This is a genomic window from Rhizobacter sp. OV335, from assembly GCF_900142965.1.
Taxonomy (GTDB): domain Bacteria; phylum Pseudomonadota; class Gammaproteobacteria; order Burkholderiales; family Burkholderiaceae_C; genus Rhizobacter.
This window is the reverse complement of record NZ_FRCQ01000015.1, coordinates 57,672-161,765: the sequence shown is the minus strand read 5'-3', so window position 1 is coordinate 161,765 and position 104,094 is coordinate 57,672. Positions and strand designations below refer to the sequence as shown.

Below are 104,094 nucleotides of genomic sequence, written 5' to 3'. Positions count from 1 at the left end.
CCTCGCTCTTCGGCGCTCAATTGTTCGTAGGTTCTTGTCATGCAACGGCTCTCAGGGGGCTGGAGTGTTGCACTTCACCTTTGAAACCGCCGTTACTTTCATTTGGCAAGGCAAATGAAAGTGACTCGCCCAGGGGGCGAAACCTGCCGGCGCAGCACAGCCCAGCCCGGCGCCAGCCGTGCCCGAAGATCGGTCATCCGTCGCACCAGCGCCCCAGCAGGTCGATTCCCGCCGTATCGTCCCCCCCATGCATGCCACTTCGTTCACACCCCTGCGCATCCTGGCCCGCCTCTGGGCCTCCCTCACGCCCCGCCGCATCGCCATCAACCTGCTGGTGGCGACCATCGCCGCGATCGCGCTGAACCCGATCTTCGACACGCCCTTCCTCAGCGTGTGGGGCCGCAGCATCTTCGTCGGCCTGATGCTGCTGGTGGCCTTCGACATCGCCGGGCACTGGCCGTCACGCTGGCTGCCGCGCTGGGTGGTGCAGGTGGCCGCCGTGGTGATCGCGGCGCCGGTGGCCACCGGCATCGCCTACCTGGTGATGGTGCAGGGCGACCTCACCAGCTTCCAGCGCAACGAGGGCCTGCTGTGGGGCTTCCTGTCGATCGCCGCGACCGGCGTGGCAGTCGGCCTGACGCTCGCGCTCGGCGCGCTCTACCGCGAGCGCGATGCCCAGGCCCGCTCGCAGGCCCTCGCCTTCGCGCTGGAGCGCAGCACGCTCGAGAAACAGGCGCTCGACGCGCGGCTGCGCCTGCTGCATGCGCAGGTCGAACCGCACTTCCTGTTCAACACGCTGGCCAACGTGCAACAGCTGGTCGAGTCGGGCTCCGAACGGGCCGGCCCGGTGCTCAAGAGCCTGATCGCCTACCTGCGCGCCGCAGTGCCCAGCCTCGCGCAGTCCGGCAGCACGCTCGGCCACGAGATCGGCCTGGTGCGCGCCTACCTCGACCTGATGCGCATGCGCATGCCCGACCGGCTGGCCTTCGAGGTGTCGATGCCGCCGGCCCTGGCCGGGCTGCCGTTCCCGCCGATGGCCTTGCTGACGCTGGTGGAGAACGCGGTGCGCCACGGCATCGACCCGAGCGAGACGGGCGGCCGCATCGAGGTCGGTGCGCGCGCCGATGCGCGCCAGGCCAGCGTCGAGATCTGGGTGCACGACACCGGCGTCGGCCTTGACGACAAGGCCGCACCCGGCACCGGGCTGACCAACCTGCGCGAACGGCTGAAGGCCACCTATGGCGACGCGGCCCAGTTGCAGCTGACCGATGAGCCGCCGCACGGCCTGCGCGCGACACTGGTGCTGCCCGATCCGAGCCCGCAACTCAACGCCGCGAACGCCGCCGATGCAGGAGCCGCCCGATGACCACAGCTACCGCGCTGATCGCCGACGACGAACCGCTGCTGCGCGAGCGGCTGCGCGGGCTGCTGCAGCGGCTGTGGCCCGAACTCGAGATCGTCGCCGAAGCGCGCAACGGCCGCGAGGCGGTGGAACTGTTCGACCAGCATGCGCCGCAGGTGGTGTTCCTCGACGTGCACATGCCGGGGCTGAACGGCGTCGAGGCCGCGCGCTCGATCGCGCGGCGGGCGCTGGTGGTGTTCGTCACCGCCTACGAGCAGTACGCGGTGACGGCCTTCGAGCAGGGTGCGCTCGACTACGTCGTGAAACCGTTCGACGAGGAGCGCCTGGCCGACACGGTGCAGCGACTGCGGCAGCGGCTGGCCGGCCCGCCGGCAGCCCCCGAGGACGACCGGCTGCAGGCGGCGATCGAGAAGATGTCGGCCGAGCTGCGCCGCCAGGCACCGGCGCAGCGGCAATCAGGCTGGCTGCAGTGGATCAAGGCGTCGGTCGGCAACAGCGTGCGCCTGATCCCGGTCGAGCAGGTGGCCTACCTGCGCTCGGACGAGAAATACACGCTGGTGGTGTGGGAGGGCGGCGAGGCGCTGATCCGGCGCACCATCCGCGAACTGGCCGATGAACTCGACCCGGAATGCTTCGTGCAGGTGCACCGCTCGGTGATCGTGAACCTGCGCCAGGTGGCACAGGTGGTGCGCGGGCCGAACGAGACGGCCGACGTGCACATCAAGGGCCGCAGCGAGCTGCTGCCGGTGAGCCGCAGCTTCGTGCACGTGTTCCGGCACATGTGAAGGCCGGTCGTGAGGCCGGGCACGTGCCCGAGGCCGCTCACTCCATCGTCGTGCGCAGGACCTGCGTGGCCTCGGCCACGCTCTGCACGCGCTTGCCGGTGATCGTGACGGCCGGCATCGTGATGACGTCGGCGCTGGCTTGCTGCGTCGTGCTGCCGCGGCCTTCCTCGACCATCGCGATCGCGATGGACAGCGTGGCGGCGATCAGCACGGAGAAGGTCAGCAGCGGGGCGAAGAGGCGGTCGAACATGTCAGTCTCCAGCGGTAGGTCTGTTGCGTTGGAGTGAACTGTAGGCACCGGCCCGCGCCGGCGACAGCGCGCTGAGACGAAGCGTCGAAACAGGGGGACAGGCTGCAGGTCGGCAGGACGGGGCGCCCCCACCGACACCTGCCCCGGGCTCAGATCGGCTCGGTGCGCTCGACCAGCCAGGCCAGCGCCGCGCCGCTCACCAGCGGCGACAGCCGCTCGCGCACCACGCGGTGGTAGCCGTTCAGCCAAGCCGCCTCGTCGGCGCGCAGCAGGCTCGCGTCGATGCAGCGGGTGTCGATCGGGCACAGCGTCAGCGTCTCGAAGCCGAGGAACTCGCCGAACGCCCCCGCCTCGGGCGTGTCCACCGCGACGTTCAGCACCAGGTTCTCGATGCGAACACCCCATTGGCCGCCGCGGTACAGCCCCGGCTCGATGCTGGTGATCATGCCGGGCTCCATCGCCATGTGCGGCTCGGGGATGGCCTTGCTGATGCTCTGCGGGCCTTCGTGCACGTTCAGGAAGTAGCCGACGCCATGGCCGGTGCCGTGGCCGTAGTCGAGGCCGTGCTCCCACAGCGGCGCGCGGGCGATCGCGTCGAGCATCGGCGACAGCGTGCCGCGCGGGAAGCGGGCGCGGCTCAGCGCCAGCGTGCCCTTCAGCACCAGCGTGTAGTCGCGGCGCTGGGCGGCCGAAACCGTGCCGATCGGCCAGACGCGGGTGATGTCGGTCGTGCCGCCCAGGTACTGGCCGCCGGAATCGATCAGCAGCAGGCCGTTGCCCTCGATCACCGCATGCGATTCGGGCGTCGCGCGGTAGTGCGGCATCGCGCCGTTGGCGTTGAAGCCGGCGATGGTGTTGAAGCTCAGGCCGACGAAGCCGGGGCGGCGCGCACGGGCGGCGCTCAACTGCTCGTCGATCGTCAGCTCGGTGATGCGCTCCTTGCCCAGCGCCTGCTCGAACCAGGCGTAGAACTCGCACATCGCGGCGCCGTCCTGGGCCATCGCGTCGCGCACGAAGGCGGCCTCGGCAGCGCTCTTGCGGCTCTTCAGCAAGGTGCTCGGGTTGATCGCCTCGACCACCTTCACCGCGGCCGGCACGTTCTCGCGCAGGCCCAGCGTGATGCGGCGCGGGTCGACCAGCAGCGTGGCGTCGGCGCCCAGGCCGGCCAGCGCGGCGGCCGCTTCGGCGTAGGGGGCGAGCTGCACGCCGTCGGCGGCGAGTGCGGCCTGCAGGTCGGCGGGCACCTTGCCGACGCCGACGAACAGCGTCGCGCCGTGCAGGCCGATCAGCGCATGCGCCAGGAACACCGGGTTGTAGCTGACGTCGGCGCCGCGCAGGTTGAAGATCCACGCGATGTCGTCGACGGTGGAGACGAAGTGCTGCGTCGCGCCCTGCACCGCCATCCCGCGGCGCACCTCGGCCAGCTTGGCGCTGCGGGCCAGCGGCGCGTGGGGCGCGGCATGTTCGTAGACCGGCGCGTCAGGCAGGCCGGGGCGCTCGGGCCACACGTCTTGCAGCAGGTCGAGGTCGGTGCGCAGCGGCACGCCGGCGCGCGTGAGGGCGGTGCGCAGCTGCTGCGCGGCGGCCAGGCCCAGCACCGCGCCGTCGACCGCCACCACCTGCCCGGCCGGCACCTGGTTGGCCAGCCATTCGACGTGGTGGGTGGCGGCGCCGGTCGGGATCTTCACCAGCTCGATGCCGGTGCCGGCCAGTTCGGCCTCGGCCTGCACCCAGTAGCGGCTGTCGGCGAACAGCGCGGCGCGCTCGGTGGTGACGACCAGCGTGGCCATCGACCCGGTGAAGCCCGACAGCCATTCGCGGCCCTGCCAGCGCACCGGCAGGTACTCGGACAGGTGCGGATCGCTCGACGGCACCAGCAGCGCGGCCATCTGGTGCTGCTTCAGCGCGTCGCGCACGCGCTCCAGGCGCAGGCGGATCGGGGAGGTGCGAGTGTCCATGGGTTCGGCTCCGGGTCGGGACCCGCACGACTCCCGGGTCGGGAGGCCAGCGGGGAAGAGGACGCCGATTCTAGAGCCGGGCAGGGTTTCTACCGGGCAAAAGAGTCGCTCGGCCGAGGGGCATCTGCAACTTCTCTTCGCAGTTGCTGCCCATCCTTGGCGAAGGCGCCGCCGCGCGGGCAGACGCCGAGGAGATGCCATGCCGTTCGACCCCCGTATCGAGAAAGAAGCCTTCCTGCATGCCGACCGGGCGCTGCTGCGGCAGCTGCTCGACATCGAGTTCAAGACCTGGCGCCCGATGGGCTACCTGGCCTCGACGGTGTTGCACAAGCTGGTGTACTGCTGGCTGGTCGGGCTGCACGACGAGATCGCCCCGGTGCTGCCGCGCGTGATCGGGTGGCTCGACCATGCGATCGCTGCCAGAGACGGCAACGGCGATGCGACCCGGGAGGCCGGCAGCGAGGCGCCTCCCGAGTTGGCGGACGACGGCCCGCGCGGGCTGCAGATCAACCTGCATGCGACGCGGGCGATCGCACGCTGGCTGTACCGCGGCGACGCCGCCTGCGACGACTGGCATGGCGCGTGGTGTTCGCAGGCCGGCTGGCACGCGAGCCTCGCGCGCGGCGAACGCCGCACGACGCCCGGCCAGGTCGTGCTCGACGACTACCTCGCCTGGTGCGTGCAGGCCGGCGACCACGCGACGGGCATCGCGCTGATCGAGAGCCAGCTGGCGCTGCGCGCGTCGGCGCCGGCGCATGCGGTGCTGACGCGGCTGCCGCGGCCGCGCGAACTCGCCTACGCGATCTGCCTGCACCACGTGCGCGGCCGCTTCGAGCCGGCCGAGCTGTTCGAAGCCGGCAAGCGCATGCTCGGCGGCTGCCTGGACGAAGCCTGGCTCGCCACCGGCGAATCACTGCGGGCGGCGATGTGGCTGAAGATCGTGCACCAGGACCTGGCCGCACCGCTCGGGCTGGCGGCGGCGAGCCCGCTCGACGCGGTGCGGCGCGCTCACGATCACCTGGCGCTGCAGCCAGTCCTCACAGTGCGCACGATTGCGACACCGCGAAATCGTCCTCCCGCCAGCATTCGCCGCGCGTCGGGATCACGTTGATGACCTCGAAATACGGCCGGCCGAAGTACTCGCAGGCGTGCAGCGCCTCGACCGCCGCGTGGTACTCGTCGAGGTCGGGGGTCTCCCAGACCGCGACCTCGGCGCACTGGGTGTCCCAGCGCGATGCGCAGGTCTCGAACTGCCGCAGCCGCAGCGACGGGAAGTTCTGGAACACCAGCACCAGCACGCGTTCGCGGAACGCGGCGCGCTGCTCGGCATCGAGCGAGCGCCAGTGGGAGGTGGCCTGCAACAGCATGAAGAAAGTGTGGACTCTTGACATGGTGAGGGTGTGGGTGGAGTTGACGCGACGAAGCGCCTTGTCGACACTATGCGAGTTTTTATTCGTATTTGAAACTCGCATTTCAGCCACCGATGTCCAGCCCGCCGAATTTCACCCCACAGCAGACCACCCTGACTCCTCGCAAGGCGCCGCGCCAGGCGCGCTCGCGGGCTACCGTCGACGCGATCCTCGACGCCGCAGCTCGCGTTCTGGTGGAGCGCGGCTATGCCGCGACCACGACGAATGCGGTGGCCGAGGTGGCCGGCGTCAGCGTCGGCTCGCTGTATCAGTACTTCCCGAACAAGGATTCGCTGATCGCCGCGCTGCATGACCGGCACGGCCGGCAGATGAGCGCGCTGCTCGACGCCGCGCTGCTGCGGCACCGCGGCGCGTCGCTGCCCGAGGCGCTGGCCGGCGTGATCGAATCGGCCGTCAAGGCGCACCAGCTCGATGCCGACCTGCACCGCGTGCTCGAGAAGCAGGTGCTGGGCCTCGACCAGTTCCCCGGCGATGACGAATCGGTCGACGAGATCGAGCGGCGCCTGCGCGAACTGCTCGAAGCGTACCGCGCCGAGATCGTCGTCGAGGACCTGCGGCTGGCGACCTGGATGCTGATGCATGCGGTGCATGCGCTGATCCACGCGGTGGTGCTCGAGCGGCCGAGCGGCGTGTCGGTGAAGGCCGCCACGCGCGAGACGGTGCGCATGGCGCTGGCCTACCTCACCGCCAGGCTCTGAGCTTTCGTGGAACCGAATCGGCGGTGCGGTGACTCAGTCGGCATCTGCAACACCTGAGGAGACCGTGGATGAGAGCGCTCATGCGATCGTGTGGAGAATCAGTCTCCAACCGTCTGACCCAAGCACCGGCTGAAGAAGAACGGAATCCGCCGCCGTTCACGCTGATGATCAGGCGGCAACTCGACAATGCACGTGCATGCCTGGACCTCAACATTCCCTCTGACCCGACGATCATCAAGGCCAGCATCGCGGGGACGATCGCCATGGCGACCTTGGCCGCCGCGCTGATGCTCAGGATGGACATGATTGGCGCGGATGGCGACCGCCAGGACGATGTGAAAGCTGTTGCAGCAGAGCGCCTCAGCGCGGGTTCCTTCGTGGCGATGCTGATGGCGGCATTCAGTATGTTGGCGTGCCTGCACGCCACCGCTCGGCATTGCCTGTCGGACTCCCCACCTGCCGACGTGCCCGCCGAAGACGCTTGACCGCCGAACCGCCTCAGCGCGCCGGCGCGGCTCGCCCGTACAGCAGCAGCATCGCGACGATCACGCCGCCGTAGATCAGGTGCCGGCCCCATTCCTCGATCTGCATCACCGACAGGATCGACTGCAGCAGCGTGATGAGGATGACACCGGCGACCGTGCCGAGGTAGTGGCCGCGCCCGCCGAGGATCGAGGTGCCGCCCAGCACCACCGCGGCGATGGCCGGCAGCAGGTAGGGGTCGCCCATCGCCTGCGCCGCCTTGCTCGCGTAGCCGGCCAGCAGCACGCCGCCGAAGGCCGACAGCCCGCCGGCCACCGCGAAGGCCGCCATCACGACCCCCCGCGTGCGCGCGCCCGACAGGTAGGCGGCGCGCTCGCGGTTGCCGATCGCGTAGATGCAGCGGCCGAAGGTGGTGCGCGTCAGCGTGAACACCGCCGCCGCGCCGACCGCCGCCCACACCAGCAGCGCGTTCGGAATGCCGAGCAGGCTGTGCCCGGTCGCGATGAAGCGCATCGCCGGCGACGACGCGTCCTGCGGCGAGAAGCCGCCGGTGTGCACCACCATCAGCCCCTGCGCGACGGCATTGACCGCCAGCGTGACGATCATCGACGGGATGCGCAGGAACGCGACGCCGAAGCCGTTCAGCAGCCCGAGCGCGACGCCGCAGGCGATGCCGAACGGGATCGCGAACGCGCTGCCCCACGGCCCCCAGCCGGTGGCGGCGGTGGCCATCATCCCGCCGACCGCCACCACCCACGGCACCGACAGGTCGATCTGCCCGAGCAGGATCACCAGCATCGCGCCGGTCGCGATCACGCCGAGGAACGAGGCCACCTTCAGCTGCTGCAGCAGGTATTCGGGCGACAGGAAGCTGCTGCTGTAGAGGCTGCCGAGCAGCAGCAGCGCGACGATGCAGCCGAAGGCCGACGCGATCGGGCCGCGGAAGACTCTAGCCATACAGATCGAGCCGGTTGCGCAGCTTCAGCAGCCGCAGCGCCCCCAGGCAGATCGCGGCGAACAGCACCACGCCCTGGAACAGGGGCTGCCACAGCGGCTCGAGGTTGAACACGAACAGCAGGTCGCCGATGGTGCGGAACATCAGCGCGCCGAACACCGCGCCGACCGCGCTGCCCGATCCGCCGAACAGCGACACGCCGCCCAGCACCACCGCGGCGATCGAGTACAGCGTGTAGGTGCTGCCGTTGGCCGACGAGGCCTCGCCCGACCAGGTGATGCAGGTGACGAACAGCCCGGCCACCGACGCCAGCAGGCCCGACAGCAGGTAGGCGACGAACTTGGCCCGCTGCACCGGCACGCCCGACATGTAGGCCGCCAGCTCCGACGAGCCGACCGCCGCGGCCGCGCGCCCGATCACCGAACGGCGGTACGGCAGCCACACCAGAAGCACCAGCGCGAGCAGCAGCGCGAGCGCCGCCGGAATGCCGCCCGGCAGCTGGCCGGTCAGCGCCTCGGCCAGGTCGCCGTTGACGTCGCCGCCCGGCACGCGGCGCAGCGCGAGTGCGAGGCCGAAGAAAGCCGAGCCGGTCGCGATCGTCGTGACGATCGGCTGCAGCCGCCCGTAGATCACGATCAGCCCGTTCAGCGCGCCGCAGGCGCAGCCGGTGAGCAGCACGCCGGCGATGCCGAGCGCGGTCTGCAGCGGCGTGCCGACGACCAGGTGCGACGCGAGGCAGTTGGCCAGCACCAGCACCATGCCGACCGACAGGTCGATGCCCGAGGTCAGCACGACCAGCGTCTGCGCCATCGCGACGATCGCCAGCAGCACGCCCTTGTTGGCCGCGGTGGTCGCGACATTCGCGGTCAGGCCGGCCGGGTGGTTGGCGGCATACACCGCGAACATCACGACGAAGCCGGTGAACGCGAGCAGCGTGCCTTGATGCTCGCGCAGCCGATGGGGCCAGTCGCTGGGTGTCGTCATGCTCAGGCGGCTGCGGGAACGTCGAGCGCGGCGCCGACCAGCGCGTGCTCGGTGATCTGGGCACCGACCAGCTCGCGGCGGATGCGGCCCTCGACCATCACCAGCACGCGGTCGCAGCAGCCGATCAGCTCGTCATGGTCGGTCGAGTAGAAGAGGAGGGCCGCGCCCTCGTCGGCGAGCCGGCGCAGCAGCTGGTAGATCTCCTGCTTGGTGCCGACGTCGATGCCGCGCGTCGGGTCGTTCAGCAGGATGATGCGCGGTGCCATCATCAGCCATTTGCCGATCACGAGCTTCTGCTGGTTGCCGCCCGAGAGCGCGCCGGCCGCCACGTCGAGGCCGTCGCAGCGCACCGCGAGCAGGGCCATCATCCGTTCCACCGCCGTTCGTTCTGCGCCACGGTCGATCACGCCGCCGTGCGACAGCGCAGCGAGCGCCGCGAACGACAGGTTCTCGCGCACCGACATCGGCAGCATCAGGCCTTCGGTCTTGCGGTCCTCGGGGATCAGCGCCATGCCGATGCGGGGCTGCTTCGCGGCGTGCGGGCCGGTGAGAGGGGTCGGCCGGCCGTCGACCAGCAACTCGCCACGGCAGCCGCGCAGCACGCCGAACAGCGCCAGCAGCAACTCGCGCTGGCCCTGGCCGTCCAGCCCGCCGAGGCCGACGATCTCGCCGGCACGCAGTTGCAGCGAGATGTCGGCGAGGCGGTGCGTCCAGTGCAGGCCACGCAGGGCTAGGCGCGGCGGGGCGGAATCGGCCGCGGTTTCGGGGGCACGCACCGGCTTGTCCGGGAACACGCCGCTGTAGGGGCGACCGATCATCAGCTCGACGATCTCGGTGTCGGTCTTCGTGCCGGCCGCGAAATGCGCGACGCTGCGGCCGTCGCAGAACACCGTGCACTCGTCGGCGAGCTCGGCGATCTCGTGCATGCGGTGCGAGATGTACAGCAGCGCGAGGCCGTCGGCGCGCAGCCGCTTCAGCACGGCATAGACCTGCTCGACGTCGGCCGTGGTCAGCGCCGACGTGGCTTCGTCGAGGATCAGCAGCCGCGGCCGGCGCGCCAGCGCCTTCGCGATCTCGACCATCTGCCGGCGCGACAGCGAGAGGTCCTTCACCAGCGCGAGCGGGTGGATGTCGGCGGCGCCGGCGCGCGCGAGCGCCTCTTCGGCCAGCCGGCGCTGCGCGCGGCGGTCGATGAGACCCCAGCGGCCGAAGTGACGCGGAGGCGCCTGCAGGAAGAGGTTGTCCGCCACCGACAGGTCGGGGACCAGCGACAGCTCCTGGAACACGCAGACGATGCCGGCGGCGTTGGCCGCGGCGGGCGAGGCGAACGCGACCGGCTCGCCGTCGAGCAGCATGCGGCCTTCGTCGGGCGCGACGACGCCGGCGATCAGCTTGATCAGCGTCGACTTGCCGGCGCCGTTCTCGCCGAGGATCGCGTGGATGCGGCCCGGCTCGACGCGCAGGTCGGCGGCCTGCAGCGCGTGCACGCCGCCGTAGCGCTTGCTGATCGCCTGGATCTCGAGCAGCGGCATGCCGCGGACGTTATTTGTTCGTTTCCGACTGGCCCATGATCTCCTGGGCGGTGAAGTTGATGCCGCAACTCGGGAACGCATTGCCGACGAAGAAGTTGTCGGATTGCGCTGCGTAGAAGTTGGCGCCGTCCTTGAAGCCGGGTTCCTCGACCGTCGACAGCGGCAACTTGATCGACTGCGGCAGCACCTTGCCCTCGAGCGCCGCGATCGCCACCTTGATCGCGACCGCCACCTGGGCCGGCCCGGTGCCGCCCGAGGCGCACTTCAGGCCCTGCCCGGCGTACTTTGCGCAGAACTTGCGGAAGCCGTTCTCGGTCTCGCCGGCGAACGGCACCATCGGGTGCTTGGCGTCGAGCATCGCCTGCACGACGCCGGTGTCGCCGCCCTGCGCGGTGATCGCATCGAACTTCTTGTGCACCGCGATCGCGTCGGCCGTGACCTTCTGCGAGGTCGGGTCGTCCCACTTGCCGATCACCTCGATGGTTTCCCACTTCTTGCCGGAGGCCTTCAGCGCCTGCTGGATGCCGTCGTGCCGGTCGCGGTCGACCGAGGTGCCCGACACGCCGCGCACCTCCAGCACCTTGCCGCCGTTCGGTGCGTTCTTGATCAGCCACTGTCCCCAGTAGGTGCCGAGGCCCTTCTGGTCGACGTTGACGTTGATCGCCTCCTCGGTGTCGAGGATGTTGTCGAACGCGACCAGCACGACGCCGGCGTCGTTCGCGCGCTTGATCACCGGCTTGAAGGCCGCAGGGTTCTGCGCGTTGACGACGATCGCGTCGAAGCCGGAGTCGATGAAGTTGTTGATCGCGGCGATCTGCGCGGCGACGTCTTCGCCGGTGGAAACGACCTTGTACTCCTTCAGCTTCGCGGCCACCTCGGGCTGCGCGGCGTAGGCCTTGGCCGTCTTGATCATCTGGATGCGCCAGGTGTTGGCGATGTAGCCGTTCGCGAGCGCGACGCGGTACGGGCCCTTCTTGGCCGGGTACTGGAACAGCTTGGTCGTGGTGCTCCAGGGGGCGAAGCACTGCGGGTCGGAGTTCGCGGTGGTGACCACCTTGGGTGGGGCCGCGAACGCGGTGCCGCAGAAGCCGAGCAGCAATGCGAGCTGCACCGAACGAGTGAGGATGAACGCCATGGCCGGGTCTCCTTCATGCAGGTCCCGAGACGAGACCGGGAAGGCAATGTAGCCACTTCGCCGGGGTGCGAAAACTCGGGTGAAACCCGCTCGGGCGGGACAAGGCCTGTCCCGCGGCGGCCGGCCCGGCGATGCGTCAGTGCACCGCGCCGGTGTCGTTCTCGACCGTGAAGGCGCTGGTGGTGCTGCCGCCGCTGATGGTGATGATCAGCGCGCTGCCCGAGGAGGTGACGGCCTGGCCGGAGTTCCCCGAGTTGAAGGTGACGCTGCGCGTGCCGGATTCGGCGATGCAGCTGGGAATGGCCGACGGGCAGGCCAGCGTGGCGAGGCTGCCGCCGCTGACGTAGGCGAAGCTGGCGCCGGTGGGGGTGATCGTCGCGATCACCGGCCGGCGCTGCCGTGCCGCCAGGCGCCGGGCCGTCTGCATCTGGTTCTGCAGCTGGTCGCCGTAAGCCCGCAGGCGCCACATCGTGGTGTCGACCATGCGGGGGACGGCGACGACGGCCAGCGTGCCGGTGAGGACGATCACCATGATCAGCTCGATCAAGGTGAAGCCACGAAACGGTCTGTGTGCCGCTGAGCGACTCCGTTGAGTTCCGTGGATCTCGCACATTGCGATAAAAATTATCTTCAGTCGATGGCGATGACCGTATAGCTCGTCGTGGCGTTGGTCGCAGTTTGCGTCAGCGTGCACGAGCCGGAGTAGGGAGTGGTGACAGCGGAGGCAGCAACGCTGTAGCCGGACGGCAGGCCGCCCTGCAGTACGGTGGTGATGTTGCAGTTGTCCACGGTGACGCCGGTGGCGGTGCCCTTTGCCGAACGAGCGGCATAGTTGACCGCGAATGCAGAACTCAGCGCGCCAGCGACGCCTTGCAGAGCGGCCGCCTGCGCATCGCTCTTCAGGTCGACAAACTTCGGCAGCGCCGCCACGGCCAGCGCGCCCAGGATGACGATGACCATCACGAGTTCGATGAGGGTGAAACCAGATTGCTTCTTCATGGGTACTTCCTTTGAAAGGCGGTTACTGCCAGCTGCGCCGCCAGGTGGAGTCACCTCGAACGACCGGTCGCTGCGGACAGGCACGATTGCCTGGGTTCGCTTGGCTGGCAGTTGAATGTTGACGAGCGACTTGGGAGAGAGCATGCAGATTCGCGAGAGGATCTCGCGTGGATTGCAAACCATTGCAAACCGCGCGATGCACCAACTCAACGCGCCGCCGCCTTCTTCACCGAGCCATCGAGCGTGATCACGCGCCGCTGGCCTTCCAGGTCGTCGAGCGAGGCGCGGCTCTGCTCGGTCAGGCGCTGCCAGTCTTCGGGTCCGCGGATGATGGTCGGCTTGATCAGCACCACCAGCTCGCGCTTGCGGCCGATGTTGACGCGGTTGTTGAACAGCGTGCCGGTGATCGCGTTGCTGCTCGCACCGGGCAGGCCCGAGCTCTGGCGCGACGACTCCATCTGCATCAGTCCACCGATCGCGACGATCGCGCCGTCGGGGATGCGCACCACGGTGTCGGTCTCGTTGACGCTGCTGGACGCGATCGGCAGCTTGTAGGTGCCGATGGTGCCGAGGTCGATCTGCTTGGTCTTCTCGGTCACCGAGGTCACCGACGGGTGCACGTGCAGCGTGACCATGCCGGCCTCGTCGATCTGCGGCGTCACGTCGAGCGCGATGCCCGAGAAGAACGGTGTCAGCGTCACCGTCGGCAGCGTGGTCGAGCCGGTGTTGGTGCTGGTGCCGGTGGTGATGGTGCCGCCCGACACGTTGGTGACGAAGTAGTCGTCGGTGCCGACCTTCAGCACCGCCTTCTGGTTGTTCAGCGTCGCGACGCGCGGGCTCGACAGGATCTGCACGTCGCCATGCGTCTCGAGGAAGCCGAGGATCGACTGGAAGCCCGCCCCGGCGAGCGCCAGGCCGGTGGCGCCGGTGCCCGAGATCGGCACGCCCACCACGTCGGCCAGCGGGGAGGACGTGCCGCTCGGCAAGGTCGTCAGGCCGTTGCCGTTGGCGACCAGCGCATTGCCGGTGTAGCCGCTGCTCTGGCCGATCGAGAAGCGGCTGCGCAGCACCGACCAGTCGATGCCGTTCTGGAAGCCGTCGCGCAGCTCGACCTCGATGATCTTGGCCTCCAGCATCACCTGGCGTTCGATGGACACGCGGGTCGAGCGCAGGAAGGCGTCGATCTGCCGCAGCTCGTCGGGCATCGCACGCACCGCGATCGTGCCGGACTGCGGGCTGGTGATCACGTTGCGGCCGGCAGCGGTGCCGATCATCGAACGCAGCGCCTCGGTGGTCTCGGCCCAGAAATCGCTCTTCGAGCTGGTCGACACCTGGCTGCCTTCGGAATCGCTGCTGCGCGAGCGCGGGCTGTTCGACGTGCCGTTGTTGCTGCCGCTGTTGTTGTTGCTGCCGCTGCTGTCACTGCTCGCAGGCGGCGCGCCCGAGCTGATGCGCATGTCGCTGCGCCCGCTGCGCTGCGTGTGCAGGTAGTTCACCATGAAGATGCGCGTCTGCAGCGTCGGCGGGAACACCGTGACGCGGCGGCCGTCGATCTTGTAGTCGTAGCCGTAGACCTCGCGCAGCGATTCGAGCGCCTCGCGCATCGTCACGCCCTTCAGCGTCACCGAGATCGTGCCGCTCACGTCAGGGTGCATCAGCATGCTGTAGCGCGAATCGGTGACCAGCGACAGGAACACGTCGCGCACCTGCGCGCCGTTGACGATCAGGTCGAAGCGCGATTCGGACGGCGGCAGCGGCGCGGCCGGCTTCGGCACCGGCGGTGGGGTGTCGGGCGTCGCCACCGGCACCGGCGCCGGCCGTTGCGCGAGCGCGGCGGCGAGTTCGGCCTGCAAGTGGGCGTTGGGGCTGGCGGTGCGCAGCGGCTGGTCGGCGCAACCGGCCAGCCACAACGCGGCGCACAGGCTGGACATCCAGCGGAGGCCCGGGCGGCCGGGCCGCCTGACTGCTTGGATCGGGTTCATCGCGGGACATCCTTTGTCGTCTGACGGGTGGAATGAGCAGGTTCGGAAAGGGCGCGGCGCGTCACGCCGGGGTACAGCGGCACGCGCTGCGAGCCCCGGGCATCGCGCAGCCACACCGCATCGCTGTCGATGCGCTCGATGCGGCGCTCGCCGAGCAGGTCGCCGACCGCGAGCCGGCGGCCCTGGTCGACCAGGTAGCGAGTGCTGCCGATGACGACGATGTGGCGTGGCGCTTCGTCGCCGCGCTCGTGCGCGGCACTGGCGGCGGGCGCCGGCTGCGCGGCCGCGGGCGGTTGCATCGGATCGCGCGGCGGCTCGTCGGCCGCACCGGCCAGGCCGGCGAGCGCCAGCTGGCAGATCAGGAGCAGGTGCTTCATGGTGCGGCCTCCACCAGGTACAGGCGCAACGCGAGCGACGACGGGGCCGTCGCGCTGCCGCTGAGCTTCAACGCGTCCCAGCGCAGGCCGGGCAGGGCTTGTTCCAGGGCCGCGAGGTAGTCCACCAGGTCGGCGTAGCTGCCGCTCACGCCGAGGTCGACGCCCTGCCAGCGCAGGCCGGCCGGGCTGCCGGACATTCCGCTGGACGAAGCGGCGGATGCCGGGGCGGAGGTGGGTACTTCAGCAACGGTGGCGATCTTCAGCAGCGTCAGCCGCTCATGCCGTGCCAGTGTGCGTTCGAGCAGCTGCGCCAGCGTGGGCCGGTCGCCGCTGGCCGTGCCCAGGCGCGCGATGTCGGCATCGACCGCCTGCTGCCGCGCCTGCCACTGCGCGATCTCGCGGCGCAACCGGGCCACCGGCGAATCGCCGCCGGCGCGGTTGGCCGTGTCCAGCTGCACGCGCAGCGCGGAGAGTTCGGTGCGTTCGCGCTTCAGGCCTTCGGCCAGCCGCTTCTGTTCGGCGATGGCGGGCGACAGCAGCAGGCTGTCGGCCGCGGCCACCACCAGCGTCGCGGCCGAGAGGAACAGCATGCAGCGCTCGCGCAGCCCGAGGGCGTTGATGCGGCGCGCGCAGCGCTTCCAGGTGTCTGCGATCTTCATGGCCGCGCCCCGATGGGCAAACCGGACTGCACCAGCATGAAGCGCCAGTGGTCGCCGGCCTGTTCGACCTTCAGCGTGGTGAGCGCCTGCCCGGCCAGCAGCGGTTCATCGGACAACGCGGCGATCCACGGCTTCAGTGCCGCCGGGTCGAGCGTGCGGCCGGACAGCGAGAGCTTCTCGTCCTGCAGCGCGATGTCTTCGAGCCAGGCCGAGGCGGGCACCGTGCGGGCGATCAGGCGCAGCCGCGCCGAGTGGCTGCGGCCGTCGACGATGCGGCCGCGCATCAGCTCGGCCAGCATCCGCTCGCGCTCGCCCACCTGCCGCTTCAGTGCCTGCAGGCTCTGCTCGAGGCTGGTGGCCTGCACCGCGGCGGCGGGGTTGGCGGCGATCGCCTTCTGCAGCGACTGCCGCTCGGCGGCGTGCTGCTTCGAGGCGGCCTGCAGCTCGCTGTCGAGCGTGGCTCGCTGGAGCGACGCCCATGCGCAGGCGGCGAGCGTGCCGGCCACCACCACCGCCAGCGATTGCGCGATGGTGCGGGCGGAGAAGTGCCGATGCGTGGCCAGCAGGACCGGGCGGTAGAGGTTGATCTGTTGGGGCATCGTCGACCTCGGCTCAGAGCGGGGCGCCGTCGCGCAGCAGCGCACCCAGCAGCGGCAGGCAGTGGCGGGCCAGCGCGGCATTGCCGCGGCAGGCCTGCTGCAGGCCGTCGAACGCCGGGCGCGGATCGAAGGGCGTGACCGGCAGGCTGAGCTGCCGTGCGAGCAGCCCGACCAGCGCGGCCGTGTGCTCGCCGACGTCGACGGTGATCGCGGCCAGCGGCAGGTCGGGCCACGAGCGCTCCCACAAATCCAGTGAGCGCTGCAGGTCGAGCACGATGCGCGGCACGTCGGCGGCGGCCGCGTCGAACGCCGACTCGGCCCCGTAGTCGATGAAGTCCGGCAGGTCGCTGTCGCCGCCCGCGCCGCCGTCGAGCGGGATCGGTTGCGTCAGCCGCTGGAACGAGCCCGGCAGGGCCGTCGCCATCGCGCCGTTCCAGTCGAAGCGGCGCGCGACGAACAGCTCGCCTTCGGCGCAGATGGTCAGCAGGCATTGGTCGCCGTGCTTCATCAGCAGCGCCTGGGCGCGATCGGTGCGGCCGGCGGCGCGCGCGATCGCGTGCTGCAGGTTGCGCTGGGCCGTCTCGCGGATGTCGATCGCGCCGAGCTGCAGCCCGGCCGATTCGCAGACGATCGCGATGCGCTCGATGACGCGGTTCGGCGTCGCGGCGACGAAGGCCTGCTTCTGCGCCCGGGGCCGGCCGTCGCCGACCAGCATCACGTCGAGCGTCAGGTCGTCGACATGGCAGTCGACCAGGTCCTTGATGCGCCAGCGCGCGGCCGCTTTGAGCTCCTCTGGCGGCACCGCGGGGGCGTCGATCTGCAGCAGCGGGCACTGGTCGAGCTGCAGCAGCACGACGATCGAGCGCATCGGCAGCCCGAGCGAGCGCAGCTGCCGCCCCAGGTCCTGCGGCCGATCGGCGTCGAACGGCAGCGTGCCGCAATGCAGCACCCGCCGCGGCGCGGCGGCGTTGCCGCTGTCTGCCGCGTGGGCATACACCAGCTGCGAGCCCTCGAAGGCGAGCGCCATCGAGTCGGTGGGGACGGGCTTGCGCCAGCTCCGGAGCATGTCAGTGGTTCTCGCGTTGGTAGAGCACCCGGTCGGTGCCGTGGAAGACGCCGAAGGCGGCGCGCGCGGCCGGGTCCTTGTCGTAGGTGGCGCCGCACCAGCCACCGCGCAGGTAGGCGAGGCTGGCGCCCTGCGTGGCGGCCTTGCCGGCGGCGGGTGTCCACGGTTGCAGGCACGAGGTGTCGGTGGCGCTGCTGCTGTCCAGGCTCAGCGCGATGTCGACCGTGCCGCTGTGGCCGGCCGACGGCGCGGCGAGCTTCAGGAAAACGATGCCGTTCTGGACCTGGAGGCTGCTGTTGCTCAGCGTCGTGTCGGCCGCGGTCAGCGTCTTGCGGTGGTTGCCGAAGTTCACGCTGGCCAGCGGCACCGTGGTGCACTGGTCGTCGGTGTTCGTCGCGAAGCTGCCGCTGCTCCAGGTTTGCGCGGTCAGCGGCACGTTCAGCACGCGGCCCTGCGAGCCGACGGCATTCGACAGCTTCAGGCGGCCGTACTGCAGCGGCACGGTGGTCAGCAGCGTACGGTCGTTGCCGCTGACGCTGCTGTCGGCATCCAGGTCGTAGCTGCCCATCGCGATGCCGTCGCTGTCGACCGGCGCGATGCCGAAGCGCGCGCTGAACGGCCCGTCGGGCGCGCTGCCGCGCAACGCCGCGGCCGACAGCGTCACGGCCGCCGCGAGACCGTTGCTCCAGCTGCCGACGGCGGTGCCGAGCGACAGGCGCGGTGAACTGCCGGTGCTCAGGAAGCTGGTGCTGCCATCGGCACCGCCGAGGTTCCACGCAGTGGCCGAACTCGGGTCCAGCTTGGCAAAGCTGCCGGTGTAGTTGAGGGTGTTGGCGCCGTCGGCGTTGACGGCGGCCAGCGTGAACTGCAGCTGGAAGTTCTCGCCGAGGTAGGTGAAGGGTTTGGGGACGCTGCAGCTGACGTTGATCCGATTCGTCAGCGAGATGGCACTGACCGCGAAGGACGCCGGCGTGAAGCGCCCGACCCGCGTCGACTGCTGGCCGGCGGCGTTGAACACGGTGGCGTCCAGCGACAAGCCGCTGCCGAGGAAGTTGCTCACGACGCCGCTTGTGGCGAACGCGAAGCTGCCGACTTCGGAGTATTTCAGCGCGGCCGCTGTCGCGCTGCCACCGCTGAAGCCGGTGACGCTGCCATTGCCCAGCGTGCCGAGCGTGCCGCCCGACGGCGTCTGGCTGCCGGCCAGCGGCGACAGCGTGACGGTGCTCGAGAACGACGGCGCAAGCCCGCCGGCGGTGGTGTTCGCGAGCGTCGCGCCGCTGTCCGGCACGCCGTTGCTGTCGGCATCGGTGCCGTTGCTTGTCATCGCCGAGGCCCAGCGGTAGGCGCCGACGGTCGCCTGGAAGCTGCTGCCCGCCTTCGCGAATGCGGTGTCGGTGGCCGCCGAGCCGCCGGGGTTGTCGGTGCTGCCCTGCTTGACGCCGACGACCAGCGCGAACGGTCGCACCGTCAGCGCGTTGCTGCTGCCGATGACGGTGGTGCTGGCGTAGCTCAGCGAGTCGTCCCGCAGGTTCAGGCTGTAGCGGCCGATGTCGGTGGTGCCGAGATCGAAGCTGGCCACACCGGCGTTGAAGGCGAGCGTCAGATTGCTGGCTGCAGGTTGTGACGAGGGAATGCTGAGCGCCGGCGTGACCACGGCGGGCGCGGTCCAGCTCCCGCCGTCGTCCGAGCGCCACAGCTTCAGCGAGCGGCTGCCGCTGAAATCGGTGGCGACGCCACAGCTGCCGGTGCTCGGGTCCTTCTTGATCAGCGACACGGTGTAGTCGTGCGGGCGGCCCGCGACCGCGATGTCGCTGCCGCTGATCTTGCCGGCGGCGTCTTCGGCGAACGAGAACGCGTTGTCGCGGAAGGACAGCGTGCCCGAGGTGACGCTCGAGCCGCTGATCGTCGTGTCGCTGGCCGTCACGGCGAGGTCCTGAGCGAGCGTGTGGCCGAGCTTCAGCTTGACGACGCCGAGGTCGCCGGGCGCGAAGCTGTAGGTGGCGGCGCCGTCGTTGGCCGTGCCGTTGTCCAGCGTGCCCGAAGGCACCGGGCTCGCGCCCGCGCTCCAGTCGCCACGGCCGCTGGAGGTGCTCAAGGTCGCCGTGCCGACGTAGTTGTTGACGGTATTGCCGCTGCTGTCGACCGGGGTGAGCGTGAGTTCGGTGGCGGCGCAGGTGGAGCAGTTCGAGCTGGCTGCCGACAGGGTGAAGCGGGCCGCCGTGTGCATCACGCAGTGGAAAAGCCGGTTGGCCGGCACGGCGACCTCGGTGGAACTGCCCGGGATGGTCCACGAGAGTTTTTGCAGGTAGACGCTGGAGTCGTTGTAGTGCTCGACCGTGATCGGTTCGTAGGTCGACGCCGACTTGGTGACGGTGGTGCTCACGGTGCCGCCGGATGTCCAGCTGTCCAGCAGCAGCGTGTCGCTGAGGTACAGGTGGCCGCCGTCGTCGAAGCTGACCTTGAGCATGTAGCTGCCTGCGGTGGAAAAAAGGATGAGGCCCCTCCAGCGCACCGAGAAGTAGGTGGCGGGAATGCCGCTGATCGGCACGGCGGTGGTCGAGGAGGTATTGATCTGGGAGGCCGTGGTCGTCTTGGTGGTGCCGGTGAAGTACGAGCCGGGGGTGCTGCCCTGCTGGTCGTAGTAGGTGGCGTTCAGTCCGCTGGCGATCCCGGTCGAGTAGCCGACGCCGGCCGACGCACTGCCGGTGATCGCGTTCATCGGCGTGGCCACATCGCCGACGTTGCTGACGGTGAGCACGGACGCCCCGGTGATCGCAGGCGACACCGTGAGCCACACGGTCTTGCGGTCGGGCTGCAGCGCGGCGGCGGTGACGCTGTAGCCGCCGCTCAGGCTGTAGTTGCCGGCGGTCTGGGCGGAGCTGCTGTCGAGCTGCTCGGAGAAGACCACCTCCACCGAGGTGGTGGCGCCGCAGCGGACGTCGGCCGATGTGATCGCCGGGGCACTGCTGTCCGTCACGTTGGTCGTGAGGCCCATGCTGCCGTCGCTCTTCGGGATGACCACTGCGGTCGACGTGAGCGGCGACGGGCCGCGCCATTTCAGCATCGCGGTCGCGGTACCCGTGTACTTGAGGAACTCGTAGCGAAATGCGTAGCGTTGCCCCGCGACCAGGTTGGAGCAACTGCCGCTGCTGACGGAGGGGCTCGAATGGACGCCCCAGTCGTCGACCAGCAATTCGCCGGACTGGAAGTCGCCGCTCTGGTCGCAATCGACATACAGGCGCGCGCCGTCATCGTTCCTCGACTCGAAGGTGTAGGTGCCGTTGCTGGGCACCAGCACGAACCCGGTGTAGCGCACCAGGTGGTTGGTTGCGTTGATGTTGGGCGCCGGCGAGCCCGAGAGGGCGCTCACGTTGATGTTGTCCTCGATGCGGTCCACCACCGCCTGCGTGGTCGGAAACGTCGTGTCGGCGTGGTACATGTTGAAGTACTCGGCTCGCACGCCGCGCACTTCGCCGGCCGCCGACGGCAGGCTGGCGCATCCCAGCGCCAGCAGGACCACGAGGTGCAGCGGCGTCTTCATTCGGTCAGCGTCCACGTGAGTTGCCGCTCGACATACGTCGCATCCACGCTGCCGGTGGCCGGGCAGGCGCCACTGCTCGGCGCGTTGCAGGCATTGGCCACCACGGTCCATGCGGTCAGCGTGGTGCCGCCGTCGGTGCCCTGCGCGCGCGTGCAGGTCAGCGTGACGGTGAAGCCGGCCAGGTTGCCGCCGGGCACGATGCTGTTGGTGGCCATGCAGGCGCCGGTCGCACCGCCCACCTTGCTCTGCCAGTAGGCCCACCATTCGAGCCCGGCACGCGCCGCCTGGTAGGCGCGCGCGGCCTGCAGGTCGCTCGCGGCGGCCAGGTGCTGGCGCTGGCTGATGGCGGCCAGCGCCGCGCCGAGCGCGGCCAGCACGACCAGGATGAACACCACGGACACCATCGAGAACCCGGTGTGCGGGGCGCGGCGGCGACGGCTGCGAGGACCGAGGTCAAGGCACATTGGTGACATGGGCCTCGTGGTGGAGCGTGATGCTTTCGGTGCCCGAGGGCGTGCTGGTGGCCAGCGTCAACTGCAGGCTGACGAGGCCGCTGCTCATCGCGATGGCCGCCGCGTCGTAGGCGAACCGGCAGGCGGTGATGCCGCTGGCCAGCAGGCTGGCACTGCCTCCGGAAGGCGGGTCCGGCTGGCTCGCCTGGAAGCCGTAGCCGGTGTGGCGGGTCAGCGTGCCGGCCGTGAGGTCGCAGCGGTAGCTGACCGGCGCGTCGACCGCGAACACCCGGTAGGGCGCAGCGAAGTCCATCACCGGCAGGCCGGCCAGCGAGGCCAGCGTGATCGCCGTGGCCGAGCCGGCAGCGTTGGTGGCGGTGCGCCGGTTCGAAGCGGCCTGCTCGGTGGCGCTGCCGTTCGCTGCGTAGGCGTCCGAGCCGGTGACCCCGCTGCCGAGGTTGAAGAACACCAGCTGCTGGCTGCTCGCCATCACCAGCGGCGGGCCGACGAGGTCGAACGAGGTGTCGACCGTGCCGAACTCCAGCCGGTCGGTGCCTTCGCTGCGGTAGCGGGCCGCGCCGGTGGTCGGGATCAGCTCGATCGTGCGGCCCGATGAGGTGACGCGCACGCTGTTCGGCAGCGCGGTGCGCAGGTCGGCCTCGATGCGGCGCAGTGCCAGGTCGGCGCCGTCGACCAGCGCGGCGCGTGCGACGGTCGCGAGGTAGAGCTGGACCGGCTGCACGATGAAGCGCGCGACGATCGCCGCGAGCACGCCGGTGATCGCGATGACGATCACCGCCTCGACCAGCGTGAAGCCTTCAGATCGCAGGCGACGGCGCATGGAAGCTCCGGTAGCCGTCGAGGGCCAGGCTGTTGCCGTCCGGGCTGGTGACGGTGACGGTGATCTTCAGCACCACGTTGTCGGCGGCGGTCACCGGATAGAAGCTGTTGCCCAGCGCCGCGGCCGCGACCGTCACCGAGGCCGAATAGCCCGACAGCGCGGCGATCGGTGTGTTCGTGATGTCGACGATGCCGGTCATCGCGTAGCCGTGGTAGTCGTTGACGTTGTCGAACTGCGGCGATGCGAAGCGGGTCTCGCCGCTTTCCGGGCCCATGGCCTCGACCTGGCCCGCGCATTCCGCGGTGCTGGCGACAGCGACGGCGGCATTCGCATCGTCCGGGTCGCAGTACGTGTACGGCATCAGCTCGATCTCCTCGAGCAGCGATTCGGCGATCGCCAGCGCCTGGCGCCGCTGCAGCGGGTCGGCGCTGTGCGCGCCGGCCTGGATGAACACCCGCAGCACGCCGGCCAGCGCGGCACTCAGCACCACCATGAACACGACCAGCTCGATCAGCGACAGGCCGGTCTCGCGGGTGGGGTGGGAGGGCTGGGGGCGCATGCCGGACTTATCGGGGGGGTGGGGGTGCGGCTGGAGGGGTACAGATCAACCGCCCCGGCCCATCGCCGCCTGCCCGAGGCTCCACAGCGGCAGGAAGACGCCGAGCGCCAGCACCAGCACCAGCCCGGCGATCACCAGCAGCAGCAGCGGCTCGATCGCGGCGGCCAGGCCCTGGATGCCGTAGGCCGTCTCGCGCTCGTACATGCCGGCGATCTCGACCAGCAGCGTGTCGAGCTCGCCGGTTTCCTCGCCGACCGCGATCATCTGCAGCACCACCGGCGTGAAGATGCCGCTGGCCGCCGCGCAGCGCGACAGGCTGCCGCCGCGCTCGACGCCGTCGCGCATCTGCTCGATGCGGCTCGCGATCCAGGCGTTGTCGACGGTCTGCGCGACCACCGTCATCGCCTGGCTGAGCGGAATGCCGCTGCGCGATGCCAGCGCGAAGCTGCGCGCGAAGCGGGCCAGCGTGGCCTTCAGCACGATCGGCCCGGCGATCGGCAGGCGCAGCTTCACGCGGTCCCAGCGGTAGCGGCCGTCCGGCGTGGCGAGCCAGCTGCGCAGCGCCACGAAGCCGCCCGAGCCCGCGATCAGCAGCGCCGGCCACCAGGTGAGCGTGAAGGCCGAGAAGCCGAGCAGCAATCGCGTCATCAGCGGCAGCTGCGCCTTGAAGCCGGCGAACACCGTCGCGAAGGTCGGCAGCACGAAGAGGTTGATGACCACCAGCGCGATGCCCATCGCCACCACCACCATCGCCGGGTAGCGCAGCGCCTGGCGGATGCGGGCGCGGATGTCCATCTCGAACTCGATGTGCTCGGCCAGGCGCTGGAACACCTCCGGCAGGCGGCCGGTCATTTCGCCGACCCGCGTCATCGCGATGAAGAAGCCCGAGAACACCTGCGGATGGCGCGCCAGCGCGACCGACAGCTCGCGGCCCTGGTCGAGCGAGGCGCGCACGTCGGCCAGCATCAGCGCCAGCCCCGGCTTGATGGCCGAGGCCTGCAGGCCGGCCAGCGCGCGCAGCAGCGGCACGCCGGCGCGCAGCAGCGAGTACAGCTGGCGCGCCAGCACCAGCGTGTCTTCGGGCGTGATCGGGTGGCTGCGCAGCGCCTGCCACCACGCAGGCCGCGCGAGTGCCGCGACGTCGCCGTTCGGCGCAATGGTCACCGGCGTCACGCCACCGGCCAGCAACTGGTCGGCGACCGCCGCCTCGCTGCCTGCGTTCAGCGTGCCGGTGATCAGCTCGCCGCGGGCGTTGCGTCCCTTCCAGTTGAAGCGATCCATGGTGTTGACAGGCCCTAGTCGAATTCGCTGGTCAGCCGCATTGCTTCGGCGATCGAGGTCTGGCCGGCAAGCACCAGGTCGGCGGCCCGGTGCGCGAGCGTGCGGCCGTGCAGGCGTGCGCGCGCCGCGGCCAGGAAGGTGGCGGGGTCGCCGTGGGTGGCGGTCTGCGCCAGCGCGGCGTCCATCTCGAGCATCTCGTAGACGCCGATCCGGCCGGCGTAACCGGTGCCGTTGCAGGCCATGCAACCGCGCCCGCGCTGGGTCGGCAGCGCGCTGTCGCCGGTCATCAGGCCGAGCCAGGCGGCCTCTTGCGGCGACGCGTCGTGCGGGCGCGTGCAGTGGATGCAGTTGCGGCGCACCAGGCGCTGCGCGACCACCGCCTGCAGCGCGGTCGCGACCATGAAGGCCGGCACGCCCATGTCGAGCAGCCGGTACGGCGTGCTCGCGGCGTCGCGGGTGTGCAGCGTCGACAGCACCAGGTGGCCGGTGATCGCCGCGCGCAGGCCGATCTCGGCGGTCTCGGTGTCGCGCATCTCGCCGACCAGGATCACGTCGGGATCCTGGCGCAGCGTGGCGCGCAGCACGCGGGCGAACGTGAGTTCGATCTTGTCGTTGACCTGCACCTGCGTCAGCCCGGGCAACCGGTACTCCACCGGGTCTTCGACGGTGATGATCTTCTGGCGGCTCGCGTCGAGTTCGGCGAGCGCGGCGTACAGCGTGGTCGTCTTGCCCGAGCCGGTCGGGCCGGTGACGAGCACGGTGCCGGTGCTGCGGCCGAGCAGCTCGCGAAAGCGCGCCAGCATGTCGGCCGGCATGCCGATGTCGTCGAGGCGGCGCACCTCGCTGCTCTGGCCGAGCAGCCGCATCACGACCGATTCGCCGTACTGGCTGGGCAGCGTCGACAGCCGCACGTCGATCGTGCGGCCGCGCAGCCGCAGCGTGAAGCGGCCGTCCTGCGGCAGGCGCTTCTCGGAGATGTCGAGGTTGGCCATCAGCTTCAGGCGCTGCGTCAGCGCCCCGGCGATGCGCTTGTCGGCCTGCGTCTGCGTCTGCAGCACGCCGTCGATGCGGCTGCGGATCAGCAGCTCGTTCTCCTGCGGCTCGAGGTGCACGTCGGACGCGCCGATCATCATCGCGTCCTCGAACACCGACTGCAGCAGCCGCACGACTGGCGCGCCTTCCTGGCCGACGGACTCCTGCAGCGCGCCGAAATCGACCGCATCGCCGAGGTCTTTCTCGAGCGCCTTCGCGAGGCCTGAGATCTCGTCGGTGCGGCGGTAGTGGCGGTCGAACGCCGGCGTCAGCTGGCTCTCGGGCACCACGGCCACCTGGATGCTGCGCTTGAGCAGCCGCGCGACGTCGTCATGCGCCACCAGGTCGAGCGGATCGGAGAACGCCACCAGCAGGTGGTCGCCGCGGTCTTCGAGCACGATCGCGCGGTGGCGCCGTGCCGCGGCCTCGCCGAGCTGGCGCACCAGCTCGCCCTTCAGCGGGTAGCTGTTCAGGTTGACCACCGGCGCGCGCAACTGGCGGGCCAGTGCATGGGCCAGCGCTTCTTCGGTCAGCGCACCGCGCTCGATCAGCACGCGGCCGAGCTTGCGGCCGCTGGTGTTCTGCAGTTCGAGGGCCAGCGTGAGCTGCTCTTCGGAGATCAGGCGCTGTGCCAGCAGCACGTCGCCCAGGCGAAGCTTGTCGCGGCGTGGGGCGGCGGCGGCGGTGCCCGATCCGGCCGAGGCAGCGATCAGCTTCATGGCCGCGCGCTCCCGCGGCGGCCGGTGGGCGACCGGGTCAGCTGTTGCTGGTCGCCCGCACCTCGGCCAGGCTGGTCACGCCCTGCAGCACCTTCTCGATGCCATCCTGGCGCAGCGTGCGCATGCCCTCGAGCAGCGCGCACTGCAGCAGCTGCTCGGCGCGCGCGCTGGTCTGGATCAGCCGGCGCAACTCGCGCGACACGATCATCAGCTCGTGCAGGCCCGCACGACCACGCTGCCCCGTGCCGCCGCATTTGTCGCAGCCGGGACTGTGGTGGTGCATCAAGTGGCCGTTCTGGCCGAAGCGCTCTGTCCATTCTGTTCGGATCACGTCTGGTTGGAACCGAGGATGATCTTGCGGACAGATATGCAAGTAATCGTGCAGAAGCTCGTCGATTTGTTCGGTAGATGCCAACCCTGACACACGGCAGTGGGGGCACAAACGTCTCACCAACCGTTGTGCCAGTACACCCAGCAGGGAGTCTGCGAAGTTGAACGGATCGAGGCCCATGTCGATGAGCCGCGTGACGGTTTCCGGCGCGCTGTTGGTGTGCAGCGTGGACAGCACCAGGTGGCCCGTCAGCGAGGCTTCGACGCCCATCTGGGCGGTTTCGCCGTCGCGCATTTCACCGACCATGATCACGTCCGGGTCGGCCCGCAGGAAGGCCCGCAGCGCCTTCGCGAAGGTCCAGTCGATCTTCGGGTTGACCTGCACCTGGCGCAGGCCGGGCTGGGTGATTTCGACCGGGTCCTCGGCGGTCCAGATCTTGCGCTCGGGCACGTTGATGTGGCTGAGCGCCGAGTGCAGCGTGGTCGTCTTGCCCGAGCCGGTCGGGCCGACGCACAGCACCAGCCCGTAGGGGCGCTCCATCGCCTCCTTCAGATGCTTCAGGTTCCACGGGCTCAGGCCCAGGTTGTCGAGCGGGATCGGCTTGGCCGACGCGAGGATCCGCATCACCACGTCCTCGAGCCCGCTGTTGGTCGGGATGGTGGCCACGCGCAGCTCGATCTTGTGCTGGGGCGAGAACTTGGCGAAGTTGATCTTGCCGTCCTGCGGCTTGCGGCGCTCGGAGATGTCGAGATCGCACATGATCTTGATGCGGGCGATCAACGCATTGCGGTAGTTCGGCGGCAGCTCCAGGTGGGTGCGCAGCGTGCCGTCCTTGCGGAAGCGGACCTTGATCTTGTCGCGCCCCGGGTAGCTCTCGACGTGGATGTCGGAGACGCCTTCCTTGTGCGCCTCGATGATCATGTTGTTGATCAGGCGCACCAGCGAGTTGTCGGATTGCTCGATCTGCCGCTCGTCCTCGAAGCCGGGCAGGCCGGAGTGCTCCTTCTCGAGCGTCTCCATCAGCTTGCCGGTGTCGGCGGCGACGAACTCGATCGGCTTGTCGGGCGAGTCGCCGTTGGCCGCCTGGTGGTTGGCGGCGCCGATCTTCTCGTAGGCGGCGAAGATGGTGTCGGCCACCGAATGGCCGAGCGCGAGCACCGGCACGATCTTCATCTGCGCGATGAACTCGACCTCGTCGACCGCGCTGCGCCGGCGTGCCGGGTCGTCGATCGCGATCACCAGCCGGCCTTCGCGGATCAGCAGCGGCAGCACCTGCAGCCGCGCGGCGGCCGCATACGGCAGCTTGCGCAGCGCCTCGGCCTCGACCGGGAAGGCATTGACGTTGACGACCGGGTAGCCCATCTTGCGGGCGAGCGCCGTCTGCAGGTCCTCGCGCGAGACGGTGCCCATGCGCACCAGCAGTTCGCCCAGCGGCACGCTGCGGTCGTTCTTCTGCTGCGAGAGCGCGTCCTGCAGCTGTTCTTCGCTGACCAGGCCGAGCGAGGTCAGCGCCTCGCCGATGCGCACCATCGGCATCTTGGCCTGCTGCTCGATCGCGCTGAGCAGCTGGTTGGGCGTGACGATCTGGCGCGAGACGAGGATGTCGCCGAGCTTCTGGTTGCGCAACTGCTGCTGCATGTCGGCGGCCTGGGCCACCTGCTGCGGCGTCGCCATCTTCTCGGCCACCAGCAGGTCGCCGATGCGCTCGCCGATCTCGAAGCTCTCGTAGGCGTCGCGCGGCACGAACAGGCGCTGCACGCTGCCTTCGGCATCGATCGGCGGGAACAGGAACAGGCCGTGCGGTGTCTCCACATGGCCGATGGTGTCGCCTTCGAGCAGCGCGGCGGATTTGAGCGTCACCTTGTAGCGGCTGGACGGGCGGTGCTCCAGCATGCCGGCGTGCGGGTCGCCGCTCGCGTCGCTGGCGGGCTTCAGCGGCTCGACGACGCGCAGGCTGCGGAATTGCGTGAAGCGCAGTGCCATCGTCGTGCGCGCCGGGGGCACCTGCACATGGGCGACGGTCTGTTCCGGCACGAAGAAGATCAGCCGTCCGTTCATCTCGCGGTCGTTCAGGCCGACGATGCGGCAGGCCTGCGGCTGGTTCTGCTCCAGCGCATCGGGGTAGGCGGCGAACGGTGGCGTCGGCCAGCGAAAGCCTTCGTGGCGCGCCTTCTCGGCCGGCGCGGGGGCGGGGGCCGGGGCGGGTGGTTCCGAGAGGGCCGGCAGGTCCAGCACCCAGTTCGGCGGAGTCGTCAGATCGGACACGGGTCCATCCTTTGAAGGACGGGCGCGTGCGGGCAAACCCGGCGCGCCAGGGCGCGGAACAGTTTTCCGCCCTGGCATCGTAGAAGTACCACCCCCTGTACAAAGCGACGAATTGACGGCCTTTGGGCCGCCATATCCGCGTGGGGAGCAGGTACTAGCTTTTCATCTGGTCCGGCAGGAACGTGATGATCTGCGGGAACAGGTACAGCAGCACCACCATCATCACCAACAGCAGGAAGAACGGGAAGGCGGTCTTCGCGATGTAGCCGATCTCGCGGCGCGTCATGCCCTGCAGCACGAACAGGTTGAAGCCCACCGGCGGCGTCACCTGGGCCATCTCGACGACGATCACGATGAAGATGCCGAACCACAGTGGGTCGATGCCGGCCTTCAGCACCGTCGGCATGATCACGCCCATCGTCAGCACCACCATCGAGATGCCGTCGAGGAAGCAGCCGAGGACCACGTAGAACGCGGTCAGCATCAGGATCAGCCCGAACGGGCTGAGCCCGAGCGTCGCGATCCATTCCGCGAGGTGCCGCGGCAGGCCGATGTAGCCCATCGCAAGCGTCAGGAAAGCGGCACCCGACAGGATCAGCGCGATCATGCAGTACAGGCGCGTGCCGCCCATCAGCGACTGCTTGAAGGTGCTCCAGGTCAGCGAGCCCTGCAGCGCCGACAGGACCAGCGAGCCCAGCACGCCCAGCCCCGCGGCCTCGGTCGCGGTGGCGATGCCGGCGTAGATCGAGCCCAGCACCGCGGCGATCAGCAGCACCACCGGGATCAGGCTGCGCGAGGCCTCGAGCTTTTCGCGCAGGCTCATCGGCGCGTCGGCCGGCGGGATCTGCCCGGGGTGGCGCAGCGACCACAGCGCGATGTAGCCGGAGAAGATCAGCGCCAGCAGCGCACCCGGCAGCACGCCGGCGATGAACAGCTGCGAGATCGAGACGTCGGCCGTCACGCCGTAGACGATCATGATGATCGACGGCGGGATCAGCAGCCCCAGCGTGCCGGCACCGGCCAGCGATCCGATCGCCATCGCGTCGGGGTAGCCGCGGCGCTTCAGCTCGGGCAGGCTCATCTTGCCGATGGTGGCGCAGGTGGCGGCGCTCGAGCCCGACACCGCCGCGAAGATCGCGCAGCCGACCACGTTGGTGTGCAGCAGCCGGCCGGGCAGCCGTTGCATCCACGGCGCGAGGCCTTTGAACATGTCCTGGCTGAGCCGGGTGCGGAACAGGATCTCGCCCATCCAGATGAACAGCGGCAGCGCGGTCAGCGTCCAGCTCGAGGCCGAGCCCCAGATCGTCACCGCCATCGCGTCGCCCGCCGGCCGCGAGCTGAACAGCTGCATGCCGATCCACGCGACGCCCGACAGCGTCAGCCCGATCCACACGCCGCTGCCGAGGATCAGGAACAGCGACGCGATCAGCAGCGTCGTCACCACCAGGTCATTCATTGCGGCTCGCCTCTTCGGACACCGGCACCACGCGCCGGCCGAGGATTTCCAGCACCAGCTCGTCGACGAACGCGACCGCGAGCACCACGCTGCCGGCGGCCATGCTCAGCTGCGGGATCCACAGCGGCATCGCGTCGTTGCCGGTCGAGATGTCGTGGAACACGTACGACTGCCAGACCAGCTTGCAGGCGTAGAACGCCGCCATCAGTGCCAGCGCGCTCGCGGCGCCCAGCGCCCACAGCTCCAGGCGCCGGCGCGCTGCGCCCTTCAGCGCATTGAGCAGCAGCGTCACGCGGATGTGCTCGCCCTGCTTCAGCGTGTGGGCGAGCGCGAGGAAGCCGGTGGCGGCCATCAGGTAGCCGGCGTAGCTGTCGACGCCCGGCACGTTGAAGTGCAGCTGCCGGCTGACGATCGACAGCAGCACGGCCAGCAGCAAGCCGACCATGAAGACCGCGGCGAGCGCGGCGCTGGCGTCGTACAGCGCGTCCAGCCCGCGGCGCAGCGCCGCGCTCACGGCTTGCGGTAGGCGTCGACGATGGCCTGGCCTTCGGGGCCGGCCTTCTGCAGCCACTCCTGCAGCATCGTGTCGCCGACCTTCTTCAGGTCGGACTTGAGTTGCGCGGACGGCGGCAGGATGGTCATGCCGTTCTTCTTCAGCAGCTCGAGGTACTCGGTGTTCTTGCTCTTCGACAGCGCCCAGCCGCGCGCCTCGGCGTCGGCACCGGCCTTCAGCAGCGCGGCCTGGGTGGGCTTGTCGAGCGCGTCGAACGCGGCCTTGTTGACCAGCACCGCGTTCTTCGGCAGCCAGGCCTGGGTGTCGTAGAAGTACTTGATGTGCTCGTAGGTCTTGGTGTCGTAGCCGGTCGAGCCGGACGACATGTACGACTCGATCACGCCGGTGGCCATGGCCTGCGACAGCTCGGCCGCCTGCACCGTGACCGGCTGCGCGTTGACGAGCTCGGCGATGCGCGAGGTGGCCGGGCTGTAGGCGCGCCACTTGACGCCCTTCAGGTCGGCGGCCGAGTTGATCGGCTTCTTGACGTAGATGCCCTGCGGCGGCCAGGCCACCGCGTAGAGCAGCATCATTCCCTGCTCGGCGAGCTTCTTGTCGAGCACCGGCTTCTGCGCCTTGTAGAGCTTGGCCGATTCGTCGTAGCTGTCGGCGAGGAAGGGCAGGCCGTCGGCGCCGAAGATCTGCCACTCGTTCTGGTAGTTGACCAGCAGGATCTCGCCGATCTGCGCCTGGCCGCCCTGCACCGCGCGCTTGATCTCGGGCGCCTTGAACAGCGAGGCGTTGGCATGCACGGTGATCTTCAGCTTGCCGGCCGTGGCCTTGTCGACGTCGGCGGCGAACTGGGTCAGGTTCTCGGTGTGGAAGTTGCTGGCCGGGTAGGCGGCCGGCAGGTCCCATTTGGTCTGGGCCGCGGCCGGGAGGGACAGGGCAGCGGAGAACACGCAAGCCAGCAGCGGAAGACGCACGCTCATCGGGAGACTCCAGAGGTTGATGCCCGCTAGGTTAAGCAGCTTGCTGCTGCGCGACCATACGGGCTTCTACGCTTAGCAAGCTCTGTTCCACGGACGGACTGTGTAGAAAGTGAGGAGCCGAAAGGCCTTTTGTTTTCCTAGGATCGCGCGACGTGCCCGGGCTGTTGGGGCCAATCAATCGACCCCAAGAGCTCACGGCATGGCAAGCAAGTCTCCTTCCGGCAGCGCGCCTGCCATCGAGCAGGTTCCCTCGTCATTCGTTGAGCCACCTGCAGGCTATGTGGCCTGGTTCATCGAGTTGAAGGCGCGCATACAGACGGCGCAGCAGCGGACCGTGGTGGCAGCAAACCAGGAGCTTGTGTCGTTGTACTGGCAGATCGGTCGCGATATTCTTGCTCGCCAAGCCCACCAGGGATGGGGTGCCAAGGTCATCGACCGGCTCGCCCACGATCTGCACAATGCCTTTCCCCAGATGAAGGGCTTCTCACGTGCCAACCTGATGTACATGCGAGCGTTCGCCGACGCTTGGCGTGACGGCCAAATTGTCCAACAGCTTGTTGGACAATTGCCGTGGGGCCACAACCTCGTGCTGCTGAGCAAACTGAAAGACCAACCTACTCGGCTGCGGTACGCGCAGCGTGCCATCGAGCAAGGATGGTCGCGCAACGTCCTGACGATGCAGATCGACGGCAATGCGCTGGCTCGCGAAGGTCAAGCTGTCACCAATTTCGGATCCGCATTGCCGCCCCCTCAGTCCGACTTGGCGCGCCACGCATTGAAAGACCCCTACCTCTTCGATTTTCTGGAGGTCGGCAAGGAGGCGGACGAGCGCTCGATCGAACAGGCCCTTGTCCAGCACATCTCACGCTTCTTGCTGGAACTCGGGGCGGGTTTCGCCTTTGTCGGGCGTCAACTGCATCTTGAAGTGGGTGGCGAGGATTTCTACGTCGACCTGTTGTTCTACCACCTCAAATTGCACAGCTACGTGGTGGTGGAACTGAAGGCCGGCGCCTTCAAGCCCGAGCACGCCGGACAGTTGGGCTTCTATCTTTCGGCGGTTGATGCCCAGTTCAAGTCGGAGCATGACGGACCGACCATTGGCCTTCTGCTGTGCCGCACCAAGAATCGAGTGGTCGCTGAGTACGCTCTGCGCGACTCGAACAGGCCCATCGGGGTGGCCGAGTATCAACTGGTCGAAGCGCTGCCGGCCGATCTGCGGACCAGCCTCCCCAGCGTGGAGCAGATCGAACGTGAACTGGGTGCAGTCGGCGAGGGCGGAAGTGATGCCCCATCCTGGAAATCCTGAAGGACGACGTCTCTTCTGAGGACAATGCTCTCCTCCGCCGCAGCGTTCCTTCGCCCATGAACCACCGTTTCGTCGAAGCCTTCTACTGGGTCGTCACGCTGAAGAGCGTCTCGCGCGCCGCTGAGAAGCTGTTCATCACGCAATCGGCGATGTCCAGCCGCATTGCCGCGTTGGAGGAAGAACTGGGGGTGCTGCTGCTCGACCGGCGCGACAAGCAGTTCCGCCTGACCGTCGGCGGCTTGCGCTTCTTCACGCACGCGCAACGACTGCTCGCGCTGCACCGCGAGATCAAGGCCGAGATGGGCGCCGGGGCCGATGGCGCGCAACGCACCGTCTCGCTGCGCATCGGCGTCATCGAATCGGTGCTGCACTCCTGGCTGATCGACTGGGTGCAGCACATGCGCAGCACCAACCCCGATTTCGCGCTCGAGCTGACGGTGGAAACCACGCCGGTGCTGGTCGACCAGGTGCAGCGCGGTGCACTCGACCTGGCCTTCGCCGCGTTGCCGACCTCCGGCGAGAACCTGCGCAGCCGCGCGCTGCCGCCGATGGAGATGGTGTTCGTCGGCCACAAGGACCTGCACCGCAAGCGCCGCTACGCGCTCGCCGACCTGGCGCAGCTGGAACTGCTGACCTTCCAGCGCGGTTCGCAACCGCACGTGGCCCTGCTCGACCTGTTCCGCGCGGCCGGGCTGGAGCCGCGGCGGGTGCACGCGATCTCGTCGATCTCGGCGATGGTGCAGCTGGTCGAGGGCGGCATCGGCGTCGCGACGCTGCCGCTCGCGGCCGTGCTGCGGCTCGCCGAGCGCCTGCCGATCAAGCCGCTGGCCTGCGAGGTGCCGCTGCTCCCCTTGCCGGTGCATGCGAGCTGGCGCGACGACCCGACCTCGTCGGTCGCGATCGACGTGCTGGACGCCGTGTTCGACTACATCGGCGTGCCGAAGACCGGAGCGAAGGCTCCCCGAAAGCGCACCAAGAATGGGTGAAAACCCCAACTTGGAACATCGAAAAAATCGATGAGCTGAGCGAAAAATTTCTTGTTTGCGGCGACTGCCTGAGGACCACAAAATCCGCCCGAGTCATCAAGCCGTCACGTCGTCAGGGCCTTTGATCCCGAGCGGAAGGCACGTGTGATCGCGGTCGATGAAATTCCTCGCAACTCAATGGAGCCGATGCCATGTTTGCAGAAGAGCAATCACACCTCGTGCCGATGCCCTCGATCCATTCTCTTGAATCCACGGTCGACGGAGCGGCCTCAGGAGCATGCGATTGCCCTTCGCTGCTGGTGTCGCTGCTCGTTGTTGGTGGGCTTCTCGCAGCGAGGCGACGGGAATCTCGATCCTTGAGATCGAGGGCCGATGTACTGAGGTCGGTGGCGGCAGTCATTGCAGGTATTCCGATGGCTGCCCTCGCCGTTGCGCTGCATGCAGGCCCAAATTCGTCGCCGGAGGACTTGGCGGCCAACGCAGAGCGCCAGTGCCATACCCGATAGGCCTGTCAGATCAACTCAGGGGATCGCGATGCAGTACGGATCAGACCAGCAAGGAGCATTTGCCGCAGAAGGCACAGCCTCCTCTTCTGGATACTCGGACCTCATGGCCAGAGCGAAGCGCCGAGCGGATGATGTCAAGTCGCAGTTCTCGGCTGCCCAGCAGGCTCGCGCCGAGATCCGGGCGGCACGCTGGTCGTCACACACCAGCGGCTTGGCCGACGATCACGTGCAGGGCAACCTGGTGATCCTGCCGCAGGACTTGGCCGGCGACTTCTTGCGGTACTGCCAACGAAATCCGAAGCCATGCCCGGTGCTGGCGGTTTCTGAGCCAGGGGACCCGATGCTGCCGACGCTGGGGACCGACATTGATATCCGCACCGATGTTCCGCGCTACCGCGTGTGGCGCCGCGGAGAGCTGGTCGACGAGGTGAGCGATATCGAGGCGCTGTGGCGTGACGACCTGGTCAGCTTCGTGATCGGCTGCTCGTTCTCGTTCGAGCAGGCGCTTCTGGAGGCTGGATTGCCATTGCGCCATGTCGCGCAGAAGCGCAACGTGGCCATGTACCGCACCAACATCGAAACGGAGCCGGCTGGACCTTTCCACGGACCCATGGTGGTGTCGATGCGCCCGTTCCGGGCAGCCGATGCCATCCGAGCGGTACAGGTCACATCGCGATTCCCATCCGTCCACGGCGCACCGGTTCATATCGGAGATCCTCGGCAGATCGGCATTGCCGACCTCGACCGCCCGGACTATGGCGACGCCGTGGAGGTGATGCCCGACGAATTGCCGGTATTCTGGGCCTGCGGTGTCACGCCGCAGGCGGCCATCACCCAGGCCAAGCCCGAATTCAGCATCACGCACGCACCCGGTGCCATGTTGATCACCGATCTGCTCAACGCGCAGCTCGCCAGTTTTTGATGCCTGTCCAAGCCTCCGAGCGCTTGTTGCGCTTGCGGAGCCGCGCATCCCTCTCATGAACCATCCATTTCATCAGGAGCATTCCATGCAGCATTTCGAGAACCGCAGGTCCGTGATTCAGGCGCTGGGCGCCAGTCTGCTGGGCCTGTTCGGCACCGGCGCACGCGCCCAGTCGGCCGACGTGAAGATCGGCGTGATCTACCCGCTGACCGGCCCGGCCGCGTCGACCGGCGCCGAGCTGAAGAACGCGCTGGAGCTGGCCGCCGACATCATCAACAACGGGGCGAAAGGAATTGCCGACCTGCCGTTCGCCGCCGGTGGCGGCCTGCCGAAGCTGAAGGGCGCGAAGATCAAGCTGGTGTTCGCCGACCACCAGGGCAACCCGCAGACCGGCGCGACCGAGGCCGAGCGGCTGATCACGCAGGAAAAGGTCGTCGCGCTCGTCGGCGCCTACAACAGCAACGTCACCGCCACCGCGAGCCAGGTGGCCGAGCGCTATGGCGTGCCCTTCCTGAACCCCGAGTCGTCGTCGGCCTCGCTGACGGCGCGCAACTTCAAGTGGTTCTTCCGCACCACGCCGCACGACGACCTGTTCGTGCACAACTTCTTCGACTTCCTGAAGGAGCTGGAGGCGAAGAAGAACTTCAAGATCGGCGCGATCGCGACCTTCAACGAGAACACGCTGTGGGGCAACGAGACCACCAAGCTGCAGGCGAAGCTGGCCCCCGAGAAGGGCTACAACCTGATCAAGCAGGTCACCTACCCGGCCAAGAGCACGCAGCTCACGTCGGAAGTGCAGACGCTGAAGGCGGCCAACCCGTCGCTGGTGATGCAGTCGTCGTACCTGGGTGACGCGCTGCTGTCGATGAAGACCTACAAGGAACTGGGCTTCTCGCCGGACATGATCCTCGCGAACAACGCCGGCTTCACCGACACCGAGTTCATCAAGACGCTGGGCAAGGATGCCGAGTACGTGATCACGCGCGAGGTGTGGGCGTTGGACCTCGCCACGCGCAACCCGCTGATCAAGCAGGTCAACGACCTGTTCCTCGCGCGCTACAAGGCCAACTTCACCGGCAACTCGTCGCGCACCTTCACCGGGCTGATGGTGCTGGCCGATGCGATCAACCGCGCCGCCTCCACCGAGCCGGAAGCGATCCGCAAGGCCCTGTCGGAAACCGACCTGCGCGCCGAGAATCTGATCATGCCGTGGAAGGGCGTCAAGTTCGACAGCACCGGCCAGAACACGCTGGGCCGCGGCATCCTGGTGCAGATCATCGACGGCAAGTACAACACGGTGTACCCGTTCAACCTGGCGACGCGCGAGGTGACGTGGCCGATGCCGAAGTGGGACCAGCGCAAGTAACCAGGCCCACGGGACGTCCATCATGACCGCAGAAATCCTGCTCCAGACCCTCGCGTCCGGCGTGTTGATCGGCTTGATCTATGCGTTGGTCGCGATCGGCCTCACGATGATCTTCGGCGTGATGGACATCGTGAACTTCGCGCACGGCGAGTTCCTGATGCTCGGCATGTACGCGAGCTTCTGGCTGTTCGCGCTGTTCGCGCTCGACCCGCTGCTGACGCTGCCGCTCACGGTGCTGATGCTGTTCGCGTTCGGCATGCTGCTGTACAAGCTGGTGATCCGCCGTATCACCGACGCGCCGATGCTGAGCCAGATCTTCACCACCTTCGGGCTGATGATCCTGCTGCGCGGCGTCGCGCAGTTCCTGTGGAAGCCCGACTTCCGCTCGATCGAGGGTTCGTGGGTCAGCGGCAGCGTCAAGCTGGCCGGCATCCAGCTCGGCCGGCCGCAGCTGGTGGCCGGGCTCGGCGCGATTGTCGTCACCGCGCTGGTGCACTTCTTCCTGACGCGCACCCGGCTCGGGGCAGCGCTCGAAGCCACCGCCGCCGACAAGGAGGCCGCGCAGTTGATGGGCATCGATTCGCACCGCATGTTCGCGCTCGCCTGGGGCATCGGCGCGGCCTGCGCCGGCGCGGCCGGGGTGCTGCTCGCGACCTTCTTCCCGATCTTCCCGGAGGTCGGCGCCAACTTCATCCTGCTCGCCTTCGTCGTCGTCAACCTCGGCGGCTTCGGCAGCGTGACCGGCGCGTTCTGGGCCGGCATCCTGGTCGGCGTGATCGAGGTGATGGGCGGCTTGCTGCTCGGGCCGCAGTACAAGACCGCCGTCGTGCTGGTGCTGTTCCTCGCGGTGTTGATGTTCCGGCCGCAGGGCCTGATGGGGAAAGCATGAAGCCATCTACGAAGACCCTCGCACTCATGGCGCTGGCGGCCGCCGCCGTCCTGCTGCCGTTCGTCACGCACAGCCCCTCGCACTTGAACCTCGCGATCCTGGTGCTGATGGCCGCGCAGCTCGGCGTCGCGTGGAACTTGCTCGGCGGCTACGCCGGCCAGGTCTCGCTCGGCCACGCGGCGTTCTACGGGCTCGGCGCCTACACCTCGACGCTGCTGCTGCTGAACTTCGGCGTCAACCCGTGGCTCGGCATGCTGCTCGGTGGCGTGGTCGCGGCGCTGCTGAGCCTCGGCTTCGGCTGGTCGTGCTTCCGGCTGAAGGGCCACTACTTCGCGATGGCGACGATCGCGGTCGCCGAGATCGTGCAGATCGTGTTCACCAACTGGGAATACGCCGGCAGCGCGGTCGGCCTGACGATCCCGATGGACCAGCGGGGCTGGGCCACGATGGTGTTCGCCGACAAGGCGCCGTACTACTGGATCGCGCTCGGGCTGCTGACGCTGACGCTGGGGGCCACCTGGGCGGTGGAGCGCAGCCACATCGGCTACTACCTGCGGGCCATCAAGGACGAGCCCGATGCTGCGCGCAGCATCGGCATCGACATCGCGCGCTACAAGCAGGTGGCGCTGTCGCTCAGCGCGTTCTTCACCGCGCTCGGCGGCAGCCTGTACGCGCAGAAGGAGCTGTACATCGACCCGGGCTCGGTGCTGAGCACCGCGCTGTCGATCAAGATGGCGCTGGTGTCCATCCTCGGCGGCGTCGGCACGCTGTTCGGGCCGGTGGTCGGCTCGGTGGTGCTGACGACGATCGAAGAGTTCACGCGCGCCAGCTTCGGCGGCACCGGCCGCGGCACCGACACCATCATCTACGCGGCGCTGATCGTCGGCATCGCGGTGTTCTACCCGAGCGGGCTGATCGGCTGGTTCCGCGAATGGCGGCAGCGGCGCCGCGCCCGCGCGGCCGAAGCCGCCAAGGTGGAGGTGGCGCTGTGAGTCTGCTCGAACTTCAAGGCGTCTCGAAGCGCTTCGGCGGCCTGATGGCCAACCAGGAGGTCTCGTTCAGCGTCGATGCCGGCCAGATCGTCGGGCTGATCGGCCCGAACGGCGCCGGCAAGACGACCGCGTTCAACTGCGTCGCCGGCTTCTACACGCCAAGCGCCGGAGAGATCCGGCTCGACGGCCAACTGATCTCCGGCCTGCCACCCGAAGCCTGCGCGCGAGCCGGCGTCGGCCGCACCTTCCAGGTCGCGCGCACCTTCACCAGCATGACGGCCTGCGAGAACGTGATGGCCGGCGCGCTGATGCGCAAGCGCCGCGTCTCGGCGGCGCGTGCCGAGGCGCTGCAGTGGCTGGCCTTCGTCAACCTCGATCAATTCGCCGACAAGCCCGCCGGCAGCATGACGATCAGCGAGCAGCGCCGCCTGGCGGTGGCGCGCGCGCTGGCCATCGCACCGAAGCTGCTGTTGATGGACGAGGTGATGGCCGGCCTGAACCCGTCGGAGGTGCGCGAGATGGTCAAGGTGGTGCTGAACATCCGCGAGCGCGGCATCGCCTGCCTGATCGTCGAGCACGTGCTCGAAGGCATCATGCCGATCGCCGACAGGATTGTCGTGCTCGACCGTGGCGTGAAGATCGCCGACGGCACGCCGGCCGAGGTCTCGCGCGACCCGCACGTGATCCACGCCTACCTGGGAGACGAGTGATGCTGCAGGTTTCCAACTTGCGCGTCAGCTACGGCGGCGTGCTGGCCTTGTCTGACGTCAGCCTCGAGGTGCCGCAGGGCAGGATCGTCGCGCTGGTCGGCGGCAACGGCAACGGCAAGTCGACCACGCTGCGCGCGATCGCCGGCCTCAACAATGTCGATGCCGGCAGCGTGCGCTTCGATGGCCGTCTGGTGCACGAGCTGCCGGCCCACCGGCGGGTGCCGCTCGGCCTGTCGCTGGTGCCCGAAGGCCGCCGGCTGTTCCCGCGCCTGACGGTGCGGCGCAACCTGGAGCTCGGCGCCTTCACCCGCACCGATGCGCACGAGATGGCGGCCGGCATCGACGAGATGTTCACGCTGTTCCCGATCCTGAAGGAGCGCGAGACGCAACTGGCCGGCACGATGAGCGGCGGCGAGCAGCAGATGCTCGCGATTGCACGCGGCCTGATGGCGAAGCCGAAGCTGCTGATGCTGGACGAGCCGTCGTGGGGCATTGCGCCGAAGTTCGTCGCGAAGGTGCTGGAGGTGATCCAGCGCGTGAACCAGAGCGGCGTGACGATCCTGCTGGTCGAGCAGAATCTGCACAAGGCCTTGTCGATCGCGCACCATGGCTACGTGATCCAGACCGGGCGCATCGTGATGCAGGGCAGTGGCGCCGAGCTGGCGGCCAACGACGACGTCAAGAAGGCCTATCTAGGGTTGTGATGATCCCCGGCACGGGACACAGGAAGGATTCCATGCAAGCTCAAGTTCAAGGCACCGACCGCTGGCAGTTCTGGATCGACCGCGGCGGCACGTTCACCGACGTGGTCGCGAAGCGCCCCGACGGCGTGCTGGTCACCCACAAGCTGCTCAGCGAGAACCCCGAGCAGTACCGCGATGCCGCGGTCGCCGGCATCCGCCACCTGCTCGGCCTGAAGCCGGGTGAGCCGTTTCCGGCCGAGCGCGTCGAGTGCGTGAAGATGGGCACCACGGTGGCCACCAACGCGCTGCTCGAACGCAAGGGCGAGCCGACGCTGCTGGTCACGACCAGGGGCTTTCGCGATGCGCTGCGCATCGCGTATCAAGACCGCCCGCGCATCTTCGATTGCCACATCCAGCTGCCCGAACTCTTGTACAGCCGCGTGATCGAGGCGCGCGAACGCGTCGGCGCGAAGGGCGAGCTGATCGAGGCGCTCGACGAGGCGCAGCTGCAGGTCGACCTGCAGGCCGCCTACGACGCCGGGCTGCGCAGCGTCGCGATCGTCTTCATGCACGGCTACCGCTTCACCGGGCATGAGCTGGCTGCCAAGGCGATCGCTCAGCGCATCGGCTTTCCGCAGATCAGCGTTTCGCACGAGGTCAGCCCGCTGATGAAGCTGGTCGGCCGCGGCGACACCACGGTGGTCGACGCCTACCTGTCGCCGATCCTGCGCCGCTATGTGGAGCAGGTCGCGAGCGAGATGCCGGGCGTGAAGCTGTTCTTCATGCAGTCGTCCGGCGGGCTGACCGATGCACATGCCTTCCAGGGCAAGGACGCGATCCTGTCCGGCCCGGCCGGCGGCATCGTCGGCATGGTGCGCACCGCGCAGCTCGGGCTGTCGCCGCTGGGCTTGCAGCGCGATGACCTGCCGGCCGGGGCGAACGGCAACGCCGCAGCCGTCGACGTGAAGGTGATCGGCTTCGACATGGGCGGCACCTCCACCGACGTGAGCCACTTCGCCGGCGAATTCGAGCGCGCGTTCGAGACGCAGGTGGCCGGCGTGCGCATGCGCGCGCCGATGATGAGCATCCACACGGTCGCAGCCGGCGGCGGCTCGATCCTCAGCTTCGACGGCGCGCGCTTCCGCGCCGGGCCGGAGAGTGCCGGCGCGAACCCGGGCCCGGCCTGCTACCGCCGCGGCGGTCCGCTCGCGGTGACCGATGCGAACGTGATGCTCGGCAAGATCCAGCCGGCGCATTTCCCGAAGGTGTTCGGCCCGAACGCCGACCAGTCGCTCGATCGCGAGGTGGTCGTGCGCAAGTTCACCGAGATGGCGGCCGAGATCGAGCGCGCAACCGGCGTCAAGCGCTCGCCGGAGGAAGTGGCCGAGGGCTTCATCGACATCGCGGTCGGCGCGATGGGCAATGCGATCAAGAAGATCTCGGTGGCGCGCGGCTACGACGTGACGCGCTACGCGCTGCAGTGCTTCGGTGGCGCCGGCGGGCAGCACGCCTGCCGCGTGGCCGATGCGTTGGGCATGAACCGGGTGTTTGCGCACCCGCTGGCCGGCGTGCTGTCGGCTTACGGCATGGGGCTGGCCGACCAGGCGGTGCTGCGCGAGCGAGCCGTGGAACTGCCGCTGGCCGGTGCGATGCCGGCGGTGGCCGAGGTGCTCGATGCGCTGGCCGCCGAGACCGAGGGCGAGCTGAAGCGCCAAGGCACCAGCAGCGCCGCGGTGACGGTGCTGCGCCGCGTGCACGTGCGCTACGAGGGCACCGATTCGGCGCTGGTGGTGCCGTTCGGCACGCCGGAGGCCATCCAGGCCGCCTTCGAGGCCGCGTACCGCCGGCGTTTCGCGTTCCTGATGAGCGAGCGCCGGCTGGTGATCGAGGCGGTGTCGGTCGAGGCGATCGGCGCCGGCGATGCGCCGGTCGAACCGCGCCACGCGCTGGCCGCGAGCGGCGCGGCGCCGGTGCGCGAGACGGTGCAGCTGTTCAGCGGCGGCCGCTGGTGGGATGCGGCGCTGGTGGTGCGCGAGGACGCGCTGCCCGGCCACACCATCGACGGGCCGGCCGTCATCGCCGAGAAGACCGCGACCACCGTCGTCGAGCCCGGCTGGCGCGCGCGCGTCACCGCCTACGACCACCTGCTGCTCGACCGCGTGCAGCCGCGCGAGGCGAGGCGCGCGATCGGCACCACGGTGGATCCGGTGATGCTGGAGGTGTTCAACAACCTGTTCATGAACATCGCCGAGCAGATGGGGCTGCAGCTGCAGAACACCGCGTACTCGGTGAACATCAAGGAGCGGCTCGACTTCAGCTGCGCGCTGTTCGATGCCGACGGCAACCTGATCGCCAACGCGCCGCACATGCCGGTGCACCTGGGCTCGATGAGCGAGTCGATCAAGACAGTGATCCAGGGAAATGCCGGGCGCATGCAGCCCGGCGATGTCTTCGTGCTGAACGACCCGTACCACGGCGGCACGCACCTGCCCGACGTGACGGTGGTGACGCCCGTCTACCAAGGCGACGTGGCCGGCGAGAAGCCGCTGTTCTACGTCGGCTCGCGCGGCCACCATGCCGACATCGGCGGCATCACGCCGGGCTCGATGCCGCCGTTCTCGACGCGCATCGAAGAAGAGGGCGTGCAGATCGACAACGTCAAGCTGGTCGAGGCCGGCGTGCTGCGCGAGGCCGAGATGCTGGCGCTGCTGAAGAGCGGCGCGCACCCCTCGCGCAACCCGCAGCAGAACATCGCCGACCTGAAGGCGCAGATCGCAGCCAACGAGAAGGGCGTGCAGGAGCTGCGCAAGATGGTGCAGCAGTTCGGGCTCGACGTGGTGCAGGCCTACATGCGCCATGTGCAGGACAACGCCGAGGAATCGGTGCGCCGCGTGATCACGCGGCTGAAGGACGGCACGTTCACGCTGCCGCTGGACAACGGCGCGCGCATCAGCGTGGCCATCCGGGTGAACGAGCAGGCGCGCAGCGCGGTGATCGACTTCACCGGCACCTCGGCCCAGCTGACGAACAACTTCAACGCGCCGCGCGCGGTCTGCATGGCCGCGGTGCTGTACGTGTTCCGCACGCTGGTCAACGACGACATCCCGCTGAACGCCGGCTGCTTGAAGCCGCTGCAGGTGATCATTCCCGAGGGCTCGATGCTGAACCCGAACCCGCCGGCCTCGGTGGTGGCGGGTAACGTCGAGACTTCGACCTGCATCACCAACGCGCTGTACGGCGCGCTCGGCGTGATGGCGGCCGGCCAGTGCACGATGAACAACTTCACCTTCGGCAACGCGACCTACCAGTACTACGAGACGATCTCGGGCGGTTCGGGCGCCGGGCCGGATTTCGACGGCACCTCGGTCGTGCAGACGCACATGACGAACTCGCGGCTCACCGACCCGGAGGTGCTCGAGTTCCGCTTCCCGGTGCGGCTGGACAGCTACGAGATCCGCCCCGGCTCGGGCGGTGCCGGGCGCCACCGCGGCGGCGACGGCGGCGTGCGGCGCGTGCGCTTCCTCGAGCCGATGACGGCCTCGATCCTGTCGAACGGGCGGCATGCCGGCGCGTTCGGCATGGCCGGCGGCTCGGCCGGCCGGCCGGGCATCAACCGGGTCGAGCGGGCCGACGGGCAGGTCGAGACGCTGGACCACATCGGCTCGGTGCCGATGGGGCCGGGCGACGTGTTCGTGATCGAAACGCCGGGCGGTGGGGGCTACGGGGCCGCCTGAGGGCAAGATGCAAACGATGTCAGTACAGATGGACCGGTGTGACCGGGTCGGGAAGGGCGTGAACGCTCCCTACACTTCGCACCGCTCGGCCTATCCCTCCCTCCGGCCGAGCAGTCCGGCCCTCTCCTCCCTTCGGCCGGACCTTCGGGCCCGCTGCTGCAACAGTCCCCCCCTTGCCGGCGGGCCCATTCTTTTTTCTCCCCCTCGATGTTCTTGCTGAAGCTGGCACTGGTCTGCGCGGTCGTGCTGGCCGCGAGCTTCGCCGCGAAGCGCTTCGGCCATGGGGTCGCGGGCACCTTGTCGGGGTTGCCGATGATTGCCGGGCCGATCATGGGTTTCGTGCTGCTGCAGGCGCCGCTGTCGCAGGCGCATGCGATCGCGGTGGCGACCCTGGTCGCCTACCCGGCGATGGTGTCGCACATGGTGGCGTTCGCGCATGCCGTGCGGCGCTGGCCGTGGTGGGTGTCGCTGATCGCGGCGAATGCGGTGTTCCTCGCGGTCGGCAGTTTGCTGGTGTGGATCGAGTTGCCGCTGCCGGCCGCCTGCGTGCTGGCCGCGCTCGCGCCGTGGGCCGGGCTGCGACTGATGCCGACGCACCGCCGCGAGCGCACGGTGCTGCACATCCCGCCGATCGAACTGGCGTTGCGCGTGGCGGCGGCCGCGGCGCTGGCGGCCGCGATCATGGGCGGCGCCCCGGTGTTCCCGGCAGCGCTCAGCGGGCTGCTGCTCGCGCTGCCGATCACCGGCAACGTGTTGCCGTGCTTCACGCGGGTGCGGCATGGGGCCGACGCGACGATCGAGCTGCTGGCCGGCTTCGTGCGCGGCATGGTCGGCTTCGGCGCGTTCTTCATCGTGCTCGCGCTGGCGCTGCCGGCGCTCGGGGCCGGCCTGTCTTATGCGGCGGCGTGGGGGCTGGTGCTGGTGGTTGCGTGGGGGCTGCAGCGGCGCCGCAGCACGCTGACGGTGCCGCCTGCCGCGCCCGATTGACGCTGCAAACCTCGCCCTGAGGGCACCGGGCGTTACACCGCGTCGGGCCGACCCGCGTTGACACCGCCCCGCCGGCGCTGTAAAAAGAGCGCATGTTCTACATGATGTAAAAATAGAACATACGTTCAAAGACAAGGTGCAGCGCAGGCCACGCAGCCACCGCATGTGCCGGGCAGGAGACAAGCATGACCCGTTCATTCCGAGCCGGTGCGCCGCGGTGCGCCTCGCTGATTGGTGCGCTGTTGCTGGCAGCCTGTGGTGGCGGTGGCAACGACCCCGCGCCGACGCCATCGACTGCCGACGCCGCCGCGCCGCCCACCGAGCGCACCGCCGCGGTGGCCGCACCCGGCGCCGGCCAGTGGACGCCGCTGATCCCGCTGTCGATGGTGACGCCATCGGCCGCGCTGCTGCCGAACGGCAAGGTGATGCTGTGGGCCTCGTCCGACCGCTTCACCGACGGCGCGCCCAGCGGCCAGACCTACACGACGCTGTTCGACCCGGCCACGCAGACCGCCGGCGAGACGCTGGTCACGCAGACCGGCCACGACATGTTCTGCACCGGCACGACCAACCTGCCGGACGGGCGCATCCTCGTCAACGGCGGCAAGGACAGCGCCAAGACCACCATCTACGACCCGGTGGCCAACGCCTGGAGCACCGGCGCGACGATGACGATCCCGCGTGGCTACAACGCCAACACCATCCTCGCCGACGGCTCGGTCTTCACGCTCGGCGGCTCGTGGAGCGGCGGGCGCGGCAACAAGCACGGCGAGCGCTGGACCGCCGCCGGCGGCTGGGCGCGGCTCAACGGCGTGCCGGTGGATGCAGCGCTCGGCAACGACCCCGATTTCGCGTTCCGCGCCGACAACCACATGTGGCTGTTCCCCGCGCCGAACGGCAAGGTGCTGCACGCCGGCCCGGCCGCCAACATGAACTGGATCGACACCCAGGCGAACGGTGGCACCGGCAGCATCACCCCCGCCGGCACGCGCGGCGACGATGCGTACAGCCAGAGCGGCAACGCGGTGATGTACGACATCGGGAAGATCCTGAAGGTCGGCGGCGCGCCGGCCTACGAAGGGCAGAACGCCAACAACCGCGCCTACGTGATCGACGTGAACGCCGGCGTCTCGGTGCGCAAGGTCGCGCCGATGGCGTACTCGCGCATCTTCAGCAACGGCGTCGTGCTGCCTAACGGGCAGGTGCTGGTGATTGGCGGCCACAGCTTCGGCCACCCGTGGTCCGACGACAACTCGGCGCTGGTGCCCGAGCTGTGGAACCCGGCCACCGAAACCTTCGTGCCGCTGCCGCCGATCGGCGTGCCGCGCAACTACCACAGCATCGCGCTGCTGCTGCCCGACGCCCGCGTGCTGACGGCCGGCAGCGGCCTGTGCGGCAGCTGCTCGACCAACCATGCGAACGCGCAGATCCTGACGCCGCATTACCTGCTGAACGACGACGGCACCGCCGCGACCCGCCCGGCGATCGGCACCGCACCGGCCACCGCGACGCAGGGCACCAACATCGCGGTGACGACAAACGCCGCGATCGCGCAGTTCTCGCTGGTGCGCGTGGGCTCGACCACGCACACCGTCAACAACGACCAGCGCCGCATCCCGCTGCAGTTCACGACCACCGGCACCAACGCGTACTCGCTCGCGCTGCCGTCGAACCCCGGCGTGCTGCTGCCCGGCTACTACATGCTGTTCGCGATGAACGCGGCCGGCACGCCGTCGGTCTCGAAGATGATCCGCATCGGCAGCGACGCCGCGCCGAAGCTGGTGAACCCCGGCACGCAGAGCAGCATCAGCGGCAGCGCGGTGAGCCTGGCGCTGGCCGCCACCACGCCGACCGGCACGCTGACCTGGTCGGCCACCGGGCTGCCGCCGGGCCTGTCGCTCAACACCACCACCGGCGCGATCACCGGCACGCCGACCACGGTGGGCCAGTACGTCGTCACGGTCAGCACGCGCAACGACGTGGCAGCCAGCAGCACGATGCTCGCGTGGAACGTCACGCCGGTGCTCGGCGCGACGGTGCAGTACGTGATGCTGGAGGCGGTGTCGGAGCAGGGCGGCAACGCCTGGACCTCGATGGCCGAGTTCAACCTGCTCGACCGGGCCGGCGCGGTGATCCCGCGCACCGGCTGGGCGGTGCAGGTCGACAGCCAGGAGGCGGCAAGCGGGCAGAACTCCGGCGCCGCCGCGATCGACGGCGATGCCGCAACCTTCTGGCACACCAAGTACACCGGCGGCAACGCGCCGCTGCCGCACCGCTTCATCGTCAACCTCGGCGCGGCGCGTGGCATCGGCGGCTTCAAGTACCTGCCGCGGCCGGTCGCGGGCGGGTTGAACGGCATCATCGCCGGCTACAACTTCTACATCGGCAACGACGGCGTCAACTGGTCGCTGCTGAAGAGCGGCAACTTCAACGACTTCCCGGACCGCAGTTCGGAGAAGACGGTGACGGTCGACCGCGCACCGTCCATCGCGCCGATCGCGAACCGCAACAACCTGGTCGGCCAGGCGGTGTCGTTCGGCGTCAGCGCCGGCGATCCGGATGGCGATGCGCTCACGTACTCGGCCACCGGACTGCCGAACGGCCTGTCGATCAACGCGACGAGCGGGCTGATCAGCGGCAGCGTGACCACCGTCGGCAACTTCGCGGTGACGGTCGGCGTCAACGACGGACACGGCGGCACCGCGAGCGCGGCGTTCGGCTGGAACGTCAGCGCGGCGGCCTTCGTGATCGACCCGGTCGCCGCGGCGCCGGTGGCGTCGGGCGGCAGCGTGAGCTTCAACGTCGCGTCGAACGGCGGCAGCGGCACGCGCTACCGCTGGACCTTCGGCGACGGCACGGCGCAGACGGCGTACTCCACCGCGACGTCGATCGCCCACACCTACGCCTCGCCGGGCCTGTACAACGTGACGGTCGAGGCGATCGACGCGAACAACGTCGTGACCTCGCGCACCTTCAAGCAGGCTGTCTATGCGGCGGCGACCGCGGCACGCCCGACCTCGTCGTCGGCGATCGCGCTGGAGCCCACCGCGACGCCGCGCGTGTGGCTGGTCAACCAGGACAACGACAGCGTCAGCGTCTTCAACGGCAGCACGAATGCGCGGGTCGCCGAGATCGCGGTCGGCACGCGGCCGCGCAGCGTGGCGCGTGCCCCCGACGGCCGCATGTGGGTCGTCAACAAGGGCGACGCGACGATCAGCATCGTCAACGCAAGCACGCTGGCGGTCGCGCAGACGCTGGCCTTGCCGCGCGCGTCGCAGCCGTTCGGGCTGGCGTTCGCGCCGGATGGCAGCGCGGCCTATGTTGCGCTGGAGGGCACCGGCCAGTTGCTGAAGCTGAACGTGTCGACCGGCGCGACGCTCGGCAGCGTGGCGGTCGGCGCGAACCCGCGGCATGTGGCGGTCACGGCGGCGAGCGACCGCGTGCTGGTGTCGCGCTTCATCTCGCCGGCGCTGCCGGGCGAGGGCACGGCCGCCGTGCAGACGGCCGTGAGCGGTGTCAAGAAGGGCGGCGAGGTGGTCGTCGTGACGGCAGCGCTGGTGGTGGAGCGCACCGTCGTGCTGCAGCACAGCGACAAGCCCGACAGCCTGCTGCAGGGCCGGGGCATCCCGAACTACCTGGCGCCGGCGGTGATCTCGCCGGACGGCGCGAGCGCGTGGGTGCCGGCCAAGCAGGACAACCTGCTGCGCGGCACGCTGCGCGACGGCAACAACCTCGACTTCCAGAACACGGTGCGCGCGATCAGCTCGCGCATCGACCTGGTCGGCTGGGCGGAGGACTACGCGGCGCGCATCGACCACGACAACTCCGGCGTCGGCAGCGGCGCGGCGTTCCACCCGACCGGGGCCTACCTGTTCGTCGCACTGGAGACCAGTCGCGAGGTGGCGGTGGTCGACCCGGTCGGCAAGGCCGAGATCTACCGCTTCCCGGTCGGGCGCGCGCCGCAGGCGGTGGCGGTGTCGGCCGACGGGCTGAAGCTGTACGTCAACAACTTCATGGACCGCACGCTCGGGGTGTATGACCTGGCGCGCCTCGTGAACTTCGGCGAGCTGAACCTGCCGCTGCTGGCGAATGCCGGCGCCGTCGGCACCGAGAAGCTCGCGGCCACCGTGCTGACGGGCAAGAAGCTGTTCTACGACGCAGCCGACACGCGGCTGGCGCGCGATGCCTACATGAGCTGCGCGTCGTGCCACAACGACGGCGGGCAGGACGGCCGCACCTGGGACTTCACCGGCCTGGGCGAAGGCCTGCGCAACACCATCTCGCTGCGCGGGCATGCCGGCGCGCAGGGCAACCAGCACTGGACCGGCAACTTCGACGAGATCCAGGATTTCGAAGGCCAGATCCGCAACTTCGCGCTCGGCACCGGGCTGATGAGCGATGCGCAGTTCAACACCGGCACGCGCTCGCAGCCGCTGGGCGACCGCAAGGCGGGCATCAGCGCCGACCTGGATGCGCTGGCGGCGTACGTCGCGTCGTTGAAGACCAGCGATGCGAGCCCGTACCGCAACGTGAACGGCACGCTGACGGCCGATGCCGTGGCGGGCCAGGCGCTGTTCCGCGGCGCGGGCGGTTGCCTCGCCTGCCACGGCGGCACCGACGTGACCGACAGTGCCGGCGGCGTGCTGCGCAACGTCGGCACGATCAAGGCGTCGTCGGGCAAGCGGCTCGGGCAGACGCTGACCGGGCTGGACACGCCGACGCTGAAGGGCGCGTGGGGGACAGGGCCGTACCTGCACGACGGCTCGGCGGCGACGCTGCTGGACGTGCTGACCACTGCCAATGCGGCCAACCAGCACGGCGCGGCGGGCAGCCTGACGGCGACGCAGCGCACCCAGCTGGTGGCCTACCTGCAGCAGATCGACGACAGCAACGATGCGATCAGCGCGGCGACGATCGGTGGCTTGTCGGTGCTGGACACGGCGAACGCGGTGGACTGGTCGGTGCAGGCCAACCTGCAGGCGAGCGCGCTGCAGTTCGGTGATCGCACCTTCACGATCACCGGGTTGCCGACGGTGCTGTCGGGTTCTCCCTGGTTGCGCACCGCCAACGATTCGAAGACCTTCACCGGCAATCCGACGGTGAGCTTCACGCTGAACCAGCCGGCGGACGTGTACCTGACGGTCGACGACCGCTTCACCGGCGCGTTGGCGTGGATGGCGGGCTGGTCGAACACCGGGCTGAAGATGACGACCGACGAGGGCGGAACGGCGCGCAGCTTCAGCGTGTGGACGAAGAGCTTCCCGGCCGGGACGGTGAACCTGGGGCCGGTGGCGACCGGGGGCAACAGCATGTACAGCGTGGTGGTGCGGTAGGGATGAATCAAGTCGGAGAGGCGCGATGACCGCACACCCCCCGTTCGGACTGAGCCTGTCGAAGGCCCGGTACCCGAACAGGTGGTGGATGGTGATGCTCGCCCTGTGGCCCGCGATCGCCGCAACCGAGCCGGGGCCGAACCTCGGCCGCCAGCTGTACCGCGGCGAGGTCGCGCTGCCAGGCACGATCAGCGGCCATGCGCAACCCCTGCCACCGGTCGCGACGCGCTGCACCAACTGCCACTCCCGCGACAGCGCCGCGCAGGCCGCGTCGGGCGCCGCCTCGTTCGCGCCGCTGCTGACGCGCGATCGCCTGCTGGGCCCCATCGCGCGCCGCGGCGGGCCGCCATCGCGCTACGACGAGGCCTCCTTCTGCCGCCTGCTGCGCAGCGGCATCGACCCGGCCATCATGCTGATCCCGCGCCAGATGCCGCGCTATGCGATCGACGATGCGCAGTGCAAGGCGCTGTGGACCTGGCTGATCGATGGAGGAGAGACATGATGACGACGCGGCGCGAATGGCTTGTCGGCGCGGCCGCCTGCGGACTGCTGTTGCACGAGGCGAGGGCGCACAGCGCCTTCGGCCCGGTGCAACCGGCGTTGTCCGCACCGGATCTCGCAGTGCAGGACATGGCCGGCAAATCGGTGCCGCTTTCCTCGCTGCTCACGGGCCAGGTCACGGCCGTGCAGCTGATGTTCACCGGCTGCAGCGCCACCTGCCCGATCCAGGGCGCGGTGTTCGCCGACGCGCAGGCGCGGCTCGCGAAGGAGAACGCGGGGCTGCGCCTGCTGTCGCTGTCGATCGACCCGCTGGGCGACGACCTGCCGGCGATGCGGGCCTGGCTTGCGAAGTTCGGCGCGCAGTCCACGCGCTGGGCGGCTGCGTTGCCGAAGCTGAAGGATGTCGACCCATTGCTCGACTTCCTGCGCGGCCGCGCGCCGGGCATCGACCGGCACACCGCGCAGGCCTTCGTGTTCGACCGGCAGGCGCGGCTGGTTTATCGCACCGAGGACATGCCGCAGCCGGAGGAGTTGGTGAAGCTGATGCAGAGGGTGGCCGTTCGGGCGTGAGGAAAAGGCCCGTTCGGGTCGAGCGAAAAGTCCCGTTCGGGCTGAGCTCGTCGAAGCCCTGTCCGCGTGTCTCCGTTCGGGCTGAGCCTGTCGAAGCCTGCAACCAGCGCTTCGACAGGCTCAGCCCGAACGGTGCGTGTGCGGCGACCCTTCGACAGGCTCAGGGCGAACGGTGCTGCGCGCTCAGGCCGGCGCGAGCTTCCCCAGATACCCCCGCACGCTCGCATGCGTGCACAGCTCCCCCATCGTCGTCGCATGCATCAGGCGGCTGACCCGGCTCTCGTCCTTGTGCACGAAGATGTAGCGCTCGCAGATGTCGGCCAGGATCTCCATGTGCACCGGCTCGTTCGGGTGCAGACACAGGAACACCAGCTTGCCCTGGCCGCGCAGCTTGCGGAAGAACTCCAGCATGAAGCCGATGTAGCCGTCCTGCGTGTTGAACTGCGGCTCGTCGAACAGGTGCACCACCGCGCGGTCCGCGCCGGCGTGCTCCAGCATGAAGTTCGGCCGGTCGCGCTTGAATGAGCGCACCTGGTAGGACTGGTGGTAGTGCAGCGCCAGCCGGTCGCGCTCGCGGTAGCGCACCTTGTGGATGTCCTGCCCGGCCACCATCACCCGCCCGCCGCTCGGCGCGTTGCCGCCGGTGATCAGCTCGAACATCGTCGTCTTGCCGGCGCCGTTGGCGCCCATCACGCCGATGATGCCGGGGCCGTCGACCTGGAAATCGGCCTCCAGCGAAAACGTCGTCTGCCGGTTCGGCCAGCCGCGCCGGTACTGCTTGCGCAAGCCGTCGACATGAAGAATCGGTACGCCCATCTCGTCAGACTCCCAACAGCTTGCGTTGCAGTGCCGCATCGCCGCGCAGCGCCGCGGCGCTGCCCTCGTGCACGATGCGGCCCTGGTGCATCACGTACGCGCGGTCCGACACCGCCAGCGCACTCTCGACGTTCTGCTCCACCAGCAGCACCGCCACCCCCTCGCGCTTCAGCCGCATGACGGTCGCCATCACGTCCTGCACCACCTTCGGCGCCAGACCCTGGCTCGGCTCGTCGAACAGCACCAGCCCCGGCGAGCCGATCAGCGCGCGCGAGATCGCGACCATCTGCATCTCGCCACCCGACAGGTTTTCGCACTCGCGGCCCATCAAATACTCCATCGCCGAGAAGATCTCGAAGCACTCCTTCTCGCTCCACGCCCGGAAACGCGTCTTCTTGCGCGCGATCGCCAGGTTGCGCGCCACCGTCAGCGTCGGGAAGATGCGCCGGTCGTCCGGCACCCAGCCGATGCCCATGCCGGCGATGCGGTGCGTCGGCACCTGCGTGATGTCGACACCGTCGAAGCGCACGCTGCCGCGCTTCGGCGGCGTGAGCCCGAGGATCGAGCGCAGCGTCGTCGTCTTGCCGGCACCGTTCGGCCCGAGCAGCGACACCACCTCGCCCGGCGCGATGCTCAGCGACACGCCGAACAGCGCCTGCGTCTCGGCGTAGAAGGTCTCGATGCCGTTGATCTCGAGGATCGCCGGCTGCGGTTTCAACACGGCGCTCATGACAAGGTCCCCAGGTTCGAGCGTTGCACCCACGGGTTGTCGCGCAGCTGCGCCGGCGTGCCCTCGGCGATCACCTGGCCCCAGTGGATCACGTTGATCTTGTCGGCCAGGCTGAACAGGAAGCGCATGTCGTGCTCGATGATCACGATGGTCAGCTCGCGCTTCAGCTGTGCGATCAGCTCGGCCACGCGCGCGGTGCCTTCGGCGCCGAGGCCGGCGGTCGGCTCGTCGAGGAACAGCAGCCGCGGGTCGGTCGCGAGTGCCACGCCGATCTCCAGCGCGCGCCGCTCGCCATACGACAACGCGCCGGCCATCGACGAGGCCTTGGCCGCGAGCCCGACCCGGTCGAGCACCGCCAGCGCCAGCTCGCGCCCGCGGCTGAAGCGGCCGAGGTCGCGCCACATCGACAGGCCTTGCTCGCGCACCGCCGGCAGCGCGATCAGCACGTTGTCGATCGTGGTCTCGTCGTCGAACAGGTTCATGATCTGGAACGAGCGCGACAGCCCGCGCCGCGCGATCTGCCGCGGCGACAGGCCGGTGATGTCCTCGCCGGCGAAGCGCACGCTGCCGCGGTCGGGCGTGTAGCGGCCGGTCAGCACGTTGAAGCAGGTCGTCTTGCCGGCACCGTTGGGACCCATGATCCCGGTGAGCTGCTTCTCCTCGAACGACAGCGTGATGCTTTCCAGCACCACCTGGTCGCCGAAGCGCTTGTGCAGTTGATGGGCTTCGAACAGGGCCACGGGTCAGGTCTCCTTCGGGGTGGCGAGTGCGGCGTTGTGCGCCGCCGGGGTGTGCTTGCGGGCCGCGCAGCGCGCGCGCCACGATTGCCAGGCCCCGGCCACGCCGTCGGGCTGGAACAGCACGACCAGCATGAACAGCAGCCCGTACCAGAGCAGCCAGGTCTCGGTGTAGGCGCCCAGCAAGTCTCTCGTCAGGATGAACACCAGCGCGCCGATCACCGGCCCCCAGAAGCTCACCAGGCCGCCGCCGATCAGCACCATCATCACGACGAAGCCGGAGTTGTGCAGGCTCATCACGTTCGGGTAGGCCGATTGCTGCGCCATCGCGAACAGCGCGCCGGCCAGCCCCGCGACCGAGGTCGAGATGATGAAGGCCAGCCACTTGTAGAGCCACACCGGGTGCCCGACGAACGCGGCGCGCATCTCGTTCTGCTTGATGGCCCGCAGGATGCGGCCGAACGGTGAGTGCACCAGCCGCCACAGCGCGGCCAGCACCAGCGCGAACACCACCAGTGCGAAGTAGAAGAAAGCCTCGTTGCTCTTCAGCGAGAGGTCGATGAAGCCGAGCGACAGGTCGGGCCGCTTGATGTTCAGCAGCCCGTCCTCGCCGCCGGTCACGGTGTGCCACTTGCCGGCCACGAACCATGCGAGCTGGCCGAACGCGATCGTCAGCAGCGCGTAGTAGATGCCACGCCGGTGCGAGATGAACGCGCCGACCAGCGCGCCCGCCAGCGCCGCGGCGAGCACCGCGCCGAGCAGGCCGGCGAGCAGCCCGGCCCCGCCGCGCAGCTGCAGCAGCCCGAACGCATACGCGCCGATGCCGAAGTAGGCGCCGTGCCCGAACGACGGCAGCCCGCCATAGCCCAGCAGCAGGTTGTGGCCGAGCGCGAACAGCATCCAGATCATGATTTCCAGCGCCAGGTACTGGTAGAGCCCGACCTGGCTCAACCACAGCGGCGTGCTGGCGAGCACCGCCACCGTGACCAGGAGCGGAAGCGGGGCGATCGGCGCGTGTCGTGTGGTGCTGAGCATGTTGGAACGCTGGACATGAACTGTGATGAACGGTGGACTCGCCGGAATATATGTTCTACAGTTTCTGAGCGCAAGAATGTTTGTTCCTATTGCGACTCGGTGCTTCCCCCTAGACAGTTCAGCCTCATGAGCCAGATCTCGAGCTACGACGAATTGAAGGATGCGATCTCGCACGCCTACCCGGACTTGCCGGCGCAGCTGCAGCGCATCGCGCGCTTCGCGCTGGAGCGCCCGAACGAGCTCGCGCTCGGCACGGTGGCGGTGATCGCCGAGGCCGCGCAGGTGCAGCCGTCGTCGCTGATCCGCTTCGCGAACGCGCTCGGCTTCAACGGCTTCTCGCAGATGCAGCAGGTGTTCCGCGGCCACCTGGTCGAGCGCTCGGGCAGCTACCGCGAGCGCATCAACCAGCAGCGCCGCAGCGGCGACGGCGCGGCCAGCGGCGGCTTCCTGAACCAGTACGTGGCCGAGGCGATCGCCGAGCTCGGCCATCTTGAAGACAGCGTGCGCGCGGCCGACGTGAAGGCCGCCGTGCAGCTGCTGTGCGCGGCGCGCCGGGTGCACGTGCTGGCGCAGCGCCGCGCGTTCCCGGTCGCCAGCTACCTGGCCTATGCGCTGAGCCAGCTCGAGCTGAAGGCCTACCTGCTCGAAGGCCTGGGCGGCATGCTGCGCGAATCGCTGCGCAACATCGCGGCCGACGAGGTGCTGGTCGTCACCAGCTTCCACAGCTACTCGCGCGAGGTGATCGATGCGGCCGAGGCGGCGCAGCAGGCCGGCGTGCCGGTGATCGCGATCACCGACAGCGCGCTGTCGCCGCTGAAGCGGTCGGCCAGCGTGTGCTTCGAGCTCGGCCTGGCGTCTGACCAGGTGTTCCGCTCGCTGGTGGCGCCGCTGTGCCTCGCGCAGGCCATCGTCGTGACGACAGGGCACCGGCTGGCCGAGATCGCCGCAGAGAAAGCCACCGGTCGCCCTGCGCCGAAGCGCCGCACCGCGGCCCGGAGCACGCCCACCCGACCCCGACTTTTCAATGGAGATGCTGCATGAGTGTCAGAGATTCCGCCCCGCCGGCGGCCCGCGCGCTGGACCTGGTCTGCGTCGGGCGGGCCGCCGTCGACCTGTATGGCGAGCAGCTCGGTGCGCGCCTGGAAGACGTGCAGACCTTCGCGAAGTACCTCGGCGGATCGCCGGCCAACACCGCGGTCGGCGCATCGCGGCTGGGCCTGCGCTGCGCGATGCTGAGCCGCGTCGGCGACGAGCACAACGGCCGCTTCGTGCGCGAGACGCTGGCCGCCGAGGGCGTCGACGTGTCGCAGCTGAAGACCGACCCGTCGCGGCTGACCGCGCTGGTCTTCCTCGGCCTGCGCGACCGCGACACCTTCCCGCTGGTGTTCTACCGGGACAACTGCGCCGACATGGGCCTGTGCGAAGACGACGTCGACCCGGCGGTGATCGCCAGTGCCCGCGCGCTGCTGATCTCGGGCACGCACCTGTCGCGGCCCGGCACGCGGGCTGCGTGCCTGCTGGCGATGCGCGCCGCGCGCGCGGCCGGCACGCGCGTCGTGCTCGACATCGACTACCGCCCGGTGCTGTGGGGCCTGACCGCGCCGGGCCTGGGCGAGCAGCGCTACATCGCGTCGGCCCACGTCAGCGCGCAGCTGCAGGAGATCCTGCCGCTGTGCGACCTGGTCGTCGGCACCGAGGAAGAGGTGCACATCGCCGGTGGCAGCGACGACAGCGCGACCGCACTGCGCCGCATCCGCGCGCTCTCGACCGCGCTGATCGTGATGAAGCGCGGGCCGATGGGCTGCGTGGCGTATGACGGTGCGATCCCGGCGCGGCTCGACGACGGCGTCGCCGGCCCGGGCTTCCCGGTCGAGGTGTTCAACGTGCTGGGGGCCGGCGATGCCTTCATGGCCGGGCTGCTGCGCGGCTGGGTGCGCGACGAGCCGCTGCCGCAGGCGCTGCGCTATGCGAATGCCTGTGGCGCCATCGTCGTGTCTCGGCATGGCTGCGCGCCGGCCATGCCCAGCTGGGTCGAGCTGAGCCATTTCCTCGCGCACGGCTCGCGCCACCAGCGGTTGCGCGAGGACGCGAAGCTGGAGCACCTGCACCGCGCGTCGACGCGGCACCGCGCCTGGCCTGGCCTCGCGGTGCTGGCCTTCGACCACCGCTCGCAGTTCGAGGAGATCGCCGCGAAGCACGGCACGCCGCGCGAGCGCATTCCGCAGTTCAAGGCGCTGGTCGCGCGCGCCGCGGCGCAAGGCCATGCGGCAGCCCGTGCGGCGCACCCGCTGCGCCACCCGGGCCAGCCCTTCCCCGAGGCCGGCGTGATCCTCGACGGCCGTTTCGGCGAGCAGATCCTGCCGCCGCTGACCGGCGTCGGCCTGTGGGTGGCGCGGCCGGTCGAGCTGCCCGGCTCGCGGCCGCTGGATTTCGAGGACGGCTGCAACGTCGGCCTCGCGCTTCGGACCTGGCCGCAGGAGCATGTGGTGAAGTGCCTCGTCTACCACCACCCCGACGATGAAGCGGGGCTCGCGGCGCAGCAGGTCGCGAGCGTCGGCCCGCTGGCCCAGGCCTGCAACGCCACCGGCCATGAGCTGCTGCTGGAGGTGATCCCGCCGCGCGGCATGGCGACCGACGACGAGACGCTGGCGCGCGCGCTGCGCCAGTTCTATGCAGCAGGCATTCGGCCCGACTGGTGGAAGCTGCCCCCGCCCGCCAGCGAGGCCGCGTGGCGCCACATCGGGGACGTGATCGCGTCGAACGACCCGCTGTGCCGCGGCGTGCTCCTGCTCGGCATGGAGGCGAGCGAAGCTGCGCTGCGCGAAGGCTTCCGCACAGCGGCTGCGCAGCCGCTGTGCAAGGGCTTCGCGGTCGGCCGCTCGCTGTTCGCCGAGGCCGCGCACGGCTGGTTCGCCGGCACGCTGGACGATGCGGCTGTCGTCGACCAGGTGGCGGCCAGCTACCAGCGGCTGATCGAGTTCTGGACCGAGGCCCGCGCCGAATGCGCGAGCGGCTCGCTCGTCAATTGACCCCAACCAAGGAAACACCATGACTGCAAACAAGAACCCCCGCGTCGGCTTCATCGGCCTAGGCATGATGGGCCACGGCATGGCCAGGAACCTGCTCGCCAAGGGCTTTCCGGTGAGCTTCGTCGCGCACCGCAACCGCGCCAACCTGCAGGACCTGCTCGACGCCGGCGCGAGCGAGCAGCCGTCGCGCGCCGCGGTGGCGGTCGCGAGCGACGTGGTGATCATCTGCGTCACCGGCTCGCCGCAAGTGGAGGAGATCGTCTACGGCAGCGAGGGCCTGCTGGCGGCCGCCGCGAAGGGGCTGACGGTGATCGACACCTCGACCGCCGAGCCGGCGTCCACCGCGCGCATCCGCGCCGACTTCGCGGCGCGCGGCGTCGCCTTCATCGACGCGCCGCTCGCCCGCACCCCGAAGGAGGCCGAGGAGGGCCGGCTGAACACGATGGTCGGCGCCGAGCCGGCCGACTTCGAGCGCGTGCGCCCGGTGCTCGCGGCCTTCTGCGAGAACATCTTCCACGTCGGCCCGCCGGGGCACGGCCATGTGCTGAAGCTGATCAACAACATGCTCGCGATGACGACCGCGGCCGCCATCGCCGAGGCGGTGGCCACCGCCGCGAAGAGCGGGCTGTCGCTGCAGAAGCTGTTCGACGTGATCTCGGCCGGCGGCGTCAACTCCGGCATCTTCCAGATGATGCTGGGCAAGACGCTGCAGGGCGACCTGACCGGGCTGAAGTTCGCGATCGGCAATGCGCAGAAGGACCTGCGCTACTACACCCACCTGACCGAGATGCTGCCGACGACGAGCTTCGTCGCCGAGGCGGCGCACCAGAGCTTCGTGCAGGCCGGCAACCTGGGCCTGGGCGACAAGTTCATCGCGTCGCTGCTGGAGGCGCAAGAGAAGCTGAACAACGTGCAGATCATTCCGCGCTGATCGAGCGCAGGCCTCACACCACAACAACCCTGGAGACAAGCATGGACAAGTCGACGAAAGAAGTTCAGACGATCGATACCGGCGCACCTGATACGGCAAGACGCAGCCTGCTGAAGGCCGGCGCCATCGCCGCGGCCGCGCCGGCCGCCTTCTTCGGCCCGTGGGCGCACAACCGCGTCTGGGCCCAGGCGGCCACGGCCAAGCCGCTGGTCATCGGCCTGACGATGGATGCGTCGGGCCAGTACGGCGCGAGCGGCGGCGAGGAGCGCCTCGGCGCGATGATGGCCATCAAGGAATACAACGACAAGGGCGGCGTGCTGGGCCGGCGCATCGAGGCGCTGCACATGGACACCGAGACCACGCCGGCCTCGGGCTCGCGCATCGCCGAACGGATGATCACGCGCAACGAAGTCGCCTTCCTGGTCGGCGCGCTGCACTCCGGCGTGGCCAACGCGATCTCGCAGGTGGCGCAGAAGTACGGCACGATCTTCCTGAACACCAACTCCAGCTCGCCGACCGAGGCCGGCAAGGACTGCCACCGCGTCAAGTTCGTCTGGGACGGCAACGGCACGAACTTCGCGCACGCGATCGTCAAGAACGCGATCAAGGTGAACGGCAAGAACTGGGTGCTGCTGACCAACGACTACGTGTGGGGCCGCACCACGTCGGCCGCGACGCGCGCGATCGTCGAGGCCAACGGCGGCAAGATCGTCGACGAGCTGCTGGTGCCGCAGAACACCCGCGATTTCTCGTCGTACCTGCTGAAGCTGCAGCAGCTGAAGCCGAATGCGGTGGCCACCGCGATCGGCGGCGACGACATCAAGGCGCTGCGCCAGCAGGTCATCCAGCTGAACCTGCAGAAGAGCATGGCCTGGATCAACAACCAGCAGGACTGGCCCGACGTGTACGGGCTCGGCCCGGAATCGATCTTCGGCGTGTTCGGCACCACCTGGTACTACCGCCTCGACCTGCCGGGCGTGAAGGAATTCGTCGCGGCCTACCAGAAGCAGTTCCCGGGCATGGCGATCAAGGTGCCGGGCAACGTCTATCACAACAGCTACATGGCGACGCGCGAGCTGCTGCGCTGTGTGGAGGAGGCCGGCACCACGCAGAACATCGCGGTGATCAAGAAGCTCGAAGGCCGCAAGATGCCCGCGCGCGACCGGCTGCAGCACTTCGATGCGTGGATGGACCCGGTGACCCACCAGGTGCAGCAGACCATCTACATGGCGAGCTACAACGAGACGCCGGCCGAGAAGGACGACATCTTCAAGATCCTGTCGAACGTGGATCCGAAGGAGGTCGTCGATGCGGACGCGCAGAAGGCCTGCAAGCTCGAGAGCTACGACGCCACGCCTTCGTACCAGCAGTGAGAGGCCGGTGATGCACGCGCACTCACCGAGCCGCCGGCGCCTGGTGCTCGCACCGGGCGCGGCTGCCGTGGCGGGCTTCGCCGGACCCTGGGCCACGCAGCATGCGTGGGCCCAGGCGAAGCAGAAGAAGCCGCTGCTGATCGGGCTGGCCACCGACGACAGCGGGCAGTACGCCGCGAGCGGGCAGGACGAGCAGCTCGGCATGCGCATGGCGATCGCCGAGTTCAACGAGCGCGGCGGCGTGCTGGGGCGGCGCATCGAGACGGTGCACGAGAACACCGCGGGCGACCCGGTGGTCGCGGTCACCGTGGCCGAGAAGATGATCCGCCAGCAGGAGGTGGCGTTCCTGATCGGTGGCGTGCATTCGGGGGTCGCGAGCGCGATGTCGCGCGTGGCGCAGAAGTACGGCTGCGTCTACTTCAACAGCAACTCCAGCTCGCCCAGCGAGGCGGGTGCCGAATGCCACCGCGTCAAGTTCGTCTGGGACGCCAACGGCACCAACTTCTCGACCTCGGTGGTGAAGGGCGCGATGACCGGGTTCGGCCGCCAGTGGGCGCTGGTGACCAGCGACTACCTGTGGGGCCACAACACGGCCAAGGGCATCCGCCGGATCGTCGAGGGCAACGGCGGGCAGATCGTCGAGGAGCTGCTGGTGCCGCAGGGCACGCGCGATTTCGCGCCGGTGCTGGCCAAGCTGCGCCGGCTGAACCCTGGCGTGGTGGCCACCGCGGTGGGGGGCGACGACCAGAAGACGCTGCGCCAGCAGGTGCAGGAAGCCGGCATGGACCGCAGCGTCGGCTGGATCAACAACCAGCAGGACTGGCCGGACGTCTACGGCCTGGGCCGGCAGGCGCTGTTCGGCATCTTCGGCACCACCTGGTACTGGCGGCTCGGGCTGGCCGGCGTGCCGGACTTCGTCGCGCGCTACCGGCAGGCCCATCCGGAGTACCGGCTCAAGGTGCCCGGCAACGTGTTCTTCAACGGCTACATGGCCACGCGCGAGCTGCTGCGCGCGGTCCAGCGCACCGGCACGACGAACAACCTGAAGCTGATCGCGGAGCTGGAGACCCTGCGCGTGCCGGCCGCCGAGCGCATGCAGCACTTCGACGCGTGGATGAACCCGCACACCCACCAGCTGCAGCAGACGGTGTACGTCGCCGCCTACAACTCGATGCCGACCCAGCCCGACGACCTGTTCCGCATCCTCGCGCGCATCCGGCCCGAAGAGGTGCAAGACGCCGAGAGCGCGCAGGCCTGCAAGCTCGAACCGCTGGCGGCAACGCCTTCGTACGAAACCTGAATCCCGAGACACCATGGACACGCTGCTATCGCTCATTCCCCACCTGGCCAACGGCATCACGCTGGGCCTGCTGTTCGCGCTGATCGCGCTCGGCTTCATGCTGATCGTCGGCGTGATGGAAACCATCAACCTGGCGCACGGCTCGCTGTTCGCGCTCGGCATGTACGTCGCGCTGTTCCTGCTGGCACCGAAGCTCGGCTGGTTCCCCGAGGCGCAGGCGGCCTACATGGCGCTGCCGCTGGGCACGCGCTATGGCATCGCGCTGTTCGCTGCGCCGCTGGTGGTCGGGCTGGTCGGGCTGGTGCTCGAGGCCTGCCTGCGCCGCACCTACGGGCGCGACCCGCTTTACGGGCTGCTGCTCACGTTCGGCGCGGCGCTGCTGATCGAGGAGCTGATCCGGCTGACCTGGGGCAGCAACGAGCAGCAGATGCCGCTGCCGCAGGCGATCTCGGGGGCGTTCCTGATGGGCGACCTGATCTATTCGCGCTACCGTGTGTTCGCCAGCGGCTTCGCGATCCTCGCGATCGCGGCGCTGTGGCTGTTCCTGGAGCGCACACCGTATGGCGCGATCATCAAGGCCGGCGCGCACGACAGCGAGATGGTGCGCGCGCTCGGCATCAACCTGTCGCGGCTGCGCTCGGCGGTGTTCGCGCTGGGCGTCGCGCTCGCGGCGCTGGCCGGCGTCGTGATGGCGCCGATCTGGGGCATCCGGCCGCAGGTGGGTGTCGACGCGGTGGTGCCGGCCTTCCTGATCATCGTGCTCGGCGGCGTCGGCTCGCTGTGGGGCGCGGTGATCGCCGGGCTGCTGGTCGGCCTGGTCACCGGTCTCACGGGGGCGTATGCCTCCGAATGGTCGCTGATGTCGATGTACCTGCTGTTCATCGGCGTCGTCACGTTTCGCTCGCGCGGGCTGTTCGGCAAGAAGAGTGTTCTCGATACATGAGCAATACATGAAAACTTCAACCCCTCTGGAAGGCAAGCTCGCGCTGGTGACCGGTGCCGGCGGCACGATGGGCCGCGCGGTGGTCGACGCGCTGCGCGCCGATGGCTGCCGCGTCGCGATGGTCGACCTGTCGCTCGCGTCGATGGAATCGCTCGCGGCGCGCCACGGCGACGCGGTGCTGGCGGTGGCCTGCGACATCTCGCAGGCCGAGTCGGTGCGCGCGGCGCATGCGCAGGTGCGCGAGCGCTTCGGCGAGGTCGACATCCTGGTCAACAACGCCGGCGTGCTGTCGAACAACAAGATCGAGGCCACCTCGATCGCCGAATGGCACCGCGTGCTGGGCGCCAACCTCGACGGCGCGATGCTGTGGTCGCAGGCGGTGGTGCCGGCGATGAAGGCGCGGCGCTGGGGCCGCATCATCAACACCAGCTCGCTGGCCGCGAAGACCGGAGGGCTGACTGCCGGCACGGCGTATTCGGTGTCGAAGGGGGCGATGAGTGCGCTGACCTTCTCGCTGGCACGCGAGCTGGCGGCGCACGGCGTCACCGCGAACGCGATCGCGCCGGCCTACGTGCGCACGCCGATGGTGACCGAGCAGCTGAACGAGGCGCAGCGGCAGGCGCTGCTGCAGCAGATCCCGGTCGGCCGCTTCTGCGAGCCGGAGGAGTTCGCGCATGCCGTCAGCTTTCTTGCATCACCGTTGTCGGGGTTCATCACCGGCGAGGTGCTGGACCAGAACGGCGGACTGTTGATGGATTGACGATGAGCGAAGCAGTGACAGCGTGGGGGCTGGCCGACCTGTTCGGCCTGCAGGGGCGCGTGGCCTACGTGCCGGGCGGCTATGGGGGGATCGGCGAGGCGATCGCACGCGCGCTGGTGGGGGCCGGCGCGCGCGTCGCGGTCTCGGGGCGCAGCGCGGAAAAGGCCGAGAGCCTGGCCGCATCGCTGCGCGCCGGCGGCGGCGACGCGCTGGGCCTCGCGATGGACGCGCATTCGGTCGACAGCGTGCGCGGGTCGGTCGACGCGGTCGCGCGGCATTTCGGCGCGCTCGACCTGCTGGTCAACTGCATCGGCATCCAGCGCGAGGAGCGGCTGGCCGAGGTCAGCGAGGACGCGTTCGACGAGGTCGTGCAGGTCAACCTGAAGGCCGCGATGTTCCTCGCGCAGGCGGCGGCGCGGCACCAGGTCGACGCGGTGGCGGCCGGCCGGGCGCCGGGGCGACAGCTGCACCTGCTGTCGGTGCGCGCGCAGCTGGGCATGCGCGACCGCGGCTACTCGGCGTACTGCGCGACCAAGGGCGCGCTGGTGATGCTGATCAGGCAGCATGCGGTCGAGCTGTCGGCACACGGCATCACCGTCAACGGCATCGCGCCGACGGTGGTGCGCGGCGAGATGGGCGCGCACTGGCTGGCCAACCCGGCGACGCGCGAGCACATCCTCGGGCGCATTCCGCTCGGGAGGGTCGCGGAGCCGCAGGACGTGGCCGGTGCCGCGGTGTTCTTCTGCGGGCCGGGGGCGAGCTTCGTGACGGGGCAGGTGCTGTACCTGGATGGCGGGCTGACGGCAACGCAGTAGATCCGTCGGCAGAGCGTCGAATGATTGTGGTTGCACCGGGCCGGAAAGAACGTTTGTTCATGATAAGTTTCATGGATGACCCGGGCGACGAACTACGAGCAACTGAAGGCCGCGATCGAGGCGGCCTACCCTGAACTTCCGCAGCAGTTGCAGCGCATCGCGCGCTATGCGCTGGACCAGCCGAACGAGCTGGCGCTCGGCACGGTGGCGGCGGTGGCCGAGGCGGCGAAGGTGCAGCCCTCGTCGCTGATCCGTTTCGCGAACGCGCTGGAGTTCAAGGGCTTCTCCGAGATGCAGCAGGTGTTCCGCGGGCACCTGGTCGAGCGCTCGAGCAGCTACCGCGAGCGCATCGACCGGCAGCGCCGCCAGGGGCAGCCGACCGCCAAGGGGGCAGGGCTGCTGAGCCAGTTCGTCACCGAGGCGGTGTCGGAGCTGGGCCAGCTCGAAGAGAGCGTGCGCGCCGCCGACCTCACCGCGGCGATCAAGCTGGTGTGCACCGCGCCGCGGGTGCACGTGCTGGCGCAGCGGCGGGCCTTTCCGGTCGCCTGCTACCTGGCCTACGCGCTGAGCCAGCTCGACCTGCGGGTTCACCTGCTCGACGGCGTGGGCGGCATGCTGAACGAATCGCTGCGCAACCTGGAGCGCGGCGAGCTGCTGATCGCGACCAGCTTCCACAGCTACTCGCAGGAAGTCGTCGACGCGGCCGCGTCGGTGCACGCACGCGGCGTGCGCGTGATCGCGATCACCGACAGCGCGCTGTCGCCGCTGAAGCCGTCGGCGACGGTGTGCTTTGAACTCGGGTTGGCGTCCGACCGGCCGTTCCGCTCGCTGGTCGCGCCGCTGTGCCTGTCGCAGGCGCTGGTGGTGGGGGCGGGGCATCAGCTGGCGGAGGCGGGGAAAGGCGCGAAGGGAACGCGGCCTCGCACCTGAGGGCGTTCGTGGGCCTGCGGCACAGGCCGCTTGCAAATAGTCCCACGATGGGACTATAGTCCGATCTGTGCGCGTGATCAGCAAACAATCGTTGGCGAACTTCTGGCGGAAACACCCGGCATGCAGGGAGGCACTGCAGGCTTGGTACGCAGAAGTCTGTCATGCCGACTGGACCTCGCCCCAAGACATCAAGCGGCGCTACGTGACCGCCAGTTTCGTTGCCAAGAACCGCGTGGTGTTCAACATCAAGGGCAATGACTATCGGCTCGTCGTTGCGGTGGCTTACAGGCTCCGGGCGGTCTACATCAAGTTTGTCGGGACGCACGCACAGTACGATGCGATTGACGTTGTGACGGTGGAGTTGGACCCATGAGCAAAGCAGCAATGACGCTGAGGCCGATCCGCACGGAGGCTGACTACAAGGCAGCGCTGAAGCAGGTCGAACCTTATTTCGATGACGAGCCGAAGCCCGGCAGCGAGGCCGGTGCTCATTTCGACGCGTTGGTGACGCTGATCGAGGCCTATGAGGCCAGGCACTTCCCCATCGCGCCGCCAACCCCCGTCGAGGCGATCAAGTTCCGCATGGAGCAGGCCGGCCTGACGGTCAAGGATCTGGAACCCATCATCGGAAAGTCGAACCGGGTCTACGAAGTCTTCTCCGGCAGGCGCCCGCTGACCTTGTCGATGATCCAGCGGTTGCACGCGCAACTCGGAATCCCTGCTGAAACCCTGATTCAACCGATGCCCAAGTGGGTTGCATAGGCGGCTGCAAGCCTTCTTCGGTCTGACACCGCGCCGATCGGTCATCCACCGGCCGGCCGGTGCACCACCCATCCCGTCCCCGATTGACACCCCTCCTCGTGGCTGTTATAAGAACAAATGTTCTTTGATACTGTTGTGTAGAACGTTCATTCAACAAACGTTCCGCCCGACATCCGCAGCACCGGACCACCGGCGCGCGGCCACTGATGGAGACAAACGATGTTCAAGCACCTTCAGCGCGCGCGTTGGGCTGCGCGCATGCTTCGTGGCTTCCTGCGTGCCGCCCGCACGCTCCCCGTCGCCGCCGCGCTGTGCGCCGCAGGCACCGCGGGCGCCGCCGGGCCGGGCCTGCCGAACCTCACCTACAGCGCCTCCGAGGTCTTCCAGCCGATCTCGGTCATCCACAGCGCCGTCGCCGGCAGCGCGCGCGGCGAGGGCACGGTGCAGATGGTCGAGGGCTACCTGTTCGTGCCGTTCGGCAAGGACTCCGGCGTCTCCGGCGGCGGCTTCGCGTTCTACGACATGTCGAACCCGCGCGCGCCGGTGAAGGTGTCGCAGACCGACGTGACCGCGCTGCGCGAGCCGCACGGCTTCGGCTTCGCCAACGGCGGCAAGCACGCCGTGATGCAGACCATCAACGGCATCATGTTCTGGGACTTCACGAACCCGCTCGCGCCGGTGCAGCTCAGCCAGCTGGTACTGCCGGGCATCCAGGAGTCCGACTACGCGCTCGGCGCCTGGTGGGCGTTCTGGCAGGCGCCCTATGTCTATGTCGGCGGCTCGGGCAACGGCCTGCTGATCGTCAACGCCGCCGACCCGCGCAACCCGGTCTACGTGAAGACCATCCCGACCAGCACCTGGGGCGGCTTCCGCGTCGGACCGACCTTCGCGGTCGGCAACCTGCTGGTGATGACCAGCACCGACGGCAGCGGCCTCGCGACGCTCGACATCAGCGACCCGGTCAACCCGCGCCTGGTCGGCTCCAGTTCGACGACGCCCGGCCAGTACAGCGGCATCGTCAACGGCGAGCGAATCATCACCGCCGGCACCGACAACAAGCTGCATGTGTTCGACATCAGCAACCCGGCCGTCTTCACGCAGACCGCGGTGTCGGCCGACCTGGGCGGCAAGGGCGGCTACGTCTCGGTGCAGGGCGGCTACGCGCACTCCGGCTTCTCGGTCAAGTACGCCAAGGTCGACCTCGCGACCGGCGCCACCGCCGGCACCGGCACCTCCAACATCTCGGGCCGCGACGAAGACTTCGGCACGGTGTTCGGCAACCTGGTGCTGGTCGGCAACGACCACGGCTCGGGCAGCGCGGTGATCCCGCACCAGGCGGCCCCGTGGACGCAGACGCCCAGCGTCAACATGGTCTCGCCGAAGAACAACGCGGCCAGCATGCCGGTGACGAGCCGCGTCGGCCTGACGACCACCGCGCACATCGACCTGCGCACCGTCTCCACCACCAGCTTCATCGTGCGCCCGCTCGGCGGCTCGGCCCTGCCCGGCCGCTACAGCGGGCAGTCCGGCGTGCTGAACTTCTCGCCCGACGCGCCACTCTTCCCCGGCACCACCTATGAAGTGGTGGTGCCCGCCGGCGGCATGAAGGACGACAACGGCAACGCGATCGCCGCGTTCACCTCGCGCTTCACGACCGCCGGCAGCGCCGCGGTGGCCTGCACGCTCGCACCGCGCACGGCCGCCTTGGTCAACAGCAGCCAGTCGTTCGCGCCGTCGTCCACCAGCGGCAGCAACCTGCAGTACTCGTGGAGCTTCGGCGACGGCAGCAGCACCGCGTTCTCAACCACGCCGTCGGCCACGCACAGCTACACCGCGCCGCGCCACTACCCGGTGATCCTGTCGGTGCGCAGCGGCACGCAAACGAGCACCTGCTCGGCCAACCAGACCATCCACACCGCGCCCACCGCGAACGCGCCGCGCAGCACCGGCACCATCGCGTACGACGCCGGCCGCAGCCGCGTCTGGGTCGTCAACTCCGACAGCAACACCGTCAGCGCGATCAACACCGCGAACAACACGCGGGCGCTGGAGGTCGGCGTCGGCACCAACCCGCAGACGCTGGCCTTCGCACCCGACGGCCGGCTGTGGGTCGCCAACTTCGGCTCGGGCGACATCAGCATCCTCGATCCGGCGAGCGGCGGCCTGGTGCAGTCGATCGCGCTCGGCAACGGCTCGCGGCCGTTCGGCATCGTCTTCAACCCGGCCGGCAACGCGGCCTACGTGTCGCTGTCGGGCTCGCAAGGCGTCGTCAAGCTGCACCCGACGACCGGTGCGGTGCAGGCCACGCTGTCGCTCGGCGCGGTGCCGCGCGGCATCGCGATCAGCGGCGATTCGTCGCGCGTGCTGGTCACCCGCTACCTGTCGCCGGCCACGCGCGGCGAGGTGGTCGAGGTGAATGCCGCGCTGACCGCCGTCACCCGCACCTTGGCGCTCGCGACCGACCCCGGCCCCGACACCGAGGCCAGCGGCCGCGGCGTGCCGAACTTCATCACGTCGATCGCGATCCAGCCCGACGGCCAGCGCGCGTGGATCCCGTCGAAGAAGGACAACACGCTGCGCGGCAGCTTCCGCGACGGCCAGGCGCTGACCTTCGAGAGCACGGTGCGCACCATCGTCTCGCAGATCGCGCTCGACACCAACGCCGAGGTGCTGGCCGACCGCATCGACCTGAACGACCGCGAGCTCGCGAACGCGGTGGTGTTCAGCCCGCTCGGCGACTACGCCTTCGTGTCGACGCAGGGCACCAACCAGATCGAGGTGGTCGATGCCTACACGCGGCAGCTCAGCACCGGCATCGTCAACGTGGGCAGGGCACCGCGCGGCCTGCTGCTGACGCCGAGCGGCCGGCTGTACGTGCAGAACTTCATGTCGCGCAACGTCGGTGTGTACGACGTGAACGGCATCCTGAACGCCACCAGCAACGTCGCGAGCAAGATCGTCGACGTGGCCGCGGTCTCGTCGGAGCCGCTGTCGGCGCAGGTGTTCCAGGGCAAGCAGATCTTCTACAACGCCGACGACCGGCGCATGAACCGCGACAAGTACATCTCGTGCGCCACCTGCCACCAGGACGGCGGGCACGACGGCCGCGTGATGGACTTCACCGACCGCGGCGAGGGCCTGCGCAACACCACGGTGCTGAACGGCCGCCGCGGCACCGGCCAAGGCCGGGTGCACTGGAGCGCGAACTTCGACGAGATCCAGGACTTCGAGCACGACATGCGCAACGCGTTCGGCGGCACCGGCTTCATGACCGATGCGCAGTTCAACACCGGCACGCGCAACCAGCCGCTGGGCAACCCGAAGGCGGGCGTCAGCGCCGAGCTCGATGCGCTGGCGGCCTACGTCAGCTCGCTCGCGACCGTGGGCCCGAGCCCGTACCGCAATGCCGACGGCACGCTGACTGCCGACGGCATCGCCGGCCAGGCGATCTTCAAGGGCGCGGGCCAGTGCAGCAGCTGCCACTCGGGCGCCGACTTCACCGACAGCGCGACCGGCGTGCTGCACGACGTGGGCACGATCAAGCCCTCGTCGGGCAAGCGCCTGGGTGCCACGCTGACCGGCATCGACACGCCGACGCTGCGCGGCGTGTGGGACAGCGCGCCCTACCTGCACGACGGCTCGGCCGCGACGCTGCTGGACGTGCTGACCACCGCCAACCCGGCCGGCCTGCATGGTGCCGCGAGCAGCCTGACGGCCGCGCAGCGCCAGCAGCTGGTGAGCTACCTGCTGCAGATCGACGACAGCACCGACGGCGCGGCCGGCGTGGTGCTGAGCAACCTGTCGGTGCAGGACACCGCGAACGCCGGTGGCTGGGCGCTGGTGTCGAACCTGCAGGCCGGCAACCTGCAGTACGGCGACCGCACCTACACCGTCACCAGCGTGCCGGCGGCGCTGGCTGGGTCGGCCTGGCTGCGCACCGCGAACCTGTCGCGCGCCTACACCGGCGCGACGCTCGCCAGCTTCACGATCAGCCAGGCGGCCGACGTGTACGTGGGCATCGACAACCGCACGACCGCGCCATCGTGGATGAGCGGCTGGACCAACTCGGGGCTGCAGCTCGTCAACAGCGAATCGCCGGGGCGGACCTTTGTGCTGTACCGCAAGAACTTCGCGGCGGGGACGGTGACGCTCGGGCCGCTGAACAACACCGGCGTCAGCATGTATTCCGTCATCGTCAAGTGAACCTCAGGGAGCCCCCCATGAAGCTTCTCACCCGACTGCGCCGCCTGGGCGGTGCCCTCGCGGCCGGCCTGCTGATCGCCGTCCCTGCGCTGGCGGCCAGCGTCCCCACCGGCTTCGTCGACGCCCAGGTCGCGACCGGCCTCACCAGCCCGACCTCGATGGCGGTGATGCCCGATGGCCGCGTGCTGGTCGTGCAGCAGAACGGCATCGTGCGCATCATCAAGAACGACGCGCTGCTGGCGGCCAACTTCCATGCCTTCGCGAACGTCGATTCGACCAACGAGCGCGGTTGCCTGGGCGTCGTGCCCGACCCGGCCTTCGCCACCAACCACTACGTCTACTTCTACTGCTCGACGGTGGTGGGCAGCGTCTCGCGCAACCGCGTGATCCGCGTCACCGAGGCGGCCGACACCATCGTGGCCGGCAGCGAGCGCGTGGTCTTCGAGCTGCCCGACATCCCGAGCGCGACCAAGTGGCACATGGGCGGCGCGATGCGCTTCGGCACCGACGGCAAGCTGTACGTCGCGGTCGGCAACCACGAGGACAACCCGCAGCCGGTCGCCACCTCGAATTCGCAGAACCTCGCGAGCGCCTTCGGCAAGGTGCTGCGCATCAACGCCGACGGCACCATCCCGTCGGACAACCCGTTCTTCAACAACGCGAGCGCGTACAAGGCCAACTACATGCTCGGCTTCCGCAACCCGTTCGTGCTGGACATCCAGCCGACCACCGGCGCGATCGTGATCGGCGACGTCGGCCAGGGCAGCTGGGAAGAGATCAACCGCGGCCAGGCGGGCGGCAACTACGGCTGGCCGGCGGTCGAGGGCGTCGGCACGAACGCCTCGTACCTGAACCCGATCTACGCCTACTCGCATTCGGTGGGCTGCTCGATCACCGGCACGCAGTTCTACAACCCGGCCACCGCGCGCTTCCCGGCGAGCTACGTCGGCCAGCTGTTCTTCGCCGATTTCTGCAACGGCACCATCAAATCCTTGAGCCTGGCCTCGCCGACGGTGATCAACAACTTCGCCAGCGGCATCGGCAATCCGACCAACATCGGCGTGTCGCCGAGCGGCGCGCTGTACTACCTGGCGCGCAACCAGGGCACCGGCACGCCGGCACCGGGCGCGGGCACGGTCAGCAAGATCAGCTACACCGGCAGCCAGGCGCCGGCGATCACCGCGCAGCCGCAGAGCATCACGGTGTACGTCGGCACGGCGGCGACCTTCAGCGTCGGTGCCGACGGCGCGACCAGCTACCAGTGGCAGCGCAACGGCACCAACATCTCGGGCGCGACCGCCAGCAGCTACACGCTCGCGACGACGACGGTCAACGACACCGGCGCGAGCTTCCGCGCGGTGGTCACGAACGCGTCGGGCAGCGTGACGTCGAACGCGGCGACGCTGACCGTCACGACCAACCGCTCGCCGACCGCGGCCATCCTGACGCCGGCAAGCGGCGCGGGCTTCGCGACCGGCGACGTGATCTCGTACTCCGGCAGCGGCAGCGACCCGGAAGACGGCAACCTGCCGCCGAGCGCGTTCACCTGGAAGGTCGACTTCCAGCACGACTCGCATGCGCACTCGTTCGTGACGCCGGTCAGCGGCGCGACCAACGGCTCGTTCACCGTGCCGGACTTCGAGGCGCTCGAAGCCAACATGTGGCTGCGCATCACGCTGACGGTGCGCGACTCGTCCGGCGCCACCGCGAGCGCGTCGCGCGACATCGTCCCGCGCACGCCGGTCAGCCAGCTGCCGGTGGTCGGCACGCCGGCCAACGGCTGGGGGCCGTACGAGGTGGACCGCAGCAATGGCGAACAAGGCGCCGCCGACGGCAGGCCGATGACGCTGGCCGGCGTGCCGTACCCGCGCGGGCTCGGCGTGCATGCACCGTCGGACATCAGCTTCGCGCTGAACGGCAACTGCTCCGGCCGCTTCATCTCCGACCTGGCGATCGACGGCGAGGTCGGCAACAACGGCTCGGTGGTGTTCCAGGTCTGGCTGGACGGCGCGCTGGCGTATGACAGCGGCGTCACGCGCGCGGGTGACCTGCGCAAGAAGGCCGACGTTGCGGTGGCCGGCAAGAACCAGCTGCGGCTGGTGGTCACCGATGGCGGCGATGGCAACGGCTCCGACCATGCCGACTGGGGTGGTGCGCGCGTCACCGGCTGCGGCACGACGCCGCCAGTCGCGGTGGTCGGCAACCTGCTGGTGTCCGATGGCGCCAATTCGGCAGCGTGGTCGATCCAGGGCAACCTGCAGGTCGGCAACACCGTCTACGGCGACCGCGCGTTCACCGTCGCGAGCCTGCCGGCCGCAGTGGCCGGTGGCGGCTGGGTCCGCACCGCGAACGCGTCGAAGGCGTACACCGGCACGCCGCTCGCGAGCTTCTCGCTGAGCGCGGCGGCGGATGTCTACCTGGCGTTCGACAACCGCGGCGCGCTGCCGTCGTGGGTGGACAGCAGCTGGGTCGACACCGGGAGCGACCTGACGACCTCGGAGAGCGGCACGAGCCGCGCGTTCAGCATTTTCAAGAAGCGCTTCAACGCCGGCACGGTGACGCTGGGCCCGCTGAACAACGCCGGCATCAGCATGTACCTGGTGATCGTGAAGTAGCGTCAGCCGCGGGGATGGTGGGCGGCGTGCAGCGCCTTCAACCGTTCCCGCGCCACGTGCGTGTAGATGGTGGTGGTGGAGATGTCCGCATGCCCCAGCAGCATCTGCACCGCGCGCAGGTCGGCGCCGTGGTTCAGCAAATGGGTCGCGAAGGCATGGCGCAGCGTGTGCGGCGACATCGGCGCATGGATGCCGGCCTGCAGCGCGTACTTCTTGACGAGCTGCCAGAACATCTGCCGCGTCATCGGCCCGCCGCGGCCGGTGACGAACAGCGCGTCGCTCGCCTGGCCCTTCAGGATGTCGGCGCGCGCCTCGTCGAGGTAGCGCCGCAGCCACGCGTGCGCCTCGTCGCCGAACGGCACGATGCGCTCCTTCGAGCCCTTGCCGGTGACGCGCAGCGCGCCGTCCGACAGCCCGAGGTGGACTGCCTTCAGCGTGACCAGTTCGCTGACGCGCAGCCCGCTCGCGTACATCAGCTCGAGCATCGTGCGGTCGCGCAGGCCGAGCGGGGTGTCGACGTCCGGCGCCTTCAGCAGCGATTCGACCTGGGCCTCGCTCAGCGTCTTCGGCACGCGCAGCGGCTGGCGCGCGGTCAGCAGCTTCAGCGTCGGGTCGGCGAGGACCAGGTGCTCGCGCAGCGCCCAGCGGAAATAGCGCTTGAAGACGGTGAGGCGCCGGTTCGCGCTGGTGGCCTTGCCGGCGACCTGCGTCACCGCGTAGGCGCGCAGGTCGATCTCGGTGGTGGCGTTCAGCGCCTTCTTCGGCTCCTTCGCGAGCCACTGGGCGTACAGCGTCAGGTCGCGCCGGTAGGCGGCCAGCGAGTTGGCGGCGAGGCCGTCCTCGATCCACAGCGCGTCGATGAATCGATCGATCGCGCCGTGGCTTTCCGTCAGTTCAGGCGAGGCCTGCAACAGGGCAGTGTTCAATCAGTCCAGCTTGAGTTTCTGCTGCGCGACGACCTTCTTGTACACCTCGTACTCGGCCGCGATCTGCGCTGCGAACTGCTCCGGCGTGTTCGCCACCATCAGCGAGCCGGTCTCCTCGATGCGCTTCTTCACCGCCGGGTCTTCCAGCGTTTTCTTCACCGCGGCGTTCACCTTGTCGACGATGTCCTTCGGCAGGCCCTTCGGCCCGTAGATGCCGTAGTACGCCATGCGGTTCACGCCCTCGAAGCCGACCTCCTTGAAGGTGGGCACGTTCGGCAGGACCGCCAGCCGCGTGGGTGCCGCGACCACGATCGGGATCAGCCGGCCGTCCTTGATGAAGGGCAGGGCAGACGGCAGGTTGTCGAAGATCATCGGCACCTGGCCGGCGATGGTGTCGTTCAGCGCCGGGCCGGCGCCGCGGTACGGGATGTGCGTGACGAAGGTGTTGGACAGGCTCTTGAACAGCTCCATCTGCAGGTGGCCGATGCCGCCGGTGCCCGAGCTGCTGAACGAGTACTTGCCGGGGTTCTTCTTCAGCTCGGCCAGGAAGCCGGCGAAGTCCCTGGCCGGAAAGCTCGGGTGCACCGCGATCACGTTCGGCGTGGCCGCCACGTTGATGATCGGCGTGAAGTCGGTGATCGGGTTGTACGGGATCTTCGTGTTGATCGCCGGGTTGGCCGCGGTGGTCGACACGGTCGCGACGCCGAGCGAGTAGCCGTCGGGCGTGGCTTTGGCGATCTCGTTGGCGCCGACCGAGCCGCCGCCGCCGGCCTTGTTCTCGACGATCATCGTCTGGCCGAGCGGGCCGTTGATCTTCTCGGCCACCACGCGGGCAATGATGTCGGTGGTGCCGCCGGGCGCGAAGGGCACGACCAGCCGCACCGGCTTGGTCGGCCAGGCCTGTTGTGCCAGGGCGGCACCGTGGGCCGCCAGCAGCGCGCTCGCGAAGGCAGCGGCGGCGATCAGTGTTCTGCGTTGCATGGTGTCTCCTGTTGCGGGTGAGTCGAAGCACGAAACGAGGGGCATTGTGAGCGATCCTGCCCCCGTCGCCGGGCAGCGGCGGTGTGGAAACTACGAAGCGGGAAAGCACGGACCACGCAGGCGGCGCTGGCACACTCGGGCCGCATGTCGAATGCCCTCTTGCTGCTGCCCGATTTCCTGCTGATCGTCTGCGGCTTCTGCATCTGCCGCTACACCGCGCTGGACCGTCCGGTCTGGGAGGCGGCCGAGCGGCTCGTCTACTACGTGCTGTTTCCGGTGCTGTTGTTCAACTCGATCGTGCGCAGCCCGCTGCAGCCGGCGCAGACGTTGAGCCTCGCGGCCAGCGGCGTCGGCATGCTGCTGGTGGGCATCGCGCTGTCTTACGCACTGCGAAGGGGGCCGGGTGTCGACGCGAGGCTGCACGCGTCGGGTGCGCAGACGGCGTTCCGCTTCAACTCGTTCATCGCGCTCGCGCTGGCCGAGCGGCTCGGCGGGCAGCAGGGCGTCGCGTGGATGGCCTTGCTGATCGCGCTGGGCGTGCCGCTGTGCAACGTGGCGGCGGTGTGGCCGCTGGCGCGGCATGGTGGGCATTCGTATGCGCGCGAGATCGTGCGCAACCCGCTGATCGTCAGCACGGTGGCGGGGCTGATCGCGAACCTGGCGGGGCTGCAGTTTCCGGAAGCGGTGGCGACCACGCTGCAGCGCATCGGCGTTGCGGCGCTGCCGGTCGGGCTGATGGCCGTGGGGGCGGGTTTGCGGGTGGCGGGGCTGCGCGCCGCGCCGGGGTTGGCGGCGGCCTTTTTGTCGATCCGGCATGCGGTGCTGCCGGCGGTGGCGATCGGGCTGACGGCGGTGTTGGCATTGCCGCTTGCGCAGCGCGACATCGTCGTGCTGTTCGCTGCGATGCCCACCGCGTCGAGCGCGTATGTGCTCGCGGCACGGATGGGAGGCGACGGTGCTTACGTGGCGGGGCTTGTCACGCTGTCGACCTTGCTTGGGATGTTGAGCATCCCGATATGGCTCGCTGTGCTCGCGGCACTTCCTTCTTGATGTGGCATCGGCGCGAGCAAAGGCGCGGGTGGGCAGGCTGTGGCTCGCCGGACGGTGCGGTCTTCGCCCCTCTCGGGGCGAAGACTTCCCACCCGCGCCTTTGCCGAACCTGCCGTTTGTGTTCGGAGCCCGTCGGCAAAGAAACACCGTTCGCCCTGAGCTTGGCGAAGGCCCTGCGCGCGCCGGGCACAACCCTTCGACGGACGGGCCCTCGACAAGCTCGGTCCCTGCTCAGGGCGAACGGGTGCTCGTGTACGCACAGCGCCTCCCCGCACGCGCCTTTGCCGCGCCAAACGATTCCTTAGAAGTTCGCCTTGAACTGCGCCCCGAAGGTCCGCGGCTCGTTGATGAACCCGGTCAGGTTGTTGAAGTCGATCCCCCCCACCACCTGGATCTCGTTCGTGATGTTGCGCGCGAACACCGCCGCCTCGTACTTGCCGTTCGCCCACTGGTAGCCCAGCCGCAGCCCGCCGGTCAGCAGGGACTTGCCGGTGAACTCGGTCGACTCGTACAGGAAGAAGTTGATCTTGCTGCGGTACGCCCAGTCGGTGTAGACGAAGTACTCGCCGCCCGATGCCGTCGGCATGCCGTAGCGCAGCGTCACGTTGCCGATCCACTTCGGCGCCTGTGGCAGCGGGTTGCCGTCGATGTGGAAGGTGCCGGGGAGCGCGCCGGCCGGGTCGTTCATCGTGCACTGTGCACAGCCGGCCACGACGAGATCACCGTCCTTGATCTTCGTCATGTTATAGCTGCCGTTCAGGCCCAGCAGCAGCGTGTCGGTCAGGTATGCGTCGAAGTTGAACTCCACGCCCTGGCCCTGCGCCTTTTTCGCTGTCACGAGCTGGGTCTTGTTCTGGTCGCCACCGACCGCGCTCAGCTGCTGGTCCTTCACGTCGTAATGGAAGACGCTGAACGCGGCGCGCGCCCGCTTGTTCCACAGGTCGGCCTTCACGCCGGCCTCGTACGAGGTGTTGGTCTCCGGGCCGGCCTTCGATTGCGGGCCGAAGGCCGATGCGTTCTGCAGGCTCGAGGCGCGGAAGCCGGTGGCCACGCGGGCGTACAGGTTCAGGTCGGGCGTCAGCGCGTAGGTGCCGCTCAGGTCCCAGCTGACCTTCGAGTCGCTGGTGTCGGCGGTGGTGCCGGCGGTGCGGTCGATGTTGGTGTCGGCCGTCGTCGTCGCGAGGTACTTCTCGTCGTGCGTGTAGCGTAGGCCGCCACGCACGTTCAGCTGCGGCGTGAACTGGTAGTTGGCCGAGCCGAACACCGCCCAGGCGTTGTTGGTCTGCCGAGTCTGCACCGAACTGTCGTAGACATGGCTGATCGCCGCGTAGCTGATGCTGTCGATCAGGTAGCTCTCGCGGAACAGGTAGACGCCGCTCTGCCACTTCAGCGGGCCGCCGCCCAGCGACTCGAGACGGAACTCCTGCGAATACTGGCGATGGCCGTTCAGCGCATCCGAGGTCTCACTGGGAAAGAAGATAGTCCCAGGTCCGCTGGTGCCGTCGGCATTCAGGTAGCCGCCGTCCACATCACCCCGGCTGTAGGTGTACAGGTGCTCGAACCCGGTGATCGAGTTCAGCGCCACGGTATCGAACGCCCAGCGCAGCCGCAGGCTGCTGCCGAAGTTCGACAGCGTCTGCTCGTTCTTGCCGTCGATCGTCACCGACTTCTCGTCGAAGCCGTCGACCAGGTCGTTGCTGCCCTTCTTGATGATGTTGGCGCGGAACAGCCGTGCCGTGCCCTTCAGGTCGCGCATGTGCACGTTGCCGAGCGCGCTGAAACTGCTGCTCGGCTGGTACAGCGCCTGCAGGCGGATCGCGTTGTCGTCGTAGCCCTCGAGCTTGTCGGTCTGCGACGGGCGGTAGTTGTTGTCGACCCAGTCGTCGCGGTGCTGCGACTGGATCGACACGCGGGCCGCGAAATCGGGGCTCGCCGACGCGTTCCACGCCCCTTCGACATTGGTGGTCCCGAAGCTGCCGTAGCTGATGCTGCCGTAGCCCTCGTTCTTCTTCAGCTGCGGCTTGACCGAATCGAACTTGACGACGCCGGCCGGCGTGTTGCGGCCGAAGAGGGTGCCCTGCGGGCCGGCCAGCACCTCGATGCGCTCCAGGTCGAAGGCCGGGAAGCCCTTCAGGATCGGGTTCTCCTGCACCACGTCGTCATAGATCAGCGAGACCGGCTGCGAGGCGTTCAGGTGGAAATCGGTGTTGCCGTAGCCGCGGATGTAGAAGCGCGGAAAGGCGCGGCCGAACGACGATTCGATGTTCAGGCTCGGCACGCGGCCGGACAGCATGCGGATGTCTTCGCCGGACGAGTTCAGCACGTCGAGCTTCTCGCCGCCGAGCGTCGAGATCGACATCGGCACGTCCTTCGCGTTCTCGGCGCGGCGCTCGGCCGTCACGGTGACGGGGGCCAGCACGCTGGCCTCCTGGGCCTGCGCAGCCAGTGCGGCCAGTGCCAGGCCGATGGAAAGGGAGGCGCGGGTCAGCGCGAACGGGGCCGCTTGATGGGGCATGGGTACATCCGTGTGGGTGAGTGAATGGAGGGCAACAGCAACTGCCATGCCACGTTCAGGTGCATCGGGGGGCGCGGCTCAGGGCGCGGGCACGCCGACGCGCCACTGCTCCCAGTGCGCGACGATGTCGGACACCAGCAGCCCGCCCACCGCGTAGAGGTTCTGCGTGGCCGGCACGAAGCCGCCCGGCGTGCCGGCGGTCGACGCCATCAGCGATGCGTAGGCGCTCTGCCCCGAATGGGGGCGGTCGAAGTTCGACGCGGTGCGCAGCACGGCCAGCCGCTTCACATCGACGCGGCCGGCCGCCGCCGCCCGGGCCAGCGCGTTGTAGGTGGCGTTGTCCTCCTGCTGGGTCGTGCAGTAGACGCCCTTGCCGTCGGTCATCAGCTTCGTCCAGGCGCGGGCGTGCTCGCCCAGCTTGTCGCCGTGCCACCAGGTGTCGCCGCCCAGCGTGTCGCACTGGGTCACGGCGGGGGCCTGGCGGGCCGCGGCCTGCCTGTAGCGCTTGCGGTAGGCCTTCGCGGCGTCGCTGTCGGTGAGCGTCGCGTTCTTGCTGAGCGCCAGCGCCTTCTGCAGCAAGGCCTCGTCGAGCTGCGCGACCTCGGTGTGGTACTCCAGCTTCGGCTTCTCGCCCGGGCCCTTGGTCATGATGCCGAAGTAGCCGGACGCCCAGCCCTTGGGCATCTCGCGTGCATCGAGTTCGTGCGCGATGCCGACATCGACCAGGTAGCGTGCCCACGCGGCGGTGCCGAGCGTGCCGCGCGCCGGGTCGATGCCCGCGATGCCGGCGATCAGGAAGTAGGTCTGGCGCAGGTCGAAGCGCGGGTCGAGCGTGACGGCCATCGTGGACGCGGCGACGTTCGCATGCCCCATGCCCGCCGTCAGCAGGCAGACGTCATCGGCGTTGCAGCGCAGCGCCGGGCTCTCGGGCAGCAGGCCGGGCACCGGGATCGCCTCGGTCAGCTTCATCGGCGCGAGCCACGGGGCGGCCTCGGGCTCGAACATCGCGATGATCAGCACCTTCAGCGGGCGCGGGGCAGCGGGTGCCTGGGCCTGGGCCAGCGACGCGGTCGCGGCCAGCATCAAGGCAAGGATCGTCTTCGTCTTCATTTCTTTTGTCTCCGGGGAACGGTGCGGGCCTTCCAGGCCTCGAGGAAGGCCATCGTGACGGCCGCTTCATTGGTCTCGGCCAGCCCGCTGGCGAACAGCGCGCCGACGTCGGCGTTGAATTCTTCCGCGCCGGCGAGGTCGCTGAGGCTGCGGAACGCGATGTAAGGCACGCCGTTCGCATGGGCCACGTGCGCGAGCGCCGCGGTCTCCATCTCGAAGGTCTCGGCCTGCAGTTGCTCGAACAAGTAAGTGCGGTAGGCCGGGTTCGCGAGGAACAGCGTGCCCGACACGCCGCGCCCGCCGACGACCACGCGCGGCTGCGTCGCGACGCACAGCTTCGGGTCGGGCTCGGCCACGCCCGGCTTGAAGGCCTTCGGGCCGCAGCGCGCGAGCGTTGGCGTGATCGCGCGGGCCACGTCCAGCATCGCCGGATCGGCCTCGTAGTCGAAGCGGAACTCGCCCTGCGGCGCGCGCTCGCGGCTCATCACGAAGTTCTGCCGCATGAACAGACCGCCGACCGGCGCGGCGCCGACGAAGGGCGGCACCGTCTTGCCGTTGACCTCGGCGAGCTTCAGGCCGAGGCAGCTCACGTCGCCGGCCGCGCCGCAGGGCGCGGGCGGCGTGCCGTCGTGGTTCCAGTAGACCTCCAGCGGCATCGCCCAGCGCTCGGGCACGATCACGTCGCCGACGTGGTGGGCCGGGTTCACGCCGCCGCTGATGCCGCTCATGATGAGCCGCTGCACGTGGAAGTGATCCAGCATCAGCTGCGTGACCATCGTCGAGTTGATCATGCTGACGCCGCTCAGCACGATGACGACCCGGTTGCCGCGCAGCGTGCCGGTCGTGAAGCGGTTGCCGTTGACGGTGAAACTGCGCCGGCCCTGCGTGTTGGCGACCAGGATGTCGGCCTCGGCCCCGAAGGCGGAGACGATGCCGATGCGCGGCGTGCAGTCGCTCAGGCAGCGCGGCGCGGCATGCGCGGGGGACCCGGCGACAGCGAAGGCGAGGGTGAAGGCAAGGGACGGGAGCGACAGCAGGCGGGCGATCATGCGGGGCAGTTCGTTGAAGACGGCATTGGGTTCAGCAATGTTCGTGCCGTTCAACTGCCACGGCTCACGCGGAGAGCGCCCAGTCTATGTGCTCCCGCACCAGTTCGTCAGCCCCCTCGCGCGAGGCCTGCAACGCGGCAGCCAGCGCCGCGCGGTCGGCGGCCGGCGTGGCCGCGTCGCGCAGCGCGTTGCCGATCGCCACCGCGAGGTTGCGGCGCCAGCGCTGGTGGCCGATGCGGCGGATCGCGCTGCCCTCGGTGTGGCGCAGGAAATCGGCCTCGGTCCAGGCCCAGAGCCCGAGCAGCGTTGGCGCGGCGAGCGTGTCGCGCATGTCGAAGTCGGGCAGCGGACTGCGTTGGGCGTACTTGTTCCACGGGCAGGCCAGTTGGCAGTCGTCGCAGCCGTAGATGCGGTTGCCGATGGCCGGGCGCAGCTCGACCGGAATCGGCCCGGCATGCTCGATCGTCAGGTACGAGATGCAGCGCCGCGCATCGACGCGGTAGGGCGCGACGATGGCGCGCGTAGGGCAGACATCGATGCAGGCGCTGCAACTGCCGCAGTGGCCGGTGACCGGGGTCGACAGCGGCAGCGGCAGGTCGACGTAGATTTCGCCGAGGAAGAACATCGAGCCGGCCTCGCGGTGCAGCGTCAACGTGTGCTTGCCGCGCCAGCCGATGCCGCTGCGCGACGCGAGCTCGACCTCGAGCACCGGGGCCGAATCGGTGAACACCCGGTGGCCGCGCGGGCCGACCTCTTGCTGCAGGCGGTCGGCGAGTTTCTGCAGCCGGTGGCGCAGCACCTTGTGGTAGTCGCGGCCGCGGGCATAGACCGACACGGTGGCCTGTGCCGGCGACGCGAGGCGGTCCCATTCGACGGCCTGCCAGTCGTCGGTGGTCCCCTTCGGCAGGTAGTCCATGCGCGCGGTGATGACCCGCACGGTGCCCGGCACCAGCTCGGCCGGGCGTGCACGCTTCAGGCCGTGCGCGGCCATGTAGCCCATCTCGCCATGGAAACCGTCGCGCAGCCACGCCAGAAGCCCTGCCTCGGCGGAGGACAGATCCACATCGGCCACGCCGATCTGTGAAAATCCGAGCGCGAGGCCCCATTCGCGCAACTGCGCGACGAGGCCATCACCGTCCAACTGCTGAGCTTCGGTCATTTGACGATTCTAGAAACCCGATCGCTGCCCTGGCCCGACGAGGCCGCCTGCGCCGCCACTGCGCAGCGGCTGGCGGCGCATCCCGCGCTGCGCAGGGCCTTCATCGAACTGCACGGCCCGCTGGGCGCCGGCAAGACCACCTTCACGCGCCACCTGCTGCAGGCCCTCGGCGTCACCGGCCGGATCAAGAGCCCGACCTATGCGGTGATGGAGCAGTATCCGTTGCCGGGTGGCCCGGCGATCTCGCATTTCGATTTCTACCGCTTCGAGGACCCGCAGGAGTTCGAGGACGCCGGCTTTCGCGATGTGTTCGGGGCGCCGGGGCTGAAGATCGCCGAATGGCCGGAGCGGGCGGAGGGGCTGCTGCCACCGGCCGACCTGCGCATCGACATTGCGTTCGACGACATTGATGACGGCGAAGACGGTGGAGGGCCGCGCCGTGTGCGCCTGGCCGCGCAGACGCCGCTCGGCGTGGAGCTGCTGTCATGAAGCGCCGCGCCGCGCTGCAAGGCCTCGGCAGCGTCGTTCTTCTACTCGGCGCCAATGAACTCGCGTTCGGCGCGAGCATCGTCGCGGTGCGCGTCTGGCCGGCCACCGACTACACCCGTGTGACGCTCGAGTCCGACAGCGCGCTGTCGGTCAAGCACTTCCTGGCCGAGAACCCGAACCGGCTCGTCATCGACATCGACGGGCTGGAGCTGAGCCCCGCGCTGCGCGAGCTGGTCGGCAAGGTGCGCTCCGACGATCCGTTCATCGGCGGTGTGCGGGTCGGGCAGAACCAGCCGCGCGTCGTGCGGCTGGTGATCGACCTGAAGCAGGCGACCGCGCCGCAGCTGTTCACGCTGGCGCCGGTCGCGGCCTACCAGCACCGGCTGGTGTTCGACCTCTATCCGACCGAAGAACGCGATCCGCTGCTGTCGCTGATCAAGGACAAGGAACAGGCCGAGCAGCGCGCGGCGCAGGAGGTGCAGGATGCCCTCGGCGAGTTCATCGGCAAGATCGGCAAGCCGCCGGAGGTGAGCATCAAGCCGCTGCCGGCACCGGCGCAGCCGCCGGTGGCCGCGGCCTCGCAGCCGCACTCCGGGCCGTTGGCCTCCGGCGCCGCGACGGTGCCGCCGATGTCGCAGGGGCGCATCGACCGGCTGATCATCGTCGCGCTCGACCCCGGCCATGGCGGCGAAGACCCCGGCGCGAGCGGGCCGAGCGGGCTGCACGAGAAAGACGTGGTGCTGCAGGTGGCGCTGAAGCTGCGCGACCGCATCAACGCACTGCCGGGCTTCCGGGCGATGATGACGCGCGACGCGGATTTCTTCGTGCCGCTGCAGGACCGGGTGCGCAAGGCGCGGCGCGTGCAGGCCGACCTGTTCGTGTCGATCCATGCCGATGCGTTCCTGACGCCGAAGGCGCGCGGCGCGTCGGTGTTCGCACTGTCGCAGCATGGCGCCACCAGCACGGCGGCGCGCTGGATGGCCGACAAGGAGAACGCGGCCGACATGGTGGGCGGCGTCAACTTCAAGGCCAAGGACGCGGCGGTGCTGCGCGCGATGCTCGACATGAGCACGACCGCGCAGATCAAGGACAGCATGAAGCTCGGCGGCGAGGTGCTGGGCCAGATCGGCAAGGTCGGCAAGCTGCACAAGGGCAGCGTCGAACAGGCCGGCTTCGCGGTGCTGAAGGCCCCCGACATCCCGTCCATCCTGGTCGAGACGGCCTTCATCTCGAACCCGGAAGAAGAAGCCAAGCTGCGCGACCCGCAGTACCAGCTGCAGCTGGTCGAGGCACTGACGACGGGGATCCGGCGCTACTTCGCGAAGAACCCGCCGCTGGCGAGGCAGCGGCAGTTGTAGATCACGCGGGCTGCGTGCGTCGCGCCTTCCACGCGCCGAACAGCACCAGCAAGCCCGGCAGCAGGATCGCGCCCCAGATGATCTTGTCGAGGTGCTCCTTGACCCACGGGATGTTGCCGAACAGGAACCCGGCCATCGTGACACCACCGACCCACAGCACCGCGCCGCTCACGTCGTACAGCGTGAACTTGCGGCGCGTCATCTGCGCGACGCCGGCCACGAAGGGCGCGAAGGTGCGCAGGAAGGGCATGAAGCGCGCGGCGATGATCGTGATGCCGCCGTACTTCTCGTAGAACGCATGCGCCTGCTCGAAGGCCCGCTTGTTGAAGAAGCGCGAGTTCTCCCACTGGAACACCCGCGGCCCGAAGTAGCGGCCGATCGCGTAGTTGCTCTGGTTGCCGAGGATCGCCGCGGCGATCAGCAGGCCGATCGACAGCGGCAGGCTCATCAGCCCGGCACCGCACAGAGCGCCGACGACGAACAGCAGCGAGTCGCCCGGCAGGAAGGGCATCACGACGACGCCGGTCTCGACGAAGATGATCAGGAACAGCAGCGCGTACACCCAGGTGCCGTAGGCCGCGACGAAGTTCGCGAGGTGCACGTCGACGTGCAGGATGAAGTCGAGGATGAAGTGGGCGATGTCCATGGGCGCGCATTATCGGTGGTCGCAATTGGCGACCACCTCGACCTTCACGGGGGCTACAACAACGTCTTGATCGCCCGCGCCATCTGCGCGCTCTGCTCGTCGCGCCCGTCGCTGACGAACTGCGCGCCGAACTCTTCCAGCCAGGCGCGCTCGGCATCGGTGTTCGCGCTGCCGCTGATCACGATGCGCGGGTTCAGCCGTCGCGCCTGCGTGCAGACCTGGATCTTGGCGCCCAGCAGCAGGTCGGCGACGACCAGCAGCCGCGCGTCGGCAACGCCGGCGGCCTGCAGCACCTCGCCACGGGTCGGGTCGCCGAACACCAGCGTCATGCCGGGTACCGGCTCGATGTCCGGATCGTGGTGCACCGCGGCGACCGCGATGCCGTTCTCGACGCAGCGCGCCGCGATGCGCCGGCCCAGCGCGCCGTAGCCGCACAGCAGCACGGCCGGCGCGGTGTGCGCCGCCGCGTCGGCCGGCGCGGCGGTGGGCTCGACATGTGCCGCATCCGGCTCCTTGACCCGCTTGCCGATCCAGCGGAACAGCAGCGGGTTGACCGCGATCGACACGATCGCGCCGACCACCAGCGCATCCATCGCCTCGCGCGGCAGCACGCCGATCGACAGCCCGAGGCTCGCGAGGATGAACGAGAACTCGCCGATCTGCGCGAGACCCACCGCCACCGTCGCGGCGGTGCGCGGGGGCTCGCGCAGCACGGCGACGATCGCGACCGCGATCAGCGGCTTGATCACCAGCACGATCGCAAGCACGCCCAGCACCATCCACGGCTGCTGCACGACGAAGCTCGGGTTGAACAGCATGCCGACCGAGACGAAGAACAGCGCCGAGAACACGTCGCGGAACGGCGCCATGTCGGCCGCCGCCTGCGGGCCGAAGCGCGATTGCCCGACCACCAGCCCGGCGAAGAACGCGCCGAGCGCCACCGACACGTGGAACACCTCCGCCGCCAGCACCGCAACGCCCAGCGCGACCACGAACACCGTCAGCGTGAACAACTCCGACGACTGCGTGCGCGCCACCTTCTCGAGCACCCGCCCGACCACGCGCGTGCCGACCACGCCGACCAGCAGCGCGAAGACGACGACCTTGCCGAGCGCCATCAGCAGCGCCATGCCCAGCGACTGCGTGGCGCCTGCCGCCCCTTCGGCCGGCGGCGCCAGCAGCGGCAGCACCACCAGCGCGCCGACGGTGAACAGGTCCTCGACGATCAGCCAGCCCACCGCGACATGGCCGTCGCGGCTCGCGAGCCGGTTCTGCTCGACCAGCATGCGCATCAGCACCACGGTGCTCGCGACGGCGAGCGCCATGCCGAAGATCGCGCCGGCCGCATGCGACCAGCCGAAGGAGCGCGCCAGCGCCCAACCCGCGACGCCGGCCACCGCGCTCTGGCCGATCGCCCCGGGCACCGCCAGCTTCCACACCCGCAGCAGTTCCTGCGGATGGAAGTGCATGCCGACGCCGAACATCAGCAGGATCACGCCGATCTCGGCCAACTGCGACGCGAGGCCCGCATCGGCCACGAAACCCGGTGTGAACGGCCCGACCACGATGCCGGCCAGCATGTAGCCGACCAGTGTCGACAGCCCGATGCGGCGCGTCAGTGCCCCGAAGACGAGTGCGAACGCGAGGCCGCCGGCGAGGGTGACGAGCAGGGTCAGGTCGTGCATCGGCGCATTATCACGAGCCTCCTACAATTCCCCGATGAATGCCCTTTTGCAGCCCGCCCCACGCCGTCCGATCCGCGAGCTGCCCGATGAGCTGATCAGCCAGATCGCCGCCGGCGAGGTGGTCGAGCGGCCGGCCTCGGTGGTGCGCGAGCTGGTCGACAACGCGCTCGATGCCGGCGGCCGCGAGGTCACCGTCAAGCTGGTGGCCGGCGGGGTGCGCAGCATCCTGGTCGAGGACGACGGACAGGGCATCCCGAGCGATGAACTGCCGCTCGCGCTGCGCCGGCATGCCACCAGCAAGATCGCGTCGCTGGCCGAGCTGGAGGGCGTCGTCACGATGGGCTTCCGCGGCGAGGCGCTGGCCGCCATCGCGTCGGTGGCCGAGCTCGCCATCGCGAGCCGCACCGAAGGCGCGCCGCATGCGCAGCGCCTCGATGCGCGCTCGGGCGAGCTGGTGCCGGCGGCGCGCGGCATCGGCACCAGCGTCGAGGTGCGCGAGCTGTTCTTCAGCACGCCGGCGCGCCGCAAGTTCCTGAAGACCGACGCGACCGAGTTCGCGCACTGCCTCGATGCGGTGCGCCGCCATGCGCTGGCCCGGCCGGACGTCGGCTTCGCGGTGTGGCACGAGGGCAAGCTCTCGCAGCAATGGCGCCGCGCGGCGCAGGCGCAGCGCATCCGCGACGTGATGGGCGAGGAGTTCGTCGAGCAGAGCTGCGAGGTGCTGCTCGAGCTCGGCCCGATGCGCATCACCGGGCGCGCCGGCACGCCGGCCGCCGCCCGCGCGCGCGCCGACCAGCAGTACGTGTACGTCAACGGCCGCTACGTGCGCGACAAGCTGATCGCCCACGGCGTGCGTTCCGCCTACGAAGACGTGTTGCACGGCGGGCGCCAGCCGGCGTATGTGCTGTTCATCGAGATCGCGCCCGACCGTGTCGACGTGAACGTGCACCCGACCAAGATCGAGGTGCGCTTCCGCGATTCGCGCGAGGTGCACCAGGCCGTTCGCCGGGCAGTGGAGGCTGCGCTGGCCGCGCCGCGTGCTGCTGCGGCGGCGGGCGACGAGGCCGGTGGCGTGGCGGGCGTGCTGCTCGCGTCGGAACACCTGGCGGGTTACTCGGCCGTGCCGGCGGCGCGGCCGGCGTCGTTCGGTGGGGGCAGCTTCGCGCCGTCGCCGATGCGCCCGCAGGTGCAGGGCGCGCTCGGTCTGCAGCAGGTGGCGACGCTGTGGGGCGGCGGCGAGGCCGCGCCGGCGGCACGCGGCGCATCGCTGTCGGCGGTGCCCTCCGCGCCGGCGCAGGCCCTCGATTTCCAGCGCGACGAATGGCCGCTCGGCCGCGCGATCGCGCAGATCGGCGGCGTGTTCGTGCTGGCCGAGAACCAGCACGGCCTGGTGATCGTCGACATGCACGCGGCGCACGAGCGCATCGTCTACGAGCGCCTGAAGGCCAGCCTCGGCAGCGCGGCGATCGACAGCCAGCCCCTGCTGATCCCGGCCACCTTCGCCGCGACCGCGCAAGAGATCGCGACCGCCCAGGCGCAGGCTGACAACCTGCGCACGCTGGGGCTCGACGTCTCGCCGCTGTCGGCCACCACGCTGGCGGTGCGCTCGCAGCCGGCGGCGCTGGTCGGCGGCGACGTGGTCGAGCTCGCGCGCAGCGTGCTGGCCGAGCTGTCGCAGTACGACGCCAGCAGCGTGATCCAGCGCGCGCAAGATGAGTTGCTGTCGACGATGGCCTGCCACGGCGCGGTGCGCGCGAACCGGCAGCTGACGATCGACGAGATGAACGCGCTGCTGCGCGACATGGAGCGCACCGAGCGCTCCGACCAGTGCAACCACGGCCGGCCGACCTGGCGGCAGATCACGATGAAGGAGCTGGACGCGCTCTTCTGGCGGGGCCGCTGAGCATGGACCACAGCTTTCTTTCGGCCTTCGTGCTGCTGCTGCTGGTGCTCGATCCGCTGGGCAGCCTGCCGATCTTCATCCCGATCATGCGCGACGTGCCGAAGCCGCGGCGCCGCTGGGTCGCGATGCGCGAGGTCGGCATCGCGTTCGGCGTTCTGTTCTTCTTCATGTTCTTCGGCAACGGCTTCCTGCGCGTGATGCACCTGTCGGAGCGCTCGCTCGAAGTCGCCGGCGGCGTGATCCTGCTGATGGTCGCGATCCGGATGATCTTCAGCCACGAAGGCGGCGTCTACGGCACGACCGAGGGCAAGGAGCCGTTGATCTTTCCGCTTGCAGTGCCGCTGCTGGCGGGCCCGTCGGCGATGGCGACGGTGCTGCTGCTGGCCTCGCGCCAGCCGGACCGCCTGCTCGACTGGGTGGCCGCGCTGACGGCGGCGATGGCGGTGTCGGGCGCGGTGCTGATGTTGTGCGACCGCATCCGCCGCCTGCTGGGCGATTCGGTCGTCTCGGCGATCGAGAAGCTGATGGGCCTGGTGCTGACGGCGATCGCCGTCGAGATGGTGCTGGCCGGCCTGAAGCGCTACTTCCTCGGCTGAAAGCAAAAAAGGCCGGTCTTTCGACCGGCCTTTCGGCTTCGACCTTGCGGGAGCAAGGATCAGAAGTTGTGGCGCACGCCCAGGGCGAAGGAGCTGAAGTCGACGCCGTCGGCACCGGTGGCGTAGCTGGCCAGCGCCTTGTTGTCGACCTTCGTGTAGAAGGCGTAGACCTTGGTGCGCTTGCTCAGGTTGTAGTTGTACGCGATCGTGGCTTGCTTGGCATCGGTGTCGCCGTCGCCGTCGACCTTGCCGGCCAGGCCGAAGTTCAGGTGGAATTCCGAAGCGCCGACGGCGTACATGCCCGACAGGCGGACGATGTTGATCTTGCCGTTGTCCGGAGCGTAGGTGGTGCCCAGCTCGGCGCGCTGGTAGTAGCCGCCGAACGTGAACGCGCCCAGCGTGTACAGCGCGCGAACGCCGAACTGCTTGTCCGACTTGTTCTTCGAGAAGCCGGCACCCAGGGCCAGGTCGCCGACCGAGTAGTTGGCGGCGACGTCATAGGCCTTCTCTTGACCGGCAACGCCTTCGCCGGCGGACACGGCGGCTTCCAGCGACAGGTTCTTCACGAACTCGGGGGCCCGGTAAGCGACCTTGTTCGTGTCGCGCATGACGTATTGGTACAGCGCGTCCGACGAAGTGCCGGTGTCATGGTTGTGCATGCTCACATAGTCGGCCGTCGCGTAGTACGACTCGCTCGTGAAGTTGCCCAGGCGGATCGTGCCCAGCGTGGCGCTTTGCAGGAAGACTTCGGATTGGCGAGCCCAGAAAGCCGACTGGCTTTGCTTGCCGTCGTCGGCATTCAGGCCGTGTTCCAGCTGGAAGCCTGCCTTCAGGCCGCCGCCCAGGTCTTCGACACCCTTGAAGCCGAGACGCGATGCATTGTTCTGCAGCACGGTCTTCTTGTCGTCGCCGACCTTCTGGCTTTCGATGGAGTCGTTCAGGCGACCGTAGATGGTGACGCTGCTTTGCGCGAACGAGGTGCCGGCGGCGACGGTGGCCACAGCGGCGACGATGAGGGAGCGTTTCATGGAAGCTGTCCTTGGGGTTGGGGATTGCATGTACGTGATGCACCCGTTGCTTTTGTCTTGAAGGTGCAAGACGCAAATGTTATGCGGGGGAGGCTTCGATATCGAAAGCCGGCAGCACGAACACGTGAAACGCTGCCAGAAACGTTGTGACGGTACGACATCTGACGGCGGCCGAAGCCGCAAGGGCTCACCGACCACGCAAGTGAGCGGGTGCTTCGAGGCGCTTGGCCAGCAGCGAGAGCAGCAAGGTCAGCACGAGGTACAGCGCCGAGATCGCGAGGTAGGGCTCCCAGTAGCGCGAGTAGGTGCCGGCCACGGTGCGGGCGGCCAGCGCGAGCTCGGCCAGGCCGATCGCCGACACCAGCGACGAGTCCTTGATCAGCGTGATGCCCTCGTTGACCAGCGCCGGCATCATGCGGCGGAAGGCCTGCGGCAGCACGATGAAGCGCATCGCCTGCGGGTGCGTGAGGCCCAGGCTGTAGGCGGCCTGGGTCTGCCCGAGGTGGATGCTCTGGATGCCGGCGCGGAAGATCTCGGAGATGTAGGCGCCGGCATTGAGCGTCAGCGCGAGCGCGCCGGAGAAGAACGCGCCGTGCTCCTGGCGGAAGTCGCGGGCGGCCTCGCCGCTGAGCAGCAGGCCGCCGTCCGGGTGGATCAGCGCCGGCATCAGCGCGAAGTGCACCAGCAGGATCTGCACGAACAGCGGCGTGCCGCGGAAGAAGGTCACGTATGCGAGCGTGACTGAGCGCAGCGCGGTCAGGAACCAGCGCGCCGCCAGCGATTTCGGTGGTGGCGCGTCACGCGAGCTGCTGACCAGGCCGAGCGCGACGCCGAGCAGCAGCCCGGCGCCGATCGCGATCAGCGTCAGCAGGATCGTGTTCCACAGGCCCGACAGGAAGAGCGGGCCGTAGCCGGCCAGAATGCTCCAGCGCAAGTCCATGACCGGCTCGCCTGGCGTTTACTTCGACGCCGCCGAAGCAGCCGGCGCGGCGGCAGCCGGTGCGCCGAAGTACTTCGCGTAGATCTGGTCGTAGGTGCCGTCGGCCTTGATGTCGGCCAGGCCCTTGTTCAGCTTCTCGAGCAGCTCGGCGTTGCCCTTCTTGACCGCGATGCCGTACTGCTCGGGCTGGAATGCCTTGTCGGCGACCGTCTTGAACTTGCTGTCGGCGTTGTTGGCGACGTAGTTGATGACCACGCCGTTGTCGGCCACGACTGCATCGACGCCGCCGGCTTCCAGTTCCTTCAGCGCGAGCGGGGTCGACTCGAAGCGCTTGATGTTGGTGCTGGTCTTGCCCTGCAGCTTGCTGACGACCTCGTCGCCGGTGGTGCCGGTCTGCACGCCGACCTTCAGCTTCTTCAGGTCGTCGAACTTCGAGATCTTCGAGGTCTTCTTGACGGCGATCAGCTGCTGCGCGTCGAAGTAGGGACCGGCGAAGTCCATCGTCTGCTTGCGCTCGTCGGTGATCGTGATGGCCGAGACCAGCAGGTCGCGGTCGCCCTGGCCGAGCGTGTTGAAGATGCCTTCCCACGGCGTGTTGGTGAACTTCACCTCGATGCCGGCCTTCTTCGCGACGGCGGTGACGACGTCGATGTCGAAGCCGACGATCTCGCCCTTCTCGTTCTGCGACTCGAACGGTGCGTAGGCGGCGTCGGTGCCGACGGCGTACACCTTGGCGGGGGCCGGGGCCGGTGCGGACGCGACGACGGCCGGTGCCGAGGCGGCCGGCGCGGCGGCGGTGGGCTCCTGCTTGCTGCAGGCGGCGAGCAGCAGGCCGGCGACGGCCAGGCCGGCTGTTTGCAGGAAGCGACGGGTGTTCAATGCTGTCATGGATACCCCTGGGGTGGTCTGTTGTGTGAGAACGGGAAGCTTGGGTCCGCGAGCTAGCAAGTCGCGGGCCGCTGCAGTGTAAGCCTGCCGAAACCGGTTTCCGAGCGGGCTGGCCGGCGCGTCGCCGGGGCCGCCGCGGCCCGTGGATACGGGGTGTCGCGTGGCGCCGCGCGATGCTACAAACGCGCCTCGATCCCGGAACGCCCCATGAATTCGTCTCCCGCTGCGCGCATCCCGCAGCACCTTCCCGCGCTCGATGGCGTGCGCGGCCTGGCCATCGTGCTGGTGCTGTGCCACAACTTCCAGGTCCTCGAAGGGCCGTCCGACCTGGTCGGGCGGGTGTTCGAACTCGCGTTCGACCTCGGCTGGATCGGCGTGCAGCTGTTCTTCGTGCTGAGCGGCTTCCTGATCACGCGCATCTTGCTGCAGACGCAGGACGCGCCGAACTATTACTCCGCCTTCTTCGGGCGGCGGCTGCTGCGCATCTTCCCGCTGTACTACGCGACGCTCGCGATCGCCTTCATCGTGCTGCCGGCGCTGGGCGCGATGCCGGCGCGCTGGGAGGTCGACCGGCCGCAGCAGGCATGGCTGTGGCTGTACCTGTCGAACTGGTCGGGCCCCTACGGTGGCGCGACGCATGCGTTCCCGCATTTCTGGTCGCTTGCGGTCGAGGAGCAGTTCTACTTGTTGTGGCCCTTGCTGGTGCACCGGCGCTCGGCTGCGCAGGTGCTGCGCTGGTGCGGTGCGATCGCGGTGGCGATCCTCGGCGTGCGCATCGGCATGCTGGCAGCGGGGTTGGGGCCGGACCCGGTGTACTCGTTCACCGTGACGCGGCTGGATGCGCTCGCGATCGGCGGCGCCGCGGCGGCGTGGCTGCAACTGCCGGGCGCGCCGGCGCGAGCGATCGCGCTGCGGCAGCGCTTGATCGTCGGGGCGCTGGTGCTGGCGGCGATCGGCTTCGTCGCGACGCGCGGCTACCCGCGCACCTCGGTGCTCGGGCAGACGCTGGGCTACAGCGTGCTGGCGGTGGTGTTCGCGCTGGGGGTGGTGGCTGCTGCTGCCGGGGATGCGGTCGCGGCGCGCGGCTGGGTCGGCTGGCTGAGGGCCGCGCCGCTGCGCATGCTGGGCCGCTACAGCTATGCGATGTACATCTTCCACAAGCCACTGCACGACCTGGCCGGCAAGCCGGCGCTGCAGGCGCTCGGGCTGTACGAGCATGCCGGCGTCGCGGTGGCGGTCGGCTACATCGTGGCCGGCACGCTCGTCACACTGGCGCTGGCGATGGTGTCGTACCACCTGTTCGAGAAGCACTTCCTCGGGTTGAAGCGGTGGTTCGTGGCCGAGCCGCCTCCGGTCACGGCTCGCTCAGGTACGCCAGCTCCTCTGCGCTGAACCCCGCCGCCTCGCGGGCCTCGCGATTGAACGGCGGACGCAGCCGCGGCGCCTGGTAGTCGCGCACCAGCACCGCGTAGTGCGCGATCGGGTCGAGCCCGTCGCGCCGGCACAGCCAGCGGTACCACTGGTTGCCGATCGCGACGTGGCCGATCTCGTCGCGCAGGATCACGTCGAGGATCTCGACCGTGCGCTCGTCGCCGGCCTTGCGGAACTTGGCCTGCAGCGGTGGCGTCGCGTCGAGCCCGCGCGCTTCCAGCGTGCGCGGCACCAGCGCCATCCGCGCCACCACGTCGCCCGCGGTGCGCTGCGTCATCAGCCACAGGCCGTCGTGCGCATCGAAATCGCCGTAGTCGTGGCCGCCGCTGCGCAGGTGCTCGCGCAGCAGCGAGAAGTGCAGCGCCTCTTCGCTCGCGACGCGCAGCCAGTCGGCATAGAACGCCACCGGCATGCCGGCGAAGCGGAACGCCGCATCGAGCGCCAGGTTGATCGCGTTGAACTCGATGTGCGCGATCGCATGCAGCAAGGCCGCGCGCCCCTCGGGCGTGAAGGCCGAACGCATCGCCACCTCCTTCGGCGGCACCAGGCGAGGGCGCTCGGGCCGGCCGGGCAACTGCGCCGGCACGGCGATGGCTTCATCGGGGTCGATCAGCGCCACATCGAGTTGCTTGAACAGCGCTCGCGCCGCGGCGGCCTTCTCGGTGGGGTCACGCAGGCTCAAGACCTCCAGGGCGCGCTGTCGCGGGTTCATCCCTAGAATCATAGGCTCTGCATTTCGGGCGCTCGCCATGGCCGTCTATCAATTGGGGGACCTGTCTCCCGACATCGCCGCGTCGGCCTGGGTGGCCGACGGCGCCCGCGTGATCGGCAACGTGAGCCTGGGCGACGACGCGAGCGTCTGGTTCGGCGTCGTGATCCGTGGCGACACCGAGCGCATCGCGATCGGCCGCGGCAGCAACATCCAGGACAACAGCGTGGTGCATGCCGATGCGGGCTTCCCGGTGTCGGTCGGCGAGAACGTGACGGTCGGCCACCAGGCGATGTTGCACGGCTGCACGATCGGCGATCATTCGCTGATCGGTATCCAGGCCGTGGTGCTGAACGGCGCGAAGATCGGCAGCCACTGCCTGGTCGGCGCCGGCGCGCTGGTCACCGAAGGCCAGAGCTTTCCGGACGGCTCGCTGATCCTCGGCACGCCGGCCCGCGTGGTGCGCCAGTTGTCGCCCGAGCAGATGCAGGGGCTCGAGAAGAGCGCCGCCCACTATGTCGAGAACGCCCGCCGCTACCAGGCGGGGCTGAAAGAAATCACCTGATGAGCGAATTGCACAAGTTCCTGTTCGAAGGCCTGCCGGTGCGCGGCATGCTGGTGCGGCTGACCGATTCGTGGGTCGAGATCCTGCGCCGGCGTGCCGAGTCGTCCGATGCCTTCCCGCCCGCGGTGCGTGCGCTGCTCGGCGAGATGTCGGCCGCGGCGGTGCTGATGCAGTCGAACATCAAGTTCGAAGGCTCGTTGGTGATGCAGATCTTCGGCGACGGGCCGGTCAAGCTCGCGGTGGCCGAGGTGCAGTCGGACCTCGCGTTCCGCGTCACGGCCAAGGTGGTCGGCGAGGTCGCTCCCGATGCGCGCCTGGACGCGATGGTCAACGTGGCCGGCAAGGGCCGCTGCGCGATCACGCTCGACCCGAAGCCGCGCGGCCCCGGCCAGCAGCCGTACCAGGGCGTGGTCGCGCTGCATGGCGACCGCGGCGAGCCGCTGCACAAGCTCGCCGACGTGCTCGAACACTACATGCTGCAGTCGGAGCAGCTCGACACCCGGCTGATCCTCGCGTCCAACGACCAAGTGGCCGCCGGCCTGCTGATCCAGCGCCTGCCGATCGAGGGCGAGGGCAACCTCGCCGGTCGCCGCAATGAAGACGACATCGGCCTGAACGAGGCCTACAACCGCGTCTCGCACCTGGCGTCCACTCTCACCGCTGACGAGCTGCTGACGCTCGACGCCGACACGGTGCTGCGCCGGCTGTTCTGGGAAGAGTCGGTGCGCCGCTTCCCGCCGATGACCGGCGAACTCGGGCCGCATTTCGCCTGCACCTGCTCGCGCGAGCGGGTCGGCGCGATGCTGAAGGGCCTGGGCCGCGAGGAGGTCGACGGCGTGGTCGCCGAGCAGGGGCGGGTCGAGGTCGGCTGCGATTTCTGCGGGCTGAAATACCACTTCGACGCGGTCGACGTCGGCGAGCTCTTCACGATCGCGCGCGACCAGCCACCCGGCAGCACGACGCTCAACTGAACCCCTGAAGGACTCCCGCGATGCTCTACGCCAGCCTCAAAACGCTGCACTTCCTGTCGGTGATCGTCTGGCTCGGCGGCATGTTCTTCGCGCTGTTCTGCCTGCGGCCCGGCGCGGCGCACCTGCCGCCGGCCGAGCGCGTGCCGCTGATGCAGGCGGTGCTGCAGCGCTTCTTCGGCATCGTGCTGTGGGTCGCGCTGGTCACCGTGCTGAGCGGCGGCTGGATGGTGGGCCGGGTCGCGACGACGACCAAGGCGACCGGCGGACCGTTCAACATGCCGCTCGAATGGAGCGTGATGGCCGGGCTCGGTCTGCTGATGGTGGCGATCTTCGGGCACATCCGCTTCGCGCTCTTCAAGCGCGTGCAGCGCGCGAGCGCCGCGCAGGACTGGGCGGCTGGTGGCGCCGCGCTGAAGGCGATCCGCGACTGGGTGGCGGTGAACCTGACGATCGGCGTGGTGATCGTCGTCGTCGTGATCGCCGGGACGATGACCTGAACCCGGAGGGTCAGCGCGGCAGCAGGTGCCGCTCGCACTCGGCATCGCCGCAGCGCTCGCACATCCACTGCCAGCGCGGGTTCGCACGCGCCTCGTCGAGCACCGACGGCGCGAGCAGCGCGTGGCGCACCGCCAGCAGCGCATGCGACAGCCGCGCCGGCCCGGTGCCCGCCACCACCGAATAGCCGAGCCCGCCGCGCGACAGCGCCGCGCGCACCAGCGCATTGACCGGCTCGCGCACCTGCGGCCCGTCGCGCTGCAGGCCGTCAGCCTGCCACGGGATGTCGAGCGCTGTCAGCAGCGTCAGCGTGCAGCCGCGCTGCGCCTCGATCGCGCTGTCGTACAGGCTGCGGTCGCCAAACACCTGCTCGCTGTAGACCGCGATCATCAGCGCGGTGGTGTCGGCGATCACGATCTCGTGCGACGCGGCTGCCGCGGCAATGCGGCGCGTCTGCTCCTGCGCGATGCTTGCCTGCTCGTCGACGCGTGGCGTGCGGGCGTGCTGGTCGCAGAACTCGCGCAGGTATTCGCCGACGAGGGCGACCGAGCGCCCGTCATGCTGCAAGGCGGCCTGCAGTTCGCCGGCGAGCGTCGTCTTGCCGGTGCTCTCGGCGCCGACGATGGCGATGACGTGGCCGCTCATGCCGCGCGTTCGACCTGCCGCCACGCGCGCCAGCCGGCGAACGACATGCCGAGGAAGATCGCGTACAGCACGGCCGTGAGCCACAGCCCCTTGTACGCGAACAGCGCGATGCTGACGGTGTTGACGACCACCCACATCGGCCAGTTCTCGACGTACTTGCGGCCGAGCAGCCACTGCCCGACCACGCTGGCCGCGGTGGGGAAGGCATCCCACCAGGGCACGTCGGTGTCGGTGTAATGCTTCAGGAACCAGCCGAGCACCGGCCACAGCGCGAGCGTCGCGGCGACCACCGCGAGCCGCCCGCGCCCGCCCATCGAGCGCACCCGCAGCGCGTGGCCGCCCTCCTGCGTGCCGCGCAGCCACTGCCACCAGCCCCAGCCGGCGACGAGCGCGAAGAACACCTGCAGGCTGGCGTCGCCATACAGCTTGTTGTCCCAGAAGAGCGCCACGTAAAGCAGCGAGCTGACGATGGCCAGCGGCCAGCCGATCAGGTTGACGCGGATGTTGCACACCACCATCGCGATCGCCAGCACGAAGGCGACCACCTCCACCCAGCTGACGGGCGCGCCCCACAGCACGAAGGCCTGGGCGAACAGCGGCTGCATCCACTGCAGCAGATCCGTCATGTCACGGGCGTTTGGCGGTCGACACCTGGACGTAGATCTCGTCCGGCTTGACCATGCCGAGTTCGAAGCGCGCTTTCTCTTCGACCATCTCCAGGCCTTCCTTCAGGTCGCTGACCTCGGCGACCAGGCGCTCGTTGCGCGTGCGCGCCGCGTCGTTCTCGCCCTTCTTCTGGTCGAGCTTGGCCTGCAGCTCCATCACGCGCGGCACGCCGCCCTTGCCGAACCAGAGTTCGGCATGGACGAGAACCAGCAGCGCGATGAGGCCGAGGGTGACGAGGCGCACGTCGAAGACAGCAGCGGATCAGCGCAGGTTGTAGAAGGCTGCGCGGCCGGGGTAGCTGGCCACGTCACCGAGGTCTTCTTCGATGCGCAGCAGCTGGTTGTACTTCGCCATGCGGTCCGAGCGGCTCAGCGAACCGGTCTTGATCTGGCCGGCGTTGGTGCCGACCGCGATGTCCGCGATGGTCGAGTCTTCGGTCTCGCCCGAGCGGTGGCTGATCACCGCGGTGTAGTTGGCGCGCTTGGCCATCTCGATCGCGGCGAAGGTTTCGGTCAACGTGCCGATCTGGTTGATCTTGATCAGGATCGAGTTCGCGATGCGCTTGTCGATGCCTTCCTTCAGGATCTTGGTGTTGGTGACGAACAGGTCGTCGCCCACCAGCTGCACCTTGGTCGTCAGGCGCTCGGTGATGTGCTTCCAGCCGTCCCAGTCGCCTTCGGCCATGCCGTCTTCGATGCTGATGATCGGGTACTTGTCGACCCAGGTCGCGAGGATGTCGGTCCACTCGGGCGCGCTCAGCGTCAGGCCTTCGGCGCTCAGCACGTACTTGCCGTCCTTGTAGAACTCGCTGGCGGCGCAGTCGAGGCCGAGCGCGATCTGCTCGCCGGCGACGAAGCCGGCCTTGTCGATCGCCTGCAGGATCAGCTGGATCGCCGCCTCGTGGCTCGCGACGCTGGGTGCGAAGCCGCCTTCGTCACCGACCGCGGTGCTCATGCCCTTGTCGTTGATGATCTTCTTCAGCGCGTGGAACACCTCGGCGCCATAGCGCATCGCTTCGCGGAAGCTCGGGGCGCCGACCGGGATGATCATCAGCTCCTGCAGGTCGAGGCTGTTGTTCGCGTGCGCGCCGCCGTTGATGACGTTCATCATCGGCACCGGCATCTGCATCGCGCCCGAGCCGCCGAAGTAGCGGTACAGCGGCAGGCCGCTTTCTTCGGCCGCGGCGCGTGCCACCGCCATCGAGACCGCCAGCGTCGCGTTCGCGCCCAGGCGGCTCTTGTTCTCGGTGCCGTCCAGGTCGATCAGCGTGCGGTCGAGGAAGGCCTGCTCCGAGGCGTCGAGGCCGAGCACGGCTTCGCTGATCTCGGTGTTCACATGCTCGACGGCCTTCAGCACGCCCTTGCCGAGGTAGCGGTTCTTGTCGCCGTCGCGCAGCTCGATCGCTTCGCGCGAGCCGGTGGACGCGCCCGAGGGCACCGCGGCGCGGCCCATCACGCCGGATTCCAGCAGCACGTCGCATTCGACGGTCGGGTTGCCGCGGCTGTCGAGGATCTCGCGGCCGACGATGTCAACAATGGCACTCATTCAGTCTTCCTTCAGGGTTTCGACAACTGCTGGTTGATCAACTGCTAGGTGATTCTGGCAGTCAGTTGAAATCGGCTTCGAGAAAGCCGTTCTTCTTCGTGATGCGGTCGAGTTCGACCAGCGTGGACAGCAACTCTTTCATGCGCTTCAGCGGCACCGCGTTCGGGCCGTCGCTCAGCGCCTCGGCCGGGTTCGGGTGCGTCTCCATGAAGACGCCCGCCACGCCGACCGCGATGGCCGCGCGCGCCAGCACCGGCACGAACTCGCGCTGGCCGCCGGAACTCGTGCCCTGGCCGCCGGGCAGCTGCACCGAGTGGGTCGCGTCGAACACCACCGGGGCGTTCGTGTCGCGCATGATGGCCAGCGAGCGCATGTCGCTGACGAGGTTGTTGTAGCCGAAGCTCGCGCCGCGCTCGCAGGCCATGAAGCTGTCTTCCGGCAGGCCCTTGTCGCGCGCGGCGGCACGGGCCTTGTCGATGACGTTCTTCATGTCGCCGGGCGCGAGGAACTGGCCCTTCTTGATGTTGACCGGCTTGCCCGACTGCGCGACCGCGCGGATGAAATCGGTCTGGCGGCACAGGAAGGCCGGCGTCTGCAGCACGTCGACGATCGACGCCACGTGCGCGATCTCCTCGGTGCTGTGCACGTCGGTCAGCACCGGCACGCCGATCTCGCGCTTGACCTTGGCCAGGATCTCGAGCCCGCGCTCCATGCCGGGGCCGCGGAACGAGGTGCCCGACGAGCGGTTCGCCTTGTCGTAGCTCGACTTGAAGATGAACGGGATGCCGAGCGCGGCCGTCATTTCCTTCAGCTGGCCGGCGACGTCGAGCTGCAATTGCTCGGTCTCGACGACGCAGGGGCCGGCGATCAGGAAGAAGGGCTTGTCGAGGCCGACGTCGAATCCACAGAGCTTCATGCCGCGGCCTTCTCGGGTTGCGGCTGCTCGCTGCGGGCGGTCTGGTGCGCGAGCGCGGCCTGGATGTAGGAGCGGAACAGCGGGTGGCCTTCCCACGGCGTCGACTTGAACTCCGGGTGGAACTGCACGCCCATGAACCACGGGTGCACGGTGCGCGGCAGCTCGACGATCTCGGTCAGCTTCTCGCGCTGCGTCAGCGCCGAGATCACCAGGCCGGCCTCGCGCAACTGGTCGAGGTAGTTGACGTTGGCCTCGTAGCGGTGGCGGTGGCGCTCGTTGACGACATCGCCGTAGATCTCGTGCGCGAGCGTGCCGGGCACCACGTCGGAGCTCTGCGCGCCCAGGCGCATCGTGCCGCCGAGGTCGGAGTTCGCGTCGCGGGTCTGGATCGATCCGTCGGCATCCTGCCACTCGTCGATCAGCGCGATCACCGGGTTCGGCGTCTCGGGGTCGAACTCGGTGCTGTTGGCGTTCGCGAGGCCGGCCTTGTGGCGCGCGATCTCGATCGTGGCGACCTGCATGCCCAGGCAGATGCCGAGGTAGGGCAGCTTGTGCTCGCGGGCGAACTGGGCGGTGAGGATCTTGCCCTCGACGCCGCGCTTGCCGAAGCCGCCGGGCACCAGGATCGCGTCGTAGCGTGCCAGCTGGCTCACGTTGTCGGTCGTCAGCGTCTCGGAATCGACGTACTCGATGTTGATGCGGGCATGGTTGTGGATGCCGGCATGGCGCAGCGCCTCGTTCAGCGACTTGTACGAATCGGACAGGTCGGTGTACTTGCCGCACATCGCGATCGTGACCTCGCGCTTCGGGTGCTCGACCTCGTCGACCAGCGCATCCCAGCGCTTCAGGTTGGCCGGCGGGGTGTTGATGCGCAGCTTGTCGCAGATCAGGCCGTCGAGGCCCTGCTCGTGCAGCATGCGCGGCACCTTGTAGATGGTGTCGGCATCCCAGACCGAGATCACGCCCCATTCGGGCACGTTGGTGAAGAGCGAGATCTTCTCGCGCTCTTCGTCGGGGATGCGGCGGTCGGCGCGGCACAGCAGCGCATCGGCCTGGATGCCGATCTCGCGCAGCTTCTGCACGGTGTGCTGGGTGGGCTTGGTCTTCAGCTCGCCGGCGGCGGCGATCCACGGCACGTAGGTCAGGTGCACGAACGCGGTGTTGTTCGGGCCCATGCGCAGGCTCATCTGACGCGCGGCTTCGAGGAAGGGCAGCGATTCGATGTCGCCGACGGTGCCGCCGACCTCGACGATCGCGACATCGACCGCCTGCTCGGTGCCGAAGGCCGCGCCGCGCTTGATGAATTCCTGGATCTCGTTGGTGACGTGCGGGATCACCTGCACCGTCTTGCCGAGGTAGTCGCCGCGGCGCTCTTTCTCGAGCACGCTCTTGTAGATCTGGCCGGTGGTGAAGTTGTTGGCCTTCTTCATGCGCGTCGTGATGAAGCGCTCGTAGTGGCCGAGGTCGAGGTCGGTTTCGGCGCCGTCGTCGGTGACGTACACCTCGCCGTGCTGGAAGGGGGACATGGTGCCCGGATCGACGTTGAGGTACGGATCCAGCTTGATGAGGGTGACCTTGAGGCCGCGCGATTCGAGAATCGCTGCAAGTGATGCAGCCGCGATGCCCTTGCCCAGCGAGGACACCACACCGCCGGTGACAAAGACGAACTTGGTCATTGCAGGGTCAGCAGGCGCCTTGTCGACGAATGCCGTGGTGGTAAAGCGCGATTATAGGCGCGTAGTTTCGGGCCGCTGCTCGAACTCCCCCAGCCAGCGCAGCACCTCGGCCGCCGCTTGCCCCGGCTGTTCGAAGGGGAACAGGTGCGAGCCCTCGATCCACGAGATGCGCCCCTGCGTGAAGCGCTCGGTCGCCTTCATGCCCACCTGGCGCACCTCGGCCGACTGCGTGCCGCCGATGAAGGCCATCGGGCAGCCCAGCGGGCGGCGCACCAGCAGCCGGGGGATGTGGTGCGGCAGCGTGTAGTAGATCTGCGTCTCGACCTCGCGCCGGAAGCTCAGCGACTGGCCGTGGCCGGAGGGCTCGATGCCGGCGGCGATGTAGTCGCGCAGCACGCCGGGTGCCCAGCGCGCGAAGGCCGGCTTGGCCTCGAAGTGCGCGAACGCGGCCTCCGGGCTCGGCCAGTGCTGGCGCCGGCGCTTCGAGACGTGGCCCGGCGAGAAGCGCTCGCCGATGCCGGTCGCCTTGGCCACCTGCAGCGTGCGTGCGAGCAGCCCGCCGATCAACGGCGAATCCATCAGCACGATGCCGCGCGCCAGGTCGGGCCGCTTCGACGCGGCCAGCACGCTGAGGAACCCGCCGAGCGAATGCCCGACCAGCCAGACCGGCCCGGCCGACGCGTGCTGCTCGATGAACGCGATCAGCTGGTTGCGCAGCAGCGGCCAGTTGTCGGTGACGCGGTAGTGCTCGTCGTGGCCGAGCTTCTCGATCGCGTGCACCTGGTAGCCCGCTTCGCGCCACGCCTCGAACAGCACCCGGTAGGTGCCCGCCGGAAAGCTGTTCGCGTGCGAGAAGACGATGCAGCCCGGGCCGGCCATCAGACTATTTTTTCACCCGGGTGCGTGATCTTGCGCATCGGCTCGTAGCGCTCCGACGGCACGCAAAGCGGGTGTTCGGCCGCGCTGCCGTCCCAGGTGGGATCATCGATCGATTCGAACACCTGGCGCAGCCGCTGGCCCCAGGTGCTGCGGATCATCGTGAAGTACGGGTTGCGCTCATCGATGCAGACCATCTGCTGCGACTGGAAGGTATCGGCCTCGTAGACCAGCAGGTCCAGCGGCAGGCCGACCGACAGGTTGGACTTGAGCGTCGAATCCATCGACACCAGCGCGCACTTGGCGGCTTCGTCGAGCGCGGTGTGCGGCGTGATCATGCGGTCGAGCACCGGCTTGCCGTACTTCGATTCGCCGACCTGGAAGTAGCAGGTCTCGCGCGTCGCCTCGATGAAGTTGCCGGCCGAGTAGACAAGAAAGAGCCGCATCGCCTCGCCCTTGATCTGGCCACCGAGGATCATCGACGCGTTGAAGTCGACGCCGGCCTGCTTCAGCGACGGGCCATCTTGTTCGTAGACGCGGCGCACCGCGCTGCCGAGCACGCGGGCGGCGTCGAACATGCTGGTGGCGTTCCAGATGGTGATCGGAGGCTCGTCGCCGTTGTCCAGCTTCTCGACCTGCAGGATCTCGCGCACCGACTGCGAGATCGACAGGTTGCCGGCCGACAGCAGCACCATGAAGCGGTCGCCCGTCTTCTCGTAGACCATCATCTTGCGGTAGGTGCTGATCTGGTCCAGGCCCGCGTTGGTGCGCGAGTCGGACAGGAAGACGAGGCCGGCATCGAGCTTGATGCCCACGCAGTAGGTCATGACGGGGTGTCCTGCAGGTTCTTCAGGCGGTAGAGCGCATCGAGCGCTTCCTTCGGCGACAGCATATCGGGGTTGATGCCGGCCAGCGCCCGCTCGATGGCCGACGCCGGCTTCTCGGCTTCGGGCGTGGGCGCCGCGAACAGGTCGATCTGCGCGCTGCCCGCGTGCTGCTGCGCCTCGAGCGCCTCCAGCGTCGCGCGCGCCTGCCGCACCAGCGTGCCCGGCATGCCGGCCAGGCGCGCGACCTGCACGCCGTAGCTGCGGCTGGCCGGGCCGGCCTGGATGTCGTGCAGGAAGACGATGTCGTCGCCGCTCTCCGCCGCCGACACGTGCACGTTCAGCGCGCGGTCGTGCTTGACCGGGAATTCGGTCAGCTCGAAGTAGTGGGTGGCGAACAGCGTGAAGCTCTTGTTGCGCTCGTGCAGGTGGCTGGCGATGGCACCGGCCAGCGCGAGGCCGTCGAAGGTCGAGGTGCCGCGGCCGATCTCGTCCATCAGCACCAGTGACTGTTCGCCGGCGCTGTGGATGATGGCGGCGGCCTCGGTCATCTCGAGCATGAAGGTCGACTGCGCGTTGGCCAGGTCGTCGGCCGCGCCGATGCGGGTGTGGATCGCGTCGATCGGCCCGAGGCGGCAGGCGTCGGCCGGCACGAACGAGCCGATCGCCGCCAGCAGCACGATCAGCGCGACCTGCCGCATGAAGGTGCTCTTGCCGCCCATGTTCGGGCCGGTGATCACCAGCATCTTGCGGGCGGCGTCGAGCCGGCAGTCGTTGGCCATGAAGTTGCCGGCGCCGGTTTCGGCGAGGCGCGCCTCGACCACCGGGTGGCGGCCGGCCGTGATGTCGATGCAGGCGTCGCGCACGAACTGCGGACGGGTCCAGTTCAGCGTGTCGGCGCGCTCGGCCAGCGCGGCCAGCGCGTCCAGGCTCGCGAGCGCGCGGGCCAGGCCCGACAGCGCCTCCAGGTGCGCCTGCAGCTGGTCGATCACCTGCTCGTAGAGCATCTTCTCGCGCGCGAGCGAGCGCTCCTGCGCCGACAAGGCCTTGTCCTCGAAGGTCTTCAGCTCGGGCGTGATGAAGCGCTCGGCGTTCTTCAGCGTCTGGCGGCGCTGGTAGTCCATCGGCACCTTGCTCGCCTGGCCCTGCGTGACCTCGATGTAGAAGCCGTGCACCTTGTTGTATTGCACGCGCAGGTTGGCGATGCCGGTGCGGGCGCGCTCGCGGGCTTCGAGGTCGAGCAGGAAGGCGTCGCAGTTCTGGCTGATGTCGCGCAGCTCGTCGAGCGGGGCGTCGAAGCCGCGCGCGATCACGCCGCCGTCGCGCAGCATCACCGAGGGCTCGTCGGCGATGGCGGTGCGCAGCAGAGCTTCGATCTCCGGGGCCGGCGTCAGTGCCTCGGCCAGCATCTCCAGCAGCAGCGCCTGGCGCGGCACGCGCTCGCGCAGCGCCGGCAGGCCTTGCAGCGTGGCGCGCAGGCCGGTGAGCTCGCGCGGGCGCACCTGGCGCAGCGCGATGCGGGCGGTGATGCGCTCGACGTCGCTGACGCCGCGCAGTGCCTCGCGCAGCGGCGTGACGTCGTGCTCGATCAGCACGTCGAGCGCGTCATGGCGCTGCGACGCGACGGTGCGTTCGCGCAGCGGGTGCGTGAGCCAGTGGCGCAGCGCGCGGCTGCCCATGCCGGTGCGGCAGGTGTCGAGCAGCGACAGCAGCGTCGGGGTATCGTCGCCGCGCAGCGTCTGCGTGAGTTCGAGGTTGCGGTGCGTGGTCGGCGGCAGGTCGAGCAGGTCGCCGCTGCGCTCGACCTGCAGCGCACGCACGTGGGCCAGCGCCTGGCCCTGCGTGTGCTCGGCGTAGCTCAGCAGCGCGGCGGCGGCGGCCTGCGCGGTGATGAGTTCCTGCGCGTTGAAGCCGGCGAGGCTCGCGACGCGCAATTGCTCGCACAGCTTGCGCAGGCCGAGCGCGGTGTCGAACTGCCAGCCGGGGCGGTGAGTGATCGCGATGCGGGCCTGGACGACCGCGGCGGGCACCTGGTCGCGGTCGACCAGCACCTCGGCGGCGTTCAGGCGGGCCAGCCAGCCGGGCAGTTCGCGCTCGCTGCATTCGGTCAGGCCGAGCTGGCCGCTGCTGAGGCCGAGCCAGGCCAGGCCGTAGCCGGTGACGCCGCGGTGCGTTCGTTGCGAGACGGCGAGCAGCAGCGCGTCGCGCTTGTCGGCGAGCAGCTCGGTATCGGTGACGGTGCCGGGCGTGACGACGCGCACCACCTTGCGCTCGACCGGGCCCTTCGCGGTGGCGACATCGCCGACCTGTTCGGCGATCGCGACGGCCTCGCCCAGCTTGATCAGCTTGGCCAGGTAGCTCTCGACGGCATGGAAGGGCACGCCGGCCATCACCACCGGCTCGCCACCGCTCTGGCCGCGGCTGGTCAGCGTGATGTCGAGCAGCTTGTTGGCGCGGCGGGCGTCTTCATAGAAGAGCTCGTAGAAGTCGCCCATCCGGTAGAAGACGAGGGTGTCGGGGTGCTCGGCCTTGATGCGCAGGTACTGCTGCATCATTGGCGTGTGGGCCGACAGGTCCCTGGCCGGCGGGGTCCGTCCGGCCGCAGAGGAGGGAGCTGGGTCGTCGAGCGCAGGGGAGAGGGGGGCGGCGGAATCGTTCACGATCGAGATGGCGGCGCTGGGGGCCTTTCGGCCAAGGCGCGCACCTTACCATCGACGACTGCCCGGACCTCCGTCTCGAACCCACCCCATCCCGCTAGGGCACGTCGCGCT

At 69.0% G+C, this 104,094-nt stretch carries 90 protein-coding genes (1 of these 90 cut by a window edge); 40 read left to right on the top strand and 50 right to left on the bottom strand.

Going from position 1 to position 104,094, the window contains the following annotated elements; all coding sequences use genetic code 11:
- The first annotated feature begins 247 nt into the window (after nucleotides 1–247).
- Both BUE42_RS17255 and BUE42_RS17250 read left to right on the top strand, forming a co-directional pair.
- Entirely contained in the window at nucleotides 248–1,366 is a 1,119-nt protein-coding gene (locus BUE42_RS17255; protein ID WP_083614220.1) for a sensor histidine kinase, read from the top strand.
- Entirely contained in the window at nucleotides 1,363–2,148 is a 786-nt protein-coding gene (locus BUE42_RS17250) for a LytR/AlgR family response regulator transcription factor (protein WP_073466415.1), read from the top strand. The genes BUE42_RS17255 and BUE42_RS17250 overlap by 4 nt, the downstream gene beginning before the upstream one ends.
- A gap of 37 nt (nucleotides 2,149–2,185) precedes the next feature.
- Here the strand turns inward: BUE42_RS17250 and BUE42_RS17245 are convergent, their stop codons facing one another.
- The gene (locus tag BUE42_RS17245) at nucleotides 2,186–2,398 is read right to left on the bottom strand and encodes a hypothetical protein (RefSeq protein ID WP_073466412.1); all 213 of its coding nucleotides are present in this window, start codon (nucleotides 2,396–2,398) and stop codon (nucleotides 2,186–2,188) included.
- Nucleotides 2,399–2,547: 149 nt separating this feature from the next.
- On the bottom strand, nucleotides 2,548–4,356 hold the full coding sequence (locus BUE42_RS17240; protein ID WP_073466410.1) for an aminopeptidase P family protein: 1,809 nt from the start codon (nucleotides 4,354–4,356) through the stop codon (nucleotides 2,548–2,550).
- 199 nt (nucleotides 4,357–4,555) lie between these two features.
- On the opposite strand from BUE42_RS17240, the gene BUE42_RS17235 reads away from it, so the two are divergent.
- The gene (locus tag BUE42_RS17235; RefSeq protein WP_073466409.1) at nucleotides 4,556–5,467 is read left to right on the top strand and encodes a hypothetical protein; all 912 of its coding nucleotides are present in this window, start codon (nucleotides 4,556–4,558) and stop codon (nucleotides 5,465–5,467) included.
- Here BUE42_RS17235 and BUE42_RS17230 read toward each other — a convergent pair.
- A complete protein-coding gene (locus BUE42_RS17230) occupies nucleotides 5,394–5,747 on the bottom strand; it encodes a darcynin family protein (protein WP_159445440.1) in 354 nt (117 codons plus the stop codon). The genes BUE42_RS17235 and BUE42_RS17230 overlap by 74 nt on opposite strands.
- Before the next feature lie 92 nt (nucleotides 5,748–5,839).
- On the opposite strand from BUE42_RS17230, the gene BUE42_RS17225 reads away from it, so the two are divergent.
- Together BUE42_RS17225 and BUE42_RS17220 are read left to right on the top strand one after the other, a co-directional pair.
- Nucleotides 5,840–6,484 carry a TetR/AcrR family transcriptional regulator gene (locus BUE42_RS17225; protein ID WP_073466407.1) on the top strand — a complete coding sequence of 215 codons (645 nt, stop codon included), beginning with the start codon at nucleotides 5,840–5,842 and terminating at the stop codon, nucleotides 6,482–6,484.
- 68 nt (nucleotides 6,485–6,552) lie between these two features.
- Nucleotides 6,553–6,969 (top strand): hypothetical protein, encoded by a 417-nt coding sequence (locus tag BUE42_RS17220; protein ID WP_143171551.1) that lies wholly within the window; start codon nucleotides 6,553–6,555, stop codon nucleotides 6,967–6,969.
- Nucleotides 6,970–6,982: 13 nt separating this feature from the next.
- On the opposite strand, the gene BUE42_RS17215 is transcribed toward BUE42_RS17220, so the two are convergent.
- From BUE42_RS17215 to BUE42_RS17115, 21 genes are all read right to left on the bottom strand, one after another.
- Nucleotides 6,983–7,924, bottom strand: coding sequence for an ABC transporter permease (locus BUE42_RS17215; protein ID WP_073466405.1), 942 nt, complete (start codon nucleotides 7,922–7,924; stop codon nucleotides 6,983–6,985).
- Complete coding sequence (locus BUE42_RS17210) at nucleotides 7,917–8,906, bottom strand: ABC transporter permease (RefSeq protein ID WP_073466404.1); 990 nt, start codon at nucleotides 8,904–8,906, stop codon at nucleotides 7,917–7,919. Before BUE42_RS17210 ends, BUE42_RS17215 begins: the two co-directional genes overlap by 8 nt.
- 2 nt (nucleotides 8,907–8,908) lie before the next feature.
- Nucleotides 8,909–10,438: a sugar ABC transporter ATP-binding protein gene (locus tag BUE42_RS17205; protein WP_073466403.1), complete on the bottom strand. Its 1,530-nt coding sequence runs from the start codon at nucleotides 10,436–10,438 to the stop codon at nucleotides 8,909–8,911.
- 10 nt (nucleotides 10,439–10,448) lie between these two features.
- Nucleotides 10,449–11,573, bottom strand: a complete 1,125-nt coding sequence (locus BUE42_RS17200) for a sugar ABC transporter substrate-binding protein (protein WP_073466402.1) — start codon at nucleotides 11,571–11,573, stop codon at nucleotides 10,449–10,451.
- Between the two features lie 136 nt (nucleotides 11,574–11,709).
- Complete coding sequence (locus BUE42_RS17195) at nucleotides 11,710–12,186, bottom strand: type II secretion system protein (protein ID WP_083614218.1); 477 nt, start codon at nucleotides 12,184–12,186, stop codon at nucleotides 11,710–11,712.
- A gap of 17 nt (nucleotides 12,187–12,203) precedes the next feature.
- Nucleotides 12,204–12,572: a type II secretion system protein gene (locus BUE42_RS34185; protein ID WP_073466400.1), complete on the bottom strand. Its 369-nt coding sequence runs from the start codon at nucleotides 12,570–12,572 to the stop codon at nucleotides 12,204–12,206.
- Nucleotides 12,573–12,778: 206 nt separating this feature from the next.
- Nucleotides 12,779–14,554 carry a pilus (MSHA type) biogenesis protein MshL gene (locus BUE42_RS17185; protein WP_083614217.1) on the bottom strand — a complete coding sequence of 592 codons (1,776 nt, stop codon included), beginning with the start codon at nucleotides 14,552–14,554 and terminating at the stop codon, nucleotides 12,779–12,781.
- Nucleotides 14,551–14,931, bottom strand: coding sequence for a hypothetical protein (locus BUE42_RS17180; protein WP_073466399.1), 381 nt, complete (start codon nucleotides 14,929–14,931; stop codon nucleotides 14,551–14,553). Before BUE42_RS17180 ends, BUE42_RS17185 begins: the two co-directional genes overlap by 4 nt.
- On the bottom strand, nucleotides 14,928–15,590 hold the full coding sequence (locus BUE42_RS17175; RefSeq protein WP_073466398.1) for a hypothetical protein: 663 nt from the start codon (nucleotides 15,588–15,590) through the stop codon (nucleotides 14,928–14,930). Before BUE42_RS17175 ends, BUE42_RS17180 begins: the two co-directional genes overlap by 4 nt.
- Complete coding sequence (locus BUE42_RS17170) at nucleotides 15,587–16,189, bottom strand: PilN domain-containing protein (protein WP_159445439.1); 603 nt, start codon at nucleotides 16,187–16,189, stop codon at nucleotides 15,587–15,589. The genes BUE42_RS17175 and BUE42_RS17170 overlap by 4 nt, the downstream gene beginning before the upstream one ends.
- Nucleotides 16,190–16,202: 13 nt before the next feature.
- Entirely contained in the window at nucleotides 16,203–17,255 is a 1,053-nt protein-coding gene (locus tag BUE42_RS17165; protein WP_073466396.1) for a type IV pilus biogenesis protein PilM, read from the bottom strand.
- Nucleotide 17,256: 1 nt separating this feature from the next.
- Nucleotides 17,257–20,796, bottom strand: a complete 3,540-nt coding sequence (locus BUE42_RS17160; RefSeq protein ID WP_073466394.1) for a DUF6701 domain-containing protein — start codon at nucleotides 20,794–20,796, stop codon at nucleotides 17,257–17,259.
- Complete coding sequence (locus BUE42_RS33040) at nucleotides 20,793–21,200, bottom strand: agglutinin biogenesis protein MshP (RefSeq protein ID WP_159445438.1); 408 nt, start codon at nucleotides 21,198–21,200, stop codon at nucleotides 20,793–20,795. The genes BUE42_RS17160 and BUE42_RS33040 overlap by 4 nt, the downstream gene beginning before the upstream one ends.
- Before the next feature lie 49 nt (nucleotides 21,201–21,249).
- A complete protein-coding gene (locus BUE42_RS17150) occupies nucleotides 21,250–22,089 on the bottom strand; it encodes a PulJ/GspJ family protein (protein ID WP_073466390.1) in 840 nt (279 codons plus the stop codon).
- Nucleotides 22,067–22,648 carry a type IV pilus modification PilV family protein gene (locus BUE42_RS17145; RefSeq protein ID WP_073466388.1) on the bottom strand — a complete coding sequence of 194 codons (582 nt, stop codon included), beginning with the start codon at nucleotides 22,646–22,648 and terminating at the stop codon, nucleotides 22,067–22,069. Before BUE42_RS17145 ends, BUE42_RS17150 begins: the two co-directional genes overlap by 23 nt.
- Before the next feature lie 45 nt (nucleotides 22,649–22,693).
- Complete coding sequence (locus BUE42_RS17140; protein ID WP_073466386.1) at nucleotides 22,694–23,929, bottom strand: type II secretion system F family protein; 1,236 nt, start codon at nucleotides 23,927–23,929, stop codon at nucleotides 22,694–22,696.
- 14 nt (nucleotides 23,930–23,943) lie between these two features.
- The gene (locus tag BUE42_RS17135; protein WP_073466384.1) at nucleotides 23,944–25,680 is read right to left on the bottom strand and encodes a GspE/PulE family protein; all 1,737 of its coding nucleotides are present in this window, start codon (nucleotides 25,678–25,680) and stop codon (nucleotides 23,944–23,946) included.
- 37 nt (nucleotides 25,681–25,717) lie between these two features.
- Nucleotides 25,718–28,276, bottom strand: coding sequence for a GspE/PulE family protein (locus BUE42_RS17130; protein WP_369822974.1), 2,559 nt, complete (start codon nucleotides 28,274–28,276; stop codon nucleotides 25,718–25,720).
- A 154-nt stretch (nucleotides 28,277–28,430) separates the two neighbouring features.
- Nucleotides 28,431–29,732, bottom strand: coding sequence for a TRAP transporter large permease (locus tag BUE42_RS17125; protein WP_073466381.1), 1,302 nt, complete (start codon nucleotides 29,730–29,732; stop codon nucleotides 28,431–28,433).
- Entirely contained in the window at nucleotides 29,725–30,234 is a 510-nt protein-coding gene (locus BUE42_RS17120; RefSeq protein ID WP_073466435.1) for a TRAP transporter small permease, read from the bottom strand. The genes BUE42_RS17125 and BUE42_RS17120 overlap by 8 nt, the downstream gene beginning before the upstream one ends.
- An 8-nt stretch (nucleotides 30,235–30,242) precedes the next feature.
- Entirely contained in the window at nucleotides 30,243–31,217 is a 975-nt protein-coding gene (locus tag BUE42_RS17115) for a TRAP transporter substrate-binding protein (protein WP_073466379.1), read from the bottom strand.
- Between the two features lie 199 nt (nucleotides 31,218–31,416).
- On the opposite strand from BUE42_RS17115, the gene BUE42_RS17110 reads away from it, so the two are divergent.
- The 13 genes from BUE42_RS17110 to BUE42_RS17050 all read left to right on the top strand — a co-directional run bounded on the left by BUE42_RS17110 (nucleotide 31,417) and on the right by BUE42_RS17050 (nucleotide 50,702).
- Nucleotides 31,417–32,523 carry a PDDEXK nuclease domain-containing protein gene (locus tag BUE42_RS17110; protein ID WP_073466377.1) on the top strand — a complete coding sequence of 369 codons (1,107 nt, stop codon included), beginning with the start codon at nucleotides 31,417–31,419 and terminating at the stop codon, nucleotides 32,521–32,523.
- Between the two features lie 56 nt (nucleotides 32,524–32,579).
- Entirely contained in the window at nucleotides 32,580–33,509 is a 930-nt protein-coding gene (locus tag BUE42_RS17105; protein ID WP_073466375.1) for a LysR family transcriptional regulator, read from the top strand.
- Between the two features lie 609 nt (nucleotides 33,510–34,118).
- Nucleotides 34,119–34,937: a putative hydro-lyase gene (locus BUE42_RS17100; RefSeq protein WP_073466374.1), complete on the top strand. Its 819-nt coding sequence runs from the start codon at nucleotides 34,119–34,121 to the stop codon at nucleotides 34,935–34,937.
- 85 nt (nucleotides 34,938–35,022) lie between these two features.
- On the top strand, nucleotides 35,023–36,303 hold the full coding sequence (locus BUE42_RS17095; protein WP_073466371.1) for an ABC transporter substrate-binding protein: 1,281 nt from the start codon (nucleotides 35,023–35,025) through the stop codon (nucleotides 36,301–36,303).
- 22 nt (nucleotides 36,304–36,325) lie between these two features.
- Entirely contained in the window at nucleotides 36,326–37,192 is an 867-nt protein-coding gene (locus BUE42_RS17090) for a branched-chain amino acid ABC transporter permease (RefSeq protein WP_073466369.1), read from the top strand.
- A complete protein-coding gene (locus BUE42_RS17085; RefSeq protein WP_073466368.1) occupies nucleotides 37,189–38,184 on the top strand; it encodes a branched-chain amino acid ABC transporter permease in 996 nt (331 codons plus the stop codon). The genes BUE42_RS17090 and BUE42_RS17085 overlap by 4 nt, the downstream gene beginning before the upstream one ends.
- Nucleotides 38,181–38,894 carry an ABC transporter ATP-binding protein gene (locus tag BUE42_RS17080; protein ID WP_073466433.1) on the top strand — a complete coding sequence of 238 codons (714 nt, stop codon included), beginning with the start codon at nucleotides 38,181–38,183 and terminating at the stop codon, nucleotides 38,892–38,894. Before BUE42_RS17085 ends, BUE42_RS17080 begins: the two co-directional genes overlap by 4 nt.
- Entirely contained in the window at nucleotides 38,894–39,598 is a 705-nt protein-coding gene (locus BUE42_RS17075; protein ID WP_073466366.1) for an ABC transporter ATP-binding protein, read from the top strand. Before BUE42_RS17080 ends, BUE42_RS17075 begins: the two co-directional genes overlap by 1 nt.
- 32 nt (nucleotides 39,599–39,630) lie before the next feature.
- The gene (locus BUE42_RS17070) at nucleotides 39,631–43,311 is read left to right on the top strand and encodes a hydantoinase B/oxoprolinase family protein (protein WP_073466364.1); all 3,681 of its coding nucleotides are present in this window, start codon (nucleotides 39,631–39,633) and stop codon (nucleotides 43,309–43,311) included.
- Nucleotides 43,312–43,518: 207 nt separating this feature from the next.
- On the top strand, nucleotides 43,519–44,298 hold the full coding sequence (locus tag BUE42_RS17065) for a hypothetical protein (protein ID WP_073466362.1): 780 nt from the start codon (nucleotides 43,519–43,521) through the stop codon (nucleotides 44,296–44,298).
- A gap of 185 nt (nucleotides 44,299–44,483) precedes the next feature.
- Complete coding sequence (locus BUE42_RS17060; protein ID WP_083614214.1) at nucleotides 44,484–49,631, top strand: putative Ig domain-containing protein; 5,148 nt, start codon at nucleotides 44,484–44,486, stop codon at nucleotides 49,629–49,631.
- A gap of 25 nt (nucleotides 49,632–49,656) precedes the next feature.
- Nucleotides 49,657–50,133 (top strand): hypothetical protein, encoded by a 477-nt coding sequence (locus tag BUE42_RS17055; protein ID WP_083614213.1) that lies wholly within the window; start codon nucleotides 49,657–49,659, stop codon nucleotides 50,131–50,133.
- Entirely contained in the window at nucleotides 50,133–50,702 is a 570-nt protein-coding gene (locus BUE42_RS17050; RefSeq protein WP_159445437.1) for an SCO family protein, read from the top strand. The genes BUE42_RS17055 and BUE42_RS17050 overlap by 1 nt, the downstream gene beginning before the upstream one ends.
- Nucleotides 50,703–50,885: 183 nt before the next feature.
- On the opposite strand, the gene BUE42_RS17045 is transcribed toward BUE42_RS17050, so the two are convergent.
- The 4 genes from BUE42_RS17045 to BUE42_RS17030 are packed head-to-tail and all read right to left on the bottom strand — an operon-like array spanning nucleotide 50,886 to nucleotide 54,020.
- Nucleotides 50,886–51,518 (bottom strand): ATP-binding cassette domain-containing protein, encoded by a 633-nt coding sequence (locus BUE42_RS17045; RefSeq protein WP_073466358.1) that lies wholly within the window; start codon nucleotides 51,516–51,518, stop codon nucleotides 50,886–50,888.
- A 4-nt stretch (nucleotides 51,519–51,522) separates the two neighbouring features.
- Nucleotides 51,523–52,248, bottom strand: coding sequence for an ABC transporter ATP-binding protein (locus BUE42_RS17040; protein WP_073466357.1), 726 nt, complete (start codon nucleotides 52,246–52,248; stop codon nucleotides 51,523–51,525).
- Nucleotides 52,245–52,988 carry an ABC transporter ATP-binding protein gene (locus BUE42_RS17035; protein WP_073466355.1) on the bottom strand — a complete coding sequence of 248 codons (744 nt, stop codon included), beginning with the start codon at nucleotides 52,986–52,988 and terminating at the stop codon, nucleotides 52,245–52,247. The genes BUE42_RS17040 and BUE42_RS17035 overlap by 4 nt, the downstream gene beginning before the upstream one ends.
- Nucleotides 52,989–52,991: 3 nt before the next feature.
- The gene (locus BUE42_RS17030; protein ID WP_073466353.1) at nucleotides 52,992–54,020 is read right to left on the bottom strand and encodes a branched-chain amino acid ABC transporter permease; all 1,029 of its coding nucleotides are present in this window, start codon (nucleotides 54,018–54,020) and stop codon (nucleotides 52,992–52,994) included.
- A 126-nt stretch (nucleotides 54,021–54,146) separates the two neighbouring features.
- Between BUE42_RS17030 and BUE42_RS17025 the strand changes: the two genes are divergently transcribed.
- The 13 genes from BUE42_RS17025 (at nucleotide 54,147) to BUE42_RS16965 (ending at nucleotide 71,681) form a co-directional block, all read left to right on the top strand.
- Entirely contained in the window at nucleotides 54,147–55,061 is a 915-nt protein-coding gene (locus BUE42_RS17025; protein ID WP_073466350.1) for a MurR/RpiR family transcriptional regulator, read from the top strand.
- Nucleotides 55,058–57,049: a bifunctional 5-dehydro-2-deoxygluconokinase/5-dehydro-2-deoxyphosphogluconate aldolase gene (gene iolC / locus BUE42_RS17020; protein WP_073466348.1), complete on the top strand. Its 1,992-nt coding sequence runs from the start codon at nucleotides 55,058–55,060 to the stop codon at nucleotides 57,047–57,049. The genes BUE42_RS17025 and iolC overlap by 4 nt, the downstream gene beginning before the upstream one ends.
- A 19-nt stretch (nucleotides 57,050–57,068) precedes the next feature.
- The gene (locus BUE42_RS17015) at nucleotides 57,069–57,980 is read left to right on the top strand and encodes an NAD(P)-dependent oxidoreductase (RefSeq protein WP_073466346.1); all 912 of its coding nucleotides are present in this window, start codon (nucleotides 57,069–57,071) and stop codon (nucleotides 57,978–57,980) included.
- Nucleotides 57,981–58,021: 41 nt separating this feature from the next.
- Nucleotides 58,022–59,353: an ABC transporter substrate-binding protein gene (locus BUE42_RS17010; protein WP_083614212.1), complete on the top strand. Its 1,332-nt coding sequence runs from the start codon at nucleotides 58,022–58,024 to the stop codon at nucleotides 59,351–59,353.
- A gap of 10 nt (nucleotides 59,354–59,363) precedes the next feature.
- Nucleotides 59,364–60,653 carry an ABC transporter substrate-binding protein gene (locus BUE42_RS17005; protein ID WP_083614211.1) on the top strand — a complete coding sequence of 430 codons (1,290 nt, stop codon included), beginning with the start codon at nucleotides 59,364–59,366 and terminating at the stop codon, nucleotides 60,651–60,653.
- Nucleotides 60,654–60,666: 13 nt separating this feature from the next.
- Nucleotides 60,667–61,596, top strand: a complete 930-nt coding sequence (locus BUE42_RS17000) for a branched-chain amino acid ABC transporter permease (protein WP_073466344.1) — start codon at nucleotides 60,667–60,669, stop codon at nucleotides 61,594–61,596.
- Between the two features lie 7 nt (nucleotides 61,597–61,603).
- Nucleotides 61,604–62,356, top strand: coding sequence for an SDR family NAD(P)-dependent oxidoreductase (locus BUE42_RS16995; protein WP_073466342.1), 753 nt, complete (start codon nucleotides 61,604–61,606; stop codon nucleotides 62,354–62,356).
- A gap of 2 nt (nucleotides 62,357–62,358) precedes the next feature.
- A complete protein-coding gene (locus tag BUE42_RS16990; protein ID WP_073466340.1) occupies nucleotides 62,359–63,171 on the top strand; it encodes an SDR family NAD(P)-dependent oxidoreductase in 813 nt (270 codons plus the stop codon).
- A gap of 75 nt (nucleotides 63,172–63,246) precedes the next feature.
- Entirely contained in the window at nucleotides 63,247–64,101 is an 855-nt protein-coding gene (locus tag BUE42_RS16985; protein ID WP_073466337.1) for a MurR/RpiR family transcriptional regulator, read from the top strand.
- Nucleotides 64,102–64,168: 67 nt separating this feature from the next.
- Nucleotides 64,169–64,474, top strand: a complete 306-nt coding sequence (locus tag BUE42_RS16980; RefSeq protein WP_073466335.1) for a type II toxin-antitoxin system HigB family toxin — start codon at nucleotides 64,169–64,171, stop codon at nucleotides 64,472–64,474.
- 11 nt (nucleotides 64,475–64,485) lie between these two features.
- Nucleotides 64,486–64,863 (top strand): helix-turn-helix domain-containing protein, encoded by a 378-nt coding sequence (locus tag BUE42_RS16975; protein ID WP_073466333.1) that lies wholly within the window; start codon nucleotides 64,486–64,488, stop codon nucleotides 64,861–64,863.
- 219 nt (nucleotides 64,864–65,082) lie between these two features.
- Nucleotides 65,083–69,066, top strand: a complete 3,984-nt coding sequence (locus BUE42_RS16970; RefSeq protein ID WP_083614210.1) for an Ig-like domain-containing protein — start codon at nucleotides 65,083–65,085, stop codon at nucleotides 69,064–69,066.
- A gap of 17 nt (nucleotides 69,067–69,083) precedes the next feature.
- Nucleotides 69,084–71,681 carry a PQQ-dependent sugar dehydrogenase gene (locus tag BUE42_RS16965; protein WP_073466328.1) on the top strand — a complete coding sequence of 866 codons (2,598 nt, stop codon included), beginning with the start codon at nucleotides 69,084–69,086 and terminating at the stop codon, nucleotides 71,679–71,681.
- Nucleotides 71,682–71,683: 2 nt separating this feature from the next.
- Here BUE42_RS16965 and xerD read toward each other — a convergent pair whose 3' ends face one another.
- Both xerD and BUE42_RS16955 read right to left on the bottom strand, forming a co-directional pair.
- Nucleotides 71,684–72,607 carry a site-specific tyrosine recombinase XerD gene (xerD, locus tag BUE42_RS16960; protein ID WP_083614209.1) on the bottom strand — a complete coding sequence of 308 codons (924 nt, stop codon included), beginning with the start codon at nucleotides 72,605–72,607 and terminating at the stop codon, nucleotides 71,684–71,686.
- Nucleotides 72,608–73,588, bottom strand: coding sequence for a tripartite tricarboxylate transporter substrate binding protein BugE (locus BUE42_RS16955; RefSeq protein WP_073466325.1), 981 nt, complete (start codon nucleotides 73,586–73,588; stop codon nucleotides 72,608–72,610).
- A gap of 144 nt (nucleotides 73,589–73,732) precedes the next feature.
- On the opposite strand from BUE42_RS16955, the gene BUE42_RS16950 reads away from it, so the two are divergent.
- Nucleotides 73,733–74,638, top strand: coding sequence for an AEC family transporter (locus tag BUE42_RS16950; RefSeq protein ID WP_073466323.1), 906 nt, complete (start codon nucleotides 73,733–73,735; stop codon nucleotides 74,636–74,638).
- A 301-nt stretch (nucleotides 74,639–74,939) separates the two neighbouring features.
- Here the strand turns inward: BUE42_RS16950 and BUE42_RS16945 are convergent, their stop codons facing one another.
- The 4 genes from BUE42_RS16945 to queG form a co-directional block, all read right to left on the bottom strand.
- Entirely contained in the window at nucleotides 74,940–77,153 is a 2,214-nt protein-coding gene (locus BUE42_RS16945) for a TonB-dependent receptor (RefSeq protein WP_073466320.1), read from the bottom strand.
- A 78-nt stretch (nucleotides 77,154–77,231) separates the two neighbouring features.
- Nucleotides 77,232–78,263: a purine-nucleoside phosphorylase gene (locus tag BUE42_RS16940; RefSeq protein ID WP_073466318.1), complete on the bottom strand. Its 1,032-nt coding sequence runs from the start codon at nucleotides 78,261–78,263 to the stop codon at nucleotides 77,232–77,234.
- Nucleotides 78,260–79,312, bottom strand: a complete 1,053-nt coding sequence (locus BUE42_RS16935; protein WP_073466316.1) for a 5'-methylthioadenosine/S-adenosylhomocysteine nucleosidase — start codon at nucleotides 79,310–79,312, stop codon at nucleotides 78,260–78,262. Before BUE42_RS16935 ends, BUE42_RS16940 begins: the two co-directional genes overlap by 4 nt.
- Nucleotides 79,313–79,376: 64 nt before the next feature.
- On the bottom strand, nucleotides 79,377–80,471 hold the full coding sequence (gene queG / locus BUE42_RS16930; protein ID WP_073466314.1) for a tRNA epoxyqueuosine(34) reductase QueG: 1,095 nt from the start codon (nucleotides 80,469–80,471) through the stop codon (nucleotides 79,377–79,379).
- On the opposite strand from queG, the gene tsaE reads away from it, so the two are divergent.
- Entirely contained in the window at nucleotides 80,472–80,960 is a 489-nt protein-coding gene (tsaE, locus tag BUE42_RS16925) for a tRNA (adenosine(37)-N6)-threonylcarbamoyltransferase complex ATPase subunit type 1 TsaE (protein ID WP_235002401.1), read from the top strand.
- Entirely contained in the window at nucleotides 80,957–82,318 is a 1,362-nt protein-coding gene (locus tag BUE42_RS16920) for an N-acetylmuramoyl-L-alanine amidase (RefSeq protein WP_073466310.1), read from the top strand. Before tsaE ends, BUE42_RS16920 begins: the two co-directional genes overlap by 4 nt.
- Before the next feature lies 1 nt (nucleotide 82,319).
- On the opposite strand, the gene BUE42_RS16915 is transcribed toward BUE42_RS16920, so the two are convergent.
- Nucleotides 82,320–82,964, bottom strand: a complete 645-nt coding sequence (locus BUE42_RS16915) for a DedA family protein (RefSeq protein ID WP_073466308.1) — start codon at nucleotides 82,962–82,964, stop codon at nucleotides 82,320–82,322.
- Nucleotides 82,965–83,017: 53 nt separating this feature from the next.
- Nucleotides 83,018–84,649: a cation:proton antiporter gene (locus BUE42_RS16910; protein ID WP_073466306.1), complete on the bottom strand. Its 1,632-nt coding sequence runs from the start codon at nucleotides 84,647–84,649 to the stop codon at nucleotides 83,018–83,020.
- A gap of 34 nt (nucleotides 84,650–84,683) precedes the next feature.
- Between BUE42_RS16910 and mutL the strand changes: the two genes are divergently transcribed.
- Together mutL and BUE42_RS16900 are read left to right on the top strand one after the other, a co-directional pair.
- Nucleotides 84,684–86,552 (top strand): DNA mismatch repair endonuclease MutL, encoded by a 1,869-nt coding sequence (mutL, locus tag BUE42_RS16905; protein WP_073466304.1) that lies wholly within the window; start codon nucleotides 84,684–84,686, stop codon nucleotides 86,550–86,552.
- Between the two features lie 2 nt (nucleotides 86,553–86,554).
- Nucleotides 86,555–87,148 (top strand): MarC family protein, encoded by a 594-nt coding sequence (locus tag BUE42_RS16900; protein WP_200798977.1) that lies wholly within the window; start codon nucleotides 86,555–86,557, stop codon nucleotides 87,146–87,148.
- A 59-nt stretch (nucleotides 87,149–87,207) separates the two neighbouring features.
- Here the strand turns inward: BUE42_RS16900 and BUE42_RS16895 are convergent, their stop codons facing one another.
- The 3 genes from BUE42_RS16895 to BUE42_RS16885 form a co-directional block, all read right to left on the bottom strand.
- Nucleotides 87,208–88,176, bottom strand: coding sequence for a porin (locus BUE42_RS16895; protein WP_143171550.1), 969 nt, complete (start codon nucleotides 88,174–88,176; stop codon nucleotides 87,208–87,210).
- Between the two features lie 187 nt (nucleotides 88,177–88,363).
- Nucleotides 88,364–89,116 (bottom strand): amino acid ABC transporter permease, encoded by a 753-nt coding sequence (locus tag BUE42_RS16890; RefSeq protein WP_073466300.1) that lies wholly within the window; start codon nucleotides 89,114–89,116, stop codon nucleotides 88,364–88,366.
- A gap of 18 nt (nucleotides 89,117–89,134) precedes the next feature.
- Nucleotides 89,135–90,004: a basic amino acid ABC transporter substrate-binding protein gene (locus BUE42_RS16885; protein WP_073466298.1), complete on the bottom strand. Its 870-nt coding sequence runs from the start codon at nucleotides 90,002–90,004 to the stop codon at nucleotides 89,135–89,137.
- Between the two features lie 207 nt (nucleotides 90,005–90,211).
- Here BUE42_RS16885 and BUE42_RS16880 point away from each other — a divergent pair, with 207 nt between their 5' ends.
- Entirely contained in the window at nucleotides 90,212–91,396 is a 1,185-nt protein-coding gene (locus BUE42_RS16880; RefSeq protein WP_073466296.1) for an acyltransferase family protein, read from the top strand.
- Here the strand turns inward: BUE42_RS16880 and BUE42_RS16875 are convergent.
- Nucleotides 91,359–92,147 (bottom strand): ferritin-like domain-containing protein, encoded by a 789-nt coding sequence (locus BUE42_RS16875; protein ID WP_073466294.1) that lies wholly within the window; start codon nucleotides 92,145–92,147, stop codon nucleotides 91,359–91,361. The two genes, BUE42_RS16880 and BUE42_RS16875, sit on opposite strands and share 38 nt — an antisense overlap.
- A 37-nt stretch (nucleotides 92,148–92,184) precedes the next feature.
- Here BUE42_RS16875 and BUE42_RS16870 point away from each other — a divergent pair, with 37 nt between their 5' ends.
- From BUE42_RS16870 to BUE42_RS16860, 3 genes are read left to right on the top strand one after another with little or no spacing between them, the layout of a single operon-like run.
- Nucleotides 92,185–92,709, top strand: coding sequence for a gamma carbonic anhydrase family protein (locus BUE42_RS16870; RefSeq protein WP_073466292.1), 525 nt, complete (start codon nucleotides 92,185–92,187; stop codon nucleotides 92,707–92,709).
- Nucleotides 92,709–93,680: an Hsp33 family molecular chaperone HslO gene (locus BUE42_RS16865; RefSeq protein WP_073466290.1), complete on the top strand. Its 972-nt coding sequence runs from the start codon at nucleotides 92,709–92,711 to the stop codon at nucleotides 93,678–93,680. The genes BUE42_RS16870 and BUE42_RS16865 overlap by 1 nt, the downstream gene beginning before the upstream one ends.
- Nucleotides 93,681–93,700: 20 nt before the next feature.
- Nucleotides 93,701–94,177: a CopD family protein gene (locus BUE42_RS16860; protein WP_073466288.1), complete on the top strand. Its 477-nt coding sequence runs from the start codon at nucleotides 93,701–93,703 to the stop codon at nucleotides 94,175–94,177.
- Between the two features lie 10 nt (nucleotides 94,178–94,187).
- Here BUE42_RS16860 and BUE42_RS16855 read toward each other — a convergent pair whose 3' ends face one another.
- The 10 genes from BUE42_RS16855 to BUE42_RS16810 form a co-directional block, all read right to left on the bottom strand.
- Nucleotides 94,188–94,820 carry an AAA family ATPase gene (locus BUE42_RS16855; protein WP_073466424.1) on the bottom strand — a complete coding sequence of 211 codons (633 nt, stop codon included), beginning with the start codon at nucleotides 94,818–94,820 and terminating at the stop codon, nucleotides 94,188–94,190.
- Nucleotides 94,817–95,446 carry a nicotinamide riboside transporter PnuC gene (pnuC, locus tag BUE42_RS16850; RefSeq protein WP_235002398.1) on the bottom strand — a complete coding sequence of 210 codons (630 nt, stop codon included), beginning with the start codon at nucleotides 95,444–95,446 and terminating at the stop codon, nucleotides 94,817–94,819. The genes BUE42_RS16855 and pnuC overlap by 4 nt, the downstream gene beginning before the upstream one ends.
- A 1-nt stretch (nucleotide 95,447) precedes the next feature.
- Nucleotides 95,448–95,729: a cell division protein FtsB gene (ftsB, locus tag BUE42_RS16845; protein WP_073466285.1), complete on the bottom strand. Its 282-nt coding sequence runs from the start codon at nucleotides 95,727–95,729 to the stop codon at nucleotides 95,448–95,450.
- An 18-nt stretch (nucleotides 95,730–95,747) separates the two neighbouring features.
- Nucleotides 95,748–97,031, bottom strand: coding sequence for a phosphopyruvate hydratase (gene eno, locus BUE42_RS16840; RefSeq protein ID WP_056806403.1), 1,284 nt, complete (start codon nucleotides 97,029–97,031; stop codon nucleotides 95,748–95,750).
- Nucleotides 97,032–97,092: 61 nt separating this feature from the next.
- Nucleotides 97,093–97,947 (bottom strand): 3-deoxy-8-phosphooctulonate synthase, encoded by an 855-nt coding sequence (kdsA, locus tag BUE42_RS16835; protein ID WP_073466282.1) that lies wholly within the window; start codon nucleotides 97,945–97,947, stop codon nucleotides 97,093–97,095.
- Entirely contained in the window at nucleotides 97,944–99,623 is a 1,680-nt protein-coding gene (locus tag BUE42_RS16830; protein ID WP_073466280.1) for a CTP synthase, read from the bottom strand. The genes kdsA and BUE42_RS16830 overlap by 4 nt, the downstream gene beginning before the upstream one ends.
- A gap of 51 nt (nucleotides 99,624–99,674) precedes the next feature.
- On the bottom strand, nucleotides 99,675–100,502 hold the full coding sequence (locus tag BUE42_RS16825; protein WP_073466278.1) for an alpha/beta fold hydrolase: 828 nt from the start codon (nucleotides 100,500–100,502) through the stop codon (nucleotides 99,675–99,677).
- On the bottom strand, nucleotides 100,502–101,326 hold the full coding sequence (locus tag BUE42_RS16820) for a proteasome-type protease (RefSeq protein ID WP_073466276.1): 825 nt from the start codon (nucleotides 101,324–101,326) through the stop codon (nucleotides 100,502–100,504). Before BUE42_RS16820 ends, BUE42_RS16825 begins: the two co-directional genes overlap by 1 nt.
- Nucleotides 101,323–103,878: a DNA mismatch repair protein MutS gene (gene mutS, locus BUE42_RS16815; RefSeq protein ID WP_073466274.1), complete on the bottom strand. Its 2,556-nt coding sequence runs from the start codon at nucleotides 103,876–103,878 to the stop codon at nucleotides 101,323–101,325. Before mutS ends, BUE42_RS16820 begins: the two co-directional genes overlap by 4 nt.
- Before the next feature lie 199 nt (nucleotides 103,879–104,077).
- Nucleotides 104,078–104,094: the 3' portion of a winged helix-turn-helix transcriptional regulator gene (locus tag BUE42_RS16810; protein ID WP_073466272.1), read on the bottom strand. The gene runs 343 nt beyond the window's last position; 17 of the gene's 360 nt are visible here — the last part of the coding sequence; its start codon lies off the right edge, out of view; its stop codon occupies nucleotides 104,078–104,080.

Excerpts from the sequence above, each read along its gene's own strand:
- BUE42_RS17095 (WP_073466371.1), top strand. The coding sequence starts at position 35,023 with ATGCAGCATTTCGAGAACCGCAGGTCCGTGATTCAGGCGCTGGGCGCC.
- BUE42_RS17220 (WP_143171551.1), top strand. The coding sequence starts at position 6,553 with ATGAGAGCGCTCATGCGATCGTGTGGAGAATCAGTCTCCAACCGTCTG.
- BUE42_RS17205 (WP_073466403.1), bottom strand. The coding sequence starts at position 10,438 with ATGCCGCTGCTCGAGATCCAGGCGATCAGCAAGCGCTACGGCGGCGTG.
- BUE42_RS17230 (WP_159445440.1), bottom strand. The coding sequence starts at position 5,747 with ATGTCAAGAGTCCACACTTTCTTCATGCTGTTGCAGGCCACCTCCCAC.
- BUE42_RS17140 (WP_073466386.1), bottom strand. The coding sequence starts at position 23,929 with ATGGATCGCTTCAACTGGAAGGGACGCAACGCCCGCGGCGAGCTGATC.
- BUE42_RS17025 (WP_073466350.1), top strand. The coding sequence starts at position 54,147 with ATGAGCCAGATCTCGAGCTACGACGAATTGAAGGATGCGATCTCGCAC.
- BUE42_RS16875 (WP_073466294.1), bottom strand. The coding sequence starts at position 92,147 with ATGAACCCGCGACAGCGCGCCCTGGAGGTCTTGAGCCTGCGTGACCCC.
- BUE42_RS17235 (WP_073466409.1), top strand. The coding sequence starts at position 4,556 with ATGCCGTTCGACCCCCGTATCGAGAAAGAAGCCTTCCTGCATGCCGAC.
- BUE42_RS17105 (WP_073466375.1), top strand. The coding sequence starts at position 32,580 with ATGAACCACCGTTTCGTCGAAGCCTTCTACTGGGTCGTCACGCTGAAG.
- pnuC (WP_235002398.1), bottom strand. The coding sequence starts at position 95,446 with ATGACGGATCTGCTGCAGTGGATGCAGCCGCTGTTCGCCCAGGCCTTC.
- BUE42_RS16955 (WP_073466325.1), bottom strand. The coding sequence starts at position 73,588 with ATGCAACGCAGAACACTGATCGCCGCCGCTGCCTTCGCGAGCGCGCTG.
- kdsA (WP_073466282.1), bottom strand. The coding sequence starts at position 97,947 with ATGAAGCTCTGTGGATTCGACGTCGGCCTCGACAAGCCCTTCTTCCTG.
- BUE42_RS17215 (WP_073466405.1), bottom strand. The coding sequence starts at position 7,924 with ATGGCTAGAGTCTTCCGCGGCCCGATCGCGTCGGCCTTCGGCTGCATC.
- BUE42_RS17045 (WP_073466358.1), bottom strand. The coding sequence starts at position 51,518 with ATGGGCGTACCGATTCTTCATGTCGACGGCTTGCGCAAGCAGTACCGG.
- BUE42_RS34185 (WP_073466400.1), bottom strand. The coding sequence starts at position 12,572 with ATGAAGAAGCAATCTGGTTTCACCCTCATCGAACTCGTGATGGTCATC.
- BUE42_RS16915 (WP_073466308.1), bottom strand. The coding sequence starts at position 82,964 with ATGGACATCGCCCACTTCATCCTCGACTTCATCCTGCACGTCGACGTG.
- BUE42_RS17030 (WP_073466353.1), bottom strand. The coding sequence starts at position 54,020 with ATGCTCAGCACCACACGACACGCGCCGATCGCCCCGCTTCCGCTCCTG.
- BUE42_RS17150 (WP_073466390.1), bottom strand. The coding sequence starts at position 22,089 with ATGCGCCGTCGCCTGCGATCTGAAGGCTTCACGCTGGTCGAGGCGGTG.
- BUE42_RS16995 (WP_073466342.1), top strand. The coding sequence starts at position 61,604 with ATGAAAACTTCAACCCCTCTGGAAGGCAAGCTCGCGCTGGTGACCGGT.
- BUE42_RS17250 (WP_073466415.1), top strand. The coding sequence starts at position 1,363 with ATGACCACAGCTACCGCGCTGATCGCCGACGACGAACCGCTGCTGCGC.
- BUE42_RS17210 (WP_073466404.1), bottom strand. The coding sequence starts at position 8,906 with ATGACGACACCCAGCGACTGGCCCCATCGGCTGCGCGAGCATCAAGGC.
- BUE42_RS17185 (WP_083614217.1), bottom strand. The coding sequence starts at position 14,554 with ATGAACCCGATCCAAGCAGTCAGGCGGCCCGGCCGCCCGGGCCTCCGC.
- BUE42_RS33040 (WP_159445438.1), bottom strand. The coding sequence starts at position 21,200 with ATGGTGTCCGTGGTGTTCATCCTGGTCGTGCTGGCCGCGCTCGGCGCG.
- BUE42_RS16890 (WP_073466300.1), bottom strand. The coding sequence starts at position 89,116 with ATGGACTTGCGCTGGAGCATTCTGGCCGGCTACGGCCCGCTCTTCCTG.
- BUE42_RS16855 (WP_073466424.1), bottom strand. The coding sequence starts at position 94,820 with ATGAGCGGCCACGTCATCGCCATCGTCGGCGCCGAGAGCACCGGCAAG.
- BUE42_RS17195 (WP_083614218.1), bottom strand. The coding sequence starts at position 12,186 with ATGTGCGAGATCCACGGAACTCAACGGAGTCGCTCAGCGGCACACAGA.
- BUE42_RS16910 (WP_073466306.1), bottom strand. The coding sequence starts at position 84,649 with ATGCACGACCTGACCCTGCTCGTCACCCTCGCCGGCGGCCTCGCGTTC.
- BUE42_RS17065 (WP_073466362.1), top strand. The coding sequence starts at position 43,519 with ATGTTCTTGCTGAAGCTGGCACTGGTCTGCGCGGTCGTGCTGGCCGCG.
- BUE42_RS17040 (WP_073466357.1), bottom strand. The coding sequence starts at position 52,248 with ATGAGCGCCGTGTTGAAACCGCAGCCGGCGATCCTCGAGATCAACGGC.
- BUE42_RS16945 (WP_073466320.1), bottom strand. The coding sequence starts at position 77,153 with ATGCCCCATCAAGCGGCCCCGTTCGCGCTGACCCGCGCCTCCCTTTCC.
- BUE42_RS17165 (WP_073466396.1), bottom strand. The coding sequence starts at position 17,255 with ATGCTCCGGAGCTGGCGCAAGCCCGTCCCCACCGACTCGATGGCGCTC.
- BUE42_RS17180 (WP_073466399.1), bottom strand. The coding sequence starts at position 14,931 with ATGAAGCACCTGCTCCTGATCTGCCAGCTGGCGCTCGCCGGCCTGGCC.
- BUE42_RS16990 (WP_073466340.1), top strand. The coding sequence starts at position 62,359 with ATGAGCGAAGCAGTGACAGCGTGGGGGCTGGCCGACCTGTTCGGCCTG.
- mutL (WP_073466304.1), top strand. The coding sequence starts at position 84,684 with ATGAATGCCCTTTTGCAGCCCGCCCCACGCCGTCCGATCCGCGAGCTG.
- BUE42_RS16825 (WP_073466278.1), bottom strand. The coding sequence starts at position 100,502 with ATGGCCGGCCCGGGCTGCATCGTCTTCTCGCACGCGAACAGCTTTCCG.
- BUE42_RS17255 (WP_083614220.1), top strand. The coding sequence starts at position 248 with ATGCATGCCACTTCGTTCACACCCCTGCGCATCCTGGCCCGCCTCTGG.
- BUE42_RS16985 (WP_073466337.1), top strand. The coding sequence starts at position 63,247 with ATGACCCGGGCGACGAACTACGAGCAACTGAAGGCCGCGATCGAGGCG.
- BUE42_RS17050 (WP_159445437.1), top strand. The coding sequence starts at position 50,133 with ATGACGACGCGGCGCGAATGGCTTGTCGGCGCGGCCGCCTGCGGACTG.
- BUE42_RS17125 (WP_073466381.1), bottom strand. The coding sequence starts at position 29,732 with ATGAATGACCTGGTGGTGACGACGCTGCTGATCGCGTCGCTGTTCCTG.
- BUE42_RS17000 (WP_073466344.1), top strand. The coding sequence starts at position 60,667 with ATGGACACGCTGCTATCGCTCATTCCCCACCTGGCCAACGGCATCACG.
- BUE42_RS17005 (WP_083614211.1), top strand. The coding sequence starts at position 59,364 with ATGCACGCGCACTCACCGAGCCGCCGGCGCCTGGTGCTCGCACCGGGC.
- BUE42_RS16965 (WP_073466328.1), top strand. The coding sequence starts at position 69,084 with ATGAAGCTTCTCACCCGACTGCGCCGCCTGGGCGGTGCCCTCGCGGCC.
- BUE42_RS16885 (WP_073466298.1), bottom strand. The coding sequence starts at position 90,004 with ATGACAGCATTGAACACCCGTCGCTTCCTGCAAACAGCCGGCCTGGCC.
- BUE42_RS16975 (WP_073466333.1), top strand. The coding sequence starts at position 64,486 with ATGACGCTGAGGCCGATCCGCACGGAGGCTGACTACAAGGCAGCGCTG.
- BUE42_RS17085 (WP_073466368.1), top strand. The coding sequence starts at position 37,189 with ATGAAGCCATCTACGAAGACCCTCGCACTCATGGCGCTGGCGGCCGCC.
- BUE42_RS17145 (WP_073466388.1), bottom strand. The coding sequence starts at position 22,648 with ATGCGCCCCCAGCCCTCCCACCCCACCCGCGAGACCGGCCTGTCGCTG.
- BUE42_RS16935 (WP_073466316.1), bottom strand. The coding sequence starts at position 79,312 with ATGATCGCCCGCCTGCTGTCGCTCCCGTCCCTTGCCTTCACCCTCGCC.
- BUE42_RS16860 (WP_073466288.1), top strand. The coding sequence starts at position 93,701 with ATGCTCTACGCCAGCCTCAAAACGCTGCACTTCCTGTCGGTGATCGTC.
- BUE42_RS17225 (WP_073466407.1), top strand. The coding sequence starts at position 5,840 with ATGTCCAGCCCGCCGAATTTCACCCCACAGCAGACCACCCTGACTCCT.
- BUE42_RS17115 (WP_073466379.1), bottom strand. The coding sequence starts at position 31,217 with ATGAGCGTGCGTCTTCCGCTGCTGGCTTGCGTGTTCTCCGCTGCCCTG.
- BUE42_RS16820 (WP_073466276.1), bottom strand. The coding sequence starts at position 101,326 with ATGACCTACTGCGTGGGCATCAAGCTCGATGCCGGCCTCGTCTTCCTG.
- BUE42_RS17160 (WP_073466394.1), bottom strand. The coding sequence starts at position 20,796 with ATGAAGACGCCGCTGCACCTCGTGGTCCTGCTGGCGCTGGGATGCGCC.
- BUE42_RS17075 (WP_073466366.1), top strand. The coding sequence starts at position 38,894 with ATGCTGCAGGTTTCCAACTTGCGCGTCAGCTACGGCGGCGTGCTGGCC.
- BUE42_RS17135 (WP_073466384.1), bottom strand. The coding sequence starts at position 25,680 with ATGAAGCTGATCGCTGCCTCGGCCGGATCGGGCACCGCCGCCGCCGCC.
- BUE42_RS17090 (WP_073466369.1), top strand. The coding sequence starts at position 36,326 with ATGACCGCAGAAATCCTGCTCCAGACCCTCGCGTCCGGCGTGTTGATC.
- BUE42_RS17060 (WP_083614214.1), top strand. The coding sequence starts at position 44,484 with ATGACCCGTTCATTCCGAGCCGGTGCGCCGCGGTGCGCCTCGCTGATT.
- BUE42_RS17100 (WP_073466374.1), top strand. The coding sequence starts at position 34,119 with ATGGCCAGAGCGAAGCGCCGAGCGGATGATGTCAAGTCGCAGTTCTCG.
- BUE42_RS16880 (WP_073466296.1), top strand. The coding sequence starts at position 90,212 with ATGAATTCGTCTCCCGCTGCGCGCATCCCGCAGCACCTTCCCGCGCTC.
- BUE42_RS17170 (WP_159445439.1), bottom strand. The coding sequence starts at position 16,189 with ATGCCCCAACAGATCAACCTCTACCGCCCGGTCCTGCTGGCCACGCAT.
- BUE42_RS17010 (WP_083614212.1), top strand. The coding sequence starts at position 58,022 with ATGGACAAGTCGACGAAAGAAGTTCAGACGATCGATACCGGCGCACCT.
- queG (WP_073466314.1), bottom strand. The coding sequence starts at position 80,471 with ATGACCGAAGCTCAGCAGTTGGACGGTGATGGCCTCGTCGCGCAGTTG.
- BUE42_RS16895 (WP_143171550.1), bottom strand. The coding sequence starts at position 88,176 with ATGAAACGCTCCCTCATCGTCGCCGCTGTGGCCACCGTCGCCGCCGGC.
- BUE42_RS17015 (WP_073466346.1), top strand. The coding sequence starts at position 57,069 with ATGACTGCAAACAAGAACCCCCGCGTCGGCTTCATCGGCCTAGGCATG.
- BUE42_RS16870 (WP_073466292.1), top strand. The coding sequence starts at position 92,185 with ATGGCCGTCTATCAATTGGGGGACCTGTCTCCCGACATCGCCGCGTCG.
- BUE42_RS16900 (WP_200798977.1), top strand. The coding sequence starts at position 86,555 with ATGGACCACAGCTTTCTTTCGGCCTTCGTGCTGCTGCTGCTGGTGCTC.
- BUE42_RS16920 (WP_073466310.1), top strand. The coding sequence starts at position 80,957 with ATGAAGCGCCGCGCCGCGCTGCAAGGCCTCGGCAGCGTCGTTCTTCTA.
- BUE42_RS16950 (WP_073466323.1), top strand. The coding sequence starts at position 73,733 with ATGTCGAATGCCCTCTTGCTGCTGCCCGATTTCCTGCTGATCGTCTGC.
- BUE42_RS17245 (WP_073466412.1), bottom strand. The coding sequence starts at position 2,398 with ATGTTCGACCGCCTCTTCGCCCCGCTGCTGACCTTCTCCGTGCTGATC.
- BUE42_RS17175 (WP_073466398.1), bottom strand. The coding sequence starts at position 15,590 with ATGAAGATCGCAGACACCTGGAAGCGCTGCGCGCGCCGCATCAACGCC.
- BUE42_RS16970 (WP_083614210.1), top strand. The coding sequence starts at position 65,083 with ATGTTCAAGCACCTTCAGCGCGCGCGTTGGGCTGCGCGCATGCTTCGT.
- BUE42_RS17240 (WP_073466410.1), bottom strand. The coding sequence starts at position 4,356 with ATGGACACTCGCACCTCCCCGATCCGCCTGCGCCTGGAGCGCGTGCGC.
- iolC (WP_073466348.1), top strand. The coding sequence starts at position 55,058 with ATGAGTGTCAGAGATTCCGCCCCGCCGGCGGCCCGCGCGCTGGACCTG.
- BUE42_RS16865 (WP_073466290.1), top strand. The coding sequence starts at position 92,709 with ATGAGCGAATTGCACAAGTTCCTGTTCGAAGGCCTGCCGGTGCGCGGC.
- BUE42_RS17110 (WP_073466377.1), top strand. The coding sequence starts at position 31,417 with ATGGCAAGCAAGTCTCCTTCCGGCAGCGCGCCTGCCATCGAGCAGGTT.
- eno (WP_056806403.1), bottom strand. The coding sequence starts at position 97,031 with ATGAGTGCCATTGTTGACATCGTCGGCCGCGAGATCCTCGACAGCCGC.
- mutS (WP_073466274.1), bottom strand. The coding sequence starts at position 103,878 with ATGATGCAGCAGTACCTGCGCATCAAGGCCGAGCACCCCGACACCCTC.
- BUE42_RS16830 (WP_073466280.1), bottom strand. The coding sequence starts at position 99,623 with ATGACCAAGTTCGTCTTTGTCACCGGCGGTGTGGTGTCCTCGCTGGGC.
- BUE42_RS17055 (WP_083614213.1), top strand. The coding sequence starts at position 49,657 with ATGACCGCACACCCCCCGTTCGGACTGAGCCTGTCGAAGGCCCGGTAC.
- BUE42_RS17200 (WP_073466402.1), bottom strand. The coding sequence starts at position 11,573 with ATGGCGTTCATCCTCACTCGTTCGGTGCAGCTCGCATTGCTGCTCGGC.
- BUE42_RS17070 (WP_073466364.1), top strand. The coding sequence starts at position 39,631 with ATGCAAGCTCAAGTTCAAGGCACCGACCGCTGGCAGTTCTGGATCGAC.
- BUE42_RS16940 (WP_073466318.1), bottom strand. The coding sequence starts at position 78,263 with ATGAAGACGAAGACGATCCTTGCCTTGATGCTGGCCGCGACCGCGTCG.